Annotated in this window: 107 protein-coding genes, 6 tRNA genes and 1 other RNA gene (1 of these 114 running past the window's edge); 53 read left to right on the plus strand and 61 right to left on the minus strand. The window is 41.9% G+C overall.

Annotated features, from left to right (window positions below; translation table 11 throughout):
• Window positions 1-156 precede the first annotated feature (156 nt).
• Window positions 157-447: a muconolactone Delta-isomerase gene (gene catC, locus Aso01_RS09530; RefSeq protein WP_004925455.1), complete on the minus strand. Its 291-nt coding sequence runs from the start codon at window positions 445-447 to the stop codon at window positions 157-159.
• Between the two features lie 17 nt (window positions 448-464).
• Window positions 465-1,577, minus strand: a complete 1,113-nt coding sequence (locus tag Aso01_RS09535) for a muconate/chloromuconate family cycloisomerase (RefSeq protein WP_004936964.1) — start codon at window positions 1,575-1,577, stop codon at window positions 465-467.
• 123 nt (window positions 1,578-1,700) lie between these two features.
• Between Aso01_RS09535 and catM the strand changes: the two genes are divergently transcribed.
• Window positions 1,701-2,612, plus strand: a complete 912-nt coding sequence (gene catM, locus Aso01_RS09540) for a cis,cis-muconate-binding transcription regulator CatM (RefSeq protein ID WP_004936961.1) — start codon at window positions 1,701-1,703, stop codon at window positions 2,610-2,612.
• 25 nt (window positions 2,613-2,637) lie between these two features.
• Here catM and Aso01_RS09545 read toward each other — a convergent pair whose 3' ends face one another.
• The 8 genes from Aso01_RS09545 to benA all read right to left on the minus strand — a co-directional run bounded on the left by Aso01_RS09545 (window position 2,638) and on the right by benA (window position 12,065).
• Window positions 2,638-4,167: a dynamin family protein gene (locus Aso01_RS09545; RefSeq protein ID WP_004936957.1), complete on the minus strand. Its 1,530-nt coding sequence runs from the start codon at window positions 4,165-4,167 to the stop codon at window positions 2,638-2,640.
• Window positions 4,164-5,423, minus strand: coding sequence for a GTPase (locus Aso01_RS09550; RefSeq protein WP_004936951.1), 1,260 nt, complete (start codon window positions 5,421-5,423; stop codon window positions 4,164-4,166). The genes Aso01_RS09545 and Aso01_RS09550 overlap by 4 nt, the downstream gene beginning before the upstream one ends.
• An 82-nt stretch (window positions 5,424-5,505) precedes the next feature.
• Window positions 5,506-6,441, minus strand: a complete 936-nt coding sequence (catA, locus tag Aso01_RS09555) for a catechol 1,2-dioxygenase (RefSeq protein WP_004936949.1) — start codon at window positions 6,439-6,441, stop codon at window positions 5,506-5,508.
• A 613-nt stretch (window positions 6,442-7,054) separates the two neighbouring features.
• The gene (gene benE / locus Aso01_RS09560) at window positions 7,055-8,239 is read right to left on the minus strand and encodes a benzoate/H(+) symporter BenE (RefSeq protein WP_004936947.1); all 1,185 of its coding nucleotides are present in this window, start codon (window positions 8,237-8,239) and stop codon (window positions 7,055-7,057) included.
• Between the two features lie 41 nt (window positions 8,240-8,280).
• Entirely contained in the window at window positions 8,281-9,066 is a 786-nt protein-coding gene (gene benD / locus Aso01_RS09565) for a benzoate diol dehydrogenase BenD (protein WP_004936945.1), read from the minus strand.
• Between the two features lie 18 nt (window positions 9,067-9,084).
• Window positions 9,085-10,101 (minus strand): benzoate 1,2-dioxygenase electron transfer component BenC, encoded by a 1,017-nt coding sequence (benC, locus tag Aso01_RS09570; protein WP_004936943.1) that lies wholly within the window; start codon window positions 10,099-10,101, stop codon window positions 9,085-9,087.
• Between the two features lie 72 nt (window positions 10,102-10,173).
• Window positions 10,174-10,683: a benzoate 1,2-dioxygenase small subunit BenB gene (gene benB, locus Aso01_RS09575; protein ID WP_004936940.1), complete on the minus strand. Its 510-nt coding sequence runs from the start codon at window positions 10,681-10,683 to the stop codon at window positions 10,174-10,176.
• Window positions 10,680-12,065: a benzoate 1,2-dioxygenase large subunit BenA gene (gene benA / locus Aso01_RS09580; protein ID WP_004936937.1), complete on the minus strand. Its 1,386-nt coding sequence runs from the start codon at window positions 12,063-12,065 to the stop codon at window positions 10,680-10,682. Before benA ends, benB begins: the two co-directional genes overlap by 4 nt.
• A 293-nt stretch (window positions 12,066-12,358) precedes the next feature.
• Here benA and benM point away from each other — a divergent pair, with 293 nt between their 5' ends.
• A complete protein-coding gene (gene benM, locus Aso01_RS09585) occupies window positions 12,359-13,273 on the plus strand; it encodes a benzoate utilization transcription regulator BenM (protein WP_004925500.1) in 915 nt (304 codons plus the stop codon).
• Window positions 13,274-13,325: 52 nt separating this feature from the next.
• Here the strand turns inward: benM and benK are convergent, their stop codons facing one another.
• Both benK and benP read right to left on the minus strand, forming a co-directional pair.
• Window positions 13,326-14,726: an MFS family benzoate transporter BenK gene (gene benK, locus Aso01_RS09590; RefSeq protein ID WP_004925503.1), complete on the minus strand. Its 1,401-nt coding sequence runs from the start codon at window positions 14,724-14,726 to the stop codon at window positions 13,326-13,328.
• Between the two features lie 37 nt (window positions 14,727-14,763).
• Window positions 14,764-16,011: a benzoate transport porin BenP gene (gene benP, locus Aso01_RS09595; protein WP_004936931.1), complete on the minus strand. Its 1,248-nt coding sequence runs from the start codon at window positions 16,009-16,011 to the stop codon at window positions 14,764-14,766.
• A gap of 283 nt (window positions 16,012-16,294) precedes the next feature.
• On the opposite strand from benP, the gene areR reads away from it, so the two are divergent.
• The 6 genes from areR to Aso01_RS09625 all read left to right on the plus strand — a co-directional run bounded on the left by areR (window position 16,295) and on the right by Aso01_RS09625 (window position 24,115).
• Window positions 16,295-18,097, plus strand: coding sequence for a sigma 54-interacting transcriptional regulator AreR (areR, locus tag Aso01_RS09600; RefSeq protein ID WP_004936928.1), 1,803 nt, complete (start codon window positions 16,295-16,297; stop codon window positions 18,095-18,097).
• A 249-nt stretch (window positions 18,098-18,346) separates the two neighbouring features.
• Window positions 18,347-19,801 carry a benzaldehyde dehydrogenase AreC gene (gene areC / locus Aso01_RS09605; protein WP_004936923.1) on the plus strand — a complete coding sequence of 485 codons (1,455 nt, stop codon included), beginning with the start codon at window positions 18,347-18,349 and terminating at the stop codon, window positions 19,799-19,801.
• Between the two features lie 27 nt (window positions 19,802-19,828).
• Window positions 19,829-20,944, plus strand: a complete 1,116-nt coding sequence (gene areB / locus Aso01_RS09610) for a benzyl alcohol dehydrogenase AreB (RefSeq protein WP_004936920.1) — start codon at window positions 19,829-19,831, stop codon at window positions 20,942-20,944.
• 83 nt (window positions 20,945-21,027) lie between these two features.
• Complete coding sequence (areA, locus tag Aso01_RS09615; RefSeq protein ID WP_004936917.1) at window positions 21,028-22,008, plus strand: benzyl esterase AreA; 981 nt, start codon at window positions 21,028-21,030, stop codon at window positions 22,006-22,008.
• A 196-nt stretch (window positions 22,009-22,204) separates the two neighbouring features.
• Entirely contained in the window at window positions 22,205-23,365 is a 1,161-nt protein-coding gene (locus tag Aso01_RS09620; protein ID WP_004936913.1) for an OmpP1/FadL family transporter, read from the plus strand.
• Between the two features lie 30 nt (window positions 23,366-23,395).
• Window positions 23,396-24,115, plus strand: coding sequence for an alpha/beta fold hydrolase (locus Aso01_RS09625; RefSeq protein ID WP_004936911.1), 720 nt, complete (start codon window positions 23,396-23,398; stop codon window positions 24,113-24,115).
• A gap of 31 nt (window positions 24,116-24,146) precedes the next feature.
• Here Aso01_RS09625 and Aso01_RS09630 read toward each other — a convergent pair whose 3' ends face one another.
• Together Aso01_RS09630 and salA are read right to left on the minus strand one after the other, a co-directional pair.
• A complete protein-coding gene (locus Aso01_RS09630) occupies window positions 24,147-25,037 on the minus strand; it encodes a LysR family transcriptional regulator (RefSeq protein WP_004936909.1) in 891 nt (296 codons plus the stop codon).
• A gap of 124 nt (window positions 25,038-25,161) precedes the next feature.
• On the minus strand, window positions 25,162-26,433 hold the full coding sequence (salA, locus tag Aso01_RS09635) for a salicylate 1-monooxygenase (protein WP_171063729.1): 1,272 nt from the start codon (window positions 26,431-26,433) through the stop codon (window positions 25,162-25,164).
• Between the two features lie 330 nt (window positions 26,434-26,763).
• Here salA and Aso01_RS09640 point away from each other — a divergent pair, with 330 nt between their 5' ends.
• The 11 genes from Aso01_RS09640 to Aso01_RS09690 all read left to right on the plus strand — a co-directional run bounded on the left by Aso01_RS09640 (window position 26,764) and on the right by Aso01_RS09690 (window position 39,833).
• On the plus strand, window positions 26,764-28,419 hold the full coding sequence (locus tag Aso01_RS09640; protein WP_004936904.1) for a phosphoethanolamine transferase: 1,656 nt from the start codon (window positions 26,764-26,766) through the stop codon (window positions 28,417-28,419).
• A gap of 1 nt (window position 28,420) precedes the next feature.
• A complete protein-coding gene (locus Aso01_RS09645) occupies window positions 28,421-29,101 on the plus strand; it encodes a response regulator transcription factor (protein WP_025094897.1) in 681 nt (226 codons plus the stop codon).
• A 70-nt stretch (window positions 29,102-29,171) separates the two neighbouring features.
• Entirely contained in the window at window positions 29,172-30,506 is a 1,335-nt protein-coding gene (locus tag Aso01_RS09650) for a sensor histidine kinase (RefSeq protein ID WP_004936898.1), read from the plus strand.
• Window positions 30,507-30,616: 110 nt separating this feature from the next.
• A complete protein-coding gene (locus Aso01_RS09655; protein WP_004936896.1) occupies window positions 30,617-31,177 on the plus strand; it encodes a gamma carbonic anhydrase family protein in 561 nt (186 codons plus the stop codon).
• The gene (locus Aso01_RS09660) at window positions 31,167-32,516 is read left to right on the plus strand and encodes a dihydroorotase (protein ID WP_004936893.1); all 1,350 of its coding nucleotides are present in this window, start codon (window positions 31,167-31,169) and stop codon (window positions 32,514-32,516) included. The genes Aso01_RS09655 and Aso01_RS09660 overlap by 11 nt, the downstream gene beginning before the upstream one ends.
• Before the next feature lie 169 nt (window positions 32,517-32,685).
• A complete protein-coding gene (locus tag Aso01_RS09665) occupies window positions 32,686-33,564 on the plus strand; it encodes a homocysteine S-methyltransferase family protein (protein ID WP_004936890.1) in 879 nt (292 codons plus the stop codon).
• Between the two features lie 5 nt (window positions 33,565-33,569).
• Window positions 33,570-34,907: a basic amino acid/polyamine antiporter gene (locus Aso01_RS09670; RefSeq protein WP_004936887.1), complete on the plus strand. Its 1,338-nt coding sequence runs from the start codon at window positions 33,570-33,572 to the stop codon at window positions 34,905-34,907.
• Window positions 34,908-35,147: 240 nt separating this feature from the next.
• Window positions 35,148-35,453, plus strand: a complete 306-nt coding sequence (locus tag Aso01_RS09675) for a hypothetical protein (RefSeq protein ID WP_004936885.1) — start codon at window positions 35,148-35,150, stop codon at window positions 35,451-35,453.
• Window positions 35,454-35,710: 257 nt separating this feature from the next.
• Window positions 35,711-37,087, plus strand: coding sequence for an ABC1 kinase family protein (locus Aso01_RS09680; protein WP_004936883.1), 1,377 nt, complete (start codon window positions 35,711-35,713; stop codon window positions 37,085-37,087).
• Between the two features lie 226 nt (window positions 37,088-37,313).
• Window positions 37,314-38,597 (plus strand): acyl-CoA dehydrogenase family protein, encoded by a 1,284-nt coding sequence (locus tag Aso01_RS09685; protein WP_171063751.1) that lies wholly within the window; start codon window positions 37,314-37,316, stop codon window positions 38,595-38,597.
• 30 nt (window positions 38,598-38,627) lie between these two features.
• Window positions 38,628-39,833, plus strand: a complete 1,206-nt coding sequence (locus Aso01_RS09690) for an acyl-CoA dehydrogenase family protein (RefSeq protein WP_004936878.1) — start codon at window positions 38,628-38,630, stop codon at window positions 39,831-39,833.
• A 46-nt stretch (window positions 39,834-39,879) separates the two neighbouring features.
• On the opposite strand, the gene Aso01_RS09695 is transcribed toward Aso01_RS09690, so the two are convergent.
• On the minus strand, window positions 39,880-41,103 hold the full coding sequence (locus Aso01_RS09695) for an alkane 1-monooxygenase (protein WP_004936877.1): 1,224 nt from the start codon (window positions 41,101-41,103) through the stop codon (window positions 39,880-39,882).
• Between the two features lie 194 nt (window positions 41,104-41,297).
• Here Aso01_RS09695 and Aso01_RS09700 point away from each other — a divergent pair, with 194 nt between their 5' ends.
• Complete coding sequence (locus Aso01_RS09700; RefSeq protein ID WP_004936875.1) at window positions 41,298-42,233, plus strand: AraC family transcriptional regulator; 936 nt, start codon at window positions 41,298-41,300, stop codon at window positions 42,231-42,233.
• Window positions 42,234-42,269: 36 nt separating this feature from the next.
• On the opposite strand, the gene Aso01_RS09705 is transcribed toward Aso01_RS09700, so the two are convergent.
• The 3 genes from Aso01_RS09705 to Aso01_RS09715 form a co-directional block, all read right to left on the minus strand.
• A complete protein-coding gene (locus tag Aso01_RS09705; RefSeq protein ID WP_004936872.1) occupies window positions 42,270-44,138 on the minus strand; it encodes a SurA N-terminal domain-containing protein in 1,869 nt (622 codons plus the stop codon).
• Window positions 44,139-44,273: 135 nt separating this feature from the next.
• Window positions 44,274-44,546: a non-specific DNA-binding protein Hbs gene (hbs, locus tag Aso01_RS09710; RefSeq protein ID WP_004936869.1), complete on the minus strand. Its 273-nt coding sequence runs from the start codon at window positions 44,544-44,546 to the stop codon at window positions 44,274-44,276.
• A 166-nt stretch (window positions 44,547-44,712) separates the two neighbouring features.
• On the minus strand, window positions 44,713-45,171 hold the full coding sequence (locus tag Aso01_RS09715) for a phasin family protein (protein WP_004936867.1): 459 nt from the start codon (window positions 45,169-45,171) through the stop codon (window positions 44,713-44,715).
• Window positions 45,172-45,347: 176 nt separating this feature from the next.
• On the opposite strand from Aso01_RS09715, the gene Aso01_RS09720 reads away from it, so the two are divergent.
• The 8 genes from Aso01_RS09720 to fdx all read left to right on the plus strand — a co-directional run bounded on the left by Aso01_RS09720 (window position 45,348) and on the right by fdx (window position 51,451).
• Complete coding sequence (locus tag Aso01_RS09720) at window positions 45,348-46,001, plus strand: hypothetical protein (RefSeq protein WP_004936864.1); 654 nt, start codon at window positions 45,348-45,350, stop codon at window positions 45,999-46,001.
• A 109-nt stretch (window positions 46,002-46,110) separates the two neighbouring features.
• Entirely contained in the window at window positions 46,111-46,584 is a 474-nt protein-coding gene (locus Aso01_RS09725; protein ID WP_004936860.1) for an Rrf2 family transcriptional regulator, read from the plus strand.
• Between the two features lies 1 nt (window position 46,585).
• Complete coding sequence (locus Aso01_RS09730; protein WP_004936859.1) at window positions 46,586-47,803, plus strand: IscS subfamily cysteine desulfurase; 1,218 nt, start codon at window positions 46,586-46,588, stop codon at window positions 47,801-47,803.
• A gap of 70 nt (window positions 47,804-47,873) precedes the next feature.
• Window positions 47,874-48,260, plus strand: coding sequence for a Fe-S cluster assembly scaffold IscU (iscU, locus tag Aso01_RS09735; protein ID WP_004936858.1), 387 nt, complete (start codon window positions 47,874-47,876; stop codon window positions 48,258-48,260).
• A gap of 22 nt (window positions 48,261-48,282) precedes the next feature.
• The gene (iscA, locus tag Aso01_RS09740) at window positions 48,283-48,603 is read left to right on the plus strand and encodes an iron-sulfur cluster assembly protein IscA (RefSeq protein ID WP_004936854.1); all 321 of its coding nucleotides are present in this window, start codon (window positions 48,283-48,285) and stop codon (window positions 48,601-48,603) included.
• Between the two features lie 82 nt (window positions 48,604-48,685).
• On the plus strand, window positions 48,686-49,201 hold the full coding sequence (gene hscB / locus Aso01_RS09745; protein ID WP_004936852.1) for a Fe-S protein assembly co-chaperone HscB: 516 nt from the start codon (window positions 48,686-48,688) through the stop codon (window positions 49,199-49,201).
• 33 nt (window positions 49,202-49,234) lie between these two features.
• Window positions 49,235-51,097 (plus strand): Fe-S protein assembly chaperone HscA, encoded by a 1,863-nt coding sequence (hscA, locus tag Aso01_RS09750; protein ID WP_004936849.1) that lies wholly within the window; start codon window positions 49,235-49,237, stop codon window positions 51,095-51,097.
• 15 nt (window positions 51,098-51,112) lie between these two features.
• Window positions 51,113-51,451 carry an ISC system 2Fe-2S type ferredoxin gene (gene fdx, locus Aso01_RS09755; protein WP_004936847.1) on the plus strand — a complete coding sequence of 113 codons (339 nt, stop codon included), beginning with the start codon at window positions 51,113-51,115 and terminating at the stop codon, window positions 51,449-51,451.
• 50 nt (window positions 51,452-51,501) lie between these two features.
• Here the strand turns inward: fdx and Aso01_RS09760 are convergent, their stop codons facing one another.
• The 7 genes from Aso01_RS09760 to Aso01_RS09790 all read right to left on the minus strand — a co-directional run bounded on the left by Aso01_RS09760 (window position 51,502) and on the right by Aso01_RS09790 (window position 59,556).
• Window positions 51,502-52,941 carry an adenylate/guanylate cyclase domain-containing protein gene (locus Aso01_RS09760; RefSeq protein WP_004936846.1) on the minus strand — a complete coding sequence of 480 codons (1,440 nt, stop codon included), beginning with the start codon at window positions 52,939-52,941 and terminating at the stop codon, window positions 51,502-51,504.
• A gap of 55 nt (window positions 52,942-52,996) precedes the next feature.
• The gene (locus Aso01_RS09765) at window positions 52,997-53,431 is read right to left on the minus strand and encodes an HIT domain-containing protein (RefSeq protein ID WP_004936845.1); all 435 of its coding nucleotides are present in this window, start codon (window positions 53,429-53,431) and stop codon (window positions 52,997-52,999) included.
• Window positions 53,432-53,574: 143 nt separating this feature from the next.
• Window positions 53,575-57,036 carry a transcription-repair coupling factor gene (mfd, locus tag Aso01_RS09770; protein WP_039909899.1) on the minus strand — a complete coding sequence of 1,154 codons (3,462 nt, stop codon included), beginning with the start codon at window positions 57,034-57,036 and terminating at the stop codon, window positions 53,575-53,577.
• 60 nt (window positions 57,037-57,096) lie between these two features.
• Complete coding sequence (locus Aso01_RS09775; protein ID WP_004936838.1) at window positions 57,097-57,450, minus strand: hypothetical protein; 354 nt, start codon at window positions 57,448-57,450, stop codon at window positions 57,097-57,099.
• A gap of 116 nt (window positions 57,451-57,566) precedes the next feature.
• The gene (locus Aso01_RS09780; protein WP_004936836.1) at window positions 57,567-58,349 is read right to left on the minus strand and encodes a glutathione S-transferase N-terminal domain-containing protein; all 783 of its coding nucleotides are present in this window, start codon (window positions 58,347-58,349) and stop codon (window positions 57,567-57,569) included.
• A gap of 13 nt (window positions 58,350-58,362) precedes the next feature.
• Entirely contained in the window at window positions 58,363-58,878 is a 516-nt protein-coding gene (gene rraA, locus Aso01_RS09785; RefSeq protein ID WP_004936834.1) for a ribonuclease E activity regulator RraA, read from the minus strand.
• A 12-nt stretch (window positions 58,879-58,890) separates the two neighbouring features.
• Window positions 58,891-59,556, minus strand: coding sequence for an NAD-dependent epimerase/dehydratase family protein (locus Aso01_RS09790; protein ID WP_004936832.1), 666 nt, complete (start codon window positions 59,554-59,556; stop codon window positions 58,891-58,893).
• Between the two features lie 208 nt (window positions 59,557-59,764).
• Between Aso01_RS09790 and rpsT the strand changes: the two genes are divergently transcribed.
• Window positions 59,765-60,034: a 30S ribosomal protein S20 gene (gene rpsT, locus Aso01_RS09795; protein ID WP_004925626.1), complete on the plus strand. Its 270-nt coding sequence runs from the start codon at window positions 59,765-59,767 to the stop codon at window positions 60,032-60,034.
• Window positions 60,035-60,101: 67 nt separating this feature from the next.
• On the opposite strand, the gene Aso01_RS09800 is transcribed toward rpsT, so the two are convergent.
• Together Aso01_RS09800 and Aso01_RS09805 are read right to left on the minus strand one after the other, a co-directional pair.
• A complete protein-coding gene (locus Aso01_RS09800) occupies window positions 60,102-60,839 on the minus strand; it encodes a histidine phosphatase family protein (protein WP_004936829.1) in 738 nt (245 codons plus the stop codon).
• A gap of 56 nt (window positions 60,840-60,895) precedes the next feature.
• A complete protein-coding gene (locus Aso01_RS09805) occupies window positions 60,896-61,756 on the minus strand; it encodes a 3'(2'),5'-bisphosphate nucleotidase CysQ family protein (RefSeq protein ID WP_004936827.1) in 861 nt (286 codons plus the stop codon).
• Window positions 61,757-62,316: 560 nt separating this feature from the next.
• Here Aso01_RS09805 and Aso01_RS09810 point away from each other — a divergent pair.
• The 3 genes from Aso01_RS09810 (at window position 62,317) to Aso01_RS09820 (ending at window position 64,501) form a co-directional block, all read left to right on the plus strand.
• Window positions 62,317-62,760, plus strand: coding sequence for an RNA-binding S4 domain-containing protein (locus tag Aso01_RS09810; RefSeq protein ID WP_004936824.1), 444 nt, complete (start codon window positions 62,317-62,319; stop codon window positions 62,758-62,760).
• A 158-nt stretch (window positions 62,761-62,918) separates the two neighbouring features.
• The gene (gene recA, locus Aso01_RS09815) at window positions 62,919-63,971 is read left to right on the plus strand and encodes a recombinase RecA (protein WP_004936821.1); all 1,053 of its coding nucleotides are present in this window, start codon (window positions 62,919-62,921) and stop codon (window positions 63,969-63,971) included.
• A gap of 50 nt (window positions 63,972-64,021) precedes the next feature.
• Window positions 64,022-64,501 carry a regulatory protein RecX gene (locus Aso01_RS09820; protein ID WP_004936818.1) on the plus strand — a complete coding sequence of 160 codons (480 nt, stop codon included), beginning with the start codon at window positions 64,022-64,024 and terminating at the stop codon, window positions 64,499-64,501.
• 11 nt (window positions 64,502-64,512) lie between these two features.
• On the opposite strand, the gene ffs is transcribed toward Aso01_RS09820, so the two are convergent.
• Window positions 64,513-64,609: signal recognition particle sRNA small type (gene ffs, locus Aso01_RS09825), an RNA gene on the minus strand.
• Between the two features lie 306 nt (window positions 64,610-64,915).
• Here ffs and Aso01_RS09830 point away from each other — a divergent pair.
• Window positions 64,916-65,761 carry a YbgF trimerization domain-containing protein gene (locus Aso01_RS09830; protein WP_004936815.1) on the plus strand — a complete coding sequence of 282 codons (846 nt, stop codon included), beginning with the start codon at window positions 64,916-64,918 and terminating at the stop codon, window positions 65,759-65,761.
• 43 nt (window positions 65,762-65,804) lie between these two features.
• On the opposite strand, the gene lpxA is transcribed toward Aso01_RS09830, so the two are convergent.
• The 12 genes from lpxA to rimO form a co-directional block, all read right to left on the minus strand.
• The gene (gene lpxA / locus Aso01_RS09835) at window positions 65,805-66,593 is read right to left on the minus strand and encodes an acyl-ACP--UDP-N-acetylglucosamine O-acyltransferase (protein ID WP_004936813.1); all 789 of its coding nucleotides are present in this window, start codon (window positions 66,591-66,593) and stop codon (window positions 65,805-65,807) included.
• A complete protein-coding gene (gene fabZ / locus Aso01_RS09840; protein ID WP_025094871.1) occupies window positions 66,590-67,075 on the minus strand; it encodes a 3-hydroxyacyl-ACP dehydratase FabZ in 486 nt (161 codons plus the stop codon). Before fabZ ends, lpxA begins: the two co-directional genes overlap by 4 nt.
• 6 nt (window positions 67,076-67,081) lie before the next feature.
• Window positions 67,082-68,152 (minus strand): UDP-3-O-(3-hydroxymyristoyl)glucosamine N-acyltransferase, encoded by a 1,071-nt coding sequence (lpxD, locus tag Aso01_RS09845; protein ID WP_004936807.1) that lies wholly within the window; start codon window positions 68,150-68,152, stop codon window positions 67,082-67,084.
• Window positions 68,153-68,155: 3 nt separating this feature from the next.
• Window positions 68,156-68,656 carry an OmpH/Skp family outer membrane protein gene (locus Aso01_RS09850; RefSeq protein ID WP_004936804.1) on the minus strand — a complete coding sequence of 167 codons (501 nt, stop codon included), beginning with the start codon at window positions 68,654-68,656 and terminating at the stop codon, window positions 68,156-68,158.
• A gap of 48 nt (window positions 68,657-68,704) precedes the next feature.
• Entirely contained in the window at window positions 68,705-71,191 is a 2,487-nt protein-coding gene (bamA, locus tag Aso01_RS09855; RefSeq protein WP_004936801.1) for an outer membrane protein assembly factor BamA, read from the minus strand.
• Window positions 71,192-71,231: 40 nt separating this feature from the next.
• A complete protein-coding gene (gene rseP, locus Aso01_RS09860; protein WP_004936798.1) occupies window positions 71,232-72,587 on the minus strand; it encodes an RIP metalloprotease RseP in 1,356 nt (451 codons plus the stop codon).
• A gap of 4 nt (window positions 72,588-72,591) precedes the next feature.
• Complete coding sequence (gene ispC, locus Aso01_RS09865; protein WP_004936795.1) at window positions 72,592-73,788, minus strand: 1-deoxy-D-xylulose-5-phosphate reductoisomerase; 1,197 nt, start codon at window positions 73,786-73,788, stop codon at window positions 72,592-72,594.
• Window positions 73,789-74,613, minus strand: coding sequence for a phosphatidate cytidylyltransferase (locus Aso01_RS09870; RefSeq protein WP_004936791.1), 825 nt, complete (start codon window positions 74,611-74,613; stop codon window positions 73,789-73,791).
• A 2-nt stretch (window positions 74,614-74,615) separates the two neighbouring features.
• Window positions 74,616-75,365 carry a polyprenyl diphosphate synthase gene (uppS, locus tag Aso01_RS09875; RefSeq protein ID WP_004936789.1) on the minus strand — a complete coding sequence of 250 codons (750 nt, stop codon included), beginning with the start codon at window positions 75,363-75,365 and terminating at the stop codon, window positions 74,616-74,618.
• 6 nt (window positions 75,366-75,371) lie between these two features.
• Complete coding sequence (gene frr, locus Aso01_RS09880; RefSeq protein ID WP_004936784.1) at window positions 75,372-75,926, minus strand: ribosome recycling factor; 555 nt, start codon at window positions 75,924-75,926, stop codon at window positions 75,372-75,374.
• Window positions 75,927-76,003: 77 nt separating this feature from the next.
• Window positions 76,004-76,735 carry a UMP kinase gene (gene pyrH, locus Aso01_RS09885; protein WP_004936781.1) on the minus strand — a complete coding sequence of 244 codons (732 nt, stop codon included), beginning with the start codon at window positions 76,733-76,735 and terminating at the stop codon, window positions 76,004-76,006.
• 53 nt (window positions 76,736-76,788) lie between these two features.
• Window positions 76,789-78,132, minus strand: coding sequence for a 30S ribosomal protein S12 methylthiotransferase RimO (gene rimO / locus Aso01_RS09890; RefSeq protein ID WP_004936780.1), 1,344 nt, complete (start codon window positions 78,130-78,132; stop codon window positions 76,789-76,791).
• A gap of 340 nt (window positions 78,133-78,472) precedes the next feature.
• Here rimO and glnL point away from each other — a divergent pair, with 340 nt between their 5' ends.
• The 4 genes from glnL (at window position 78,473) to argF (ending at window position 82,852) form a co-directional block, all read left to right on the plus strand.
• Complete coding sequence (gene glnL, locus Aso01_RS09895; protein WP_004936777.1) at window positions 78,473-79,582, plus strand: nitrogen regulation protein NR(II); 1,110 nt, start codon at window positions 78,473-78,475, stop codon at window positions 79,580-79,582.
• Window positions 79,569-81,044: a nitrogen regulation protein NR(I) gene (glnG, locus tag Aso01_RS09900; protein ID WP_004936774.1), complete on the plus strand. Its 1,476-nt coding sequence runs from the start codon at window positions 79,569-79,571 to the stop codon at window positions 81,042-81,044. The genes glnL and glnG overlap by 14 nt, the downstream gene beginning before the upstream one ends.
• Window positions 81,045-81,174: 130 nt before the next feature.
• Complete coding sequence (locus tag Aso01_RS09905) at window positions 81,175-81,831, plus strand: TetR/AcrR family transcriptional regulator (RefSeq protein ID WP_004936770.1); 657 nt, start codon at window positions 81,175-81,177, stop codon at window positions 81,829-81,831.
• Window positions 81,832-81,931: 100 nt separating this feature from the next.
• Entirely contained in the window at window positions 81,932-82,852 is a 921-nt protein-coding gene (gene argF / locus Aso01_RS09910) for an ornithine carbamoyltransferase (RefSeq protein ID WP_004936766.1), read from the plus strand.
• A gap of 66 nt (window positions 82,853-82,918) precedes the next feature.
• On the opposite strand, the gene Aso01_RS09915 is transcribed toward argF, so the two are convergent.
• The 7 genes from Aso01_RS09915 to rpiA form a co-directional block, all read right to left on the minus strand.
• Window positions 82,919-83,269: a YnfA family protein gene (locus Aso01_RS09915; protein ID WP_004936763.1), complete on the minus strand. Its 351-nt coding sequence runs from the start codon at window positions 83,267-83,269 to the stop codon at window positions 82,919-82,921.
• Window positions 83,270-85,546 (minus strand): ATP-dependent Clp protease ATP-binding subunit ClpA, encoded by a 2,277-nt coding sequence (gene clpA, locus Aso01_RS09920; protein WP_004936759.1) that lies wholly within the window; start codon window positions 85,544-85,546, stop codon window positions 83,270-83,272.
• A 9-nt stretch (window positions 85,547-85,555) separates the two neighbouring features.
• Window positions 85,556-85,969, minus strand: coding sequence for an ATP-dependent Clp protease adapter ClpS (gene clpS / locus Aso01_RS09925; protein WP_004936756.1), 414 nt, complete (start codon window positions 85,967-85,969; stop codon window positions 85,556-85,558).
• Between the two features lie 18 nt (window positions 85,970-85,987).
• Complete coding sequence (locus Aso01_RS09930; RefSeq protein WP_004936753.1) at window positions 85,988-86,740, minus strand: DUF6776 family protein; 753 nt, start codon at window positions 86,738-86,740, stop codon at window positions 85,988-85,990.
• Between the two features lie 77 nt (window positions 86,741-86,817).
• Window positions 86,818-87,867, minus strand: a complete 1,050-nt coding sequence (gene argC / locus Aso01_RS09935) for an N-acetyl-gamma-glutamyl-phosphate reductase (RefSeq protein ID WP_004936749.1) — start codon at window positions 87,865-87,867, stop codon at window positions 86,818-86,820.
• A 149-nt stretch (window positions 87,868-88,016) separates the two neighbouring features.
• Entirely contained in the window at window positions 88,017-88,691 is a 675-nt protein-coding gene (locus tag Aso01_RS09940) for a YgjP family zinc-dependent metalloprotease (protein WP_004936746.1), read from the minus strand.
• Window positions 88,692-88,693: 2 nt separating this feature from the next.
• Window positions 88,694-89,365, minus strand: coding sequence for a ribose-5-phosphate isomerase RpiA (gene rpiA, locus Aso01_RS09945; protein ID WP_004936744.1), 672 nt, complete (start codon window positions 89,363-89,365; stop codon window positions 88,694-88,696).
• A gap of 105 nt (window positions 89,366-89,470) precedes the next feature.
• On the opposite strand from rpiA, the gene ilvA reads away from it, so the two are divergent.
• From ilvA to Aso01_RS09960, 3 genes are all read left to right on the plus strand, one after another.
• A complete protein-coding gene (ilvA, locus tag Aso01_RS09950; protein WP_004936741.1) occupies window positions 89,471-91,009 on the plus strand; it encodes a threonine ammonia-lyase, biosynthetic in 1,539 nt (512 codons plus the stop codon).
• 159 nt (window positions 91,010-91,168) lie between these two features.
• Window positions 91,169-91,840 (plus strand): potassium channel family protein, encoded by a 672-nt coding sequence (locus tag Aso01_RS09955; RefSeq protein WP_004936738.1) that lies wholly within the window; start codon window positions 91,169-91,171, stop codon window positions 91,838-91,840.
• Window positions 91,821-93,158, plus strand: coding sequence for a TrkH family potassium uptake protein (locus Aso01_RS09960; protein ID WP_004936733.1), 1,338 nt, complete (start codon window positions 91,821-91,823; stop codon window positions 93,156-93,158). The genes Aso01_RS09955 and Aso01_RS09960 overlap by 20 nt, the downstream gene beginning before the upstream one ends.
• 43 nt (window positions 93,159-93,201) lie before the next feature.
• Here Aso01_RS09960 and Aso01_RS09965 read toward each other — a convergent pair whose 3' ends face one another.
• Both Aso01_RS09965 and Aso01_RS09970 read right to left on the minus strand, forming a co-directional pair.
• A complete protein-coding gene (locus Aso01_RS09965; protein ID WP_004936732.1) occupies window positions 93,202-94,392 on the minus strand; it encodes a phospholipase A in 1,191 nt (396 codons plus the stop codon).
• A gap of 20 nt (window positions 94,393-94,412) precedes the next feature.
• Window positions 94,413-97,352 carry an insulinase family protein gene (locus Aso01_RS09970; RefSeq protein WP_004936727.1) on the minus strand — a complete coding sequence of 980 codons (2,940 nt, stop codon included), beginning with the start codon at window positions 97,350-97,352 and terminating at the stop codon, window positions 94,413-94,415.
• A 313-nt stretch (window positions 97,353-97,665) separates the two neighbouring features.
• Between Aso01_RS09970 and Aso01_RS09975 the strand changes: the two genes are divergently transcribed.
• The 3 genes from Aso01_RS09975 to Aso01_RS09985 are packed head-to-tail and all read left to right on the plus strand — an operon-like array spanning window position 97,666 to window position 99,621.
• The gene (locus tag Aso01_RS09975) at window positions 97,666-98,670 is read left to right on the plus strand and encodes an adenosine kinase (RefSeq protein ID WP_004936726.1); all 1,005 of its coding nucleotides are present in this window, start codon (window positions 97,666-97,668) and stop codon (window positions 98,668-98,670) included.
• Window positions 98,671-98,688: 18 nt separating this feature from the next.
• Window positions 98,689-98,997: a Rieske (2Fe-2S) protein gene (locus Aso01_RS09980; RefSeq protein ID WP_004936723.1), complete on the plus strand. Its 309-nt coding sequence runs from the start codon at window positions 98,689-98,691 to the stop codon at window positions 98,995-98,997.
• Between the two features lie 15 nt (window positions 98,998-99,012).
• Entirely contained in the window at window positions 99,013-99,621 is a 609-nt protein-coding gene (locus Aso01_RS09985) for an OB-fold-containig protein (RefSeq protein WP_004936720.1), read from the plus strand.
• Between the two features lie 71 nt (window positions 99,622-99,692).
• On the opposite strand, the gene Aso01_RS09990 is transcribed toward Aso01_RS09985, so the two are convergent.
• Window positions 99,693-100,871 (minus strand): trypsin-like peptidase domain-containing protein, encoded by a 1,179-nt coding sequence (locus Aso01_RS09990; protein WP_004936717.1) that lies wholly within the window; start codon window positions 100,869-100,871, stop codon window positions 99,693-99,695.
• 174 nt (window positions 100,872-101,045) lie between these two features.
• On the opposite strand from Aso01_RS09990, the gene Aso01_RS09995 reads away from it, so the two are divergent.
• From Aso01_RS09995 to Aso01_RS10010, 4 genes are all read left to right on the plus strand, one after another.
• Complete coding sequence (locus Aso01_RS09995; RefSeq protein WP_004936714.1) at window positions 101,046-101,804, plus strand: Nif3-like dinuclear metal center hexameric protein; 759 nt, start codon at window positions 101,046-101,048, stop codon at window positions 101,802-101,804.
• Between the two features lie 207 nt (window positions 101,805-102,011).
• On the plus strand, window positions 102,012-102,638 hold the full coding sequence (sodB, locus tag Aso01_RS10000; protein ID WP_004936712.1) for a superoxide dismutase SodB: 627 nt from the start codon (window positions 102,012-102,014) through the stop codon (window positions 102,636-102,638).
• Between the two features lie 177 nt (window positions 102,639-102,815).
• A tRNA-Asn gene (locus Aso01_RS10005) sits at window positions 102,816-102,891 on the plus strand.
• Window positions 102,892-102,898: 7 nt separating this feature from the next.
• Window positions 102,899-102,974, plus strand: a tRNA-Asn gene (locus tag Aso01_RS10010).
• A 101-nt stretch (window positions 102,975-103,075) separates the two neighbouring features.
• Here the strand turns inward: Aso01_RS10010 and Aso01_RS10015 are convergent.
• The 3 genes from Aso01_RS10015 to Aso01_RS10025 are packed head-to-tail and all read right to left on the minus strand — an operon-like array spanning window position 103,076 to window position 105,586.
• Window positions 103,076-103,702: a YitT family protein gene (locus Aso01_RS10015; RefSeq protein ID WP_004936709.1), complete on the minus strand. Its 627-nt coding sequence runs from the start codon at window positions 103,700-103,702 to the stop codon at window positions 103,076-103,078.
• Entirely contained in the window at window positions 103,695-104,174 is a 480-nt protein-coding gene (locus Aso01_RS10020; protein ID WP_004936704.1) for an Lrp/AsnC family transcriptional regulator, read from the minus strand. The genes Aso01_RS10015 and Aso01_RS10020 overlap by 8 nt, the downstream gene beginning before the upstream one ends.
• A 35-nt stretch (window positions 104,175-104,209) precedes the next feature.
• Window positions 104,210-105,586, minus strand: coding sequence for an amino acid permease (locus tag Aso01_RS10025; RefSeq protein WP_255210188.1), 1,377 nt, complete (start codon window positions 105,584-105,586; stop codon window positions 104,210-104,212).
• 329 nt (window positions 105,587-105,915) lie between these two features.
• Between Aso01_RS10025 and Aso01_RS10030 the strand changes: the two genes are divergently transcribed.
• Window positions 105,916-105,991 (plus strand) — tRNA-Asn (locus Aso01_RS10030).
• Window positions 105,992-106,046: 55 nt separating this feature from the next.
• On the plus strand, window positions 106,047-106,493 hold the full coding sequence (locus Aso01_RS10035) for a DUF2726 domain-containing protein (protein ID WP_004936700.1): 447 nt from the start codon (window positions 106,047-106,049) through the stop codon (window positions 106,491-106,493).
• Window positions 106,494-106,516: 23 nt separating this feature from the next.
• On the opposite strand, the gene Aso01_RS10040 is transcribed toward Aso01_RS10035, so the two are convergent.
• The 7 genes from Aso01_RS10040 to Aso01_RS10070 all read right to left on the minus strand — a co-directional run bounded on the left by Aso01_RS10040 (window position 106,517) and on the right by Aso01_RS10070 (window position 111,425).
• Window positions 106,517-106,702, minus strand: coding sequence for a hypothetical protein (locus Aso01_RS10040; protein ID WP_004936698.1), 186 nt, complete (start codon window positions 106,700-106,702; stop codon window positions 106,517-106,519).
• 150 nt (window positions 106,703-106,852) lie between these two features.
• Window positions 106,853-108,157, minus strand: a complete 1,305-nt coding sequence (locus tag Aso01_RS10045; protein WP_004936695.1) for a dicarboxylate/amino acid:cation symporter — start codon at window positions 108,155-108,157, stop codon at window positions 106,853-106,855.
• A 548-nt stretch (window positions 108,158-108,705) separates the two neighbouring features.
• Window positions 108,706-108,790 (minus strand) — tRNA-Leu (locus Aso01_RS10050).
• 26 nt (window positions 108,791-108,816) lie between these two features.
• Window positions 108,817-108,890, minus strand: a tRNA-Trp gene (locus Aso01_RS10055).
• Between the two features lie 50 nt (window positions 108,891-108,940).
• A tRNA-Leu gene (locus Aso01_RS10060) sits at window positions 108,941-109,025 on the minus strand.
• A gap of 102 nt (window positions 109,026-109,127) precedes the next feature.
• A complete protein-coding gene (locus Aso01_RS10065) occupies window positions 109,128-109,916 on the minus strand; it encodes a protein kinase domain-containing protein (protein WP_004936692.1) in 789 nt (262 codons plus the stop codon).
• A 3-nt stretch (window positions 109,917-109,919) separates the two neighbouring features.
• Window positions 109,920-111,425, minus strand: coding sequence for a DUF3336 domain-containing protein (locus Aso01_RS10070; protein WP_004936689.1), 1,506 nt, complete (start codon window positions 111,423-111,425; stop codon window positions 109,920-109,922).
• Between the two features lie 166 nt (window positions 111,426-111,591).
• On the opposite strand from Aso01_RS10070, the gene Aso01_RS10075 reads away from it, so the two are divergent.
• Entirely contained in the window at window positions 111,592-112,467 is an 876-nt protein-coding gene (locus Aso01_RS10075) for an ATP-binding protein (protein WP_004936685.1), read from the plus strand.
• A 117-nt stretch (window positions 112,468-112,584) separates the two neighbouring features.
• Complete coding sequence (locus Aso01_RS10080; protein ID WP_004936681.1) at window positions 112,585-113,727, plus strand: DUF6670 family protein; 1,143 nt, start codon at window positions 112,585-112,587, stop codon at window positions 113,725-113,727.
• 65 nt (window positions 113,728-113,792) lie between these two features.
• Here Aso01_RS10080 and tsaD read toward each other — a convergent pair whose 3' ends face one another.
• Window positions 113,793-114,815 (minus strand): tRNA (adenosine(37)-N6)-threonylcarbamoyltransferase complex transferase subunit TsaD, encoded by a 1,023-nt coding sequence (gene tsaD / locus Aso01_RS10085; RefSeq protein WP_004936679.1) that lies wholly within the window; start codon window positions 114,813-114,815, stop codon window positions 113,793-113,795.
• Window positions 114,816-114,960: 145 nt separating this feature from the next.
• Here tsaD and rpsU point away from each other — a divergent pair, with 145 nt between their 5' ends.
• A complete protein-coding gene (gene rpsU, locus Aso01_RS10090; RefSeq protein ID WP_001136722.1) occupies window positions 114,961-115,176 on the plus strand; it encodes a 30S ribosomal protein S21 in 216 nt (71 codons plus the stop codon).
• 36 nt (window positions 115,177-115,212) lie between these two features.
• On the plus strand, window positions 115,213-115,343 hold the start of the coding sequence (locus tag Aso01_RS10095; RefSeq protein WP_025094844.1) for a GatB/YqeY domain-containing protein. It continues 313 nt past the right edge of the window; the window shows 131 of its 444 coding nt (coding positions 1-131); it begins with the start codon at window positions 115,213-115,215; its stop codon lies off the right edge, out of view.

Genomic DNA, 115,343 nt, shown 5'->3' on the forward strand with positions numbered 1-115,343 from the left:
GAATGGTGGCACCGTCGTGGATCTGGGAGAGCGCTTCCGTTAGGGTCGCTGCACTTTTATCTATCATGTCATCAACCTTTGGATGAAAACGGAAAATAAAGAAATACCATAAACCTAAGAGATGAACACTGATGAAGTGTCATCTCTACTTAGATATCAGCTATCGTCATCACGCACAGAAGACGGATGACGATTGAGCGCCATGACTTCAATTTTCATATACGGATATAGCGGTAAGCCTTGTAAAATCGTATGTAGCTCTTCATTACTTTCGACATCAAAAATACTGATATTGGAATATTGTCCGGTAATACGCCAGATATGACGCCATTTGCCTTGGCGTTGCAACTCTTGTGAATAGGCCTTCTCGACCGATTTAATCTGATTGGCCTGATCAGTAGGCATGCTAACAGGTAAATGCACATCCATACGAACTTGAAACAACATAGTAAATTTCCTCTTCCTTAATGACGGCGTAACTGTTCGAGTTTGTCTTCGTCGACCTCAATTCCTAGACCTGGCGTATTGGGAACCACCAGCTCGAAGTTTTCATATTGCAAAGGTGTTTTCAAAATGCTTTGTGTTAGCAATAAAGGCCCGAACAGTTCAGTGCCAAACTCCAGTGTTTCAAAGGTACTAAACGCATGTGCCGATGCAATACTGCCAACAGGCCCTTCAAGCATGGTGCCACCATATAAACTGATTCCCGCAAGACGCGCAATTTTTGCCACTTCACAGGCTTCAATCAGACCACCCGATTGTTCGACTTTTACTGCAAACACATCGGCACCTGATTTTTTGGCAATTCGATAGGCACTGTCTGGACCAGTCAAGACCTCATCTGCCATAATGGCCACATCAAAACGTGCGGTCAGACGTGCTAAAGCATCTGTATTTTCAATCGCACAGGGCTGCTCAATCAGATCGATTCCACCATCTTGAAGCTGTTGAATCCCTTTAACACATTCAAGCTCAGACCATGCACGGTTCACATCTACACGTACACTGATTTCCGGGCCAAGTGCTTTTTTAATGGCAATTACATGATCGACATCGTGCTGTAGCGGATTTGAACCAATTTTTAATTTAAAGGTATTATGGCGCTTTAATTCGATCATTTTTTTGGCTTCGGCAATATCTTTATCGGTGTCACCTGAAGCCAGTGTCCACAGCACAGGTAATCGATCACGAATACGTCCACCCAGCAATTCGCTCACGGGTATATTCAGTCGTTTAGCCTGTATCTCTAAAAGTGCAGTTTGGATTGCACATTTGGCAAAGCGGTTGCCATTGATACTTTTACGAATTAATTTTAGGGTCTGAGCCACATTTAAAGGCGCCTTGATGGACAAGAGCAATGGCTTGAAATAGGTGTCGATATTGGCTTTAACACTTTCTGGGCTTTCTTCGCCATAGTTTAATCCACCAATCGTGGTCGCTTCGCCCCAGCCTACAATGCCATCTTCCGTGATGATTTTGATCAAAACCAATGTCTGCGTCTGCATCGTGGTGACCGAAAGCTTGTGCGGACGAATAGTTGGAATATCGACTAAAATAGTTTCCACTGATTTATACATCGGTCCATCTTCTTTTCAATAAATACTATTTACATACCTTAAATTAATGTAATAATAAAAACGATAAACAATTTGGTATTTTTGCATACTAAAAAGGTATATAAAATCAATTAGGGCGTATAAATGGAACTAAGACACCTCAGATATTTTGTGACCGTGGTTGAAGAGCAAAGCATTTCCAAAGCTGCTGAAAAGTTGTGTATTGCCCAGCCGCCCCTTAGCCGACAAATTCAAAAACTCGAAGAAGAATTGGGAATTCAGCTATTTGAACGCGGCTCCAGACCGGCCAAAGTGACTGAAGCAGGCATGTTTTTTTATCAGCATGCTGTGCAGATTTTGACTCATACTGCACAAGCGTCCTCAATGGCAAAACGGATTGCAACGGTCAGTCAAACCTTGAGAATTGGTTACGTCAGCTCCTTATTGTATGGTTTGTTACCTGAAATTATTTATCAGTTTCGTCAGCAAAATCCTGAAATTCACATCGAACTCATCGAATGCGGCACCAAAGATCAAATCAATGCCCTTAAGCAGGGAAAAATCGATCTGGGTTTTGGTCGGCTCAAAATTACCGATCCTGCAATTCGACGTATCGTGTTACATAAAGAACAGCTCAAACTTGCAATCCATAAGCATCATCACCTCAATCAGTTTGCAGCAACAGGGGTTCATCTCTCTCAAATTATTGATGAACCGATGCTGCTGTACCCTGTCTCTCAAAAACCTAATTTTGCGACCTTTATTCAGTCACTCTTTACCGAACTGGGCCTAGTACCATCCAAACTCACCGAAATACGCGAAATTCAACTGGCGCTCGGCTTGGTGGCAGCAGGTGAAGGCGTCTGTATCGTCCCGGCGTCTGCCATGGATATTGGGGTGAAGAATCTGTTTTATATTCCAATTTTAGATGATGATGCCTATAGCCCAATTTCACTCGCGGTGCGAAATATGGACCACAGTAATTACATTCCTAAAATTCTCGCCTGTGTACAGGAGGTGTTTGCAACACACCACATCAGGCCACTCATCGAATAAAATATGTCTGAAAAATTTCTACTATTTATTCAACGCGTAGCGCTTGGCTGAGTTGATCGAGTGCTGCGCTGTAATCGATGAACGTTTCATCGAGTGTTTGAACATGTTTGATTGACTGCTCAAGTTGAGCCTGACACTGCTCAATCAATTCACTCGTGGAAGCTTTGACAGCTTGTTGAATCTGCTGCGTGAGAATCGTGTACAAGCCATCATGCACTAACATTCCCGCAATGCGTTCATACTGCATTTTTTCGGTTTTTTCGATCTTGCTAAGCGAATCCAAATTTAAACCATAAGCATCAAGCTGAATTGCAAGCTGTTGTTCGAATGCGACGTTTATCCACTTGTTCAAACTGTTCACTACGACATCAATATCTTCTTTACTTGCATGTTGCTCGAGAAGTTGTGGCAGCTCAGGCAATACGCTACGCCAGACTGCCTCGGCTAAATCGGTGTGTAGCTGTCGTAAATCATCTTGATCCTGTTTGAGGTCCTGTTGTATGTGCTCTAGATCGGGTTGCAGGTAAAACCTTAAACCTTCAATGATGTGTTCTTGCAAAAAATGCAACAATACTTCGGCAGGTTTACGCTGCTTATAGCGCAAAGCAGGCTCAATAAGAGCCAAAAGTGCTGCAAATAATCGCTCAAAACCAGCCTCGTTCATGGCTTGTGGGGTCATATCTGCTTCACGCGCCATTTGAGTTGAAACGGACACGGGCGACTTTAATAAACTCACGTCCAATTGCATACTGCGCAGTTTTTCTTGCGCACGCATCAATACATCAGACTCTTGCAACGCGCGTTGTTCTAAATTTTTATTGCAAAGCACTGTACATAGCTCACCATCAATTTCATCTTCTTCGACAAAATCGCTTCGGGTAATAACAGGAAATAAAGGTTTATGACGCTTTAACTCGCGCACCAGTGCATCTAGCTCTTGCACCTGACCCGGTGAAGTTGCGCTACTGAGCCACAGCACACCATCTGCACTATCGATAAATTTTTGTGTGAGCGCTGCATTTTCCTGAGTACCAGAATGCAAACCTGGGGTATCTAGCAAAATAAGTTTTTCACCCAGACATACGCCCTGTAGTTGCGCTGTCGTCTCAGTTGCACCTTCGCGTAAGCGAGATTCGGTATAAAATATCTGTTCATTTTGAACATGAAAATATTGCACAGTTTGTCCGTGAGAACGAAAGCATTCGGCCAGTAAGTTACACAATGAACTCTTTCCAGCATTAAACTTACCGAATACAAGCAACATCACCCGATCATGAAATACTTCGGCAACCGATTGAGCAGCACTAAAAGTATGCCATTCGGTATCCCAATTCGATACATGCGTTGTAAGCTTATGGTTAAATTGCTTGAGTTGATTGGCGATTTTTGCCTGCGTTGACCAGCCCGTTAAATCAAAGGTATTTTGTTTCAATGCTGTAGCAAATGCGTCGCGCCATTGCTGCATCGATTGCAATGCCAACTGTATATCCCCTTGGGCAGTCGCAATCTGCCGGGTGTGTTCGATAAACAATTGAATGTGTCCGCCGCTGGTCATGCTGCACTCTCCATCTGTTGCAACGCCATCATTGCATTTTGAATACACCCTTGCTGTCGAATGGTCTGCTCAATCTTGGCAGCTAAAGCCCTTCGGCCTGCTGACTTTTCAAAATAAAATCGAAACTCTCTTTGCAGGCGTTGTCGTTCGGTATCGGTATAAAACAATGCACGTAGCTGATCGCGAAATTTCACTGAAATTCCAAAAACCGCAACAATGACCGTATCAATACTTTTAATCGTAGTTTGCTGCTCTGTAGGTAAACCCACCACACCGTGACGTATGAGATGGCTATTGATCTCGATACAGGCACGTGAGTAAGCAATCTGCACTTTGGCACGTTGCTGCTTGGCTGCTGTATTTTTAAACATCGTGGCAAATGAATCTGGATTAAGTGCTTGATCTTGGCCATCTATATTTACAATGGGCTCTAAATCTACTCGAATCTTATCGAGTATGTTGATGAGTCCTGTATCAAAGTCATGTAATTGCTGCTGCTGTGTCTGTTGTAGTTGCTGAAGTACACGTTTTTGATCGAGTAATAACTGATTGAGTTGATGATGCAAACCAGACAACAATCTATTCTTTTCATACGCTCGTGCCGATGGAACCTGAGCAAGTGCCTGCTCAAGTGTATGTCGCAATGCACCGATTCCACTTTTTTCGATCAGCAAGGTTTTTCCATTTTCAATGCCCTGACGGTGGCGAGTGGCCGAAACAGCCAAAATATCGAGTTTGGGTACCTGCTGTGCAATTGAGATTTTAATCTGGGTTAAAATTGTCTGATCCGGTATCTGATCTATCTGGGTCAAGACCAGTATGGTTTGGCGCCGGCTATGGTCTGCATCTTCAATGAGTTGTTGTAAAAGATGATGCTCGGTTGCATCGAGTTCGCCTTCTCGGACTGAATGCACAAAAAGGCGAATATCTGCCTGTGTCCAGACTGCTTCAAAAGCATGACGATCATCCACTGCCGCAACATCTGCATCGAGTCCGGGTGCATCCAACCAACGCACCTGATCTTGTTTATGTTCGGCCAGTTGAATCGTCTCTCGTTTATCGGCAACAGAAAAAATATCTGCCCCGATCAGCTCATTGAGTAGTCGGCTTTTACCATGATTATATTTACCAATGACGGTAATGGTGGGGTCACAAGCAAACTGCATCAGACGAACCAAGCGTGCCAATTGCCCAGCCTGATTCGGCAATACGCTTAAAATTTTATCTACGGTTTCCTGAATGATTTGATTGTCCACGTAATTGTCTCCACCCTTCTGAAATAAAAACAGGCCAGTGATCTTGATCACTCGCCTGATAATTTTGAACCATTTTGGTGTATTACACCGCTAGACGTGGGCGATCAACAACTTGGTTATCCACACCATCAACCAAACGCGTCAATTTTAGATCGAAAACCATTTCAGCGAATGGGCCTTCAACATCATTAGCCTTAATGGTTTCAGGATCGGTGTGTTCCACTGCATCAACCACCAAGCCTTCACGGGTTGCATAAGCAAAGTCGTCATAGGTGTACGGATCGCCAGCCACATTAATTTGCGTAGTCAGTTTGCGGTGTCCATCGGCAGAAACAAAATAGTGAATGTGCGCAGGGCGGTTACCATGACGGCCCAATTGATTCAGCAACTGTTGCGTTGGACCTTCTGGTGGGCAACCATAACCCGCAGGCAAAATGGTACGAACGCGATACTGACCGTTTTCATCGGTAATAATACTACGGCGCATATTGAACGCTTGCTGCTCGCCTGTCGGGTCGAAGTGTGAATAAAAGCCTTTGGTATTGGCATGCCAGATTTCAACTTTGGCATTTGGTAAAGGTTTTCCATCTGCATCAAAGATCGTGCCATGTAGAATCAGGGTATGACCATTTGGATCACTTCCGTCATCCATGCGCGCATAACCTACCGATTCAGGCGCACCTGCCACATATAGCGGGCCTTCGATGGTGCGTGGTGTCGCATTTTCAATACCTAGTGCGGCATCTTCAGCATCCATACGCATATCGAGGTAGTGGTCAAAACCCAAGCCTGGCGAGAGTAAACCAGCTTCTTGATTGGCACCTAGCTGATTTAAATATGCCACACCCGCCCAGTATTCATCTGAAGTGATATTCAAATCTTCAATGGCTTTATATAAATCTGAAAGCACACGATGGATGATCTGCTTTACACGCGGATTGCCACCTTCTTGCTCAAGTCCGCTTGCAACACGTAAAAAATCTTGCACATCCTGAGTATTGAATATTTTAACTTCCATGGCTTTCTCCTTGAAATCGCCAAAACATCATTTGATAAACTTATCTGTCGACGCTATCGTTGAATGTGTTGTGCATATTGGTTCAATTAACCTTTGCTTGGTTTGCCTCAGCCTTGAGCTTTACCTTGCTTCACACACCACAAACTTATTTATTTCGATAGTCGTTTCTATACCTTCCATACTGACCAACTGTATCTGAAACTCATGACGACTCCAATTCCCAAGAGAGTATGTTTTCATGCTTTTTTGGTATACTAATTTTTTCGACATCTGATTTAAAAATAAATCTTAATAAAAATTTTCAGGCTAAAATTTAAAATAAAACAATAAAATTCAAATATATATAATATATTTAAATTTTAAAAAGTAAATTTAGCTCATAATGTGATCATTGCTATGGCCGAGCAAATATCGCCAAATACCTTCATAAAAGGAATATTCAGGAGTTAAAAAATTGTCATGCATGAACTACTCAAACCTATCGTGGTTTCAACAGGAATGAAATAGAAACAGATTAAGCTGAGTGATATGTCATCTGTTAAAAAACAAAATTCGCCTTAGAATAAAGCGAATATGATAGAAATAATCGAATAGTCTAAATGACAAATTTAATTTAACTGGCTTTGGGTTTTAGTAAGATGAAATAGGCCAGCATGCCAATACACATCCCCCAAAACACCGAACTCAAGCCCAAGAAATGCATACCCGAAACGGTTGCCAAAAAGGTAATCAATGCAGGATCTCGTTGCTGATCTTCTTGCATGGCAATTTTAATATTGCTTGCTATTGCACCCAAAAGCGCAAGTCCGGCCAGTGCAGCAACCAGCTCTTTGGGCAATAAGCTAAACAACGTTACAATACTGCCTGCAAACACACCTCCTAAAATATAAAACAAACCATTTGCTATTCCAGCAATATAGCGTTTGTCTTTGAGTTCATGTGCATCTTTACCCATACATAAGGTGGCTGTAATGGAGGCCAGTACAATGGTAATTCCACCTGCAAAGGCAGCAAACAACGAGGCCAAGCTTGCAGCGGTAATAATTGGTTTGGCGGGTGTGTTATACCCACTGAGTTTTAAAATGGCCATACCAGGCAGAAACTGCCCTGTTAAGCTCACCAAAATTAGCGGCAGCGCCAAATTTAAGGTTGAAAACCATGACCACTCTGGTGCAATAAACTGCGGGCGTGCAATGTGAAAATCTAGCGGCACCGGATTCATTTTTCCAAGAAAAAAACTAAACGCTACACCACAAATAAGTACCCAAAGCATGCAGTAACGCGGTGAAAAGCGTCGACTGATCAGATAACACAGCAACATGCTAAACACGATCAGCGGTAAAGTATCGGTGGCAAGAAATAGCCCAAGACCAAACTGGAATAAAATGCCGGCCATCATGCCAGCAGCAATTCCCTGCGGTATCCATTTGAGTAATTTGTCAAAATAGCCAGTAATGCCGACCAGAAAAATCACAATTGCCGCGGTAATATAGGCGGCAACGGCTTCATTTAAACTAATGTTGGGAAACAATGTAACCAACAATGCCGTCCCGGGTGCCGACCACGCAGTCACTACAGGTGTTTTAAACCGAATAGATAAAAAAATGCCTGTCACAGCGGCACCGATTGAAATAGCCCAAATCCATGAGATCATCATCTCTGTCGAGACATGTGCTTTTTGTGCCGCTTGAAAAAAGATAATTAACGGGCCTGAATATGAAATCAGGACCGCTAAAAAGCCTGCAATGGTGGCCGATAACGACCAATCTTGCTTCAATGTTTTTAACAGGGTTGTCATGATGCCTCCTTGCAGTCTCCCTTTAAATAATGACCATCAGATCATCCCTGATCGCCTCCACCCACCGGAAGCACGCTGCCCGTGATGTAAGAAGATTCATCTGAGGCTAAAAAAGTAATCGCATTAACTTGTTCATCAATACTGCCATAACGCCCTAAAAAGCTTCGATCAATGGTTTGGTCAACCACTTGTTGCATCCAGACTTGTTCATTTTCCGATAAAGGCTGAGCATTACGTGGAATCTTACGCGGCGGTGCTGCAGTTCCTCCCGTTGCAACCGCATTCACACGAATACCATGCTGGGCATGCTCAAAGGCAAGTGAAGCCGTTAAGGCATTTACACCGCCTTTAGAAGCCGAATATGGAATTCGGTGAATACCTCGTGTCGCAATTGACGACACATTCACAATAGTGCCCTGTTGATGTTTTAGCATTTCTGGAAGTACTGCACGGCAGCACCAGAGCGTTGGAAATAAGGAACGATGAACCTCCTGAATAATTTCCTCTTCTGAAAACTCCTGAAAGGGTTTCATCCAGATTGCACCACCGACATTATTGATCAGCACGTCGATGCGTCCGTATTCGGCAATTGCGTGTGATACCACCGACTCTGCGCCAGCATAAGTTTCCAAATCTGTCTCAACAGCAATTGCCAATGCGCCCAAGGCTTTGATCTCAGCCAATACCGCCTGAACCAGATCAGAACGGTCGGCCAATACCAGACGCCCTCCCTCTTGGGCAATCCGTAGTGCAACACCACGACCAATGCCTTGAGCTGCACCTGTTACAATGACAACTTTATGTTCAAAACGTTGTGTCGAATTCATATCGGTCTCCGTTTTGAGTTAGTTGGCAGAGAATTTTTCAAATAAAAAGTTCGCCGGTTGAATCCCTTGTGTATCCAACCAGCTTCGCACCGCTTCCACCATAGGAACCGGTCCGCATAGATACACATCAACTTCACCGCCATTTAGCCAGTCATTTTCGATATGACCCGTGACGTAACCTTTACGTTCATGTTGACTTTCTGCATGTGCCACCACGGTACGATATTCAAACCATGGTAGTTTCTGCTGAAGTGCATCGAGTTGTTCAAGCGCCACCAGATCACAATCTTGCGTTACGCCAAACACCAATCGTACCGGATGCTCACTGCCTTTTTGCTCAAGTACTTGCAACATCGATAAAAACGGTGCGATTCCCGTACCGCCAGCCAGCATGAGCACAGGGCGCTTGACATCACGCAGATAAAAACTACCAAATGGTCCAGTAAAGCTCATTTTGTCGCCTGCTTTGGCCTGCGCACTTAAATACTCGCTCATTTTACCTTGCGGCACATTACGAACCACGAACCCGGTTAAGCGATTGCCCGGTTGTGAGCTAAACGAATACGAGCGCGTTTCCGTGGTGCCCGGCAGCGTCACGTTGACATACTGTCCTGCCAGAAAATGAATATCGGGCTGACCGTCATCGAGCTGAATATCAAAGGTGATGGTCGAATCCGATAGATTTTCAACCCGCGCCAACGTGCCTTCAAAGTGATGAATCTTGGTTTTACATACCTCAGAGGATGCCTGAATTTGAAATACAGCATCCGAAGTTGGACGACATTGACATGCCAAAACGTAACCCTGCTGCGCTTCTTCTGGGGTGAGTGCATCTTCAATGTAATTGTCTTCAGGCATGTCATAATTGCCAGATTCACAAAAGGCACGGCAGGTACCACACGCGCCTTCACGACAGTCCATTGGAATATTGATTTGCTGACGGTATGCGGCATCGGATAAGGTTTCACCTTGAGCGACGCGAATAAAACGGGTAACGCCATCTTCAAATTGAAGTGCTATTTGATGGTTTGACATGGCAGGAATCCTATTCAAATATAAACTCATAAACCCTCAGTCAAGTGTCCGTTTGACTGAGGTACAACTGATTTAGATATGATAAATATCAATGACTTGATTAATGTAATCATTCTTAAGCACCACATACTTACTCAAGATTTTTGGTTGTTCACCTGAAAAATCGATTACATAGCGTGACATGCCAAAATAGCTGTAACTGTTTTTATAGCGGAAACTTAGCGTATTCCAGTTAAAACGTACTGTGACTTGAAGGCCATCACGTGATTCAACTTCGATATTGCTAATATTGTGTGCCGTACGCGTATCTGGCATGGTCGCCGATGAACGCTCGGTTTTAATCCGAAACACTCGATCTTCAAGACCTTGGCGATCTGGATAATAAATCAGCGAAATCTCAGTTTGAGGGTTTTCAGTAAGCTGATCGTTATCATCCCACGCGGGCATCCAAAATGAGGCTTGCGGTGCGTAACATTCAAGCCAGTCATCCCATTGCTCATCATCTAAAAAACGGGCCTCGCTATACAAAAACTGGCTAATCTGTTCGATGCTGATGGTGTCTAAAAGTGCTGTAGCATTCATGCGTTCTCTCCCTGACGCGATGCAAATTCTTTTTCCGCAGCAATCGCTTGCTTCATACTTTTGAGCCAGTATTGATGCTGTGCCAAATACAAGCCTTCATCTTCAGTTTTAATACCACTAATAGCTGGTTTTAATCCGATTTCATTGGCGGCATCGTCTGGTCCATAAATCCAATGTTTTGATCCGCGGCACATGTCGTTCCATTCCAGTTCGATACCTGCATAACCAGCCTGACAGGCACGAAACTCCTCAAGATCGTCTGGTGTCGCCATTCCAGATGCATTAAAGAAATCTTCATACTGGCGAATACGGCGTGCACGCGCTTCGGGTGCTTCACCTACAGGCGCAATACAGTAAATGGTGACTTCGGTTTTATTGACCGAAATTGGACGTAAAACACGAATTTGCGAACCAAACTGATCCATCAGGTACACGTTTGGATATAAACACAAGTTACGTGAGCGTTCGATCATCCATTTCGACATTGCGGCACCGAATTTTTCGGTATATTCCGCTGCTTTAGGAAAGTTTGGTCGGTCTTCCGGATTACCCCATTGTGTCCAGAGCAACATATGACCATGTTCAAATCCATATGAACCACCGCCATGTTTCCCCCATGAGCCCGCACTCATCGCGCGAATGGTATCGCCTGCCTGTTTTTCTTTACGATGCTGCGTGGTGGCTGCATAGTTCCAGTGCACCGCCGAAACATGATAGCCATCTGCTCCGTTTTCTGCGGTCAACTTCCAGTTTCCTTCATAGGTGTAGGTCGAAACACCACGCAGTACTTCAAGGCCCTGATCGGATTGCCCGACAATCATGTCGATAATTTTGGTGGTTTCCCCCAAAAACTCTTGCAGTGACGGTACATCAGGATTCAGACTGCCAAATAAAAAACCTTTATAACTTTCAAAACGCGCCACCTTTTTTAAGTCGTGGGAACCGTCCTGATTAAAACAATCTGAATAACCGGCATCGCTTGGATCTTTCACCTTCAAAAGTTTTCCTGAGTTATTGAAGGTCCAGCCATGAAATGGGCAAGTATATGTGGTCTTATTACCACGCTTATGACGGCAGAGCTGTGCACCACGATGTGAACATGCGTTAATCATGGCGTTAAGTTCACCGTTGCGATTACGCGCAATCAAAATCGGTTGTCTGCCAATATAGGTGGTGTAATAGTCGTTGTTGTTGGGAATCTGGCTTTCATGAGCCAAGTAAACCCAATTTCCTTCGAAAATGTATTTTATTTCAAGATCAAAAAGTGCCTGATCTGTAAATACAGAACGATGTAACTTAAATTCACCTGTTTCGGTATTGTCTACAAGCAGTTCATCAATTCGGTCAAGATGGCTAGTATTAATGACGGGAATACGTGGCATATCCTTTCTCCAACATTCCAAAATAAGAAACTTGTCTAGGCCAGAGCAAAACGCTGTGCTTAGTCAAACATTCAATTAAACAACGCAACGCATAAAATGTTTACTTAACGGCAGAACCGTCGAATAAAACGAATATCCATTTCAGCTTTCAATTTTCCAAATTGAAGAAAGCATTTAATGGGTTAAGCCCCTGCCTTCTTCTTGTCTTTCTTGCTTGTTTATACCTTAAAAGAATGTTTTAATAAGTTCAAACACATTATTTGTATAATAAAATACCTATGGAGTATTTTTAAATGGAACTTAGACATCTCCGCTATTTTGTGGCGGTGGTTGAGGAGCAAAGCTTCACCAAAGCCGCAGACAAATTATGCATTGCACAGCCGCCCTTAAGCCGACAAATTCAAAATCTTGAAGAAGAATTGGGGATTCAGCTTTTAGAGCGCGGCAGCAGACCGGTCAAGACAACACCAGAAGGTCACTTTTTTTATCAGTACGCCATCAAACTATTGTCGAATGTCGATCAAATGGTTTCCATGACCAAGCGCATTGCCTCGGTTGAAAAAACCATTCGTATCGGATTTGTGGGTTCGCTCCTATTTGGTTTACTGCCACGGATTATTCATTTGTATCGTCAGGCGCACCCCAATTTACGCATTGAACTTTACGAAATGGGCACCAAGGCACAAACCGAAGCATTAAAAGAAGGTCGTATCGATGCCGGATTTGGTCGACTTAAAATCAGTGATCCCGCCATTAAACGTACCTTATTGCGTAATGAACGTTTGATGGTGGCCGTACATGCCAGCCATCCGCTTAATCAAATGAAAGACAAAGGCGTGCATTTAAATGATTTGATTGATGAAAAAATTTTGCTTTATCCAAGCTCGCCTAAGCCTAATTTTTCTACCCATGTAATGAATATCTTTTCTGATCATGGCTTAGAACCCACCAAAATTAATGAAGTCCGTGAAGTTCAACTGGCGCTTGGATTAGTGGCAGCGGGTGAAGGAATTTCATTGGTACCGGCCAGTACGCAAAGTATCCAGCTTTTTAATCTGAGCTATGTGCCGCTTCTAGATCCCGATGCCATCACGCCCATCTATATTGCCGTGCGCAATATGGAGGAAAGCACTTATATTTATTCGTTGTACGAAACGATTCGCCAGATATATGCCTATGAAGGTTTTACTGAGCCACCGAACTGGTAACAAAAAACCCATCAGACTGTGAGGTGCTGATGGGTTTTTATAAATTTTTAGATTAATGCGAGACTGCTTCGTTCACTTTCACCGTAGTGGTGTCGTTTTGATTGGCAATCGGGCTGATCGGTTCAGGTTGATACATACGTCGGTCATTGATTAAAAATACCGTGACAATACCAAGAACCGCAGGAATACTCAGTGCCAGAAAGTTATAGAAGTGCGGCAGTTGCAAAGACAATAACCACCCAGTCAAGATTGGCCCTAAAATTGCGCCGACACGCCCCATGCCAAGCCCCCAGCCAATTCCAGTAGAGCGAACATTTGGGGCATAAAATTTTGCCATGTAAGCCAGCAGCATAATTTGAGCACCAATTGACGCTGCGCCCGCACATGCAATTAAGATATACAAAATCACACTGCTAAACTGGAAAGACAACAGACTCAGTGAAATCGCACCCAGCAACAACAAGCCCATGGTCACAAATTTGACGTTGTAGCGGTCCGCCAGATATCCACCCAAAATAGAGCCGATCATTCCGCCCACATTTAAAGAGAACAAGAAAATGAGACTCTTCGAGAGGTTATAACCTGCTTCAATCATCAGTTTTGGCAACCAGTTCCCCAGTGCATAAACCATAATCAGTGTCATAAAAATTGAGCACCAGAACATCATTGTACTAAACGCACGCTGTTCCTGAAAAATCATTTTGACTGGCGCTTGTGCCTGATTTTGATTCGATGAGTTCAGTACAAAAACATGATCGGGCTGATACTGATACGACGGCACCATTTTGGTCATAATAAAACGAACCGTTTCATCTTTCTTTTTGCGAACCAGATAGTCAATCGATTCAGGCAAAACTTTCATGAGAGGCAATAACAACACCAATGGAATTCCGGCAATCATAAACATGATTTTCCAGCCATAAAGCGGCACTAAAATCGACCCCAGAAAAGCTGCCGTCATGCCGCCAATGGCATAACCACTAAACATTAAGGTCACAAAAAAACTTTTAAATTTTTTCGGTGCATATTCACTGACCAGTGCAATTACGTTTGGCATTACACCACCAATGCCTACACCTGCCAAAAAGCGAAATATGGAAAATTGCGTGGTGGTTTCAGAAAAACCGCACAATACCGTGCACAAGCTAAATAAAATAATACAGACCGCAATGACTTTTTTACGGCTCACGCCCAAATGTTCAAGCTTGTCGGCGATGGTGCCAAAAATCAGGGCACCAAACATCATACCAAACAATGCAATACTGCCAATAAAGCCCGCGGTGACCGGATCAATGGCCCACTCTTTCATCAGAAGCGGTAGTGCCACCCCGTAAATTACCAGATCGTAGCCATCAAAAATAATAATGAGGGTACTGAGTATAATCACTCGCCAATGAAACGGCGTGAGCTTTGAGTCGTCAATCATCTGGTTGACATTAATTTCTCTGGACATAACATTCCTCCATCCATAAGGATTTAGCACCAAGCACTCAGAATTTTTTGGTGTAAGTTAGAAATAAACGATTTTCGTTAAAATCCGTTCCGTAACGGACTTTATACGGGATATACAACCACTGGAATCCGACGCCTTTTAGCTTTGGATTTTGAAAGGCGTAATTCAAAATAAAGTTGCTTTCTTGCTCTTTGTTTTTCAGACCTGTTGCGGTCTTAAAGTCGTACCCATACACATGCTTAAAGGTAAAATTTAAACCCGGTACATAATCTTTAAAGTCGTAGCCATAGATAAAGTGAACTGATTTTTCATCAGCTTTAAAGAAGCCTGTGGTATTCCAGTTGATGAAATAGGTTTCAGGTAAAAAGCCATCTGGCAGTGGGTAAGCATCTCCCACAATTTGCTGATAACCCAGTCCAACAGTATGATTTCGGTATTTCAAAGTTTCTAAAATTCCGAAGTTTTGGCTATCGATGTTGTAATTTTTATTGTCTTCACTGGCATTAAAATATTTAAGCTTGGTATGCAACGAGGCCTCAGCGGAAAGCTTGTAGCTATAATCTGCGCCAAGATAATGTTTGTTATAAAGATTGTCCAAATTACCAAAATAATATTCAAGCTTTAAATTCGGTAAAACCTGATACTTTAAATCGATGTAATTTAAACCGTCCGAAACGTATTTGATGCCATTTTTGGTGAAGGTCAGTTTACGAAAATCTTCTTCGTTACGTGGCGATACTTTAGAAATTATCCCGATTTCACCGGTAAGCTTACTGGTCAGTTTCGAATTGAGGCTAACCCCCTGATACGAAGTCAGTAACTGACGGCTACGGTCTACCGCAGTGACGGGTAAATCTGGCCAAAGCTCGCCCACACGAAGTTCGGTTTGATCATATTTAAGTTTAAGTGTTCCACCATATTTTAAATAATCACGCGCCTGCTCCTGGCTTACTGGATCAAAAGGTAAAATGGTATCTGCCACACCCTTGTCATGACTCAAACGAACCGCATATTGCACTGAACCATCCACACCAATTTCAAGTCCATCGATGGGTGTTTTGTAATAGTCAGATTTATAAAATAAAGAAGCGCCTTGCGACCAGCTACCGGTGTCCTTGACAGCATTGCCGTCATAATCACGATCGATATAAGCGTTTTTGAGGCTAAGTGTCCAGTTATCTTGAGCATTGACCACTGTCGGTATCACACCGATACAGCCTACCATGCCAAAAGTAACCCCCATTCGTAGCATAAACTGATAAAGACGCGTTGTTGAATATTGCATAGGTCCTTCCCAAAAGATCATCCTGATCATGTAATAAAAATAATTATTGATCGCTAATTTATTTTTTTTAATCACGTGTGTCGATATTCAAAAATACATATATTCATACCTTTAGGATATGTTAATACCTATAAAACGCCTGAAATCTATAAAATCAACTTTTATACACAACTCAAAAAGTATCTTTGCTATAGTCAAAAAAGATTCAATGGACGATGAAAAGATGATGTTGTTTCTGATGTAGTCGCGAGCAACGTTTCTTTGTTTTTGAAGGATTCAAACTATGCAAATTTCATCAAGTCGTGACTGGTGCCAAGTTAAAGATTATTTTTATAAAACGGGTCAAGTTCCAGAACAAACCGAGCTTGATCCCACCATTTTACAGATGTGGCATAAAGCCAAAGCAGCGGGCTTGAGCCCGTTCACGCCAGTTCCAGCTTCGACACAGCAGCCCCTAACCACAGACGATATTCGTCTATCTGAAACGGTTTTTCCTATTTTGAAAGATATTTGGGCGCTGTTTAAACATCAGAATATTTGTACATTTTTCCTGAATACCCAATTTAAAATTATTGCCGAATATCAAAATCCTGACCCTCATTCGCCCTATCATTTTTTAAAGCAAGGTCAAGTTCTGGATATTGCACAGTTTGGCAGTATTGCGCCCTCGTGTAGTATTTTGAGTCAGATGCCGATCATTATGATGGGCCACCAGCATTATTTAAATGAATTTTCTGACTTTTACTGTGCATCGGTACCTGTGTTCAATGGTCAGGGCAAAATACTGGGCGCGCTGGACATCACCTCGTATCGTGAACAACTGGCCAGCAACTGGCTAAGACACCTGCTTTATCAGGGATATGTGGTTGAAAATGAAATTATAAAAAAGAACATGCCAGCACAGCATCAACTACTTTATTTTCAGCATTCAGAAGATTTATTAAAAACAGCCTATACTGGCATGATTGAAATTGATGCCACGGGGCAGATTCAAAAAGCCAATCAAATGGCACTAACTTTACTCAATACGTCTATCGATCAATTATTGTATAAGCCCATTTCGAACTATTTCAATTCGATAAGTACCCTCGGCTCACTTGAGCAGCAGACGCAATTTATACGTAGTCAAGACGAAGCGCTGTTTTATGCACGTTTATACACGCCTCAAAGGACTAAAAAAACAAGCCACCTATTCAGCACAGCTACACCCGATTTTAAAGATATTGCCAAATTAAGCAAAATCTTGCATTCCGATGTACCCATTTTAATTACGGGTGCCACAGGTTCGGGTAAAGATCATTTGGCACGTCAAATTCACGAATTTGCGGCAAAAGATCAGGCATTTATTTCGATTAACTGTGCAGCTATTCCTGAACACTTACTTGAATCTGAACTTTTCGGCTATGAAGCAGGTGCTTTTACAGGAGCAAGTGCCAAAGGCAAACGTGGTTTGATCGAACTTGCTCATCAGGGCATTTTGTTTTTAGATGAAATTGGTGATTTACCCAAACATTTACAGGCAAAATTATTACGCGTTTTACAAGATCAGTTTTTTTATCGTGTAGGCGGTCATAAGCCGATTCAAAGTCAGTTCAAATTAATTTCTGCCACCCATCAAGATCTATTGGCAATGATTGACAACCATGACTTCAGAAGTGATTTGTATTACAGAATATGTGGCTATCAGATCGAGTTACCACAACTCAAAGACCGTCCAGATAAAATTGATATTTTTAAGACACTGCTGGCCAAAGCCAAAATTTACAGTTGGTCGGTCAATGTTCAAGAACAGTTCGAGCGCTACGATTGGCCCGGAAACATTCGAGAATTGGCTCATGTGATTCAACTTTCTGCGGCGCTTATATCGCATGATTCTCTTGAACATGCGCATCTTGAACATTTACATGTACCACAGCAACGAAAAGTTACGCCCCAATCCTCCCTAGCAAATAAGCCTCAAACTTCACTGAATCAGATGACCAAACAGCTCGTTTTAGACATTTTGCAACAAGAAAAAGGCAACATCTCTCAAGCCGCTAAGCGACTCAATATCTCAAGAACAACACTGTATAAGTATTTACAGTAATAAATCCTAAAAGTAGTACTGTACATTGTTCAGATTCTGGACAATGTACAATTCAATAGTGTTCAGCCCCTGAACAACCACCCGAAAATTTAAAAATTAATTAAATAAAAACAATAATTTAAATATTGGCACATTCCCTGCAATAGGTGAGATATCGATACTACACATACGATTTTAGTCTGTGTGATTTTAAACAATCGTAAGAACGAAATTATCGAAAAAGCACGAACAGGACGTTACGAGGTCTATATGACATTACTTGATGCTTCAATTTGGAACAAAAAATTATTTAACGGCGGTTGGTTTGAAAGCGGACAACCCTATGGTGTGGTAGAAGTTGCCACAGGTGAGCAGCTCGGCCAGACAGGCTCTGCATCGCCTACAGATGTTGCTCAAGCAGCGAAAGAAGCGCAAACGGCGCAGCGGCAGTGGTGGGCGCTCGATTATTTAGAACGCCAAGCCGTATTTGAAAAAGCCGTACAAATTGCCACAGAGCATCAAGATGAACTGGTCAATTGGCTGATTCGTGAAAGTGGCTCACTGGCACTTAAAGCTCAGTTTGAAGTGAAAGTAAGCATTCAAATGCTTAAAAACTGTATTGCATTTCCGCAGCTAGATCAGGGGAACATATTACCGAGTCGCAACGGTAAATTAAGCTTGGCCAAACGCTTACCGTTGGGTGTGGTCGGCGTGATTTCACCTTTTAATTTTCCGCTTTATTTGGCGCTTCGTGCGGTTGGGCCAGCTTTGGCATTTGGTAATGCGGTGGTACTTAAGCCAGATGAACGAACGGCGGTGTGTAGTGGTTACGCAATTGCCCGCATTTTTGAACTGGCTGGCTTACCAAAGGGATTACTGCATGTATTACCAGGTGGCGCCGATACAGGTGAAGCACTCACACTCGATCCACATATTGCCAGCATTCAGTTTACGGGTTCAACGCAGGTGGGCCGTATCATTGGTGCCAATGCCGGCAAAACTTTGAAAAAAGTCTCGTTAGAACTTGGCGGCAAAAACTCGCTGATTATTCTTGACGATGCCGATCTCGATTTAGCAGCCGAGAATATTGCATGGGGTGCATTTTTGCATTCTGGGCAGATTTGCATGACATCTGGCAAAATCTTGATTCATGAAAAAATTTACGATGCCCTTAAAGCGCGCGTGATCGAAAAGGTCAAACGCTTTGTGGTGGGTAATCCTTTAGAGCAAAACGTGACCATTGGCCCTTTGATCAATGAAAAGCAAAGCAAGCGCGTAGAAGCATTGGTTCAAGCCGCGGTTGAACACGGCGCGACCCTTGAAGTTGGAGGTAAAGCGAATGGCCCGTTCTTTGAGCCAAGCGTACTTTCACAGGTGCAAGCAGATAATCCAATTTTCAGTGAAGAGATCTTTGGGCCAGTGGCCGTACTGATTCCTTTTGCAAGCGATGAACAAGCGATTGAACTGGCCAATATGGGGGATTATGGGCTTTCGGCTGGCATTATTTCATCCAATGTGGGGCGTGCCATGCAACTCGGTGCACAGCTAAATGTCGGTTTGTTACATATCAATGATCAGACCGTAAATGATGAAACGATTAATCCATTTGGCGGATTTGGCGCATCTGGCAATGCAACACGAATTGGTGGGCCAGCAAATCCAGATGAATTTACTCAGTGGCAATGGATGACCATTCAGGCTGAGGCGCCACGCTATCCATTTTAATTTTTTTCTCATACAGGATGTACAGAAATGACAAAGTTTACCGAAATCACAGCAGCAGTGACCGAATGCAAAGGCGCAGACTTTGAGCTCAAACAGCTCAAGATTCGTGAACCTCAAAACGATGAAGTATTGGTTAAAATTGTAGCAACGGGAATGTGCCATACCGATCTGATTGTGCGTGATCAGTATTATCCTGTTCCATTACCAGCAGTACTTGGTCACGAGGGTTCAGGCATCATTGAAGCCATTGGTCCGAATGTCAAAGATTTGGCTGTAGGTGATCACGTGGTGCTCAGCTATGGCTTTTGTGGAAGCTGTGAGCAGTGTAGCAGCGGACAACCTGCCTACTGTCAGGATTTTTTTGGACGAAACTTCAGTGGTGGAGATCCAGATGGGCATTCTGCCGTATGCACGCACGATCATCATAAAATTCATGATCATTTCTTTGCCCAATCTTCATTTGCAACCTACGCCATCAGCCGTGAAAATAATGCCGTAAAAGTGAGTAAAGATGTACCGCTTGAACTTTTGGGGCCACTCGGCTGCGGCATACAAACTGGTGCAGGTGCTGCAATCAATGCGCTGAAAGTCGCGCCTGCCAGTAGCTTTGTCACTTGGGGTGCGGGCGCAGTCGGACTCAGTGCACTTCTTGCTGCAAAAGTATGTGGTGCGACCACTATTATTGCAGTGGATATTGTCGAGTCTCGTTTGGCGTTAGCCAAAGAACTTGGCGCGACCCATGTTATCAACAGTAAAACGCAAGATCCTGTCGAAGCCATCAAGGAAATCACAGGCGGTGGTGTAAAGTTTGCTCTTGAATCGACTGGACGCCCAGAAATTTTGAAACAAGGGATCGATGCGCTCGGTATTCTTGGCAGCATTGCAGTGGTGGGTGCCCCTCCTTTAGGAACGACCGCAGCGTTTGACGTGAATGATTTATTGCTTGGCGGCAAATCGATTATCGGGGTTGTAGAAGGTAGCGGCGTACCGAAAAAGTTTATTCCGGCTTTGGTTTCGCTGTATCAGCAAGGTAAGTTTCCGTTCGACAAACTGGTTAAGTTCTATGATTTTAAAGATATTAATCAGGCGGCAATAGATAGCCATAAAGGCATCACACTCAAACCCATTTTAAAAATTGGTTAAGCATTGAGAAGTGATGTCTTAAATAAGACATCACTTCTCAAATCGTAAATAAATCAAAATGATTTAAAAAGGATTTTTAATACATGTTACAGAGTTTAGATCCTCAACTGGCAAGTTTTTTTGCAATGCTTGAAGCTCAAGGTGCACCTGCATTTGATATTGGTACTCTAAATGATCCAAATATCAATGAAATGAGAAACTGGTATCTCAATTTCGGTCCTCACGTCGCGGGGCAATTCATTGAACTTCAAGACGTAGAAGATTTATGGATACAAGTAGACGATGGTAACTTACGCTTAAGATTGTATAAAACTCAACGCCAGCATAGTGAATCATGTGAAACACTGATTTACTTCCATGGCGGAGGTTGGTGTATAGGGAGTATCGAAACGCATGATTTACTTTGTCGACATTTGGTGAACGATCTAGATGTTAATGTCATTAGTGTCGATTATCGTCTTGCGCCTGAATACCCATACCCTCAAGCTGCTCATGATGCGATTCATGCCACACAGTGGGTTTTTGAACATGCATCTGCTCTTGGCATTCATCCAGACCATTTATATGTTGCAGGAGACAGCGCAGGAGGCAATCTGGCAGCAATCACTGCTCTCACTTTTAAAGAACAAACGTATAGAACTTCTTTAGCAGGGCAAATTTTAATCTACCCATGTATTGATCTTACCGTAATACATGACAACAAATATCCATCCTTTGAAGAACAGAAACACACCCCTCCTCTATCTGCCGAACAAATGTCAAAGATGATACAAATCTATCTGAAAAATGAAGATTTTGCTTATCAATGGCTTGCCTCACCACTACTCGCTCAAAGTCACCAACATCTTCCATCTACATTAATTATAACAGCCGAATTTGATCCTTTACGTGATCAGGGTCGTGTTTATTTTGAAAAATTAAAAAGCAGTTTAGTAAATACTGAATATCATGAAATAAAAGGTGTGGTACATGGTTTTTTTGAAATGTATGGCGTACTCAATAAAACGAAAGAGACGATCAATATAATAAGAGCGTGGTTAAAAAACAATACACAAGCCAAATAATCAGTTTTAATTAAAAAGGTTCTTATTAAGAACCTTTTTAATTTACCCATAAAATTATTATATCAATAATGTATAAATATATACTCTCACATGACTAAAAATATAAAACCAATCATTTAAAATTTAAAATACTCTAAATAATTTTAGATAAATAAAAGTCAAATGGTTTGACTTATCCAATACAAGGATTTTGAGTATGTTTCCTCATAAATTATCTCTGGTTCTGATCGGCTGTATACCGTTATCAAGCTATGCATTTAATGGCGTTTATAATACTGGATCTGGACAAGTTTCAAGCGCTATGGGCGGTGTAAGTCTTGCTCAAGGTATGGATCGAACCTCGATTCATGATAATCCTGCCAATCTGTCTTTTCAAAACAGTGGTGCAGATGCCCAACTTTCGTTATTAAATATCCGTTCTAAAGCAACCTTACTGAATCAACCAGAAGGCTTTTATTCGAATAAAGTCATTCCGATTCCAAGTCTGGCTTTGGTGCAGCATTATAATGACCACTTAAGTTGGGGTTTAAGTCTCACGGGTGCAGGTGCTTCAGTAGACTATGATGAGCCTGCAATCCATGGGTTTCCAGCCGATAAAGCCAAAGATAATCTGGCAATTGTAAAGGCAAGTCCAACGGTATCGTACAAGGTTTTACCCAATCTCAGTTTGGGTGCGAGTTTAGATTTAGGCATTCAGCAATTTAGGGCAAAAGGTGTACTTGCAGGAGTCGATGCACAAGGCACGCCTATTTTTCTAGAAAGCCATGGTAATCAATGGGCCTATGGCGTTGGTGCAAGTGTAGGTACGACTTGGGAATTTCAACCCAATTGGTGGCTTGGCGCGAGCTATAGCACTGAAATGAAATTTTCGAAGCTCGATGACTATAAAAATGATTTATTGGCACGCAGTGAAGGCAGAATTAATTTGCCAGAACGTTATGGAATCGGAATTAAACACAAACTAAATCAAAAGCTTACTCTAGCAGCCGATATCGTACGTTTTAATTGGCAAGATGCTGATGGATTGGGGAAAAAAGGTTCTTTTAACTGGCAAAATCAAACGGTTTATCGAGCTGGCGTGGATTATCAGCTCACACCTCATGATCATTTGCGTTTTGGCTATAGCCATGCAGACTCAGTTGTAGATACTCAAGACACATTGGTGAATTTTTATGCCAATGCCGTCGCCAATCAATCATGGACTATTGGCTACGGCCGTGATCTTGGTTTTGCAACACTCAATCTTAGCTATGAATATGCGGTGAACAAAACCTTAAATGGCACTGGAAACAGCACAGGCACCAATTTAAGTAATCAGAACCATGTGATTACCCTCGGAATTTCAAAAGACTTTTAAACGCGATCAATACATTAAAGGACGATCAAAATGACAACATATGTACTTGTTCATGGCTCATGGCACGATGGTTCTCTCTGGGAACCTGTAGCCACTCATTTACGTGGTCAAGGCCATACCGTGCACTGTCCGACTGTGGCAGGCCATGGCCCAAATGCCGACCGGAATGTGACTCACGCGCAGTGCAGTCAATCGATTGCGGATTATATCGTAAAGCATGATCTCAGCGAGATTGTACTGCTTGGGCACAGCTATGGTGGCACCATTATTTCCAAAGTCGCCGAGGCCATTCCTGAGCGCATTCAAAGGCTGATTTACTGGAATGCTTTTGTTTTACAAGACGGCGAAAATATGTTTGATAACATGCCAGAAGCCTACTACGAGCTGTTTACGAGTTTGGCCGCAGCATCGGGTGATAATACTGTTCTACTGCCTTATGAAGTATGGCGTCATGCTTTCATCAATGATGCAGATGATCAAATGGCTGAGGAAACTTACAAGATGCTTACGCCTGAGCCTTGTCAACCCTTTCATGATCGACTGGATCTAAAAAAATTCTATGCACTGAATATTCCAAAAAGCTACCTGAACTGCACCGAAGATCAAGCTTTGCCTGCTGGCTTTTGGCATCCTAAAATGTCGAGCCGACTCGGAGAATTTAAGTTGGTTGAAATGGGTGGAAGCCATGAAGCAATGTTTACCCGCCCTCAAGAACTAGCAGCTAAAATTATTGAAGCCAGTCATGATTAATTGTTTAGACTGCCGGGCTTAGCCCGCGGTCTTACAAAACTGAAATAACCTTTTTACAGGTTTGAATCAACCATGTCCGAGCAAGAGGTTCATTGGTTTGGGCAAACCAATGTAAGCCCACATAAAATTCAGACATTTGAAACGGCAATTCCAAAACACGGACATGGGATTGATTTAAATATTGCTGTGCAGCACGACTGGGCAGCGTTACCATCAAATCTGTTTTATCCAGCACACCTTGTAAAACTCCAAAATGGGGTACTTCCAAAGCAATTTTACGTTGATGCCCCATTAGTTTTAATACATGATCGACCTGAGTATGCCCGGTAGATGACTTTATCGCCACATGAGATTCATTTAAATACGCATCAAAACTGAGCGTACTTCCTATTCGCGGATGATTCATATTAACCAGTGCAACATATCGCTCTAAAAAAAGAGTCTCATATTCAAGATGCTTAAACTCCAAATGTGTACTATTAAAAATAGCCACATCAATAAATCCTTCGATTAACCATTTTTCGACTTGATCAATTTTAATCTCTTCTACTTCTATTTTTATTTTTGGGGCATGTGCTCGTAAGTATTCGATTAATGTCGGTAACAAGCAAATTTCACCAATATCTGATAAACCAATTCGAAAGGTTTTATTTGAAGTGAGTGGATTAAAATTTAATGCCTCATCGACTGCTATTTCAATTTTTAAAATCGACTCTTTAAATACAGGATATAATTCATGCGATAATTTAGTTGCTTCCACACCATATTGCGTGCGTTCAAATAAAGGATTATTTAAATGCTTACGTAATCGATTTAAATTATAGGTAACAGAAGGTTGACTCAGATTTAAAATCTCAGCGGCTTTACTGATATTTTTATTTTCATAAACACAAATAAAAATACGGATCAGACTTAAGTCCACGTTTTAAGATCTTCCATGATTTTAATTTAATCCTATCATAAACACTTTTATTCAACTCTTTCAAAATAGAATTGTTTTAAAGGCACAAGTCGTTCAAAACACTCTTGTGCCAAATTGTTAGTGTTTAAATCGTTGCAACAGGCGACAGCGCTGCTCGGGCCGCTAACATGTCTTGTGTTAAATCATGCTGCCATAACCAGTCAAAACGGTTTTGCAAATGTGCACCCACTGCTTCAAAGCTTGGATACAGCGCTGAGTTAAGTTCATATATTTGCCCAGACTCACGCGAAGTACGCTGAACCTTACAGGCACGTTCTTTTCGGATCTGTTCATATATTGCAGAAAATCGCGGTAAATCTTCAACAGTCAGCTCAGTGTGCTCAAACAACACTTTTAGCGTGAGTGCATCTTCAAGCCCTTGTCCTGCTCCGGCACCCTGATGTGGAAGCATGGCGTGCGCAGCATCTCCCATTAATACGACACGGCCAGAGTGACTTTGATAAGTCGGCAATTCGGCCAGTTCGTGCAGTGCCCACAAGGTCGGATGCTCAATCAAACCGAGTAAAATTCGGCAGCTTTCGCTCCAGTCCTGAAAATCGTCCAACATTTCCTGTTTGTCTACCGCACGTGTCCATGGGGTATGTTTTGCAAGCGTAAGCTGCTCAGCGTTTGTCTTAAACGCAACAATGTTAATGTCTTCACCTTGACGAATCGGAAAGGTCAAAATGTGCTTGTTTTTGCCTAAAAACATTTGTGGTACGTCGGCAATTTCTACATCTAGGCCGGCTGCCACAATGGCCTGTCTAAATTCTGTCGCTTTGATGATACCGCGGTAAGCCCACGTGCCAGTAAAATTAGGACGTACCGGAGCAAACTGATGGGTTTGCAGCACATAATCACGCGTGGCGGAGTGTATACCATCTGCACCGATGACATAATCGGCTTCGGCGCGTGTCCCATCTTCAAAACTCAATTCGATATGCGTATCGTACTCCTGAATCGATTTGAGTTTTTTATTAAACTTACACTGGTGCTGTGGAATATTTCCTAAAATAGCATCTAAGAAATCGGCACGATGCACCGAAGACTGACCAACCTGAGGAGAAATTGAACTCGACAAATAATCATCGTTATAGCCATTTCGCCATTGAAACCACACATCCTGAAATGGCGCAGATACTTGATCTGCAATCGCGGTATATTGCGAAGCCAAACCAAGTAGCTCAATGGCACGAACCGCATTCGCGCCAAATGAAATTCCGGCACCAATTTCAGAAAATTGAGGTGCTGCTTCATATAAGCAAACATCTAAATGCGGCTGTTTAAATAAGTTGGCTGCAAGCGCGACTCCCGCAATACCACCACCCACCAATGCAATACGAACTTTTTTCATCACACAATTCCTTTGAGTGTTGTTTTATCTAATTTCATCTTGCGTTAGCGCACAAAACTTATCCAATTAAAAGATCTCAATGACAGACATCAATATTTTAAATAATCTAAAAAAAACAAAAACCTAAAAACAAATGGCCATTAAAAAATTTTCAAATATCTTTTCTACAAGACAAAAGATCGATCAAAATGGCCATTTTCTTATATTAAGCACTTGAAAATATGTAACTTCTAACAATGAGAAGATCGTGAATTCATTCTAAATCTAATTTTTTCTTAATTTTTGAGTTTTCTAATATACCTAGAATCTCAATGAACATTTAAAGACCAAAATATGTTTGCCGCTTTAACACCAAACAAACAATGGCGTGTCTCGATACACACCTTTAATGCTGTTCTGGCTTGCTGGTTGGCCAGTTTTACCAATGGCAGTTTTTATCATAAAGTTTTGCAGCTCAGTGCATTTGACGGTTTGATGCAAGTACTGTTTATGAGTGCCACATTTTTACTGATTGCTGGCGTAAATTTTATCTTTTTACAATTGATCAGTTGGCGAGCATCTGCCAAAACTGTCGCTGTGATCATGATTGTATTAACGGGGTTAACCTCTTACTTTGTCAATCAGCTCGGTGTAAATGTCAATACCGCGCAGATTGAAAATGTCATGCAAACCGATACGCGTGAAGCATTGGATTTGCTCTCTATACCGCTGTTGTTATGGGTACTTAAAATCATTGTGGTACCTTTAATTGGTCTTTTATTTATTCAAATCAAGCCAGCCAATAACCTTAAGCATTTGTTGATTGGTAAATTCGGCAGCTTGGCTGTAGCACTTTTTATCATAGGTGCTGGACTTTTTTCTTTTTATAGCCAATATGCGCCGATCTTTCGCGAAAATAGAGAGCTTAAAGCACAGATTTCACCGCTGAATGTGATCTCGAGTAGCTGGAGTTATTCCCGCCGGCAATATAAAAAACGCGATCTGCCTTTGGTCAAATACGGTGAAGATGCACACATCGTACATACTGTGGGTGCACATGCACCTAAAATTATGGTGCTGGTGGTGGGTGAAACAGCGCGTGCAGAAAACTTTAGCCTAAATGGTTATCACAAACCGACCAATCCAGAGCTAAGTAAACTTGATCTGGTAAATTTTACCCAAGCCTCCTCTTGTGGTACGCAAACCTCAGTTTCAGTGCCGTGTATGTTTTCAGGCATGAAGCGTAGCGCGTATGATGAAGCATTGGCGGGTCATCGTGAAGGCCTGTTAGATATTGTACAGCGCGCAGGCTATGAAGTGACATGGATTGATAACAACTCGGGCTGCAAAGGTGCATGTGATCGTATACAACATTACATCTCGCCTAAAGATGATCCACGTTACAAAAATCAGTGTAAAGACGGCGAATGTTATGACGGAATTTTAATCGATGCCTTAAAGGATTATCTTAAAGCGCTCGACTTAAAACAGCTCAAAAAAGATCAATTGATTGTATTGCATCAACTAGGGAGCCATGGGCCAGCTTATTACAAACGCTACCCTGCTGCTTTTAAAAAATTTACGCCGACCTGTGACACCAACAATATTCAAAACTGCTCACGCGAAAGCTTGATCAATAGCTACGACAACACCATTTTGTATACCGATCACGTACTGAGTACATTGATTCATACCCTCGATGCTTTACCGGTCTCGACAGGTCTGATGTATTTATCGGATCACGGTGAATCGACTGGTGAAAATGGATTGTATCTCCACGGTACGCCTTATTTTATGGCACCGAAAGAACAAACGCACATTCCTATGTTATTCTGGTTTTCAACGACATGGCCACAGCAACAAACAATCAAGCAGTGCTTAAACGGACAAAAAAATAATCCGGTCAGTCAAGATAATTTGTTTCCAACCGTGTTGGGCTTGTTGCATATTCGAACACAGGTATTGGATTCAAGCTTGGATTTGACCGCTCAATGCAGAGGTAAACTGTAGCGTGATCAGAATTTTATACATAGAAGACGATGTCATGATCGGTAAAACGACTTTCAAGCTGCTTCAGCATGAGAAGTTTGAAGTCGATTGGGCCAAAAATGGCATCGAGGCACTCGATTTTTTATTTCGCCAGACTTATCACTTGGTTTTACTCGATTTGGGCTTGCCAGAACTTGACGGCCTAGACGTACTCAAGCACATTCGTAAAAAAATGGAGCTAAACAAGCTGGCAGTGATTATTATCAGTGCCCGCGATCAGAGTAAAGAAAAGATTCAGGGTTTGAAGCTCGGCGCAGATGATTATATCGTCAAGCCTTACGATTTTGATGAGTTAGTGGCACGGATTGAATCCGTTTTGCGACGCGGTAATTATTCCTCTTTAAGTGAAATTAGTTTTAAAGTGGGTCAGATTCAGCTTTTTCCAAATACACATCGACTACTCAAAGAAGGCCAGCCCATTAATGTTTCAAATAAAGAGTGGGCCATTTTAGAACCGATGATGATGTATCCCAATCAGATTTTTTCTAAAAATATGCTCGAAGAAAAACTCTACGATTGCGATGATGAAGTGAACAGCAATACCATTGAGGTCCATATTCATAATTTAAGACAAAAGCTAGGGAAAGATTTTATCCGAAATGTGCGAGGCTTAGGCTATTGTGTTGAAAGCACAGACAAATGACCACCGAGGCCTGAAATTCAGGTTCCGTCAGCTTCGATCCTTTTATCGCGAAAAACCACTCAGCCAACGTATGACGTGGAGCATTTCGCTTTTCAGTATTTTTTTGCTTTTTTTTATCGGAATTGCGGCGTATCGAATTGCATTGGAAGAATCTCAGGAGGTAATCGATCGCCAAATGCAGGAAATGGCGGAATTTCTCGATAAAAACGACTTGTCATTACGCTTATCTACTTATGATCCTAAAGCTGAGTATGATGAAACCGATGTCTTTATTGATATTATTAAAGATACCGAACTTGCAAAACTAAGCCAACAATACGACTATATTTTGCCATACTCCTCTACCCCATATTTCACAAGAAAAAAAACCATCCGCGGCGAACTTAAAATTTATGTGTATCCTGCCAAAGACAAGCAAATTCAGATTAGTCAGTTAATCAAAGTTCGGCGACATCTGGCCAAAGAATTGGCATTTAACATGCTGATTCCGTATATCTTTTTTATGCCATTTGGTATTTATGGGGTATATCGTTTGATTCGTCATCACCTCAAAACGCTCACCAAACTTCGTAGTACCTTTTCAGAGCGCAATTACACCGATCTGTCAGAGGTCAAAATTGATCATTTGCCGATGGAAATCCGCCCAGCCATAGATGAACTCAACTATTTGTTTAAGCGCATTGATGAGGCAAAAAATCAGCAGCAAGTGTTTATTGCCAATGCTGCTCATGAACTTCGAACGCCACTGACTGCTTTAAAGCTACAAACCTCACTTTTACTTAAAACACCACAAGATCATCCGTTTTATCAAGAAAATCTGAATGATCTATCTCTGAGTCTGAAACGCATGTCACATCTGGTCGATCAGCTCATGAGTTTGGCACATCAGGAAATTCAGCAAGATGAGCCACTACAGTCACTCAATCTTGTCAATGCACTTCGCTTAAGTGTCGGTCAGTTATTGGCCAATGCGCGTAAAAAACAAATCGAAATTCAAGTCAGTATTGAGCCCGCTCTCGAGCAAGTGATGATTTTGGCGCGCCCCAATACCTTGCAAAGTATATTTATCAACCTGATCGATAATGCCATTAAATACAGCCCACCCAAAAATCAGGTCTGTATTTTAGTTTCATACGATCATGAAATGATCTGTGTCGATATCCACGACAATGGCCCGGGAATATCAGAGCATCAATACAATCATGTGTTGCAACGTTTTGTTCGTTTAGAAAAAACTCAGCATAATGCAATAGGGAGTGGTTTAGGACTTTCAATTGTCAATACTGCATTGCAGTCACTCGATGCATCTATGCAGTTTAAAACGTCTAATCTTTTAAATGGATTATGCGTGCAATTACAATTCAAGCCTATTCCTGAATCAAAGGACGAATCAACAACATTTTAGGCCAAAATTTAAGGATTGAATGACTTGATTGAATTTATTGTTATGTTATAACATAACAATAATACAGACTATTGTAACTCCCATTTATTCACTGCTTAATAATATTGACTATGATTCGTAAAAACCCATCAGGCCATTTGCCGCAAATTCATCAATCTGCCTACATTGATCAGACTGCCATCATTTGTGGCAAAGTCATCATTCACGCCAATGTGTTTGTTGGGCCTTACGCTGTCATACGTGCAGATGAAACCGATGAAAATGGTGATATGGAACCGATCGTGATCGGTGCAAATTCGAATATTCAAGACGGCGTGGTTATTCATTCAAAAGCCGGTGCAGCCGTTCAAATTGGTGAAAACTCATCAATTGCGCACCGATCGATTATTCATGGGCCATGCGTCATCGGTGCGCGTGTTTTTGTCGGTTTTAACAGTGTGCTATTTAATTGCAAAATTGGTAACAACAGTGCCATTCGTCACAATGCCGTTGTCGATGGACGTGATTTACCGTCTAACTTTTATGTCCCTGCCATGAGTTATATCAACGCCAAAACCGACTTGGCGGCGTATCCCCCAATTGATGTCTCGATTACCGAATTTTCAGAAAGCGTGGTGACCACCAACATTGAATTGGTTCAAGGATATAAGGCATTATCCAATGAGTTTTAATGCCTTACCCGACCTGATTATTCGTAACGCACATCTGGTCAATGAAGGTCATAGCCAATTTTGTGATGTTTTGATTCAGCAAGGCCGTATTTCCAAAATACAGTCCTCCATTACAGGCGTACATCGCGCAAAAGAGATCGAGGCCAATGGCGCTTGGCTACTGCCCGGCATGATTGACGATCAGGTTCACTTTCGTGATCCAGGTGCGCCACATAAAGGCACTATTGCCTCTGAGTCCGCAGCAGCAACTGTAGGTGGCATTACCAGCTTCATGGACATGCCCAATACCAAGCCCGCTACGCTAAACTTAGATGCCTTGAATGCCAAAAAAGCAATTGCAGCGCGCTCGAGTCATGGCAATTATGCATTTCATTTTGGTGTAAGTGCAGACAACCTGTCGATCATTGAGCAGCTCGATCCAAAGCTGGTCAGCGGCGTGAAAGTCTTTATGGGTTCCTCTACTGGCAATATGCTGGTAGATGATCCCAAAGCGCTTGAGTTTTTATTTGCTCATGTTCCCACTATTTTACTCACGCACTGTGAATCTAGCCCTATTGTTACTGCCAATGAGGCGCTGTATCGGACGCAATATGGTGAGAATGTTCCTGCGCATCTTCACCCACTGATTCGCGATGAGGCTTGCTGCTATGCAAGCTCAAAAATGGCAGTCGAGCTGGCAAAAAAATATCAGACGCAATTGCATGTACTGCACCTGACCACAGCAAAAGAGTTATCACTTTTTGAAAATAAACCGCTTCATGAAAAGCACATAACAGCTGAAGTATGTATTCATCATTTACATTTTGATGCCCAAGATTACGACCAGCTCGGACATCTGATCAAGTGTAACCCGTCAATCAAATCGAAAACTGATCGGGAAGCTTTGATTAAAGCTGTTTCATCAAGTGATTTGTTAGATATTATTGGTACAGATCATGCTCCGCATACTTGGGATGAAAAACAAAACAGTTACTTCAATGCGCCAGCAGGTTTACCCCTTGTTCAGCATGCCCTACCTGCGTTGCTTGAGCTGGTTGCGGCAGACCAATTACGTATCGAAGATATGGTCAGCAAAACCTCACATCGCGTGGCCGATTTATTTAAAATTAAAGAGCGCGGCTATATTCGAGAAGGTTATTGGGCCGATCTGGTTTTAGTCGAAAAAAATCCATGGTCCGTTGCCGATCAGCCGATTTACATGCACTGTGGCTGGACCCCTTTTCAGCATAAAAGTTTTCAGTATCGCGTCGCCACCACCATCGTATCGGGGCAAATCGCGTGGCACAATCAGCAGTTGTATCTCAATTGCAGAGGTCATGCACTTGAAATTGATCGATAAATCTGGGTCATCTTTCATTAAGAGGATTGAACCAAATTAATCTTTCTTTATCTAAAATATTCATATAAATTGCTTATTTTTTTATAAGTACACCCCCAGTTGTCAATTTTTTACACAGGTGGCGGTGCTTATATCCTCTATAATCAACTTTTTTTGTATTCGAGATCTTATGAAAATTTTAGATGGCGGATTTGGGCGCGAGCTGGCTCGTCGTGGTGCACCTTTTAGACAACCTGAATGGTCAGCTTTGGCACTTACCGAAGCACCTGATATTGTGAAGCAGGTTCATCTAGATTTTATTCGTGCAGGCGCTGAAGTCATTACCACCAACAACTATGCAGTTGTACCTTTTCATATTGGTCAAGACCGTTTTGATCAAGAGGTCACTGATTTAGTCAAGGTTGCCACTACTCAGGCTAAACGTGCAGTTGAAGAAAGTGGCGCTGCGGTGCAAATTGCGGGCTGTCTTCCTCCACTTTTTGGTTCTTACCGCGCCGATTTATTTCAGGCAGATGAAGCAGCCACTTTGGCACGCCCTATTATTGAAGCATTGTCGCCTGACGTTGACTTATGGCTTGCAGAAACTCAGTCGTGTTTGGCAGAAGTTCGTACTGTTCGTGAGCTTTTACCTCAAGACGGTCGTGAATTCTGGGTTTCCTTTACCCTCCAAGATGATCAGGCGCTTCCTGCTGCACAGCTACGTTCTGGCGAAAGCATCGCAGAAACTGCCGAACTGATTAAATCACTAAATGTCAGTGCCGTACTGTTCAACTGCTGTCAGCCAGAAGTCATTCTTCAAGCGATTCAAGAAATTCGTGAACTCATTCCAGACACCATTAAAATTGGTGCCTATGCGAATGCATTTCCGCCACAAAACAGTGAAGCCACAGCCAATGATGGTCTAGATGAAATCAGAAAAGACTTAGATCCAGACGCGTATTTGCAATTTGCCAAACAATGGCAAGATGCTGGCGCCAGTATGATTGGGGGATGCTGTGGTATTGGTCCTGAACATATTCAGAAACTCTCTCAATTTTTTCAAGACTAAGCCGCATGTCCACTTCTAAAATTGGTTTACTCTCCCTCACCGCCTTGGTGTTTAGTTCCATGGTCGGTTCAGGCGTATTTAGTCTGCCACAAAATATGGCTGCTGTTGCCAATGGTTCTGCTTTACTGTTTGCATGGCTGATCACTGGCGTCGGTATTATTTTTCTGGCGATATCCTTGCTACATTTAACCCGTCAACGTCCAGATCTGGACGGCGGGATTTATAACTATGCACGCGAAGGCTTTGGCGATTTGATCGGCTTTTGTTCTGCCTGGGGTTACTGGCTCTGTACCACTGTCGGGATTGTTGGCTATGTGGTCATTGCTTTTTCTGCGGTGGGTATGTTTACCGATACGCCTGAACATACCTACTTTGGTGAAGGCAATACCCTATATGCGCTTATAGGCTCATCCATTTTTGTCTGGCTTGTGCACTGGCTCGTGAGTCGAGGCATTAAAGAAGCGGCTTTGGTCAATTTGCTGGCAACAATTGCCAAGATTGTGCCACTTGTCGTATTTATTTTGTTTTCGTTTGTGGCGTTCAAGCTTGAACTATTCAAATTAAATTTTCTCGATACATCCTTACAAATGCCAGTATGGCAACAAGTGCGTGATGTCATGCTGATTACGCTCTGGGTATTTACAGGTATCGAAGGCGCCGTTGTCCTGTCGTCACGCGCCAAACGTAGAAACGATATCGGTAAAGCAACTCTACTGGGTGTGTTATTGGCACTAGGCTTTTATGTCATGGTGACGGTGTTGTCATACGGTATCAATACGCGTGCAGAGATTGCAGGCATGCATAATCCGTCTATGGCCAGTATCCTTGCGCAATTGATTGGTTTACCGGGTACCATTGTCATTACATTGGGGCTGATTATTTCAGTTTCTTCGTCCTATTTAAGCTGGACCTTGTTTGCAACCGAAATTCCATTTTTGGCTGCAAAAAATGGTGCCTTTCCAAAAAGTTTTTTAAAAACCAATACCAATAATGTACCGATTACATCATTGTGGCTGACCTCGATTGTGGTACAGCTTTCATTGATTGCAGTATGTTTTTTCAATAAAAACTACACCCAGCTTTTACTGATCTCATCGGTCATGATCCTGTTGCCTTACTTTTTGGTTTCTGCTTTTTATCTGAAAGAATCTGCACGCCACAAACGTGGCAAACATATTTTTATTGCCGGTATCGCAACCTTATATGCGGTGTGGCTGTTATATGCTGCAGGTCTGTCTTTGTTATTGTTGTCTGGTATTTTGTACCTGCTCGGGCTAGTGATTTATTTTTATAGCCGCTATTCGGTCAAACGCGGCAATACAGAAAAACTACTCAACGATTAAAATAATTCATGATTTCAGCCATACAGTGATGTAGCTTAAACCTGACCATGTTCATGGTTTAATCTTCATCACTGTATTTTTTTCTTTGTAATTTACTCATTATAGTCTGTTCATTTACTTGTAGACTTTCATCAACAGCGGACCAACACGCTTCGCAAAGATTTCACATTGAGTTGATTAAACTCATCTGAGCGAATAATGTGATAAGTTTTGATTGATCCATCTAGAGGTACATCCGATATGAGTTATAAGCATAATAATCTTATGGCAATGCGTGAAAAGTACTGGAGTGACAACGCTTCACATCATGTGCAAAATGAAAAAACGTTCTTTTGTGAAACCTTGCAAGAACACAAAATTTTTGATCAGCCTTCACTCGACGATGCACGATACTTCTTTTTTACACTCCCTAGTATTGTAATTGTAAAAGGATACGCCTTGGGTTTTACTCACGATTTGGTCAAGAGCATGATTGCCAAGCATATTGAAGCCAACAAGTTTCAACTCAAACAGCGTCACCAGATCAAGATTCAGTATGCGATGTAGTCAAGCTGGATACTGAATAACAATACTTGGTGAAAAAGTTGAATGAATTCAGATAAATCGACTGCTGTTCATCACAATTCAGTTTTATTCACTTACAAAATTGCCTTAAAATACGATACCCTCAATTTCAGCGTCTGATTGCAGTAATACTTTTCATCTTTTAAACAGCCTATGACTGTTTTAATACGATTAGAGCCTGTAGTATTCGTTACAATTGTCTTCATTACTTTTCTGCGTGTTTCAGCAAAGGATTTTATATGTCAAATCAGAACGATAAGCTTAAGAATTTAAAAACTTCTTCGATGGATCGACGCTTATCGATCGCAAAAGCCTCGTTCCTCGCAGGCACGCGCTGGGCCACTGCAAGTGCAAGCTCAATGTTTTCAAGTGAAGCAGAAAAGGAAAAGAAAAGAAAAAAAGCCATGACCGAACAAGCCAATTATTTGGTTTCTGAAATTGGCAAACTGAAAGGCTCTATCGTCAAAATCGGCCAGATGATGGCACTCTACGGCGAGCACTTTCTACCTGAGGAAATTACCCAGGCACTCAATACCCTCAATAACCAGACCGTCGCATTGGCCTGGCCTGCAATCAAATCGCATTTACAAACGCAACTGGGCAGTAAGCTCGATGATCTTATTATTGATCATGAACCTATCGGTACCGCTTCATTGGCACAGGTTCACCGCGCAACACGTAAATCTGACGGTCTAGAGCTGGTATTAAAAATTCAGTATCCAGGTGTGGCCGAAGCTATTGACTCGGATATGAGCCTGTTTAAAAACATGCTGAAACTCACCCGCATGGTGCCGCAAACACGTGAGTTTGATCAGTGGTTTGAAGAAGTCAGAGAAATGATGCACCGTGAGGTGAGTTACGATATTGAAGCTGCAACCACGCGTCGCTTTGCAGAGCGCTTAAAAAACGATCCACGTTATGTTGTTCCTCAAATTGTCGATCGCTACTGTACCAGCAAAATCTTATGCATGACCTATGAACGTGGCGTCCCAATTAATAGCCCCGTAATGTTGTCTTTGCCACAAGAACGCCGTAATCAACTGGGTGAAGCCTCTCTTGAAATTGCTGTCCGCGAGATTTTTGAGTGGGGAGAAATGCAGACCGATCCAAACTTCGGCAACTATTTGGTACGTTTGGGCAATGGCGAGGACATCAACGACAAAATTGTTTTACTCGATTTTGGTGCGATCCGCCAATTCGATGATCATCTGCTCAACGTTGCACGTAATTTGATTCAGGCTGGCTATCATCACAGCAGTGAAGAAATGGTTGCAGCCATGACAGGTTACGGTTTCTTTGACTCAATCCCGCAAAGCATCAAGCCAGATATGGCCAAGGTTTTCTTGCTGGCAACTGAAGCTTTCAGTTCACCACAAAATAATCCAGACATGCCAGAGGGTCTGATGGATCAGGATAACCGCTATGACTGGAAAAAAAGCCAGCTACATAGCCGTGTGATGCAACAAGCCAGCAAATCGATGGCCTCGCGTTATTTTTCTGTACCGCCAAAAGAATTTATGTTTATCAGCCGCAAATTCATTGGTGCATACACCTTTATGACCGTGATTGAAGCCAAAACCAATGTTCGTCGTATGATTCAAAAATTTGTTCAATGATTCAATTGACTAGGATGACATTTGTCATCCTAGTCAATTCCGTTAAAAGCTCATTTTCAAAAATCGATTAAATTACATAATATTCATACACTTATAAATATAAAAAATTGTCTTTTACCGTTAGTCGAAATTTTTTCACCTGTCATCCATGACATAGTGTTTACTTTTACAGCATGTCAGCATAGTTCGTATTCCCTTCAGGGCAACGGAGTTTGCAATGTCAAATATGGTGAGTAAGGCGCAAGGTTTAGGACTATCATTGATTACCAAACTTGCAGGAAGTGACGTACTTGATCAACTCAAACTTAGAAAGTTTGTAGAACGATCACTTTATCAAGGTTCAAAAACAGGCTTTAAGGCACTTTCAAAAGCGCAGAAAACGTTTAAATCCAACTCAATTGATCGACAGCGCCTGCCTCGGCAAAACAAAGATTTATTTGATTTGAGTTTGACCGAAGAACAAACCATGACGCGCGAAGCCATGCGCAAATTTGCACAGGAAGTGCTCTATACACATGCACATCAAGCCGATCATGATGCACAATTCCCCGAAACTATTTGGCAATATCTAGATGAACTTGGCCTGAATTATTACGCCCTTCCCGAAGCTGCAGGAGGTGTAGCCAGTGAGCAAAATATTGTGAGTAATATTTTAATTGCAGAAGATCTGGCGCAAGGTGATTTTAGTCTAGCCGCAGGGATTTTAAGCAGCTTTAGTGCCATCAATGCGATCACTCGCTGGGGATCACAAAGCATTCAATCACGTTATTTATCCGCTTTTGCTGAAGATAGTCAGTTAAAAGCCACTTTTGCAACGCAAGAGAATACTGCCGCATTTAATCCGTTCCAACTTAAAACGACAGCCAAGCGTAAAGGTGACCATTTTTACTTGGATGGACAAAAAACACTGGTGCTTTTAGGTGAGCATGCCGATCTTTACCTCGTCAGTGCCATGTTTGAGGGCCAGCCCGATGTATTTGTAGTTGAGCGAAGTGACACCATTGCCATAAAGTCATCACCAGCGATGGGTTTAAAAGCGACTGAAACGGTAACACTTGAGTTTCAGCAGACCCCTGCCCAGCGCTTAGGTGACGATGATTTTGACTACAGTGCATTTGTCGATTTGGGTAACTTGATGTGGTGTGCCATGGCAGTTGGCACTTGCGAGGCGGTTAAACGCTATTGTATTGACTATGCCAATGATCGGATCGCCTTTGGCGAACCTATCTCGCATCGTCAAAGTGTGGCATTTATGGTGGCCGATATGGCGATAGAGATTGATGCAATGCGGATGCTGGTCTGGAATGCGGCCAGTCTTGCAGAGGCTGGCCAATCCTTTCATCGCGAAGCGTACTTGGCTCGTTTATTGTGTGCCGAAAAATCCATGCGGATCGGCACAGATGGCGTGCAAATTCTGGGCGGTCATGGCTTTACCAAAGAACATCCTGTCGAACGCTGGTATCGAGATTTGCGCGCAACTGCGATTGTTCATTCGGGCTTACATGCATAAACACACGACAAGCACAAGAAAGGATATGCCATGAACTTACAAACTCCCAAAAAATTTAAAATGATGGTCAGTCAGGCGCATGATGTCGCAGTCAATGTTTTACGCTCCATTTCACGTAAATATGACAAAGCTGAGCACGCCTATCCTAAAGAACTCGATATGATTGCCTCACTGATTGACGGCATGAATGAAGGTGGTGACGGGATCAATGCAGGCGCAGCGGGTGCGAGCAAACGCGGCGATGAAAATCGAGAAGGCATTCGAAACGGCACCAATATGTCAACCGCACTCGGTATTATAGAAATGTGCTATGGCGATACCGGATTACTGCTCAGTATGCCGCGTCAAGGACTTGGTAACTCTGCCATTGCAGCGGTAGCAAATGACGAACAGCTGAAACGCTTTAAAGGCATCTGGGCTGCAATGGCCATTACCGAACCCAATTGTGGCTCCGACTCCGCTGCCATTCGAACCACCGCAGTAAAAGACGGTAATGACTACATTTTAAATGGTGAGAAAATATATGTGACGTCGGGTGCCCGTGCTGATGCTGTGGTGGTTTGGGCAACACTGGATCGAAAGCTGGGTCGAGCTGCAATTAAGTCGTTTGTGGTGCCTAAAGGCACGCCGGGCATGACCATTGAACGTCTGGAGCACAAACTTGGAATTAAGGCCTCAGATACCGCTGCAATTAGTTTTGTCGATTGTCGTATTGGTGCCGAAAACTTGCTTGGCAATGCTGAGATCGATGTTGCCAAAGGCTTTGCAGGTGTTATGGAAACCTTTGATAATACCCGTCCACTCGTTGCTGCTATGGCCATAGGATGTGCCAAGGCATCACTTGAGCGCATTAAAATACTGTTAAAAGATCATCTCGATCCGCATTACATCACCCCCTATTTACAGACTTCTCATTTGGCAGCGCAGGTCTATCGAATGGAAGCTGAATGGGAAGCGGCCCGTTTATTGACCCTTAAAGCGACATGGATGGCTGACAATAAACAACCCAACTCGAAAGAAGCCTCAATCGCAAAAGCCAAAGCTGCACGGATTTGTAATGAAATCACCTTAAAATGCGTCGAACTCGCGGCAGGTTTGGGTTACAACGAAGATGAATTACTCGAAAAATGGGCGCGTGACTCAAAAATTCTGGATATTTTTGAAGGAACTCAACAAATTCAGTTACTCATTATTGCACGGCGAGAACTCGGTAAATCGTCCAGCGAGCTCAAGTAATTCAATTTTTTAAGTTTAAAAAAAGCCTCATAAGAGGCTTTTTTATTTATTCAGATGATTGCATTGGATCGGTTAGACCAAATTTTGCAAACAATTTGGCACGGCGTTTAGGATATATATTGGCTTTAGATAAATCGCCTTTATAATGCACCAGCACACGCTGATCCATCATTTTGAACCAAAGTGGTGGAATCATGGCTGGCAATAACATGCTGGCATATCCGCTTGGTAACTCAGGTGCTTCATCGAAATGGCGTAACGCCTGAAATGGTCGTGTTGGATAAGCATGATGATCAGAATGACGCTGTAACTGGTACAAAAATAAATTGGTCACAATATTATTATTGTTCCAGCTATGCTCAGGCATGGTTCGTTCGTATTGACCATTCTCTTTTTTCTGCCGTAATAGACCGTAATGCTCAATATAGTTAATAATTTCAAATAAACTAATGCCATAAAATGCCTGAGTTACCAAATAAGGCAGTGTCCCCTTACCAAATATACCCAGCATACTACTGTGAAAAGCAGCACTCATGCCCCAGCCTTGCAACAGTTCATTCTCCTTCGACCAGAACTTTTTGCCTTTACGTTTTAGACGCGTTGTTTCAATTTCGATCGCAGATTTAAGTGAACCAAATACGGTGCGTGGCCAAAATTCATAAAAGGTTTCTCCCATTTGCGATGACGCGGGATCTTCTGGGGTTGCCGCACGTTTATGGTGCCCGTAAGGATGTTCGATCCGAAAATGGTTATAGCCAGTCGGAACCAAAGCCAAATGTGATAAAAGATGATCAATGCGATCCTGTTTATGACTTAATTCGTGTGCTGTATTCACGGCAATGCCATTAATCGCCCCCATTGAAATGCCGAGTAAGATTTTATCTAAAAACGATGTTTGTTTACGGCTCGTTAGATAGCAAGCATATACGTTGGCGATATATTGCAAAGGAATGAATGTTTTGACTAACCGAGCATAATAGGGATCATTTTCGAGTTGTTTGATCTCTTCCACACTCGGATTACTGGCATCTTTGCCAATCAGCGTATCAATCGTCGGAATAATTACGTGCAGAAGTAATGGACCGCCCAATGCAAAGATCTTTTTGATCGGACGAGGAGAAAATTGATAGCCTGCCAAAATTCCGATACCCAAAACTGGAAGCGCAGGACTGATCATCCATAAGTAGCGTTTGCGATCAATCTCACGCATCGACTTAGTTGCCTGAATGGCGTCTTCTAAAGACGGGTCCACTTTCACTGGTGCGTTCATTGTGCATCCTTTCTTTTTCTTGCCTTGTATTAAAGCTATGATTATGTATTCTGCGCCGTTAAAACAGTCGTAGGCGTCCAAAAAACCTATTTAAACGTCTTTGGCATTTTCATCCATTTCAATGACCTAAAATCACATGTAGATGAGAAAATCACGTAATATAATCAAGACATAAAAAGAATCTGAAACGCGGTATGGATGCACTGAGTAAAATCTTTGATGATATTCATTTAAATAAGTCTGAATATTTATACCTTAAAACCCAAGGTGAATGGGCTTTTCATTGCGGTGCACAAGATGCATTGGTGACTCATATCATCTTGATGGGAAGTGCAACATTTTACATCACCGATGGCACGCAGGTCGAAGCACAGGCAGGCGATATTGTGCTGATTCCCTCTGGAAAAGCACATCATGTCTCGAATGACAGGCAGAGTAAGCTGATTGACAGCATGAGTATTGATCATCTATTCAATGGTCATCTCAATGACGCGATTGAATTCGGCTCTGGATCAAATGAACACGCCCTGATCTTTACTGTGCGTAGTCATATTGATATGCATATGGCTGGGCCACTACTCGATGCTTTACCTGCATTTCTTCATATTCATCATGCCATGAGTTCGACTGGGCCTGAATGGCTACGCGTCGGGTTGTATTTTGTGGCACTCGAGACGCAGCGGATTCAACCGGGTCGAGATAAAATTTTTGATCATTTGATGAGTATTCTTTTTATTGAATGTGTTCGCGATTATATTGCACAGCTTGACGATCAAGAAAGCTGGCTTACTGCACTGAAACATCCCGAATTGTCTAGCGCTCTAGCGGCAATTCATGCATATCCCGAACAGCCTTGGACGGTCGAAACACTCGCAGATCAATGCTGTATGTCGCGTTCAAAATTTGCCAGTTTGTTTCAGAGTGTGCTACGCGAAACGCCACTGGCTTATTTACAGCAACATCGTTTACGGCTCGCGGTCCAACTACTCAGAACCAGCAACTTCAATATTCAGCAAATTGCCCATAAGGTGGGTTATGCTTCTGAAACTGCATTTAGTCAAGCCTTTAAGCGACAGTTTGAACAAACACCCAAACAGTATCGACAAAGTATTAATGTAAATGTCGAATAAAAAAAGCGCCATTTCGGCGCTTTTTTTGATTGAAACTTATTTTATTTTTGCATGAGACTTCAGGTATTGGGTGTAATCATCCAATTCCTGTTGTCCGCGGAAACGTTGATAAAGCTTATTCAACTCTTGAAGCTGCTCTGGATTCAATGCATCAACTGCTTTTGAATTGACATCAGATACGGCAACCACAACCATTTCGTCGGGTAGCTTAGTCGCAGCTACAGACCACATGCCGGCTTTTGGTGCGCTTAGGCTAAATGCTGTACGTTCAATTTCGCGTTTTAGGCCTTGAGAGCGAGCAAATACTCCTGCATTTTCAAAACGTAAACCACTTTTTGCAACCACTTGTGCCGCAGGTTGTGTTTTAAAGTCATTCAGAATCGTTTGAATTTTTGCTTGAGCAGCTTTAAAGGCCTTATCTTCGATGAGTTTAGCGCGCACTTGGGCAGTTGCAGCGGCTAAAGGTTTTACACCTGCTGCATGATAATTGCGGACTTTCACCCAAATCGTATCACCATTGGCCAACTGAATGTTGGTCGATGCATTACGGTCACCGTTCTTTACATCATCACTAAAGAGTTTTGCCTTGACACCGGCTTGACTCAATAATGGGTGTTGCGTTCCAACTGTGACGCCGTTGAGTGCTTCAACTTTGCTGCCTTTTACTTCTTGAGCAACTGAATCTAATGCATCGCTACTCACCACCATTTCATTTAAACGATTGATGGTGTCTGAGTATGCATTTGCTGCCTTAGACTTTTGTAACTCAGCAGTTAATCTGGCTTTTTCTTCCTCAAACGAAGGCACATTTTGCTGAGCCGTTTCAACCTGAATAATATGATAACCATATTGCGTTTTCACAGGTTTTGAAATCTGACCATTTTTCAATGACTGGACTGCCTGATCGAAATCTGCCGAGAAGACACCCGGTTGGTAAGCATCGACTAAACCACCATTAGCTTTTGAGCTGGTGTCATCTGAATACTGCTGCGCGGCCTGAGCAAATGAAGTTCCAGCCTGAATCTTGGCATAAACATCATTGGCCAGTTTCAATGCTTGTGCATCAGTTCGGTTATCCAAAGTAATCAAGATGTGCTTTACATTTCGTTTAGCATCTTTCTTTTGATTTTCTACAAAAGTGCTATAAGCCTGTTGCAATTCTGCTTCAGTAACCGCCGCCGGTGCCGTCGTTATCTGTGATGGTGAAACCACAATATAGTCGACATCTACACTTGCAATCTGTTTGAAGCTGTTTTTATGTGCATTGTAATAGTCAGCAATTTCTTGATTGGTTACACTGATATTCTTCTTATATTCATCAAGTTTAATGCTAGCCAAATGCAACGTACGCTGCTCTGTTTGTAAGACAGCAACTTGCTGCAGATCATGTTTACTCACCAGTGCTGTATCGACTACGCTTGACGTCAGCATTTTCAAAGCATGATCTTGACGAAGACTTGCGATCAATGCCTGACTGGTCATGCCAACCGAGCGCAAGTAATTGCTGTATAAGGTTTCAGAAAATTTACCATTTTCCTGGAAACTTGGTTGCTGAGCCAGCATTTGTTCAATTTGTACATCGCTCAAAGAAATGCCTAATTTTTCTGCTTGCTGTAACAATAGACTACGAGCAATAAGGGTATTGAGCGCATTTTCTTGAATATACGATTGATTTAATAAGGTTTCATCACCTTTCACTAGCGACAAATACTGTTCTTTATAGGTTTTGGTTAAATTTTCCAAATCCTTTTTGGAGATATCTTGACCATTTACCGTTTTAGCAACATCTGCTTTGTTTCCCCCGCCAAAATAGCCTTCAATTCCCACGAGCGCCAAAGGGGTCAAAAACAAAATCAGCAGGACTTTTCCAAGCCAACCCTTAATGACTTTACGAAACGATTCCATAAATATTCCAATATTTTATTTCGGAGGGATTTTAACTGAAAAACGCTATTGAATGAATGTATGAAACACTCAGAGACGCATCTTTTTTTAATAAAAAACGCGCCTTAAGATGGCGCGTTTAATTTTATTAAAAGATTAAGCAACAGAATCTTTTAAACCTTTACCAGCTTTAAAGCTTGGTACTTTGGTCGCTTTAATTTGAAGCTCTTCACCAGTTTTTGGGTTACGGCCCGTACGCGCAGCACGATCTTTCACGCTAAATGTACCAAAACCTACTAAAGTGACAGAATCACCTTTTTTAAGCGCTTCTGTTACAGAAGCAATAGTCGCATCCAATGCCTTACCAGCATCAGTTTTAGACAATCCCCCTTTCTCCGCAATCGCATCAATTAATTCTGATTTATTCATGAAGGTAACGTCCTCTTAATTCGTTTATTTGAGATCCAAGGCTGAAGTTTAAAAAGGCCATGACGCCTTTATAGCAATGCTTTAGGGGGAAACGCAATACTACCTAAGCTGTTTTAGTTAAAATAACGACGAATTTATGAAGAAATTTGCCAAAATCAGTTTTTTCTCACTTTTCATTTAATTTCGCTTGCAACTTTTGATTTTCTTGTATCAACAAATCAACTTTTGCCGTAAGTTGTACTAACATTTGCTCCAGATGCTGAACGTCTTTTGTAGTCACAAGACCAATCCGATTCAGCGAATGATGGACACTTTGGTCAATCATCTTTTCAACTTTGTCCTTTGTATCGACGACAGATTCTTTGGCTTTTTCAGTTACCCGATGTACAGTTTGATCGGCAACATCTTGGGTTTTTGACTCAAGCTCTTCTCCAACTTTGACCAATGAGTCAAAAAGCTTATTCCCTTCTTCCTCTGCACGTGAGAAAGCCCCTAAACCAGCCAACCAGATCTGCTTGGTATATTTTCTAAAATCTAAAGCCGATTTTCGAGAAGCTTTTATTTTTTCACATTTTTTTTCTGATTCATTGTCTAGATCATCTGCATTGACTGATTTTTTTTCCATTCGTCGTTACTCCTGATTACTTTCGCATCACTTTGTCGGATTTGTATTAAAAATACTTCTATAATAACAAGCCAGCACTTGATCGTTTATTAAAAGTGTTCTACAAAGCAAACTAAATTGATTTTTATATCGAGCTGTATTACTCAACACATGCGTTATCTAAGGATTCACTTTTTATGAGCGAAGCGCAACAAAGAAAAGAACAAAGTTATTTGTTGCTCAATATTATTTTGATCATACTTGAAACTGTCTTCACTTTTATCTTAAAGAACGACGGTGTCATTGCTTTGCAAGCAAAAAAGTTTGTTCAGAACAAAGTGACCATCCGCATCAACAGCTATCTTCCTTATTTCGACTGTTATGTGCAGTTTTGTGAAAAAGGCATTTTGTTCGATTATAAAGCGCCAGAGTATCCAGTAGATCTTACCGTGAATACGACTTTAATGGATTTATTTAAAGTGTTGTCTGTGGGTAATCGCTATAGCATCAAAAAAATGCGTATTGAAGGCGACGAACAGCTTAAAGAACAATTTAAAGATATTATTCTTCACTTTAGTGTACCTAAGCTTTTTGCAGACTGGAAACAATGGTTAAACCAACCGGCTTCTCCAGATGATATTTTAGGTTCAAAAAAGCGAATCGCTCCCCTCTTGGACAAGATCGATCAGCAACGCACCCATATCAATACGCTAACTGTCGAAGTAAAACAATATAAAAACCGTTTACGGCGCTTGGAGCGTCGTCAGCGCATCATCAATGTCGGCTTTGGTATTACGACAATCGTTTTGGTTTTGTTATTGGTGTATACTACGTGGCTGAATTACAACTAATAGAAAAATCTGATTATCTAAAGCGATTTAAATGACAGTGAAAAAACTTGACTAATTTAGTCAGGATTCATAAAATTCCATTATCTAGTCTCAACATGTGTACCGAATCATGCGTCTTACAACTCGCGGTCGCTACGCAGTGACTGCTTTACTTGATTTAGCCTTGCAGCCAACTGAACAAACGATCACGCTAGCAGAAATTGCAGCTCGCCAATCCATTTCAGTGGCCTATCTCGAACAACTCTTTGCTAAACTTAAGCGTCATGGCTTGGTTTCGAGTGTTCGCGGAGCAAATGGTGGTTACCACTTGGCACGCAACTCTGCCGAAATTACGGTTTTAGAAATCATTGAAGCAGTTAATGAAACTGTCGATGCCACGCGTTGTGACCATAAAGGCAACTGCCAAAACGGTGCAATGTGCTTAACACATGACTTATGGCAAGAACTTTCTCACCACATTGCCGATTACTTAGCAAAAATCACACTGGCTGACTTGTTCGCACGCGACAACGTTCAAACCGTTGCACTACGTCAAAATTCAGTTCATTTCGATTCACCGCTTCTTTCGGTTACAGGTATTTGACATGAAACGTCCGATTTATCTTGATTATGCAGCCACCACTCCCGTTCTTCCAGAAGTAGCGGAACGTATGATGGAATGTCTTACTTTTGAAGGCACATTCGGTAATGCTGCATCACGTTCACATGCATATGGCTGGCAAGCTGAAGAAAAAGTTGAATATGCACGTGAACAAGTTGCCAATTTAATTAAAGCAGATCCACGCGAAATCGTTTGGACTTCTGGTGCAACAGAATCTGACAACCTTGCGCTTAAGGGTATCGCACAATTCTACGGTTCGAAAGGTAAGCACATTATTACCAGCAAAATTGAACACAAAGCTGTGCTTGATCCATGCCGCGAACTAGAAGAAGAAGGTTTTGAGATTACCTATCTAGAGCCAGAGCCACGTACAGGTTTGATTACACCTGAAATGGTGAAGGCTGCGCTTCGTCCAGACACCATTCTTGTTTCACTTATGTTGGTCAACAACGAATTGGGTACGGTGACTGACGTTGCTGCGATTGGCGAACTTACACGTGCCAATAAAACATTCCTTCATGTCGATGCTGCCCAAGCAGCAGGTAAAGTCGAAATCGATCTTTCGACCATGAAAATTGACTTGATGAGCTTCTCTGCGCATAAGGCTTATGGCCCTAAAGGTATTGGTGCACTTTATGTTCGTCGTACTCCACGCGTTCGTTTGAAAGCACAAATGCACGGTGGTGGTCACGAGCGTGGTATGCGTTCAGGTACTTTGGCAACACATCAAATTGTTGGCATGGGTGAAGCTTTTGAACTTGCAGGAAAAAGCATTCAAACAGAACAAGCGCGTTTACGTGTTTTACGTGACAAATTATGGAATGGCTTGCAAGGTCTAGAGCAAGTTTTCTTAAATGGTCATCCGACACAAAACGTTGCAAACTTCCTTAACGTAAGTTTTAACTTTGTGGAAGGTGAATCCTTGATGATGGCATTAAAAGATGCTGCTGTATCAAGTGGTTCAGCATGTACATCTGCTACGCTTGAGCCATCGTATGTATTACGTGCTCTTGGTTTGTCGGATGAACTTGCACACAGCTCAATTCGTTTTAGCTTCGGTAAATACACCACAGAAGCGGATATTGATCACGTGCTAGAAGTAACCAAAGCCGCTGTTGAGAAACTTCGTGAACTTTCTCCGCTTTGGGATATGTACAAGGAAGGTATCGACCTTTCTACGGTTGAATGGGCTGAACACTAATTTTAATTGAAATCGGTGTTTTAACCCTCATATTTAATATTAGGCTGACCCCGAGGTTTGGAGAAGCAACATGGCTTATAGCGAAAAAGTAATTGATCATTACGAAAACCCACGTAACGTTGGTGTTTTAGACAAAAATGCTGAAAATGTAGGCACTGGCATGGTTGGTGCTCCTGCATGTGGCGACGTAATGCGCTTACAGATCCAAGTAAATAATGAAGGCGTTATCGAAGAAGCACGCTTTAAAACTTATGGCTGTGGTTCTGCGATTGCCTCAAGCTCTTTGGTAACAGAGTGGCTAAAAGGTAAGACGCTTGATCAAGCACAAGCGATTAAAAATATCGATATTGCAACCGAGCTTGCATTACCTCCTGTAAAAGTACACTGTTCAGTACTTGCAGAAGATGCAATCAAAGCCGCAATTGTCGATTATCGCAACAAGCAATCAAAAGCTTAATTAGCACTACAACGGAGTTTTCATGATTCACTTAACTGAAAATGCAGCAACTCATGTGCGCAACTATTTGCTTAACCGTGGTAAAGGCGAAGGCATTCGGGTGGGTGTGAAAACTTCTGGCTGTTCCGGTTTGGCTTACGTGCTTGAGTTTGTCGATGATGTTAATCAGCACGATGAAATCTTTGAACAGCATGGTGTAAAAGTATTTGTAGATCCGAAAAGTCTAGTTTATCTCGAAGGTTTGGAGATGGACTACGTCAAAAATGGATTGAATGAAGGCTTTGAATTTAATAATCCAAATAAAAAAGGTGAATGTGGTTGCGGTGAATCCTTTACCGTTTAATCCTTCACCTTCCCTTCTTCTTAATTAAAAACAGTGATCTTCACTGTTTTTAATTTATGATTAACTTCGGAATTCATCTCCCATGAATCATTTTGAGTTGTTTGACTTACCGGTAGCACTCGACATTGATTTAGTCGCTTTAAAAAATAATTTTCTGAAATTACAGCAGCAGTATCATCCAGATAAAGCTGTAGATAAAGAACAGGCGCTTATTCAATCTAGTGACATTAATCAGGCTTATAAAACCTTAAGTAATGTCGATAGTCGTGCTGCCTATATGTTGGCGTTGAAAAAACAAGATCATCACCTCGACCAATCTATTCACGATTTTGAATTTTTACAATCTGCACTCGAAATTAGAGAGCAGCTTGATGAAGCCTCGACTCCATCTGAGCTTGATTTACTCAAAAATGAAGTGAATCAATGGATCGATGGTCTTATTCGCGAATTTAAAATTGACTATAACGATGAAGACTGGTCGGAAGCACGTGATACCGTACGAAAGTTACGTTTTTTTCAACGGGTCTTAAACGATATAGACAAAGCAGAAGATCAGCTACTTGATGAAGATAGCTTCGATCTTGATGACGACTTTTAATTTTACTGCATAGATTTACTCAAGGGATTTTACATGGCACTCTTGCAAATTGCTGAACCTGGTCAATCAAGTGCCCCACACGAGCATCGCATTGCGATTGGTATTGACCTTGGAACAACACATTCTTTGGTTGCAACAGTTCTTTCTGGGCAAGCCAAAGTATTACAGGACGAAAAAGGCCATGTCTTATTTCCTTCGATTGTGCATTACGCCGATCAGTCGATTGAATATGCCAACGATGCCAAACCATTTTTGACTACTGATCCGCAAAATACCATTGTTTCGGTCAAGCGCTTTATGGGCCGCTCAAAAGCGGATATTAAGTTTCAGCACCCGTACAAACTGGTGGGCAATGACAATGAAATGCCTGCATTTGAAACGGCGCAAGGACGTAAAACGCCAGTCGAAATTTCTGCAGCCATTTTGACTCAGCTCAAACTTCGCGCAGAAGATAGCCTAAAAAATCCGATTAATGGTGCTGTAATTACGGTGCCTGCGTATTTTGATGAAGCACAGCGTCAGGCAACGCGCGATGCGGCCCAGCTTGCTGGATTAAACGTGTTGCGTTTATTGAACGAACCCACTGCGGCGGCTATTGCATACGGTTTAGATCAAGAAAACCAGTTAGCTCAAGACCACAATTATGTGATTTACGACTTGGGTGGCGGAACATTCGACGTTTCCATCTTAAGATTTTCACAAGGTGTTTTTGAAGTACTGGCCACTGGTGGACATACGGCTTTAGGCGGTGATGACTTAGATCGACTCATTGTTAAATGGGTGAAAAAACAGTTACAGATTGAATCACTCGATGATCACGAATATGCAGCCTTTATTGTGGCTGCACGTAGTGCAAAAGAACAACTTTCTGAATTGCCTGAAGTGACCTTTAAAGCACTGGATCATCAGATCGTACTTACCCGTAGTGATTTTGAGTCGATTATTCAAGTTGCACTTGATAAAACCATTAGTGTTTGTAAACGTGTCTTACGTGATGCAAAACTCAGTTTAGATGAGATTGAGAAAGTGGTTTTGGTGGGTGGTTCTACACGTTCGTATGCCGTTCAAAATGTGGTACGTGAAGTATTCAAACAAGAACCACTCTGTTCAATCAATCCTGATGAAGTCGTGGCAATTGGTGCATCGATCACGGCCAATCAATTGATTGGTAATACACAAGATGGATCACTTCTGTTGGATGTTACGCCATTGTCTTTAGGTTTAGAGACGATGGGTGGTTTGGTTGAGCGACTGATTTCTCGTAACACTGCAATTCCTGTGGCACGCCGCCAAGAATTTACCACGTATCAAGATGGCCAGACTGCAATGTTGATTCATGTGGTTCAAGGCGAGCGTGATCTGGTTGAACATTGTCGTTCTCTGGGTAAGTTTGTACTGCATGGTATTCCACCAATGACTGCGGGTCAGGCACGCATTGAAGTTACGTTTCAAGTGGATGCAGATGGCTTGCTCAATGTGTCTGCGCAAGAAACCACATCCGGCGTCAAAGCACAGATCGACATTAAACCATCTTATGGGCTTTCTTCTGCAGATACAGAACGCCTATTGTTAGAAGGTTTTGAGCATGCCGAAGAAGATAAAAATCTTCGTCACTTGCAAGAAACCAAAGTTGAAGCGCAACGCGAACTCGAAGCACTCGAACAAGCATTGAAAGCCGATGCTGAATTACTCGATTCATCGCAGGCAAAAGCACTTGTTCAAGCGAAAGAAGCGCTTCAGCAACAATTACAATCGAATGATATTGCTCAAATTGAAGCAGCTGTCGCCAAGCTTAAGGTGCATAGCGATGAATTTGCTGCTATGCGCATGAATCGTCATATCGATCATGCACTTAAAGGCACCAAACTTGAAGATTGGTCAAACTCACAGAAATAAAACAGGTGAATTACTATGCCACGTATTAAAGTTCTTCCGCATACACAAATTTGCCCAGATGGTGCTGAGTTTGAAGTAGAAGAAAATGCCAACCTTTGTCAAAGCTTACTTGCAAACGGCATTAAGATTGAACATGCTTGCGACATGTCATGCGCATGTACCACATGCCACGTGGTTATTCGTAAAGGCTTTGATAGCCTTGATGAAATGAATGATGTTGAAGCAGATTTACTTGATCGTGCTTGGGGCTTAGAGCCAGATTCACGTTTGTCTTGCCAAGTAAAAGTAGTGACTGAAGATTTGGAAGTCGAAATTCCAAAATACACCATCAATCATGCCTCAGAAAATCATTAATCAAAAAAAAGCCATCGTTCAACGATGGCTTTTTTATATGCTTTAGCGGATTATTCGGATTTTACTTCATCTTCAAGTGACAACTTCACCACGCCTTCACTATTGGTGATTGCCTGCTGATCTTGAATACGCTGGATCATTTTTTCCATCACTTCAATCAGCTGTGCGTATTCATAACGCTGTACTTCTTCTAAATTTAACAGTAGATGAAAGCCTTTATACTCATAATCAAACCAGCGCTGAAACTCCTCATGGCTTCCCGTATATTTTTCAAGAATTTGCCAAGTTTTGACCGCGTTTTGAATACCTTTTAAATAAATTGGCGCTTTCGGCGCACATAAAAAATCATCTTTAATGAGCTGGTAAGTTTCATCCGAAATTAAAATTTCATCAACTTCTGCTGCATATTGCAAACGTGCTGCCAAATTAACATCACGACCTACAATGGTATAGGCCATACGGTATGTCGCACCATAGTTTCCCACGTGGCAATAACCCGTACTAATTCCCATCCGGATATTTAAAGCCGGATATCCCATTTTTTTCCAGCGCTCTCGTAACAGTTTCATTTGCTGACGCATCGCAATGGCCATCTCAACACAGGATCTGGCATCTTGCTGAACACCCTGAGAATTTGGATCACCAAAGAAAATTAAAATGGCGTCGCCCATAAACTTGTCAATTGTTGCTTCGTACTGATTGGCAATTTCAGTCATATGACTCAAATAATCATTGAGCAAAAAAGCCAAATCGTCTGGAATCAATGTTTCTGAAAGCTCGGTAAATCCCTGAATATCAGAAAAAAATACGGTCAATTTTTTACGTTTGTATTCAATTTTAGCTTCTGACTCTCCGCGCATAATCGACTGCCATAACTGCAAAGGTGCATAACGGCTTAACTGATTAGCAAATGTCATATAGCGCGTCATTTGGTTGTAATAGTCTTGACGCTCTAAGTTGAGTTTTTCAATATATAAATTTTGATAGTAATTGCCCATACTGATAAAAATAATCAGGCAAATCAAACTGATCACAATTAATTCTTGGCTAGTCGCTCCGAGATAACCATGAAAACCGAAAATAAACAGTGTGTTGAAGTAAAAAAAGGCAATACCAGATAATACAGCCAGAGCCATCACTGCAAATGGAATTCGGCTGTTGATCGCACTGTATAAAAGTGCAAACAGGCTAACAAAAGTTAAAACAAGATTTAAATGAACACCTGCCAGAAACATTGATACCGCAATGGTATCTATAATAAAAAAAACGCTGAGAACAACTTTTCTTTCAAACTTATCTTCTAAGTAGCGATTAAGTTTTGGAATAACAATTAAGATGGCTAGGAAAAGCGCAGGAACAAAGATTTGAACAGTTGAATCAGGTGAAGTGAAGGCATATATCACCAAATTGAGTGAGAGAATGAAGTATCCCATCATCCGATGAAAATACATAAATTGATGAGGCTCTCTCTCAAGCAATCTCGTGAGCATCCTATCCTCCACTTCGCAGCTTAGGCTGCATCATTCCAGATGCAGCACATTGGACTTAGTCCATGCGCCAGTCAAATGGCATATCACCTTGACCACGCAATGCTAACATCAAGGTTTGACGCATATGCGCTAAAACATCATTAGAATACGGGACCGCAGGTGTTCCCCATACTGGTTTCGGCCAAACAGAATCGTTTTGGTAACGCACAACATGATGAAAGTGTAATTGAGGCACCATATTACCGAGTGCAGCCACATTCATTTTGTCTGCACGAAACACGCGCGCCAGTTGGCTCGACAACCAGCTTGATTCTCTCAAAAATTGTTCTTGATCAGCTTGGCTCAGTTCATAAAGCTCTGAAACCCCAGGAACACGTGGGATTAAAATAAGCCATGGAAATTGCATATCATTCATTAAACGACATGTTGAAAGCGGAAAGTCGCCAACAAAAAAAGTATCTTGAGCAAGTTGTGGATGCAAACTAAACATATCTTTATAAATGACACAATAACAGTGATGGCTAATACTATCACATCAGTTGTGATGTGAATATTATTAGCCAAGTGTTTACTTACAAATATCAATGATTTTGTTCAAAAAAATCGAGTTAAATACAGCACGCTAATTTGCTTTTATACATTCAACTCATTAATAAGTTTAGATAATAAATCCTGCGCAAATTGGATACGTTTATCATATGCTTCAAGCTGAACCATGACTTTAAGGCGCTGCCCACCTTCCATACGGTAGTAGGTCGGTTGCTTTTGCATAAGCTGAATAATACTGATTGCCTGAACTGGTGTATCTTGAGCAAACTCGATGTAGCCACCTTGCGTGTTGAGATCAATCTTGGTGATTCCCAACTGCTCAGCTTGCAGTCGAATGTGATGAATACTAAACAATTGCTTCACAGCAGGTGGTAGTGTACCGAATCGGTCAATCAATTCCATTCGAATATTGTCTAGTTTCTCTTGAGTGTCGGTATTACTGATACGCTTATAAAACAGTAAGCGCTGATGTACATCGCCCAAATATTCATCCGGGATCAAAGCCGGCATATGTAAATTAATTTCGGCTGTGAGCGTGAGCGGCGCATCAAAGTTAGGCGTTTTACCCTTTTGAATCGCTTTGGTTGCTTTTTCAAGCATTTCCATATACAGGCTATAACCAATCGCCTGTATAGATCCACTTTGCTGCTCGCCCAATAGTTCGCCTGCACCACGAATTTCTAAATCCTCTGTAGCCAGCATAAAACCGGCCCCTAACGTTGATGCGCGTTGAATCGCATCCAGACGCTTTTCTGCATCCCCTTTAAGGTGTTTGATTGAAGGCACCAATAGATAGGCATAAGCTTGATGATGCGATCGTCCAACACGGCCACGAAGCTGATGGAGTTGCGCCAAACCTAGCTTATCGGCTCGCTCCATAATAATGGTGTTGGCATTAGGTACATCAATACCCGTTTCAATAATGGTTGAGCAAACCAAAACATTATATTCTTTGTGATAAAACTGCTGCATCACTTGCTCAAGTTCGCGCTCGCGCATTTGACCATGTGCCACGGCGACACGCGCTTCTGGCACCAAATTACGAATATTTTCTGCTGCACGCTCAATGGTATCCACTTCATTGTGCAGGAAATAAACCTGACCACCTCGAAGCAACTCACGTAAAATGGCTTCCTTAATGGAGTCATCGGTGTGTTCTTGAACAAACGTTTTGACTGCTAGACGTCTGGCTGGTGGCGTTGCGATAATGGATAAATCGCGCATGCCCGAAAATGCCATATTTAAAGTTCGCGGAATTGGTGTTGCTGTAAGGGTCAACATATCGACATCTGCACGCATGGCTTTGATTCGCTCTTTATCACGAACACCAAAGCGATGCTCTTCATCGACAATCATCAGTCCAAGGTCATGAAATTTGACGGTTTCCTGAAGTAACTTATGTGTACCAATCACAATATCGACTTTACCCGCCTCTAAATCTTCAATATTTTTTTGATGGGTTTTATTCGAACCAAATCGCGATAATACTTCAATACGTACCGGCCAGTCGGCAAAGCGATCTTTGAAAGATTCATAATGCTGCTGGGCTAATAGTGTCGTGGGAACCAATACAGCCACTTGCTTATTGTTTTGCACCGCGACAAATGCCGCACGCATGGCCACTTCAGTTTTTCCAAACCCAACATCACCACATACTAAACGATCCATTGGCTTAGCCAGTTGCATGTCATGCAAGGTCGCCTCAATAGCATTAGCTTGATCGAGTGTTTCTTCATAAGCAAAGCCACTTGAGAATTGCATATACAGACTATGGTCCAGCTCAAACGCAAATCCCGGCTTAGACTGACGCCGTGCTTGTATGTGAAGCAACTCCGCAGCCACATCATGAATTTGCTCCAGTGCTTTACGTTTGGCCTTGTTCCATGCATCAGTGCCAATTTTGTGTAATGGCGCTAAATCTGGATCCCCTCCACTGTAGCGGCTAATCAAATGTAAATTGGTGACAGGCACATATACTTTTGCAGCATCGGCATAATCGAGCTGCAAAAACTCATAGTCCTGTCCATCAATCTCCAGCGTGACCAAACCGGCATAACGCCCTACACCATGATCGATATGTACAACCGGGGCACCTATACTAAGTTCTGTTAAACTGCGGATCAGAAACTCTTCAGAGACATCTTGCTGACGTTTTCGACGACGCTGAACGACTCGATGCTCATAAAGTTGATTTTCAGAAATAACCGACAGTTGATCAACAATCACCAAACCACGATCAAGAGGCGCACTGGTAATTGAAATAGGATGTTGCTGCTTTAGAAAATCTTGAAAGCTATCGATTGTTGGGATATCACCCAAACTTGGACGTAGCGCATCCTTTAGGGTTTCACGGCGACCGGCACTTTCTGCAACAAGTAAAACTGGATGACCAGCCGAATCGATATAGTTTTTTACGACTTCAAAAGGTTGCTGTTTTTTTGGATCGACAGGTAATCGTACAGGTTCTGCTGTTGGTAAGTTAATTGCACCTGCACGTGATGGAGCTGGTGCAGTTGACACTTCAATACGAGGCAGTTGATTGAGTTGCTCTAACACTATATTAGGCGTTAAAAATAATTCTTCTGGCGCCAAAATTGGGTGATCGATATTGTGTCGGCGGCTTTCATAACGCTGTGACACATCTTTCCAAAATGAGATTAAAATCTCATCCAATGTATCATTTGTAATGACAATGCAATTTTTAGGTAAGTATGAAGTAAAGTAACTACCCTGTTGTACACTTTCTTTACTAAAAAATAGCGGCAGATAGAACTCAACACCAGGTGATGCAATACCGTCTAGAACATCTTGATAAATTGGATTTTTCTTTGGATTTGCAGTTGGAAATGCTTCTGCATAACGCTCACGAAAAACAGATCGACCTTCTTTTAACGGAAACTCTTTAGCAGGTAAAACACGAAATTGCTTTAAACTTTCTGTCGTACGCTGGGTTTCAGGATCGAAAAACTTTAATGTCTCAATTTCATTATCAAACAAATCGATACGAATGGGCTGTGATTGTCCAGAGGCGTAAATGTCCATAATACTACCCCGAACTGCAAATTCACCATGGTCATATACAGTATCGACTAAATGATATCCTGCCTGAATCAATCTTAATTTTTCTTTTTCTAAGTCAAATTTCTGCCCAACCTGAATATCAAAATGCTCCCCCACAATCCAAGAAATTGGTGCAATTTTTTGTGCAAGCGTTGAAGCTGAAATCAATAATACGCCCTGCTGCGGCATATTGGCCAATATTGCTAGACGTTCAGACACAATATCTTGATGCGGTGAAAGACGATCGTATGGAAGAATTTCCCAATCTGGAAAAATAACTGGTTTTATGCCATAAAATTCCAATTCACTTTCAAGTTGTGCAAGATGCTGGCTATTCTTTGCAACCACCACAATCAGTGAGGAGATTTGGGCAGACATTTCTTTGAATAGAAGTGACCCAGATGAACCCAAGAGTGAACCTACCCAGCGTTTCTCGCCTGTTTTTAATTGCTGTAATTTGAGTTGTGAAATTTCGTGTTGGAACATTGAGGTCGCATATCTAGTAGACATGCGCTGTATCTTAGCATGTCCGAATTGATCTATGCCTTACTTATCTCGTTTAAACTCTCGATAATAATGATTCAATTTTTCAATAATTGCCTTGAATTCTCGTAAGTTATTCTCGTTATTTTGTAGCCGCTGCACATAGTTTCCAGTAGCAATTTCAAGATCGATTTTTTCATTAATCACAATACTTGCAAGGTAAAGCGCTGCCAAATCATCGAAACGATTCAGACGGCGATTCGAAAAATATTCGAGTCGTTCTGAAAGCGTGTTTACCACTATGCCGTTTACACAGTAGCCCTGTTCAGGATGATATGAGATGTCATGATCTTTCATATACTGGGCTTCTAGATTGTTTTTGGAGCCACCCACCCAGTCCGTGATTTTTTTAAACATGTCTTGTCTCAGCTTCAATCAGGATGTTCAATTTTACCCGATTTCGTCATGCCAGAACACGTAACACGCATTCTGGCAATCTCATGCATTATGTCCAAATTGATTAGATTGGGTGTTTAAGAATGTCCATACTGTTTTTTCAAGTATTGAACAATAAGCGCCGACTCAAATAATTTGGTTTGCGTATTTGGATCATACAAATACGGCACTTGCATTTTCCCCTGCATGAGTGGCAATTGCTTTTCACGCTTCCCACCTTTCAGTGGGCAATATTTACCAGGTTTCAATCGTAAAACAGCCGGCCCCATATCTTGCCAACGCTCTTTAGAGACATTATGCAAAAGATAAGGTAACTCCAATTCTGTTAGCGTCTCTCGAACCAAACGAGAGTAAGGACTCGCCTCAAAACTCCACAACTCAAGTAACTGCTCTGGCGCTGCCCGATCAATAATTTTCTTATTGACCCATACACCACGTGCTGTATTGACAAGCGTTGCCAGTATCCCTGCAACAGGCAATTTCGGATAATGAGCATATTTCTCAGGTGTTTTGCCTGTTTGTCCATAATGCTTAAATAGATGCTGAATAATCAGCTCTGACTCATACAACTGATCACCCGTATTTTCATCAATTAAGAAAGGAAATTGAGTCTTACCGCCTTTTTCTTTTACAAGTTTCCTATACTTTTGCCCACCTTTAGGACATGGATAGACTTCAACATCCAGATTTAATAAGGTAAGAACTTCTCGAACACGTCGAGAAAAGGGCGATCCTTCAAACTCATAGAGTTTAATCGGTTTTTCTGGCTGCTTTGGAAATGCAGTTCCAGTCACTCCGCGCCCGCCTTCAATAATACTGGCAGCAACGGATTGTAAAACTTTAACTTGATGAATCAGCATAAAACAACCTTTATTAAAATTGATGAAGTGGTTCTTCTGTCACAATTATTCCATTGTTGTCGGCATATAGATAATGGCCAGACTGAAATGTCACATTTCCAAAATAAACAGGAATATGTGTTTCGCCTATCCCTTTGCGATGACTTTTTTGAGGAATTGCAGCCAATGCATGCACACCCAGATCAAGTGTTCGTAGTACGTCAACATCACGGACACACCCGTAGATCACAACCCCATGCCAGCCATGTTCTACAGCAGATGCGGCAATCATATCACCCATTAATGCACAGCGCATCGATGCACCGCCATCTACCACTAGCACCTTTCCATGCCCAGGCGTTGCTAACAGCTCTTTTACCCGGGAGTTATCCTCGAAGCATTTCACTGTAACAATTTCTCCCCCAAAGGTTTGGCGTGCACCATAACTTTTAAAACTCTTACCGTCTAACGATGGCACCAGTACTTGAATATTTTTGTCTGGATGATCATCAAGTAAATCACAGGTCACAAACGGTACCACTGTTGTCATTTTATTCTCCATTTATGTCATTGTTTGAATCTGCAAATTATCATATATCTGTAAAGGTTGTATTTGCTGCTTTGACGCAGTTAGCATTGCTTTAGCCACTTGATCTGCATGAACCGGCTTATATAAAAATGGCTTCTTCACAAGATGCTCAAAAACAGTAAATGCGCGCTGCCCAAGTCCTTCAAGTAAACGCTGCTCGTCTCTCATGCCTATTAAAAGTGACGGCTGCAAAATCGAGACCCGATATAGCCCAAGCGATTTAATATATTCTTCGAGCTCCCCCTTCACGCGGTTATAAAAAAACATAGAAGATACGTTTGCACCTAATGCACTGATAAATAGAAAGTGTGTTTGCTGATTCTGTAGCAAATCTGCTACATGTGCATTGATCTCGTAATCCACCGCATAGAATTTTTGTTTAGATCCTGCTTTTTTTAAAGTTGTGCCTAAGCAGCTAAAAACATGGGTATATCCAGACAAATCTTCATCATTTAATAATAAAAAATCATCGAGCACATATTGTTCAACACGAGGAATATCATTCAATACGTCATTTTTGTGCCGTACAATAACGGTGATCGCATCGAAGAATGCTGAAGTTTGTAGCTGTTCAAGTAACGCGCTTCCAACCAAACCTGTCGAACCCAAAACCAGTGCTTTATTTTTTAAATTAGACATGTTTTTTACTACCGAGTTATTTTTATAGCTAATTTAACGTTTTCTTTGGCATTAATCAGCATCAAAAACGTAGCAAAAACGTCTCAAGGCTTGACTTACCGACAGGGATTCATCAAAATATGGCACTTGTTTACGGGCTGGTGATTGTTTTATTTTTTAAGTAAAGCTTCAGCCCGCCCAGACCAATCAAATTTCAAGGAGTGCAAGAGTGGCAAACTCTGCTCAGGCAAAAAAACGTGCGCGTCAAAACGTTAAAGCGCGCAAACACAACGCAAGCTTGCGTTCTATGGTTCGTACATACATCAAACGTACTGTAAATGCAATTGCAGCTGGTGATTATACTGTTGCTACAGAAGCTTATAAAAAAGCTGTTCCTGTAATCGACCGTATGGCTGACAAAGGCATCATCCACAAAAACAAAGCAGCTCGTCACAAGAGCCGCTTGAATGCTCAAGTTAAAGCACTTGCTTCTAACTAAGTAATTCATAAAAAAAGCCCGATGGGGCTTTTTTTATATCTGCTATTTAGCTTATCTGATTTTGTCATTACTCATGTCGATTTAAGAAATCAGAAACCCTCAAATGATGTCGTTCACCACGCCATAACCAGTTTAGCTCGCTCCCAGCAAAATCATCTCCTTCAAACCATACAAATAAACCTTCCATCATGGCAGGCCAATCTTCTTGATCAATTTGTTGGCGCCCAGCCATGACTGCGACAATCGCTGCAATAATTGTATCGTGACTGACCGCAAGACTTAAACCATAAGGTGCAGAAGGGTGCGTGTTATAAATCAATTCAAGCACATCGAATACACCCGTAATCGGATGTTTCATACCGGGTAGCGCGTTATTTACAAAACTATTTATAAAACCAAGCGCACCCTGCTGTCTGAAGAAAGGTGCAGCTTGTTTGATATCAAGCACAAAACTTCCTGGCTCCACCAGCAAACCTTGCTCGACAATTTCAATCGTATGGGTATTTGGGCAACGTGCCACCGCATCGGCACCCTCAATGATCAATGCAGCAGTATCAACACAGCGCTGAATGGGACTTGAAATACAATGCTGAATGGTTCGACCAGTATTTTCAATCAAGTAAGCCCCCCATGCTTTGGCTAACTCACGTCCTTGATCAGTTAACTGTAGATCATAGCCAGCCAGCCCTTGCCCATTCACCAACTCTCTCAGTGAATGGCGGGTAAACAAAGTCACAGGTATGTTTGGATCTGGAAGTAGATCTAAAGCTCGAAACATGCTGGGAGGAAGCAATTTAAGTGTCATGATCAAAATCATTAATTCTTTATTACGTTATCACTATACCACGCAACAAAAAACACTCAATTATAATTGTCCATATGACTCAACAGGTCTTTGGCAAGCTCTTCATACTTAGGGCTGGCAAATGCTAAGAAGCCTTTATTCAATAAGGTATCGCGAACGTTATACTTAAAAGGCAATCCTTTCAAAGAGACCAACCCTCCGCCTATACTCTCTAAAAGTCCCTGACCCGCGCTAGTATCCCACTCAGAAGTGGGATGAAAACGTGGATAGAGATCAATCTCACTTTCAAGCATTAAGCAAAATTTGTAAGCACTGCCCGCTTCCAAGCACTCAACAGTATAGTGTTGCTCCAGATACGTCATGAATTGCTGATACTGATCATTTTTATTGTTATGACTTAAGCCAACTCGAATTACATTTGAATGCTGATCGCTATCTGCTTGATAACGCCACCAGCGTTTGGACTGAAACTCGTATTTATATGGATGTTGATCGAGATATCCTAAATAAACAACACCTTTACAAGGCACAACCAAAGCTGAAAAGTTTGTTTTATCACCACACACCAAACTTAAATTGATCGTAAATTCTGGCCGTTTATGTAAAAACTCTTTTGTCCCATCGAGTGGATCAAGCATCCAGAAACTTTTCCATTCGGATCGCTGCACACTTTCACTTTCTTCAGAAAGTACAGGATAGAACGGCTCAAGTTTTGCCAACTCCTCAGTGATATACTGATTGACGCGAAGATCCGCTTGAGTGACTGGAGAAGTATCCTCTTTCCGATCAATCTTAAACACTTTTCCCGATGCATAAGTATCAAACTCTTGAACCAGTATTTCCGAGGCATGAGCTAAAATATCAAGAATTTTCAACAACAATGGATCATGAGACACCGGATCAGATATAACAAACATAGCTTCATTTATTCTCTTGTCGACTTTATTGAGTATATTCGTTTAGCAGCAAGATTAAAATTAACCCAGTGATACAATTAAACTTAAGATTTAATTAAGCTTTTTCGCACGTTTACACAAATAAACAACTTTTACTCTTGAAGATGGGACAAAAATCACATTTTCAATTAAAATATGAATCGAAAATCACCTAATCTAATAATATATTATGGGGTTACATCTTTATGAACTTAATTAAATTTTTAAAGAGTTTCAATACGGCCAATACTTATCTATTCATGACCTCAATCGTTTTACTGTTTCTAGTCTTTTATTTTTATGTGATTAGCCCCAAATAAGCCACTAATGTGGCTTTTTTAATCTTTCATTACAACTAAAAATATTTTATTTTACCCACTCTTTACAGCATTGTGTTTCGCTTGAACAATATAAAACTAAATGTGTAAAAAATTAATGGAACTATTGAAACTGTTCAGAAAGCCCTTATATTTAGAACCTGTAGCGTGCCTAAAAGTAAAAAGGCAAAATCAAACTGCTTTGTGGTTTTTGTAAGGATTTTGATGTCAAAACAGCAACATGAAGAAAAAAGTATCGATTCAATGCGAGTCGATAAATGGTTATGGGCAGCTCGTTTCTTTAAAACACGTTCAATAGCAAAAGCTGCAATTGAAGGTGGCAAGGTTCATCATAACAATGAACGCGTAAAAGTTTCTAAAGATGTGCGTATCGGAATGGAGCTTACCATTCAGCAGGGAATCGAGCGTAAAACTGTTGTGGTTAAAGCACTATCGAGCATGCGTGGCCCTGCTCCAGTTGCACAACAGTTATACGAAGAAACGCCTGTCAGTATTGCACGAAGAGAGTTGATTGCTTCGCAAAGAAAATTGCATAATTTAGCTCGACCAGATCATCGTCCATCCAAAAAAGATAGAAGACAAATCAATCGGTTCAAGCAAGATAATGATCAGCAGTTCGATCAATCATGGTCATACAATGATGAGTAAACTCATTTGCGTTTTGAGCGTCATAATGTGTCGTACTAGCACATTATCGACATAGAAGAGAAAGAGCAAATCTGTCACTATACATCAGTGGAACGAGGTTGAAATTCAATACATCCACTTTGAATGAAAGTGATATTACACAGTTTTGAGGTTGTGAGATGGATGATAATAAAACTAAGGCATTACAAGCTGCCTTAAGCCAGATTGAAAAACAGTTTGGTAAAAACACAGTTATGCGCTTAGGCGACAATACCGTGCAAGCCGTTGAAGCTGTTTCTACAGGTTCGCTCACGCTTGATATTGCGCTTGGCATTGGAGGTTTACCGAAGGGTCGTATTGTTGAAATTTACGGTCCTGAATCCTCAGGTAAAACCACCATGACATTACAGGCAATTGCTCAATGTCAAAAATCTGGCGGTACATGTGCATTTATCGATGCAGAACATGCACTAGATCCTCAATACGCACGCAAGCTCGGTGTTGATATTGAAAATCTTTTGGTTTCCCAGCCAGACAATGGTGAACAAGCTCTAGAAATCGCGGATATGCTAGTTCGCTCGGGTGCGATTGATCTAATCGTGGTCGACTCGGTTGCCGCATTGACCCCAAAAGCTGAAATTGAAGGTGAAATGGGCGACTCACATATGGGCTTGCAAGCCCGCTTGATGAGTCAAGCGCTACGTAAAATTACGGGTAATGCAAAACGCTCTAATTGCATGGTGATCTTCATTAACCAAATTCGTATGAAGATTGGTGTAATGTTTGGAAGCCCTGAAACCACAACGGGCGGTAATGCACTTAAATTCTATGCATCTGTTCGATTGGATATCCGTCGTATTGGCCAAGTAAAAGAAGGTGACGAAATCGTCGGTTCTGAAACTAAAGTAAAAGTGGTTAAGAACAAAATGGCCCCTCCTTTTCGCGAAGCTATTTTCCAGATCCTGTACGGCAAAGGTGTTAACCAGTTAGGTGAACTTGTCGATCTCGCAGTTCAACAAAATATTGTTCAAAAAGCAGGTGCTTGGTATTCATATCAAGGCAACAAAATTGGACAAGGTAAAAATAACGTGATTCGTTATTTTGAGGAAAATCCAAGTATTTCGGCAGAAATTGAACGTGCTATTCGCGAACAATTGCTCACCAAAAATACAGATCCAGCCGCTGCGCATGATGATGAGCCAGAAGAACAGCCAGACTTTATTGAAAGTTAAGCCACCACACTATCAAACGCCCTCTGGGGCGTTTTTTCATGAGTTTGAATATGTATTTCCAAAAAAAGAAACCCAATAATCCCACCCTAACAGGCACTCGCCTTCGCTCTTTAGCATTTGCACTTCTAACGCGAAAAGAATACAGCAAAGCTGAATTAATTGAGAAACTCAATCTGTACGCGCTTGATCAAGCCGAAGTCATACAATTGGTAGAGGAGTTATCAGATCAGAACTATCAAAGTGATCAGCGTGTTGCAGAAATGGTTCTGGCCAGTCAAATGCGCAAAGGTAAAGGTCCTAATCAAATTAAACACGCTTTAAAGAAGAAAGCGCTTGATCGTGAATTAATTAATGACGAATTCAATGATATCGACTGGTTTGAACAGGCATATCAATTAAAAAGAAAGAAGTTTGGTGATACTGTGGAGAAAGATCCTAAACAAAAAGCAAAGCAAATTCGGTTCTTACAATATAGAGGTTTTGATATGGATATTATTTTGAAAGCGATAAATTACACAGCAGAAGATTAGAATGGTGGTAACCCTACTAGCAAAACCTCGGCACATTATAGATCTGCTACCGTTGCTACCTTCCGGTCCTGGCGGGGTTCACAGAGTACAATTGCGAAGCCACCAGCAGGGCTACCATTGCAAGAACAGAGTATAGAGATTTTTATAAGCCTTGCAAGTACTAATTAAGGTTTTAAGTCAAAATCAGTTTCAAGTGGTGAATTCATCATCAGCTCATTCATTTTAAAGGCAAAATTTAAACCAATTGAATCGTTTCATACTTTCACTTATTAAAATGCTACAAGTTTGTAAGTACATCTTGCATTTCTATATACCAATGCTTTAATGACTACATGAAATGACAACAGTATTTAAGATGACTCTGCTCGTCTTATGCATAGCGCATTTTTCTAAGTTTTTAAATGGAATTCTCTTATGCTCAACAAGCATTTGCTTTTTACAGCCGTTCTTCTTTCTATTGGCGCACAAACATATGCAAATATTCCCATTGAATCGCGCGGTCTGAGTCAAAACACTGGTAGTTCTTTATCTGGTACATCTCCTGCTGCACCCATCAATATTAACTGGGAGCTCATGCAAAAAAACCAGCAGCTTGAAAACGAGATTCGTAGCTTACGCGGTAAATTAGAAGAACAAGACAACGAAATTGAAAAACTAAAGAATGACTTACAAAATCGCTATACCGATCTTGATCAACGACTGGAGTTATTGAATCAGAAACTTGATCCTGATAGCAGTGCTGCTGATCCAGATGCGCAGTCGAATACAGCACCTCCTGCCAATTCCCCAACAAACACAGCATCCCCTACAAATACCACCATTGCGCTTTCAGATGCCTCAAATTCAGCTGCAGCTGGCAATAACACCACACCTACTACTAATCAACAAGATCCAGTAGAACTTGAAAAAGCCGCTTACACAGTTGCTTTAGATGCCTATAAACAAGGCGGTGCAAAAAAAGCGATTGCACCCATGCAAAATTTTATCAAGAATCACCCCAATAGCATCTATACAGGGAATGCCTATTTCTGGTTAGCAGAATTTAACTTGGCTACAGATCCGGTGAACTATTCAGAAGCTAAAAAGAATTATGATATTGTCGTAAAACGCTATCCAACCTCAAGCAAGGCGCCACGTTCACTTTACCAGCTGTATAGTATCGCCAAAGATGTTGAACACAACACGACAGCAGCCAACCAACTAAAGGCTAAGCTATTAAAAACCTATCCTCAAGCCGAAGAAGTAAAATACTTCAAATAGGCCAAAAAAAAGACACTTGATAGTGTCTTTTTTTATTAACGACTTAACGCACAATACCACGCTTTGAAGAAGTTACTGAGTCGATTAAAAGTTCAACTTCAGGCGTTTCGGGTAAGATATCGGTACGAATTTTTTCAATGGCCTGCTCAGTGGTCAATCCTGACTTATAAATCAGCTTGTAAGCTTCACGTAAAGATTGAATCACATGCTTTGACCAGCCTTTGCGACGCATACCTTCAACATTCATACCGAATGCATGTGCTGGATTTCCAGAGACCATAACATAAGCTGGAACATCCTTTAAAATTAAAGATGCACCACCTACCATGCTATACGAGTCAATCTTACAGAACTGGTGAATACCTGAGTTTCCACCCACAACCACATGGCTGCCAATTTGCACATGACCTGCAACGCCCACGTTATTTGCGAAGATATTATGATCACCAATTTGGCAATCATGGGCAATATGCGTATTCACCATCAACAGGTTGTGGCTACCAATTTTGGTTAAGCTATTGTCCTGTACTGTACCGCGGTGCAGACTAGAATGCTCACGAATCAGGTTATGATCGCCGATTTCCAACCATGTCTCTTCACCTTGATATTTAAGGTCTTGACACACTTCACCGACGCTTGCAAACTGAAAAATTTCATTATGCTCACCAATTCGGGTGAAACCACCAACAACGACATGCGAATGAAGTTTTGTTCCAGCCCCAATCGTGACGTTGGGACCAATTACACAATACGGCCCAATTTGAGCATCTGCTGCAATTACAGCAGATGGATCAATAATAGCGGTAGAATGAATTAGGTCGTTATTGCTCATGCCTGCTCTGTTCTTAAATGTGAAACTATAATTTCAGCGGTTGTTGCGACTTTACCATCAACTGTCGCAATACAATTGTACTTGTAAATACCACGCTTTTGCATCACAAGCTCAGCTTTTAACACCAGCTGGTCACCTGCAACCACTTGCTTTTTAAAACGTACTTTCTCTGCGCCTGCAAACAGAAACAAAGAACCCGGCTTTGGTGTTTCATTATTCATAATGAAACCCAAAATACCTGCTACCTGTGCCAGTGCTTCGACAATCAAAACACCAGGCATAATTGGATAGTTTGGAAAATGGCCTTGAAAAAACTCTTCGTTAATCGAAACGTTTTTATAACCTACAATATTATTTTCACCGACTTCAGTTACACGGTCGACCAAAAGAAATGGATAGCGGTGCGGTAAGTATTCACGAATTTTTTGAATGTCCATTGGCAATTCAGGGATCGTAAACGCAGGAGTGTTTGACTCAGTCATCATATTCTATTTACGCAATTTAAAAGTTGATTCAAGAGACTCAATTTGAGCTTGTATATGATCGAGTCGTTTCATGACTTGGGTCAATGGCACATCTGCTAATTGTCTAAAGCGAACAATTGTACGTTTCCAATGATGATTGTCCAAAAGACCTGTACCTGAAGAATAAGTTCCGGCTTCAGAAATACTTTTTGTGACCATTGACATTCCTGTTAACGTCACATTATCTGCAATGTTGATGTGACCCACCACACCACAGGCACCCGCAAGGATACAGTTTTTGCCAATTGTGGTACTGCCTGCAATCCCGCAATTGGCTGCAATTGCAGTATTCGCACCGATATGCACGTTATGAGCGATTTGCACAAGATTATCAATAATCACGCCATCTTCAATAATAGTGTCATCAAGTGCCCCACGATCGATACAGCAATTTGAACCAATACGCACGTCATTACCGATTCGAACTTTGCCTAATTGCACAATACGATGCCATCGGCCCTGATATGGCGCAAAACCAAATCCTTCCCCGCCGATCACGGTATTGGCATGGATACGTACACGATCCAAAATTGTGGTGCCTTCAAGCAAAGAAACATGTGAATCGATCATACAATTATGACCAACAGATACATTATCTGCCAACACAGTATGAGAAAGAATAACGGTATTTTCACCAATCTTGCAGTCTTCACCAATGACTACATAATGGCCGATATAAACATTTTCAGGAACAACGACTGATGGATGTATTTGGGCCGTCGCTTCAATTCCAGTTTGCGTATGCTTTTTTTCAAAAACATGCGTCAATTTAGCAAATGCCAGATAGGGATTATCCACAACAATAAAATTCTGATGCTGTGTCAGCTTTTCTTTCAACTCTTGCTGAACAATGAGTGCACCGGCCTGTGTGGAAATTGCAGCATCAAGATACTTTTCTCCATTCACAAAGGCAATGTGTTGGTTATCGGCATGCTCAAGGCTTGCCAAACCCGACAATTTCAGTGCTGCATCACCAAAAAGCTCACCTTGTACAAGATGAGCCAATGTTTCTAAAGAATATTGATGAACTTTCATGGATTATTTAATTGCATTCACTTTTTGAATCATCTTGTCAGTTAAATCATCTTTTGTATCCGATGCGATCACTGCATTTTTATTCAATACATAATCCAGATTATTCTCTTTTCTGAGTTGCTCAGCCGCTTGTTTAACACGTGCTTCAAAGGTGTTGTTCATATTCTGCAACCCACCCTGAACTTTGGTCTGCAAGCTTTGCTGGGTTGAATTAAACTCACTTAATTTGGCTTGATACTGTTGATTCAGCTTTTGAATATCAGCTTCTTTCATACTCCGCCCTTCAGTTTCAGCTTTTTGGCGAAGCGCATCAAGCTCTTTACCCAACTGTTCTAAACGCGTTGTACTTGGCTTTACCGACTGGTTCAAATTTGCATTTTGCTGTTTTAGATAGGTGCTGTTATCGACTACGCGAGCCAGATCAACCACTCCAATACCAGCAGCATGTGTAAGACCCGATGATGCAATACCGAGAACCAGTAAAATTTTGTTCATTTTATTCATAACTGTTCCTTAATCAGGAAAACATACAGATCAAAAGTGAACCGTACTTTAGAAAGTACGGCCAATTTCAAATTGGATCGATTGTGTATCGTCACCATCTTTTTTGTTAAGTGGGTATGCATAACTCAAAGATAATGGACCAATCATCGTAATCCACGTAAAGCCTACACCCACACTATATCTGAGGTTACCCAGATCGAAGCCGTAGTTATCTTCACAATACTTCTTCGCATCTACACCATTAATCGAATATTTCCCAGATGGAAGATCACATTTGGTGTCAAAAACTTGACCGCCTTCAGCAAAGATCACTGGTCTGAACTGACGCGCCCAGTCACCTTTAAACGGTACAGGGAGTGCAAGCTCTGTACCAAACTGCACCAGTGCATTACCACCGACTGCTTCCCAATCAGGATCAGTCTTACCAGATTCTTGATAAACAACACCCGGATAACGCGGACCTAATGTGCTACTTTCGAAACCACGTACCGAACCGTAACCACCAGCAAAGAAGTTTTTATAGAATGGTAAATCATTGCCATAACCAAGTTTACCGTAGCCTCTGAGTACAAAGTCTTTTCCTAGTGGGAAATAGGCTTGCGTATCGTATGATAACTTCTGGTAATCGACGTCACTACCCGGCAAACCTACTTCAAGGTTAACACGATGTGACGTACCTGAGGTTGGTAAAATCGGACGATTCAGCGTGTTGTATGACCATCCTAAGTTGAGGATATAAGTGAGATAGTCACCCTCAAATTGAGAGTCATAAGTAACCGTCGATCCTGCAGGACACGTAAAGTTATTCGCTTCGGTCAGATCAACAGTACAATATGTCGATGTACCTGTCGTTTTTCCGCCATTCGCCAATAAGTAATCACGTACATAAGTAGAGACATACGGGCCAGTTTTTACTTTAGTCGAATCGATACCCAAAGATGCACTTAAGCTTTGATTTTCATCAATTGGATAACCAAATGACAAACTGCCACCAAAACTATCCGTGACATAGTTATTAACAGTGTATTCGTCGTTGAGTTTGGTTTTACGGTAGTAAAGGTTGTAACCACGACTTACACCATCAATGGTAAAGTAAGGGTCTGTAACACTTAAGTTGTAATAGTCTTGTGTTTGCGAACGAGTCAAGTCAAGTGCAAAACGATTCCCCGTACCGAGCAAGTTGGTTTGACTTAAACCTGCTTGGAAGGTAATACCTGCACTTTGAGAATAACCTACAGCCAAGGTTGTAGAACCTGAATGCTGCTCTTCTACATTGACATTAAGATCAACTTCATCTGGTGAGTTTGGTACACGAACTGGCTTGATATCAACTGTTTTGAAGAAGCCTGTACGCTCCAGACGCACTTTTGAAAGGTCAATTTTTTCGTTACTTGCAAGTGCGCCTTCCATCTGACGCATTTCGCGGCGCAATACATCATCAGCGGTTTTGGTATTCCCCGTAATATTGATACGACGAACTTTAACCTGCTGACCCGGGTTGATATAGTAATTAAGATCAACTACACCGGTTTCATTATTGATTTGCGGAACAACATTCACTTCTGCAAAGTAATAACCAGCATTACCGTATTTACGCAAAAGCAATTGTTTAACAGCATTTACTTTCTCTTGCGAGTAAGTATCACCATCTTTATAGATTTTGAGAGCTTCTAACTCTTGTGGCTGATAAAGCGCATCGCCAAGAAACTTGGTTTGACCAAATTTAAATTGACTGCCTTCGGTAACTGATACTTCAACAAAGATTTTTTTCTTGTCTTCGCTGATATTTAACTGAGAGTTATTAATATTGAAATTAATATACCCTTTGTTTAAATAAAGCGCGCGCAGTGATTCAAGACTTGCCGCCATTTTCTCACGTGCATAACGATCATTACGCGTAACAATTGAAGACCAGCCGCTCTCTTTAATGGCAAAGGCTTGCTTGATATCACTGTCACTAAATACAGTATTACCAATCAGATTGATTTCGACAACTTTAGCAGGCTTTCCTTCATAGAAATCCAGCTTTAAAGCAACACGGTTATTTGGCTGCGCGATGGTCTCAACTTTGATGTCTGCATCATAGCGACCTTGCTGCGCATATTGCTGCTCAAGTTCCGTTTCAATGGTCTGTAGTGCTGAGCTTTTAAGCACATCACCTTCAACCACACCCATTTTTTTCAGACCTTCAGTCAAGGCCTCTTTAGGAATAAGCTTATTGCCTTTAAATTCAATTTTAGAGATGACTGGCCGTTCAACCACTCTAAAGGTGAGGACATCGTTTTGCTTATAGGTTTTGATGTCATCGAAAAGACCCGTTGCATACAATGTACGAATGGCATCGGCAATCGTAGGATCATCAACACGATCCCCACTGTTAATCGGTAACATATTGTAAACATTTGAAGGTGTAAGACGGACTAAGCCTTCTATTTTTACTTCGCGTGCAATGAAACCATTTGCTGCATATGCTTGTTGTACCGCTGCCATAGCACTAACAAGTGCCAAAGGCATTAATAAATGTGTGTGCCGCATGCCAGTTTTTTCCAGTAAGTTAATTTTTCCATATCAGCGTTTATAGACGCATAAAATCATTAAAAAGCGCTAAAAGCATCATGCTACCGAGCAGTACCATACCAATTTTTAGACCGAACATTTGTATTTGTTCGGAAACAGGTTTACCGCGTATGGCTTCAATAAAGTAATAAACCAAATGTCCTCCATCCAGCATAGGAATCGGCAGCAAGTTTAAAATCCCCAAACTCACACTCATGAGAGCCATAAAAGAGATAAATGTTTGCCAGCCCATTTCTGCGCTTTGACCTGCAACTTTAGCAATTGTAATCGGACCTGATAAATTCTCAAGACCAATCAAACCACGAACCATTTTCACAATGGAATTCAATATCATGCCAGAGATTTGCACGGTCTTATCAACAGCCATACCCATTGCCTGGATAGGAGTATATTGAATTAACTGCTTATATTCAGCAGGAATCGTTACCTTACCAGGATTACTCTGAACACCCAGCATTCCTGTAACATTACCCATACTGTCACGTTTACCTTGTGGCATCACTTGTAAGTGAACAAGCTGCCCCTCGCGTAAGACATCTATATTAAGCAATTTCTCAGGTGATTTTTGAACAATATCGACCACATCGAACCAATCGTTCATCTTTAAGCCGTTTATACTTAAAATGCGATCTCCAACCTTCATCCCCTGACGTATTGCAGCACCATCCTCACTCAACTGATGAATGACTGCTGGCATGGCTGGACGATACGGCAGAAAACCAAGTACATCAAGCGCTGATTGGCTCTGATTTTTCAAAAAATCTTGTATCGGCAAATTTACCGTTTTATCTGTACCCTGATCATTGACCATGACACGGATTTGACCCGTTTCACCTGCACGATCAACCAGTGCAAAATTTAGACGCTCCCAAGTGGGTGTTTCTTTACCATCGACAGATACAACTTGATCACCTGCTTTTAATCCCATTTCGGCTGCAGGTGTATTGGGAATAACTTTCCCAATTCGCGTATTGAGCTGTTCTTGTGAAGGTAAAAAGAGAATCCAAAACAAAACCACAGCAAACAGTAAGTTAATCAAAGGGCCTGCCGCGACAATTGCAATCCGTTTCCATGGCGATTGACGATTAAACGCATACGGCAAGTCAGCCTCGGCAACATTACCTTCACGCTCATCAAGCATCTTGACATATCCACCGAGCGGCAACGCCGAAAGCTGATACTGTATGCCCGATTTTTTAGACGTCCATTTAAGTAATGTTGGCCCAAAACCAATTGAATAGACCAAAACTTTCACGCCCAGTTTTCGGGCCACCCAGTAATGACCAAACTCATGTATCGCAATAAGAGGACCTAGCAGCAATATTGCAGCGATGACAATATACAATACACTCATCTTTCTAGCCTCTGATCTGTTGGATGTAACGACCTGCAACCTGTCGTGCTGCAGCATCGATCTCTAGAACATGCTCAATACTGGTTGCCTTATCATTTTGCACGTGATTCAGCACATGCTCAACCACTTCCGGTATCGAAGTGAATTTTATTTTATGATTTAAAAATGCCTCAACTGCAATTTCATTGGCTGCATTAAGTATACATGGCGCCAAACCACCAGATCGCATCGCTTCTCTGGCAAGCGTTAAGGAAGGAAACTTTTGTGTATCAGGCTGTCTAAAATTCAACTGCGCGTGAGCAAAGACATCCAGAGCAGGGACATCTGTTGCTATACGCTCAGGCCACGCCAGTGCATGCGCAATTGGTGTACACATATCTGGATTCCCCATTTGCGCTAACGTAGAACCATCTACATATTGAACCATGGAGTGAATAATACTTTGTGGATGAACGACAACTGTAACAAAATGTTCAGAAATTGAAAACAAATGACAGGCTTCGATTAACTCAAGCCCTTTATTCATGAGTGTAGCGGAATCAACAGAAATTTTTTGTCCCATTGACCAGTTTGGATGTTTACATGCTTGTTGCGGAGTTACTTGTGATAACAAATCATCTGGATAATCCAGAAATGGCCCACCCGATGCAGTCAATAAAATTTGAGATACACCAAGCTGAGGAGATCCTGTTGGGGACAGACTCAAGTAATTATGTGGTAAAGACTGAAAAATCGCATTGTGTTCTGAATCGACAGGCAACAATAAGGCACGATGTTCGCGAGCAGCCTGCATCATGATATCACCAGACATCACCAGCGATTCTTTGTTTGCAAGCAATACACGCTTACCCGCCTTAACTGCTGCGAGTGTTGGCAGCAAACCCGCCGCACCTACAATGGCCGCCATCACAATGTCTACTTCCGGAGCAGAAGCCACACTGATCAAACCTTCAGATCCGACCCGAATCTCAATGTGTTCAAGTTGAGCATCGATAAAAAGCTGTTTAAGCTGAACAATTTTTTCAGCAGGAATCACCACAACTTGAGGATTTACCCGTTTGCATATCGCCAGTAGTTCATCAATTCGACTATATGCGGTAACGGCATACACTGAATATTGATCTGGATGCTGCTCTAAAACTCTTAAAGTGCTTTGTCCAATCGAACCAGTCACACCCAATATACAAACAGATTGTGTCATTTATAAATCTACACCAATGAGCTTCAATAGATAAATTCCTGCAGCAAAAACAGGAGCAGCAGCCAACAATGAATCAATTCGGTCGAGTACACCACCATGACCTGGCAAAATACGTCCTGAATCCTTGATTCCCGCTCGACGCTTAATCATGGATTCAAACAAATCACCTAAAACAGAGGCAAATACAGTCAATAAAGATAGAATCAGAAAAAGAATATGTTGTGCAAGGGATAGATCTAGATAAAAGAACTCAACCACAATAATCACGACAACCGTGATCACTACACCACCAATCAACCCCTCGATTGATTTATTTGGACTGACCGTTGGTGCAAGTTTTCGCTTACCAAATTTACGCCCAACAAAGTAAGCACCAGTATCTGCGCCCCAAACCAGAAGAAATAGATACATCAGCCACCACGGAGATGCTTTCCATACCTCAAAGATCGCAGTAACAGCAGCACTCACCAGAATTAGACCAAGTATATACAATGTCGCGTTGTACCAGCCATCGTACTCCGGATAAGATTTCACCCAGAAGCTACTCACCAACCATGTCAAAATGGATGCCGACCATAGTAAGAGTGCCACGTCATTATAAAATAACGCCAGCCCTGCAATCAGTGCAACTACAGCACCATAGCACCATGCTTTAGGCTTGACCACATGTGGTGTGGTTCTTGGCATAAGCTTGAACCACTCATAGCCTGCAACACCTGCCGCTAAGATCATCAATCCAAACATAGGATAATGCGATTGGGTAGCAAACATGCAGATCAGCACCACTGCCACTAACACCAACGCGGTTAGGATCCGCTCTAACATTATTAATTCTCAATTTTATCTTGTTGGATTTGCTCTGATGTTTTACCAAAACGGCGTTCACGGCCAGCAAAAACATCTAATGCGTGGTCGAACTCTTGAGTTGAAAACTCTGGCCACAATGTTTCTGTAAAGTAAAGCTCTGCGTAGGCAGCCTGCCAAAGCAAAAAGTTAGACAACCGATAATCGCCTCCAGTTCGAATCAATAAATCGACTGGTGGAAGCTCGTTCAGACTAACATACTGACCAAATAAGGAAGCGTCAATTTGTCCAATATCCAGATGACCCGCGTGTACATCACTGGCAATTTGTTTTGCCGCCTCTGCAATGTCCCACATCCCACCATAGCTCACAGCAATGGTTAGCGTCATGGAGCTAAAACTTGCTGTTTCTTGCTCTGCACTTCGCATAAGATCACGTAAATGAGGAGATAACCGCGAACGATCACCAATAAACTGCAACTGAATATTGAATTTACGCATGCGAGGCAATTGCTCATGAATCGCCTCCTCGAGAAGCTTCATCAGCAAATCGACTTCAATTTGCGGACGATTCCAATTTTCACTCGAAAAAGCAAAGACCGTTAAGGCCTGAATTCCTCTTGAACGGCAATGCTCAACGATCGGGTCTAAACTATTTTTACCCTCTCGATGACCATCTCCTTTTTGCATTTGATTTTTTTTGGCAAAACGGTTGTTGCCATCCATAATGATGGCAACATGTTTTGGAAGATGGTGCTCTTCTAATAAGGTCATAAAAACTTAGACCTTCATCAATTCTGCTTCTTTTGCTGCTAAACGCTTATCAACTTCAGCAACATATTTATCGGTAATTTTTTGAATATCATCACCTGCACGGCGCTCATCATCTTCAGAAATTTCTTTTTCTTTCAACAATGCTTTGATATCACCAAGTACATCACGACGAATATTACGGATCGCGACTTTGGCATTTTCAGCTTCTGTACGTGCAACTTTTTGCATGTCACGACGTGTTTCTTCAGTCAAAGCGGGTAACGGCACACGAATCGCGTCTGCAGTGATTGGGTTTAAACCCAAGTCACTTTCACGAATCGCTTTGTCAATTGCAGATACCATCGTACGTTCAAATGGCTGAACAATAAGCGTACGTGAATCTTCAACACCCACGTTTGCAACCTGATTAAGCGGCACATCTGAACCATAGTAAGGAACCATGACACCATTTAAAATTGATGGATGTGCACGACCTGTACGAACTTTTGCAAAACCTTGCTCTAGCGATTCTAGAGTTTTTTGCATACGCTGTTCGCTGTCTTGTTTGAGATCGTTAATCATATGATCTTCCTTACTTATTCATTCAAAAAGTGTAAAACTAAATTAGTGGGCTAGTATAAAGAGCTTTAAAGGCGCCGTCATCTGTTGGTGACGTGGGTTCCTTCTTTTTCACCCATGATAACCGACAATAATGCACCTGGCTTATTCATATCGAATACTTGTAACGGCACATTATGATCACGGCATAAGCAAATCGCAGTCAAATCCATTACACCGAGTTTTTCGTCAAGCACTTGATCAAAGCTCAATTGATCGTACTTAACAGCATCATCGTATTTACTTGGATCTTTATTATAAACACCATCAACTTTTGTGGCTTTTAAAATAAGATTAGCTTCAATCTCAATACCGCGCAAACATGCAGCTGTATCCGTTGTAAAAAATGGATTTCCGGTACCTGCTACAAATACACAGACTTCACCCTGACCCAAATAACGAATTGCATCACGACTTGAGTATGGTTCTACCACAGTACCAATCGACAAAGCAGACATCAAACGAGTTTTAATGTTACGGCGTACTAGTGCATCGCGCATCGCTAGACCATTCATGACCGTCGCCAGCATGCCCATTTGATCGCCAGTTACACGGCCTACCAAACCATCTTTTTGCAATTGACTGCCACGGTATAGGTTACCACCACCAACCACGATACCAACCTGCACACCCAAGCCGACCAAGTGTGCAATCGATAAAGACATTTGATCGAGCACTTGAGCATCGATTCCCATATCTTTATTGCCTGACAATGCTTCGCCCGACAGCTTTAACAAAATTCGTGAATAACGAGGACTGTTCGTATCAGCCATAATTATGCTCCAAAATGCGATGTTTAAATTGAATTCTGTTTGTTAACGCGCAACTAAGCTGCTTTGATCTTGATCAGCTTGGCATATAAGTCATATTCGTCAGCGTCGGTAATTTCCACTTCCAGCAACTGGCCAGGCTGAATCATGGACTTATCAATATCTTCGACAAATACGTTCCCATCGATTTCAGGTGCATCAGCATAAGAGCGAGCCACTGCTACTGGAAATTCATCTTCAAGATCATCCACCAAAACAGTCATGGTTTGACCGATACGCTTTTGCAATTTGGCAGCCGAAATTTCTTGCTGAACTTGCATAAAACGCTCGTAACGATCTTGCTTAATCTCTTCTGGAACATGATCTGGCAAATCGTTTGCTGTCGCACCTTCAACAGGTGAATAGGTAAAGCAACCTACGCGATCGAGCTGGGCCTCTTTAAGCCATTCTAATAAAATTTGGAAATCTTCTTCAGTTTCACCCGGGAAACCGACCACAAAGGTTGATCGAATGACGAGATCCGGGCATTTTTCACGCCATACTTTTAAACGCTCTAAAGTATTTTCACTATGGGCTGGTCGCTTCATCAATTTTAAGATGCGCGGACTGGCGTGCTGAAAAGGAATATCTAAATACGGCAAAATTTTGCTTTGAGCCATCAAATCAATTACGGCATCGACATGCGGATAGGGATAAACATAATGTAAGCGTACCCAGATACCCATCTGACCCAAGGCTTCACACATGTCGTAAAATTTGGTTTTTACAGGTTGACCGTTCCAGAAATCAAGCTTGTATTTGGTATCGACACCATAAGCAGACGTATCTTGTGAGATCACCAAAACTTCTTTAACGCCAGAACGCTTGAGCGCTGCGGCCTCTTCAAGCACCGATCCAACTGGACGCGATACTAAATCACCACGCATGCTTGGAATGATACAAAAGGTGCAACGATGATTACAGCCTTCTGAAATCTTCAAGTACGCATAATGCTTTGGTGTAAGACGAATACCTTGCTCTGGAACTAAATCGATAAACGGGTTATGTTTAGGCGGCGCAGGCACATACTCGTGTACCGCTTCCATCACATCTTGATACGCTGCTGCACCAGTGACTTTAAGCACATTTGGGTGCATTTGACGGATTTTGTCTTCGTCTTTACCCAAGCATCCTGTCACAATTACACGGCCATTTTCATTCATGGCTTCGCCAATCGCATCTAATGACTCTTGTACTGCAGATTCAATGAAACCACAGGTATTCACAACAACTAAATCTGCACCATCGTAATTCGATGCTACTTCATAACCTTCAGTACGCAACTGAGTTAAAATTCGTTCAGAATCTACCAATGCCTTAGGACAACCTAAAGATACAAAACCGACTTTGGGGGATTTCATGAATCTGCACTCCACTAGAATCCGCGTATTGTATGATGTTTCTGAAAAGAAAAACAGGTCGATTCATTAACGATTCATTAGCGCACCAAAATAATTCATAAAAATTTATATTTTCATCAAAATGCACCAATTAAATGCATAATTACAGATCATGACGCTAAGAATGTGTTAAAAAAATTCACTAATAGACCATGTAGCACATTTTTAACTCAAAAATATTGCTATTGCACTTTAATTGGCAAAGTTGGCGTGCATTTTGCTTCGGATATATCTCATAACAAGGACAGATATTTTTTAACAAGATGCCATTGCGCCATTTTAAAACAGGATACTTCCGCTAATGGATCACCAACCGACTATCGACTACCGACTTTTAGTGGACAATATGACCACTGCTATTTTATTGGTCGATAGCAATCTGAATGTGTTTTATTTGAACTCATCCTGTGAAGCACTATTCGACATCAGCCTATTAAGGGCTGCCGGTCAACCTGCCATTAACTTAATGCATGCACCTGATGATACCTTTAATACCTACGAGGCGCTTTTAAACACCCTGAATTCTGGGCAGCATTATACGCGGCGTGAGGCGGTAATTAATGTCAATTTCAAAGACATTCATGTCGACTACACCGTTTCACAGCTCAATACCGGCAAACCGTATCATCCATTGCTATTGATCGAGTTAAATCCGATTGATCGGATGCTGAAAATTTCTAAAGAAGAAAACTTTATTCAGCAACATCAAGTTGCACGGCAACTGATTCGTGGCGTTGCTCACGAAATCAAAAATCCGCTTGGTGGTATTCGCGGCGCAACTCAACTTCTGGCACGTAGTCTTAACGATCCGAAATACGAAGAGTTTACCGATATTATTATCAGCGAAGTGGATCGTCTTCGTAATCTGGCCGATACCATGCTGGGTTCGAGACAGCTACCAAGTTATGAAGACGTCAATGTGCACGAGCCTTTAGAGCGTGTGCGCTCACTAATAGTCAATCAAACCAAAAAGAAAATTAAGATTACGCGCGACTACGATCTCTCACTGCCAGATGTCAAAGCAGATCGCGATCAACTCATTCAAGTCATGCTGAATATTAGTGTAAATGCCATTCAAGCCATGACAGAAAATAAGGAATTTTTCGTTGAAGAAGCTCCACATTTATCTTTACGTACGCGTATTCAACGACTAGTGACCATTAATGGGGTATTAAATCGCTCAGCCATTCGAATTGATATAGAAGACAATGGCCCGGGTATTCCGCAAGATATTATTGAATCTGTATTTTACCCACTGGTTACTGGGCGCGCCAAAGGCACAGGACTGGGCTTGAGTATTGCTCAAAATATTATGCATCAACACAACGGGATGATTGAATGCCAATCTGTACCCGGAAAAACTGTATTTAGCTTATATCTACCTTGGGAGACAGACCATGTCGCGAAATAAAATATGGGTAATTGACGACGATCGCGCCATGCGCTGGGTCTTAGAGAAAACCTTTAAAGAAGAAGGTTTTGATGTCACCAGTTTTGAAGAAGCTCAGACTGCGCTTGACCAATTACTCGACGATGCACCGGATGTGATCTTAACCGATATCCGTATGCCAGGTATCGATGGCCTTACTTTTCTAGGTAAAGTCAAAAACAGCAATCCAGATTTACCTGTGATTATTATGACAGCGCATTCAGATCTTGAATCGGCTGTGTCTAGCTATCAAACGGGTGCTTTTGAATACTTACCTAAGCCATTTGATATCGATGAAGCTCTTGCACTGGTCAATCGTGCCATCTTGCATATCAATAAATTACAGCAACAAGAAGCCAGCAAGTCAGCATCGGTTGCTCAATCAACTGAAATCATTGGCGAATCGCCTGCCATGCAGGAAGTATTCAGAGCAATTGGGCGCCTTTCTCAGTCGCATATCACTGTGTTGATCAATGGCGAATCGGGAACCGGAAAAGAACTAGTTGCACATGCATTGCATAAGCATTCGCCACGTAGCAGCAAACCCTTTATTGCGCTCAACATGGCCGCCATTCCAAAGGACTTAATTGAAACCGAGTTGTTCGGTCATGAAAAAGGTGCTTTCACTGGTGCCAATACACAGCGTCAAGGCCGCTTTGAACAGGCCAATGGTGGTACGTTATTTTTAGATGAAATTGGCGATATGCCATTTGAAACGCAAACACGACTACTTCGCGTACTTGCAGATGGCGAGTTTTATCGTGTAGGTGGCCATATTCCAGTTAAGGTCGATGTACGTATTGTTGCAGCAACGCATCAAGATCTAGAAAAACTGGTGAATGAAGGACGCTTCCGTGAAGACTTGTATCATCGTTTAAACGTGATTCGTATTCATATTCCTAAGCTGGCCCACCGCAGCGAAGACATTCCAATGCTGGCGCAGCACTTTCTTGCCCGAGCTGGAAAAGAGCTTGGGGTGAGTCCAAAGATTTTGCGTACCGAAACAACTGACTATATGCAGCAACTACCATGGCCAGGTAATGTGCGTCAGCTCGAAAACACGTGCCGCTGGTTGACGGTCATGATTACTGGCCGAGAAGTTTATCCGGAAGATTTACCTTCTGAACTCAAACAAATCCCGATCCAGAAATCAGCAGATACAAATATTGCGACACCAAACTTTGATCGCATTTCTCTACATCACTGGGATGAGCTACTAGGCCAATGGGCGATTCAAAAGCTCAAAAATGGTGAGATGAAAATTTTGGATATTGCCACGCCAATGTTTGAAAGAACACTCATTAACGCGGCATTGCAACAAACTCGTGGTCGAAAACGCCATGCTGCTGAGTTACTTGGCTGGGGTCGAAACACTCTTACCCGAAAGCTTAAAGAGCTCGGTATTGCGGCTGAAGACGACGTAGAAGAAGAATCTGAAATCTAAATACTTTAAAGTGAGAGTCACATGTGGGCTCTCACTTTAAAAACCTCTCAACCCCTGCACCAGCCCCAAAAGCACAACATCAAACAATTTGTTATACTTAAATACACGATTAGTATTACCCTCCTTTTTTATGTCTAAACAGATGACACGACAAACCTGCCCGACAAAGTGCGATCTCCCCTTAACACGTCGGGGGCATGAGCGCTGGCTGGCTTTATTACTTAGTGCAACAGAACTGTTTCTTGAAAAAGGGTATGATGCGGTGTCTTTAGATGATGTCGTAAATCATGCAGGTGGATCGAAAGCCTCGATTTATAAATACTTTGGTAGTAAAGAAGGTTTGTTTACTGCGATTTGTGATTATCGTCGCGAACTTTTTTTCAAAAATATCTGTGCCTCTTACGACGCTCAACAGGATGATCTTCGTTCCTTTTTAACCAGCACCTTATATAACTTCTTTGCCAAAATTACCTGCACAGAAAATTCTGCTTTTATGCGTTTATTAATCGAGCAGTCACAGCGTAATCCAGATCTAGCCCTGTACTTGCACCAAAAAGGTCCAGAATATATTCAAAAATGCATTGCTGATGCACTGCAATATGCCGCAGAAAAAGGACAGATTGAGTGCAAAAAACCCTTAAATTCAGCCATGATGTACTTTGGTATCCTTCGAAATATTGAATGGAAGATTATTATGGGGGTTCCTTTAACGACCGATTGTGAGGACATTCACGAACACATCGATTATTGCGTTGATCTTTTTTTAAACGCGCACAAATTAAACTAATTTTTTTGCATTTTTTGTATCATATAGTATATTAATCGATTGTTTTTTTCGTTCACCAACCAGCAACTAATTGTTATAAAACAATTATTGTGGAGTAACCATGGCTCTACGGCACTTTCTTACTTTACGCGATCTTTCTTCTACTGAATTAAAGAATCTCCTTGATCGAGCAAGCGAACTAAAACGCCAGCAACACAATAATGAACTGTTTCAGCCATTTAAAGGTAAAGTGTTGGGAATGATTTTTGAGAAATCAAGCACACGAACTCGAATTTCATTTGAAGCAGGAATAGCTCAATTTGGTGGAAGTGCAATTTTTCTTTCACCACGTGATACACAACTAGGCCGTGGTGAACCGATCGAAGATTCTGCACGCGTTATTTCAAGCATGCTTGATATTGTCATGATTCGCACCTTTGGTCACGATGTTGTGCAGCGCTTTGCATCTTACTCTTCTGTACCTGTGATCAATGGTCTGACAGATGATCATCATCCATGTCAGTTACTTGCAGATCTTCAAACCTATCAAGAACATCGTGGAAGTATTCAAGGCAAAACCGTTGCATGGATTGGCGACGGCAATAACATGTGTAATTCATATATTGAAGCTGCGCACATGATGGGCTTTAAATTAAAGGTTGGTGCACCTAAAGGTTATGAACCAAAACCTGAATTTATGGCTGAATTTGCGCACTGTGTTGAAGTATTTAATAATGCTGAAGATGCGGCTGTAAATGCAGATTTGATCGTGACCGACGTGTGGGCCAGCATGGGACAAGAAGAAGAACAAAAGTTACGTGAAGCAGCTTTTGCCGCATTTCAAGTCAATGAAAAACTGATGGAACTTGCTCATCCAGATTGTCTATTTATGCATTGCCTACCGGCACATCGTGGTGAAGAAATTTCTGAACACATGCTCGATCATAAAAGCTCTGTGGTATGGGACGAAGCTGAAAACCGATTGCATGCACAAAAAGCATTGATGGAATTTTTATTGAATGAAAATTTAAAGCGATCTTAAGCATAAATTTTAAAAAAGCCTGATCTCCAATATCAGGCTTTTTTTTGCATAAAATTTAATTGAGCGCTATTTGGGTTGCAAAATAATCAGACTTGCACCAAGTAAAACCACTGCTCCACCCAATAGATCCCAACGCGTTAGAGCAACTTGATCTACAAACCTCAGCCACATGAGTGCCGTAAAAATATAGATTCCACCATAAGCCGCATAAATACGCCCTGAGGCTGCGGGATGCAACGTCAGCAACCAAACGAAAAGAGCCAAACTCAAGGCCGTTGGAATCCAGAGCCAAGCCGACTTACCCTCTTTTAAAATCAGATAAGGGAAATAACAACCAAGAATTTCTGCAACCGCAGTCACAAAAAACAACCCGAATACACTGAGTATTCGGGTTGCAGAGAAGTCTTCTAATAACATTTATGCAGGTTCTGCCGTTTGGTCCTCAAATACGGAAAGCTGTAATCCAACCTCTTTACCGTCTTCTTTTTTAACAGATACCGCAACGTTACCGCCATGATCGGCCAGTTCACCAAATAGAATCATTTCAGCCAGTGGCTTTTTCAAATGCTCTTGGATTAAACGCTGCATAGGACGTGCACCCATTAAGCGATCATACCCGTTGGCCGCGAGCCAGTCACGTGCAGACTGATCCACCTCAAGTACCACTCTCTTATCATCGAGTTGCGCTTGAAGCTCAGTAAGAAACTTATCTACTACTGACTCAATCACTGTTGTTGGTAATGCTTTAAACTGAATCACACCATCAAGACGGTTACGGAACTCTGGAGAGAATGCGCGCTTCATGGCCTCTTGGTTATCGTTGCTGTTGTCTTGCTCGGTAAAACCAATACTGTTGCGTGAAATACTTTCAGCACCAATATTCGTTGTGAGCACGATAATCACGTTTCTAAAATCAGATTTGCGTCCGTTGTTGTCGGTTAAAGAACCATGATCCATCACTTGAAGCAACAAATTAAAGACATCTGGATGCGCTTTTTCAATTTCATCGAGTAGCAATACACAGTGCGGATTTTTATGAATTGCATCTGTCAGTAAACCACCTTGATCATAACCGACATATCCAGGAGGCGCACCGATTAAACGAGATACCGCGTGACGCTCCATATACTCCGACATATCAAAGCGAACCAGTTCGACACCTAAAAGTTTTGCAAGCTGTTTGGTGACTTCGGTTTTACCCACCCCGGTTGGGCCAGCAAATACAAAATTACCGACAGGCTTATCTGGTGCTTTCAGACCTGCACGAGACAGTTTAATGGCAGAAGCAAGTGCAGTAATGGCTTCGTCTTGACCAAATACCACGCGTTTTAAATCGCGTTCCAGATATTCAAGCACTGCTTTGTCATCTTTCGATACCGTTTTAGGCGGAATTCGCGCAATTTTAGAAACAATATCTTCGATGTTCTCGACCGTAATCAAGCTGTCATCAAGTTCTGCTTTCAGACGGCGCTGCGCTCCGGCTTCATCAATCACATCGATTGCTTTATCTGGCAAGAAACGATCATTAATAAATTTCGAAGAAAGCTCTACGGCAGCAACTAAGGCCTTATCGTCATACTCCACATGATGAAAGTCTTCAAACTTCGTTTTTAGACCACGTAAAATATCAATCGTTTCTTGGATACTTGGCTCGTTTACATCGATTTTTTGGAAACGACGCGATAAAGCATGATCTTTTTCAAATACCTGACGATATTCTTGGAAAGTGGTCGAACCAATGCAACGCAGAGTTCCATTTGCTAACGCTGGTTTGATGAGATTCGAAGCATCCATGGTGCTGCCCATGCTTGAGCCAGCCCCGATAATCATGTGAATTTCATCGATAAACAAAATTGCATTTGGATTTTTCTTGAGTGCATTGAGTAGCTGTTTAAGGCGTTTTTCAAAATCACCACGGTACTTAGTACCCGCGACTAACGCACCGATATCAAGACTGTACACTTCAGCATTAGCTAGTGGCTTAGGTGCTTTACCATTTACAATTAGCCATGCCAATCCTTCTGCAATTGAGGTTTTACCCACACCCGGATCACCCACTAGAAGTGGATTATTTTTGCGACGACGACATAAGATTTGAGCCGTGCGTTCAATTTCTTTTTCGCGACCAATCAGCGGATCGGTTTTGCCTTTGAGCGCTTCATTGTTCAGATTAAGTGTAAATTGCTCTAGAGGGCCTGCATTAGACGAAGCTGAACTTTCACCTTCGATGTCTTCTACTTCTTCTTCAGACTGCGATTCATCTTTACGTGTACCGTGAGATAAATACTGAGTCAGGGTCAAACGATTAATTTGATGACGTTTGAGCAAATAAACCGCAAAGGAATCGCGCTCGGAATACATCGCAACCAGCACGTCGGCACCTTCGACTGTACGATCTCCACCGCTTGATTGCACATGGAAAATCGCGCGCTGCAAAATACGATCAAAACTTTCAGTGGGGTGCGGTGCTTGCTCGCTATTTTCCCCAAGTTTTGGTGTATGTTGCTCCACATATTCTTCTAGTTCTTTACGTAATGACACGATGTCTGCGCCACATGCTTTAAGTGCATTGACTGCTGAATCATTATCGAGCAAAGCCAGCAATAAGTGTTCTACAGTGAGAAACTCATGCCTTTTTTGACGAGCCATGCTTACAGCCAAACGTAAGGACACCTCTAATTGACGACTGAGCATACGACCCCCTTAATCTTTGGGCTCAATCTGACAAAGTAATGGATGACCTTGAGACCGAGCATAGTTATTAACTTGGTTTGCTTTCGTTTCCGCGATGTCTCTTGGATATACGCCAGCAACACCTTTTCCCTCATAATGTACTGTTAGCATTACTTGAGTGGCTTGGTCAAGATTCAATGCAAAGTATTGTTGTAAAATTTCAATTACAAAGTCCATTGGGGTGTAGTCATCGTTCATTAAAACGACAGCATAAAGGGGTGGACGCTTTAATTCTGGGGGAGCAGTCTTGACAGCAAGATCACCATCGGGCGCATCGGTTTGCGAATCACCCAAGCGTGGATTGATGTGCCAGTCAACATATCCTGTCTGATAAAAGGATGCTTTGACTTCATTTAAACTAATTTGGCGCTTGTATGTTCGCATAGACTCTTGTATTCACAATTAATTTGCATTTGCTTCAGCTTGTGGGATCTCGCCCACAAAGGCCGAAGATGACTCGACAGGTTTCCCTCGCTGCCAGCTAAACCGTTTAACTACTGGCGCGCCATTATCTGTAATTCGCACCTCAATAAATTGCGGTGTAAATCCATTAGGCATTGTCCAGCGTCCTGTTAAACGCTCATAATCATAAAAATTGAAGTTTTTGTCGTTCATTGGAACGACCAACACTTCAGTACCTTGAATCAAGCGCAATTCGATACTGCCGATCGCACGTTGTTTACCCGGACTCACCTGAACCAAATCTACCTGATATTCATAGGCATTTTCAGGCAAAGGTTTCACCGCAATATTTTGAATCGTCAGAGGCAATCCACCTCTCAAACGTAACACTTCACGATAAAATGCACTCATATTCATCATTTGTGCATTGTCATTTTTCGCTTGTGTTAATGCTTGATACAAATTATTGGCATTGTCTACTGCAACATCGCGCTCTTGCACCGCCGCATTCAGGCTCTTATTGACTGAATCAAGTGATGTTTTTTGCTTTTGAACCACATCCACCAGTTGAGCTGCATCGGCGTCGTAGCCAACAACAGTCAAGCCCTGGCGGTTACCTACTGTATACCCCAAGGTAAAGCTTCCTGCAATCAAAACAACTGCCGCAATCGCCAGAGGTAAGTTTGTTTTCAAAAATGGCTTTTTGGGTGATCGTTGATCAGACAAAGTCGCCACGTGTTCGGTGTCTTGCATCGCAATCTCGATTTAAAGATAGTGCCTGACACACATTTAAATCGAAATTTAAATGTGTGTGAAGTCTTAAGCTGTTTTTATGGCAGCAAACCAATCCCGTCCAGACCGGTTGCTTCATCGAAGTTGAACATTAAATTCATATTTTGTACTGCTTGGCCAGCAGCCCCTTTCACCAAATTATCTTGTACCGACAATATGATCAGTTTATTTGGCTGAGGCTTGTACAGCGCGATTCTAAGCTCATTCGAACCACGAACACTTCGGGTTTCTGGCGAGCTATTGGCTGGCATCACATCGACAAATCGTTCGTGTGCATAATACACTTCGTATAAAGATTGCAAATCACTGTTTGCACCTTCATCGGTCAGGTCGACGTAAATGGTGCTAAGCATGCCACGGATCATTGGCACCAAATGCGGTACAAACAAAAGCTGATCAAATACGCCAGTTTGCCCTGAGATATTTTCAAGCGCTTCCACAATTTCTGGATGATGACGATGCCCTGCAACTCCGTAAGCTTTGAAGTTATCTGCATTTTCAGTGTAAATCATGCCTAGGCTGGCTTTACGCCCTGCTCCAGAAACACCCGATTTGGCATCCACAATAATACTTGATGGCTTAATCAGGGCTACATCGGCTTGTAAAAGTGGCGCCAAACCTAACTGTACCGTAGTCGGATAACATCCAGGATTACCCACCACCTGCGCCGTCTTAATTTTTTCACGGTTTAATTCAGGTAAACCATAGACCGATGATTTTAAAACATCTGGACATTCGTGCTGTAGGCCATACCACTTTTCGAATTGCTCAAGATTTTGCAAACGAAAGTCAGCGGCAAGATCAATCACTTTTACGCCCGACTCAACCAATACTTTGGCATGCTTCATGGCTACACCATGCGGTGTCGCAAAAAAGACCACATCGCATTGTTTTAAAAGATCTTCATTGAGGTCGGAAAATTCAAGGTCAGTATGTCCTCGTAAACTTGGAAACATCTCTGAAACACGCTTTCCTGCCTCTGTACGTGACGTTAACACACGAACAGTTACCTGTGGATGACGAAGCAATAAGCGCAGCAATTCAACGCCCGTATAACCAGTTCCACCTACAATTCCGACAGAAATCACGTGTCTTACCTCAAAGTTCAACAGAATGTTGCCTAGTATGACAGGATGTACTGATTTTCAAAACTATTTATCGAACGCACTGTGATTTTTTATTGGAATGATTGAAGTGAATCCGTATTTATTACTGGCAATCCACCAACCAAATTACGTTATGCGCTGTACCACCAGTGTGGCAACTGCGTCTGTTTCAGGCGTTGTCGATGTTTTTGAAAGGCTTGGTCATGACGCTGTACTTCTGTCCAAAACTCGGGACCATGATTAAAATGACGCGTGTGTGCTAATTCGTGAATACACACATACCGCACAACAGCAATATCCATGAGCACCAAGCCAGCATGCAGCATGATATCTTTTTGAGCGGTGCAACTGCCCCATCGTGTTTTAGGTCGACGGATCGCGCATCCATTGAAAGAAAGTGTAGTCTCGCGGCTGATCTGCATTAAGTAGTCAGGCAAAACTTGTTTGGCGTAATTAAAGGTGGCCTCTTTTAAGGCGTATGCCCGATGGGCCGCGTTAATGAGTAATTGCTGGTTGTCGTGATCGAAATGATAGAGTTTGATCGCCTCATGCTCAACAATTCGATAGGTCGAATCATTAAAAAAAGTCAGGGCTTCAGATGAACTGGAAATAGCAGCATTTCGTTGCTGCATTTGCTGCTGCCACGTTTTTTCAAGCCATGTTTGTGATTGCGCTAAAAACGCTTGAATCTGTTTTTGAGTACAAAAGACGGGAACGGTGAGGCGCACCGCGTCTGGTCCAACACGTAAGCGCAAGCGTTTTGCCCTTACGTGTTTGACAATTTTGATCTCGGGAAGATCAGTCATCTTTAAGACGCTGTGCGCTCTTCAATGCCGTTATTTGTTGCAACAATTGCAATGGTTGCAGCATTTAGGGCAAAAATACCATTGGTCACCACACCTGGAATATCATTAATGGTTTTCTCAAGCTCAATCGCATTGAGGATATTCAGGTTGTATACATCCAAAATCACATTACCATTATCTGTGACTACACCTTCACGGTAAACAGGATCGCCGCCAAGACTCACCAGTTTACGCGCAACAGCAGAGCGCGCCATAGGGATCACTTCAACAGGCAACGGGAACTCACGACCCAACTGTTCAACCCATTTTGAATCATCTACGATACATACAAATTTCTTTGCAATTGATGCCACAATTTTTTCACGTGTGAGCGCGGCACCGCCACCTTTAATCATGTGCATGTGACGATCAATTTCGTCGGCACCATCGACATATGCGTCTAAACCGCCCACATGGTTCATGTCGAGCACTTCTATGCCCAATTCTTTTAGGCGTTTAGCTGTGGCTTCCGAGCTGGCAACCGCTGCTTCAAGCTGTAGTTCAGGTAAAAGTTCAATCAGAAAATTGACTGTACTTCCGGTTCCCACTCCTAAAATGCCCCCTTTAGGTAAGTGTTTTAAAGCAGCTTTCGCTGCTGCTTGTTTTTTCTCATCTTGGGTAGCATATAGACTCATGACATCACTCAACTTTTTTTCACCTTTTGCGCAATTTTAAAACGCAAATGTGCAGGGGTTTGTTACAATAAGCGGCTATTTTAAACTGTTACATGGAAAATTAACATGCTGTCTCGTTTGGTTCGACAAATTTTACAAGCAACGGTCTATGACGTTGCAATCGAAACTCCACTCGAAGCAGCGCCACGAATTAGTGAAAAACTAAACAACAATATTCGCTTTAAACGTGAAGACTTACAGCCCGTTTTTTCGTTTAAGTTACGAGGTGCCTATAACCGTATCAGCCAGTTACCCAAATCACAGCTTGAACGCGGTGTGATTACGGCTTCGGCAGGCAATCATGCACAAGGCGTGGCGCTATCTGGTCAAAAACTGGGAATTCGCGCCATTATCGTGATGCCAAAAACAACGCCAGACATTAAGGTTCAAGCGGTTAAACGTTTGGGTGGCGATGTGGTGTTGCATGGTGATTCGTTCGATGTTGCCAATAAATACGCCATTCAGCGTGCTCAAGATGAAGGCATGACGTTTATTCCTCCTTATGACGACGAGCTGGTCATGGCAGGTCAAGGAACGATTGGCAATGAAATTTTGCGCCAGTGGCGAGATGTCGAATATGTGTTTGTGGCTGTGGGCGGTGGCGGCCTGATTGCAGGTGTTGCGGCGTATTTAGGCGATGTAGCCCCCCATGTTAAAGTCATTCCAGTTGAATATGATGAATCTGCATGTTTGAAAGCGGCATTTGAACACAATGCGCGTGTGGTGCTTCCACAGGTGGGGCTGTTTGCAGATGGAACCGCAGTTGCACAAATTGGTGAAAAACCCTTTGAAGTGATTCAATTGCAAAAATCTGACAACTCTGGCCCAATCGTTGAGCGTGATGTGGTCTTGGTCAATACCGATGAAATATGTGCAGCCATTAAAGATACTTATGACGAGTGCCGCAGTATCGTTGAGCCATCAGGTGCAATGGCGCTGGCAGGCATCAAAAAATATATCGAGCAACATAATTTAAGTCATAAAAATATTGTCTCGATTGTTTGCGGCGCCAATATGAATTTTGACCGTCTGCGCTATATCGCAGAGCGTACCGAACTTGGTGAACGTAAAGAAGCAATTTTTGCGGTGAGCATTCCAGAGCAAAAAGGTGCATTTTTAAATTTCTGCCGCGCACTCCATGGTCGTAATATTACTGAGTTTAACTACCGTGCCAGTGACAGTGATGCCGCTCAGGTTTTTGTCGGCATTAGCTTAAAATCGGGTGAAAAAGAGCGTCATGACATTCATGAATTACTCAAAAGCCAATATGATGTGGATGATTTGTCTGACGATGAGGTGGCTAAACTCCATATTCGCTATTTAATTGGCGGTCATGCCAACATTGCTAACGAACGTCTATTTCGTGTTGAATTCCCTGAGCGCCCGGGTGCATTATTGACCTTCTTGGAACGTTTAGGTCCATCACATAATATCAGTCTGTTTCATTATCGAAACCACGGCGCAGCGGAAGGTCGCGTACTGGTTGGATTACAGGCAACTGATGTGCAGGAAAATCCTGACGTATTGATTCAGACGCTCGAACAAATCAATTATCCATACGAAGAAATTACTCACAATGCCGGCTATAAACGCTTTCTTAAATAAAGCGATCTAGCTATAAAAAAACCAGCCGTATGTGCTGGTTTTTTTATGACCGACTTCTATTCTCTGTTTCGTAACATTTATGTGCTTTAAACCCAAACAAAAACTACTACACTGATTTTTATGAAACTATAGCCGAAAAATAGCAATAAGGTTTTTTATATGGCGCAATTTGCAGTAATTGGACTGGGAAGTTTCGGTGCAACTGTTGCAACCGAACTGGTGAAGTTAAACCATGATGTGATTGGCATCGACTCCATCAAGCGAAATGTTGAAGATTTAAGTGATCAACTTACCCATGCAGTGATCGCCGATGCCAGTGACGAACATGTACTTGAAGAGTTGAACATTCAAAGTTGTGAAACAGTCGTTGTTGCAATTGGCGAAGACATCGAAGCCAGTATTTTATGTGTGCTGCATTTAAAAAATATGGGCGTGCCCAAAATTTGGGTAAAAGCCAAAACCAAAGCACACAGCATGATCTTGTCGCATTTACATGTCGATAAAATTATTCATCCCGAAGAGGATATGGGCGTCCGAATTGCTCAAGCATTGAACTACCCGATGGTCAGCCGCTATATGGCACTCGATGATGATCACTATATTGTCAAAGTTGAAATTCCTAAGCACTTAAATGGCATTCATCTTTTGGGGCTAATCAATGATATGAGTCATGTTAAAACGATTTTGCTCAAACGCGGCAAAGATATTATTTACGAACCTGACCCGACTTGCCCAGTGCAATCTAAGGATATCTTGATTGTTGAAGGACACATCGATCAACTTAAAAAACTTTCAGTACGGTTTTTGCCTCATGAAAAAACAAAAACTTAAGCAAAAATCATTTAATTTAAGTCCGCCCTCTCTACTGGCTCTAGGGTTCTTAAGCTTTATTATTATCGGTACTTTTTTACTTAAGCTGCCTGTAGCCAACAACGGCCACCTGAGCTGGATGGATGCCCTGTTTACCTCAACCTCGGCAGTGACCATTACCGGTCTGTCAGTCATTAACATCGGGCACGCATTAACCACTACGGGACAAATTATTTTACTGTTTTTGATCCAGATTGGTGGTTTAGGCTTCATGACCTTTGCCATCTTGGCCGCACTTAGTTTGGCGCCTCAATTGGGTCTTAAACAGCAAATCATGGCGCAAGATTCAATCGGCCATACCAGCTTGTCTAAAGTAACGTTTGTGGCACAAGCCGTGTTTATTTATACCCTTATTTTTGAGTTGATTGGCACCGTGATCTTGACTGTGGTCTGGACATCGCAATTTGGTTTTTTACACGCGCTGTACTACGCCATGTTTTATAGTGTTTCAGCTTTTAACAATGCGGGTTTTTCTTTATTTCCTAACAATCTAATCAACTTTTATGACCATTATATCGTCTGCCTCACCATCAGTTTTTTATATATTTTAGGCGGAATGGGTTTTTTGGTTTTAATGGATATCAAGCAGCACAAACGCTGGCGAAAACTCAGCCCTAATAGCAAAATTATTATTGTGAGTATTGGAGTACTTAATCTTGTTGGCTTTCTGATGATTTGGCTTTTGGAAGCCAATAATCCCCTCACTTTGTACAACATGAGTTTCGGCGAACAGGCAATTAATGCATGGTTTCAGGCAACCGTACCACGTTCTTCTGGCTTTAATACCATTGATATTGGCTCAATGACCAATAGCTCTACCTTACTGACCATGTTTATGATGTTTATTGGGGGTGGCTCACTCAGTACAGCAGGTGGTATTAAAGTCGGTACGGCAGTTATTTTACTTTTTAGCGTGATTGCCTTTTTAAAACGCCACGATGAAGTACGCATTTTTAATCATTCGATTTCTTATGAAAGTACATTTAAGGCTTTGGCTGTTGCCATTATTACTTTAATTCTGATTTTTGTCGGCTTTTTTACAATCTTAATTTTAGAGCCACATAAGAACTTTCTGGATCTATTTTTCGAAATTGTCTCTGCGGCATGTACGGTTGGTCTTTCGAGAGGCATTACCGGCGAACTCAACAACAGCAGTTTATTTGTATTGACTTTATTGATGTTTGCAGGACGTTTAGGCCCACTCACGCTGGCCTACCTGATTGCCACACCACGTAAAAGTCGCCTGAAACATCCAAATGCCGATATTCAAATCGGATAAAAAAGAGGAAGCATCATGCTTCCTCTTTTTATTCAAAATCAAATTAAAACCAATCTAGCAATGAAACGCCAAGACCGACATAAGTCGCACGGTGGTTATAATCAATCAGACTTTCACCATAACCGTTAAATAGTTGGAAATTGCCACGCAATTTGCCGGTAATTGGGAAAGCCCAGTCAAACTGCACGGCTCCATGCGATTTATCACCATCTTTTAAAGAATGACGCAACATTAACGAAAAGTCATTTTGTTTCCAGCGATAAAATGCCGTTAAGTCACCACGGCCCACATAATCTTCGATATCGGGATTATTGTCATCTTTAGCAGCTTCTTCAATGCGAATCCATGGACGCAACATTAAAGCAAAATTGTCGCGCTCAAAACCCACATTAAATATCACACGATTCCAGCTACGAGATAATGGATCAGAACGACCATTCGACTGATGATTCAGTGTGACACCAAGCAATCGGCCATCTAGACCAAATACCCGATAATTGGTACGAAACATCAAGCTCGCTTCAGGTTCGTAATTGGTTTCACGAAAAGGACGCGATTCTTCACCGTTAAAGACTTGCCAACGTGATGACTGAGTGTAGCCAAGCCATAAATCACCATTATTGCCAAAGATGTTTTCCCACGCTTTGGTTTTAAGCGATAACTGAAACTTCGACTCTAGCGACTTTAAGTTTTGATCTTGAGTAACGGTGTTATTTGGGTTAGGGCTTGATGGAAACTCATTTTTTTTGCTGGTCCAAAATACTGGAAGCAAATACACCGGTTTGTAGCCACGAATATTCCACGTTCCAAGCTTGGCTTTTTCAGACAACTCCCAGCGTTTATCCAACAAAGAAACCGTTGGATCGATCGGACCGGCATCTAAAGAAAATACATTCCCGACCTTTTCTTGAATTTTTTCAGGAAGAGTTTCTGGAGTTGACTTTTTTTCTGGAGCCAGAGGTGCGGCTGCCTGAGCCGCCAGCATGTTATTGGTATCGATAGGCGTTTTAAACAGCGCATCATAACAGGCTAAGCGGTCTGCATTTGAATCTAATCCAACACACGCCTTGGCGCTTGCTGGATTAGGCGATGCTTCTACTGTCGTAGAAGAAATCGCTTTGGGTGGAAATGTACTCTTTACATCTGCTGCATAGGCTGCCGACACCCCCAGACAACCCAATATGCTCAGCATACTGAGTTGTAACGGTGTTCGTTCAACAAAATTGAACGACATATACGCTCTCCGTTTTTCTTTTAGTTCACTTGTTTAACTTTAAAACCAAGCTGCTCAAGTTCCTGTCGTTTCGCTACCGGAGCCACCACTGCTTTGGTTGGTTTTTGCTGAATCAGATATTCGCGTGCCACGCGTTGCAAATCTTCTAATGTGACATGCAGTAAACGTGTGCGCAGGGTTTTTCTAAAAGCAGGTGTACGGCCATGAAGCAAGGCATAGCAAGCTGTAATTGCTTCGCCAGCAGGTGAGCCTGGTTTATCCATACTCGAGACCAGCCCCAAGATCGCCTCTTCCAGTTGATGTGCTTGCTGAGGTGTATTCAGCAACCACTCAATACTCGCCTCGAAGTCTTTAAAGGTCTCGGTTAGGCGTGGGTCCCGGTAGCTATAAAAACGAAATGCGCATGCATTACCGTCATAGCTTGCACCGCCACCATATGCACCACCTTTCTCTCGAATCGCACTGTGCAAGAAACCATTACGTAAGTAACCTGCAAGTACCATTAAAGGTGCTGCATCTGGGTGAGTAACCTCAACCGCTAGGTATGACGTTGCACAGAACTGTACGTTGGTTTGAATCAGCCAAGCTTCATCCTGATCATCATTCAAGTGCGTAAACTGTTCAACTTGCGCCACTTGCGTGTCTACATCAAGATGATCCCATACCGCCTGAATTTTCTCGACCAGCGTTTCAGAAAACTGCTCTTCACAGACCAGTAAAAACTGTTTTGGGGCTTGCAAAAGTGCAAGGTGAATCTGTTTTAATGCATCGATCAAGGCGGTATAGGCCTGCTCATCCTGTTCTATTTGGTCGACCAGATCGCTTAACCAGTTGAGTGCACCCAAGCCCGTATTATGATAATCACGTTGCGCTAATGCACTGGCATTACGTGATGCCACTTGCATTGCATAGCTATGGCCAGAGCCCGACAGACGTGATTTCCAGCGCGTTGCACGCTGTTGTAACAGCTCAACAATGCGATCTTTTTCATCAAAGCGCAGTTTTTCAAACGCAAGCTTGAGTAGCTCAATCGCATCATATTTTTCATTCAGTGATTTAGTGGTTAGAGTCAACCACGCACTGATTTTGCCTTTATCATCGACTTTACTACGTAATGAAGCGCCCATGCCTAGGCCACCGCTGACAGCGGTTTGCAATTGTTGCAACTCAAGATAATCGTAATCGCCAGCGCCTACCTCACCCATCAAAATAGACAGTAAATTAAAGTACGGCGATTGCACCACAGCGTCTGGAATTTGAATCAATACTTGTTGATAGTACAGACCGTTGGTTCCCGCATGATACAAATTGAGCGGATAATCATGTCGGTTGGAAATAATTTCTCTTAACTGGCCCTGCACTATATGCAAATCGGCAGGTACATCTTCTAATCCTACTTTTGGCAGTAAATCGAGATTATCAGGTGTATCTTGACGCTGTTTTAATGCTTCGGTTTCAGCCTGAATTCGAGCACGATCAGCATCAGTTAAAGTTTCACCCAAAGCCGCCAAACGTGCTTTTTCTTCTGCCTGTTCTTTGGCCGATTTTTCTGCATCGGGTATCAACGTCATTTGAACTCGATGCGGATTATCTAAAAGATGTGTCTGAATCAGATTTGACAGCCACATCGGATCTTTAAGCTCTTCTTTCACTTGCTCAATGGCACTGTCGACATCCCAAACGTGGATCGGGTCATTATGATGAATGGCACTGCTTAATCCATTTAAGATTAAGCTCAAACCATACGGCATGCCGTCACCATTGATTTCACGCTGATGTAATTCGATCTGATGTAAAATCGCATCGACCCAAGCCGGATCGATTGGTGCAGCAGCCACATCGCTTAAAATCTTGAGCACACCTGCTTTAAACTCTTCTGCGTGTTCCGGATTTGAACCCTGAACACCACAGTAAAAGGTCATTTCAAAATTTGAATCATCGACACCCATCAGTGGGCCTGTCGATTGCGCATAGCCACAGGTCTCAAGATAATGACGCAGTGGTGAAGCCGAGTTTTCAAGTAAAATGCCTTCGACCAAACGCAAACCTAATCGTAGTTTGATATCGCTTGCTTCAGGAAGTAACCACGCCAGTACATGATAGGTTTTATCTGATAAATCATCGCTATCGACCGCATAATGCTCGCTGACCTGAATAGGTGCTGCAAGACGCTTTTCAGGTTTTGAGTACAATGTCGTACCCTTTTGAAACTTCGCCAGTGCCAATTTTTCAAATTGCTCTTGTAACTCATAAGCACTTTGATTGCCAAAGGTCATAAATACGGCGTTACTCGGGTGATAATGCGATTTGTAAAATGACACCAGCTGGTCATAGGTCAAATCTGGAATGTCTTTAGGATCGCCACCAGAGTTGTAATGATAGGTTGTTTCAGGGAATAAATGATGCGCAAGCTGATGATATAACTGATCCGAAGGTGCACTCATCGCACCTTTCATCTCATTGAATACCACACCCTTGTAGACAGGTTCGTCATTTTCAAGCTCAACGCGAATTCCTTCTTGTGCGAAATCAAGCGGATTCAAATTCGCTGCAAACGCTGCATCGAGATAGACAGAAAGTAAGTTTTGAAAATCTTTTTTATTTTGAGTTGCAAATGGATAAGCAGTCCAGTCTGCTGACGTGAACGCATTCATAAAGGTATTGAGTGAACGGCGAATCATCAAAAAGAATGGATCACGCACCGGAAATTTTTCCGATCCACATAGTGCCGTGTGCTCTAAGATGTGCGCTGTACCTTTGGAATCCATAGGTTGCGTACGAAATGCAACCAGAAATACATTTTCATCGTGAGAGGTGGCCAAATGATAATGAACTGCTCCCGTCACCTTATGAGCATATTCAGAGACCAAAATATCTAAGGCCTCAACATGGTGTTGACGTACCAACTGAAACGCAGGATGGACAGTTTGATTAATGGTTCCAGTGACATCTACAGTCATGTGATCTCCTACTATTTTCAATTTCTAACGTGTTCCCATTATAGCCTTAGTTTTTACTGAAATTGATAGCTTTAATCCGACTCAAATACTAAGTTTTTTCAAAAAATGAATCTTTTTTATTAAATTCTCGATCTGATCAAGTCTTATTACGTTTATATCGATGCAAGAATACATGGATATCTAATATTCCCCTGATCTAAGCTGATCTTGTGTTGTTCATAGACGATGAATAGGTATTTCACGCCACAAACTACAGCTTGCGATCATGATCGTGTAAAATTTGGATTTTTAAATCGAGATGTGAACATACGCCATGGCAACAGTTGATCTTTTTGCAATTGGAAACGCGCTTATTGACCAAGAATTTAAAGTGTCGGATGAGTTTTTAGCTGATGTTGGTTTGCAAAAAGGCACCATGCAATTGACCGAGGGTGATACTCAGGCTGCGCTTTACGAAAAACTTTTGGCATCACAAGAATATAAAGGTCAAGCCAGTGGCGGTTCGGCTGCCAATACCGCAGTGGCATTTAGTGCCTTGGGTGGACGGGCTTTTTATGGTTGTCGCGTTGGTCATGATGAGTTGGGCTCGATTTACCTCCAAGGATTAAACGATGCGGATATCGTCACCTCGGAAAAATCTCTCACGGAAGGTGTAACGGGAACGTGCATGGTACTCATTAGCCCAGATACTGAGCGCACTATGCATACTTATCTCGGTATTACCACCGCACTTTCAGTCGATCAAATTGACTTTGAGCCTTTAAAAAGCGCGAAGTGGTTATATATCGAAGGCTATTTATCGACTAGTCCAAGTGCGCGTCAAGCTGTCATGCACGCCCGTGAGATTGCCAAAGCACATGGCGTTAAAGTTGCGTTGTCGTTATCTGATCCAGCAATGGTGCAATATGCACGTGAAGGGCTTGATGAAATGATTGCAGATGGTGTGGATTTATTATTTTGTAATGAACAAGAAGCACTGATGTATACCGCTACAGAAACGCTTGAAGCTGCATTTCAGGTCTTAAAAGCCAAAAATCATACTGTTGTCATTACACAAAGTGCAAAAGGTGCAACTGTATCGACACCATCTCAACATTTTCATCTCGATGGCCGTCGTGTTACTGCAATCGATGCCAATGGTGCTGGTGATGCATTTGCAGGTGCCTTCTTATTTGCATTAAATCATGGCATGTCTTTTGAAGATGCGGCGCAGTTGTCTATTCTGATTTCAAGTGAAGTGGTTTCACAATATGGCCCACGTTTGGACGTCACAACTTATGCTACACTTTTGACAAACTTTCAAACTGAATGTGCTTGATATATGGAAAAGATCTGCATGACGGAAGACATTCCTGAACGTGAAGCTCGCGCCTTTGATCAGGTCGAGGGTGAAACGATTTTTATCACACAACGTGATGGTATGTTTTACGCCTATAAAAATATATGCCCGCATTTACAGGTCGAACTTGAGTTTCTGGAAAACCAGTTCCTCGATTACGATCATGAATATATTCAATGTTCGACACACGGCGCCTTGTTTAATGTCGAAACAGGTGAATGTATTTCGGGTCCGTGCCTTGGAGAGGCTTTAACCAAAGTCGAAATTAAGGTGCATTCCGATGGCGGCATTTATTTAGCAGAATAAGAAGGAGCTTCGGTCATGGTGGAGTTTTTACTCAACTATTACTTTTTGCCATTTAACTTAAGTGTCATGGCATTGGTAATCCTCAGCATGGCCGAAACCATCGGAATATATATTGGCATTCGACCAAGTATTTTTCTTAAACGATTTTTACCGCGTTGGTTAAGCCACTCCCCCCTATTTAATGTTAAATTTTCTAAAGTACTGATTTTGGTTTTCTTTCTCATCAACTTCAGTTTTGCAGGCTATTTTTTACAGTTATCTGTGTTTGCTAAACAACACTTTTTTATCTCTCCGTTTTACCTGATTTTGCCTGCATTGATCATTGCCATTTTCTTTACCGTCTTTATGATTCATTGCCTAGATCAAGTGATCAAACCGCAAGTGGATCATCAGTTTGGTACTTTGCTTGGGCGCTTAGCTACCCTTTCAAGTGGTAATGCCCGACCTGGTTTTTCTGCGCAAGCCCGTGTTCGAGATGAGTTTGGGCAAGTCCATTATGTACAGGTGGAACCTGAATTTGGTGAACTTGAAGTGCAGTCTCAAGTTATTTTAATTCGTTTTCGTCAGACACATTACATTGCTAAGCGAATCGCCAGTTCAAATCAACTGTTTAATTCAGATTAAAAGTCTACTCAATAACTTCGGTTTTACAGGCAAAAAAAAGGAATACATCTGTATTCCTTTTTTACTTCTAATTAGCGCTGAGGCAATGGAATGTACTGCGAGTTCTGGTTTTGAACCTTACGCTCACCCACTTTCACTTGTAGATTTTGACGTTGACCATTGCGTTCAACCTCGAGCGTGATGCTACTGCCGGGTTGTTGCAGTGCAACATAGTTAATCAGATGCGATACCGAATTAATCTGTTCGTCATTCGCCTTAATGATCTTATCATTGACCTTCACACCCGCTTGTGCCGCCGGGCCGTTTTGAAGAACATCGGCCACAACCACACCCGGTTGTTTTGGCGCGAGTACATCATCTTGTGTAGGCGCAACCAAGCTAATGCCGAGCCAGCCGCGTACAACACGTCCATCTTTTAAAATTGAATTCAGCACCTGCTGACACACACGTGCAGGAATAGCAAAACCAATACCGAGTGAGCCACCTGTTTGCGAGAAAATAGCAGTATTAATTCCCACCAGATTTCCTGCTACATCAATCAAGGCACCACCTGAGTTACCCGGATTGATTGCTGCATCGGTTTGAATAAAATCTTCATAGGTATTGATGCCTAAATCTGAACGACCGGTTGCAGAGATAATCCCCTGAGTGACGGTTTGCCCTACACCAAAGGGATTTCCAATTGCAAGTACTACGTCACCCACTTCATTTCCGCTGAGTTTAAAGGGTAAAACTGGTAGTTTATCCAGATCAATTTTGATGACTGCCAAATCGGTATCTGGATCTGTACCCACAACTTTTGCTTCGGCACGTCGTCCGTCATAGAGTGCGACCACAATCTGGTCAGCTTGAGCAATCACGTGATTATTGGTCAGAATATACCCATCTGCACGAACAATCACACCTGAGCCCAGACTGTTTTCATTTTTCTGCTCTGTTTGATTCGGTAATTGATTACCAAAAAACTCCCGAAAAACAGGATCGTTAAGTAAAGGATGGTTAAGTTGTTTGACTTTTTGCGTGGTAAAGATATTAACCACCGCAGGAGCTGCCACTTTAACGGCAGCATTATATGACACCACCCCACCCGATCTTGATGTATCGACTAAAGACTCAACTTTTTCTGCTGGCATTTGAACGCCGTCTGCCGCAATTGGCGGCTTCGGTTGCTGGAATTTTTGCCAAGCGAGAAAGCTTAAAGTGACAATGACGAGTAATACCCAGGGCAACCATTTGAACGTCTGACGCACGAATATATCCTCAAAAAGTTTTTAATGTATTGAAGCAACTATATTTTTGGCTATTTTAAAGCATAACTTACTCACGAGCTCAGAACACATCAAAAGATTTGTCTAGCTTTAGTTACATTCAAATGCATGCTGTAATAAGATCTTTAATCATATAGATGTAAAAAAGGTTGATTCATGACCCAGTTAAATGAAATCGTCAGCTGGTGCGATCAAACATTAAGTTCCGCTCAATTCAAAGACTACGCACCCAATGGTTTGCAAATTGAAGGTACATCCGAAGTAAAGCATGTGCTGTGCGCAGTTACTGCCTCAGAAGCGGCAATTGACGCTGCAATTGCCATGCAGGCCGATGTATTGCTGGTTCATCATGGTTATTTCTGGAAAGGCGAACCCTACCCGATTACTGGTATGCGCGGCCATCGCATTAAAAAGCTCATTCAAAACAATATTTCCCTACTTGCTTATCACTTGCCACTCGATGCACACCCAACACTGGGCAATAACGCTGCAATTGCAGACCTACTCGAACTTGAACGTATTGAAGCGCTCGATCCAAACGAAAAATTTCCAATAGGCAATATCGGTTATTTAACGCAGGCTGTCTCACCTGAAACATTTAAAGCCAAACTGCAAGATACGTTTGATTTTAATATTATTCACTTACCAGCACAGGTTAAATCGATACAAAAAATTGGATTTTGTACTGGAGGTGCGCAGGACTTTATTGCCAAAGCAGCAGCACAAGGCTGTGATGCTTATATTTCAGGCGAAGTGAGCGAACGAACATTTTATGAAGCACAAGAATTAAACGTACATTATTTTGCCTGCGGGCACCACGCAACAGAACGCTACGGTGTTCAGCATCTAGGCAAAGCACTAAGCGAGCATTTTTCGCTCAAATACACCTATTTTGAGTTGAATAATCCGATTTAGGACGTATAAACGAGATGTAGGCCTTATACGTATTAATTCGAGCTTTATTGTGTATTGTTATTTTAATTGATGACCTTTTGCACATAGAATGATTTACACTAGAGCCACCTAAATGAAGGGGCTGTAAGCTTTTTTTAGCATTTGTGTGCTATAAAATCGAGATACGATAACAGTCTCAAATACCCAGCGAACGCAAGGAAATTAGACATGACAACCATTACTTTACCTGCTTTACCTTATGCTTATGATGCACTCGAACCACATATTTCTAAAGAAACTTTAGAATACCATCACGATAAGCACCACCAGACTTATGTGACTAACCTGAACAACCTGATCAAAGGCACAGATCTTGAAGGTCAGGAACTTGAAGACATTATTAAAGCAAGTGCAGGCGATTCATCTAAAGCAGGTATTTTCAACAATGCTGCACAAGTATGGAACCACACTTTTTACTGGAACTCGATTGCTCCAAACGGCGGTGGTAAACCAACAGGCGCACTTGCTGCAAAAATTGATGAAGCATTTGGTTCATACGAAAAATTTGCGGAAGAATTCACCACTGCTGCAACCACTCAATTTGGTTCAGGTTGGGCGTGGTTAGTGGCTGACGAAATCAATGGTAAACTTTCAATTACTAAAACTTCAAATGCAGACACTCCGCTTGCACACGGTCAAATTGCTGTATTGACCATTGACGTATGGGAACATGCTTACTACATCGACTACCGTAACGCGCGTCCTAAGTACATCTCGACTTTCCTTGAAAGCCTAGTGAACTGGGATTATGCAAACGCGAAACTTGCTGGCCAACCTGCTGGCGTTGAAAAATAAGTTCTCTATTTTTCAAAAAAAGCTGCTCTCATTAGAGCAGCTTTTTTATTTTTTAAGCAAAAATGTGTAATTAAGCAACACAAGTTCATGTTTTGATTATAATTAAATCAAATAGATAGATATTTTTAAACATTTGCTTGACCAAGTAAAAGCTTCTGCATAAAATGCGCATCAGATTCTCCAATAGCTCAGTCGGTAGAGCGACGGACTGTTAATCCGCAGGTCCCTGGTTCGAGCCCAGGTTGGAGAGCCAAAACTAATCTCCCATAGCTCAGTCGGTAGAGCGACGGACTGTTAATCCGCAGGTCCCTGGTTCGAGCCCAGGTGGGAGAGCCAGATTCAAAAACCCTCAAGTACTTCATGCTTGAGGGTTTTTTAATGGCTGTAGTTTTTGCAAAAAAAACAGCACCCTCAGGCACTGTTTTTAAGTTTTTATTTTACACCACGTATCGATCTGGTCGATGATTCAGTGTAAGAATCATATTTAAAATAATGGCACCTAAAATAGAGATCGCTAAAAGTGTCACACTCACAAAGACGCTTGAGGCCAGCAAAATCGTGACATCTAAAGCCATTTGCACTTTGCCTGCTCGAATTCCGTAACGCTCTTGGATAAACAACACCAGTAAATTAAAGCCACCCAAACTAGAGCGATGTCGAAACAAAATTAAAAACCCCAAGCCCATAAATACATTGGCTAATACGGTGGCATATAGTGGTGAGAGCTTATCGAGATGAAGAAAGAGTGGATGCACCTCAGTGAGTACAGAAAGCAACCCCACTGCCAAAAATGTCTTTATGACCATCGACATACCTAGGCGCTTATAGGCCAGATAATAAAATGGCAAGTTGATGGTAAAAAACACCACACCAAATTTAATGCCCGTAATGTAATGGATGAGCAATGACAACCCTGCTGTTCCACCCGTTAAGGTACCAGACTGCTGCATGAGCATCATGCCAAACGAGATAATAAACGTGGCAATGATCATGGCAAGCATATCTTCAACTGAAGAATGCGAAGGTTTAGATATTTGCATGGTCAGATCAGCTGTATTAGTCATGTGTTACGCCTATCATCATTTGATGATTTTCTTTAACGCGCTCCAATACAATTGAGGTATTAAAATTACCTATATTGATGTTCAGCGACATCAATTGATTAATCAGCTGGCTCATTTGCTCTAAATCCTCAACAGTTACTTTCAATACGTAGTCATAACTCCCTGTCAATTTATAGACTTCACGAATCATCGGTTCGTCTTTTACAAATCCTAGGAACTTTTCCAGTGTTTCTAGGCTGTAATGTTGAAATTTAATTTCAATCATTCCCATAATCGGTTGTTTTTCTGCATGTGGGTGCAACTGTGCGTAATATCCCATAATCATGCCTTTTTGCTCGAGCGCAATACGTCGTCTTGAGCACTGTGATGTCGATAAACCCACAATCTCAGCCAATTCCTGATTACTCAGGCGGCCATTACTTTGCAAATGCTGTAGAATCTTGTAATCATAATCATCAAGACTGTGGCTCATTCAGACAACCCCAAATAAAATTTAGATAGATCCAACTACTTACTCAGTATACTTACAGCTGGCTTTGCCGACTGAAACTTCACGCGATAAAGAATAAATAGCAATATCAGCCAGACAGGCACTAAAAAGACAGCCATGCGCATTTCAGGCGTAAAGCTCATAATGAAAAGAATAAAACACATAAATGCAATGGTGACATAGTTGGTAAATGGCGCACCAATACTCTTAAACAAGGTCACACGCTGCATCTGTTGCATGTGCTGACGAAACTTAAGATGTGTCACCGAAATCATGAACCAATTAATCACAAGCGCAGAGACCACCAACATCATCAAAATATTGAAGGCACTTTCCGGCATCAGATAGTTAAGCAGTACGCATAATGCGGTTACTGCTGCTGAGGCAAATAATGCATTGACCGGAATACCGCGCTGATTGACACGCTTTAGCATTTTTGGTGCATTGCTCTGCTCCGCCAAGCCCAACAACATACGGCTGTTACTGTAAACGCAGCTATTATAGACAGAAACAGCCGCAATCAACACCACCAGATTCAAGACGTTCGCGACACCAGAATTATTGAGTGACTGAAAAATCATGACGAATGGACTTCCACCCTGAGCAACCTGATTCCAAGGGAACAAGCTGAGCAAAATACCAATGGCCCCTACATAAAAAATCAAAATACGGTACACAATTTGATTGGTGGCTTTAGGAATCGTTTTAGAAGGATTTTTGGTTTCAGCAGCAGCAATTCCCACCAGCTCAAGCCCACCAAATGCAAACATGATAAATGCCATCGCCATAATCAAGCCCGACCATCCATTTGGCATAAAACCACCGTGTTGCCAAAGATTTTGCACACCTGCCTGTGGCCCCGCACCACCGCTAAACAACAAATAGGCACCAAAGCCGATCATACTGATAATTGCAATAATTTTGACAAACGAAAACCAGAACTCAAGTTCACCGAAAAATTTTACATTGATAAAATTAATTCCGTTAATCAGAATAAAAAATACCAATGCAGTCAGCCATGTCGGAATTTGTGGCCACCAAAACTGAACAAAAATTCCAATGGCACTCAACTCCGCCATACTGACTAAAACATACAGTACCCAGTAATTCCAGCCCGACATAAAGCCAGCCATTGGTCCCCAGTATTTATTAGCAAAATGACTAAAAGAGCCACTTACTGGCTCTTCAACTACCATCTCACCCAACTGACGCATAATTAAAAATGCAATCAAACCTGCGATGGCATATCCCAGCAACACAGATGGACCAGCCAGTTGAATGGTATGAGAAATCCCCAAAAATAAACCTGTACCTATAGCACCACCCAAAGCAATCAATTGCACATGCCGGTTAGACAAACCTTTTTTTAACTCATGACTTGTAGAATCTGACAACGTAAAACACCCCATCCATATTTACGCAATAATGATGCAAATGATGTGCCATTTTAGGATAAATGATCATTTTTATTGTATTTGTGAAATTTAATCCTATTTTACTAATAAAGTTCACACCAAGCTGTGCATCAGAATGTGACATTACGCCTTAATATGATGCACAAGCCAAATCAGCATATTGAGTGTTTATGAACTTAAATTTTACCGACCTTTATGGCCAAATCTTATAAAATTGCTGATTTAAACAACACTCATGCAATTTTTTGAATTATTTCATCATTATGGCTTGACCACATTGGCTTCGCCCCATACAATGCGTTCCAGATTCTCCCATAGCTCAGTCGGTAGAGCGACGGACTGTTAATCCGCAGGTCCCTGGTTCGAGCCCAGGTGGGAGAGCCAAGATTCTGAAAACCCACTCTTTTGAGTGGGTTTTCTTTTTAAGCGAAGTAAAAGTGTGTTTGATTTTTTTCAGGTTTTCTTTGTTACTGTAGGTATTCTTTCAAGCCTTACACTCTTGTTTATTTGCATTAGGCCTTATCTAAAATTACAAAAACAATATCACCCGCGCCCTGTCATTACACCTTTTGAAGCCAAGATGTTTAAGCAGCTCAAAGCCGCTTTTCCAGATTTAAATGTATTGGCTCAAGTTGCATTTAGTGCCCTCATTACCAGCGATCAGTACAAAATTCGAGGGCGCTTTAATCGAAAGGTGACAGATTTTGTTATTTTGAATCAGAAATTAGACGTTGTAGTTATTATTGAACTCGATGATCCGAGCCACCTTAGCAAACAACAAGAAGATAAATTTCGAGATCAAATGCTCCAAGAAGCCGGCTATCGCGTGCTGCGTTACACTCAAATTCCGTCGGTGCGCCAGCTTCATAAAGACATTCAGCTTTGAATGCGAGCTAGAATCAGAATAGTTTATTCTGCTTTGTTTTGGGCATGTCGCTTCGCAATTTCTTCTTTTTGCTGTTGATACTTGCGATGATTCTCAGCATCACTTTTTGCCGCCAAGAATGCCAAACCCAGAACACCAATTGGAATCAAAAGCCCCAGCGCCATCAACAACCAAGGTACTTTCTTTTTTGGGGGAGATGACTGATTCATCTAGATATTTACCTCTACAACATTTAGATCATATTCACCGAAGCACAATAACTTAAAAACGGATGGCATGCCATGCCAAAATCATGACCAAGCATCACTATAAATAAAAAAGCCTACAGATCATGTAGGCTTTTTAACACGGCTGAAAGATTAGCTGAACTGACCGCTCGACTGAGTCGATGTAACCACATCAGCTCGCTGAGGTTGTGCTTCAACCAGATCTTCTTCATCATGAGCTTCAGACTTTGCTACCACCGCAGTTGCAATACTATTACCTATCACGTTCGTTGCAGAGCGACCCATATCCAAGAACTGATCAATTGCAAGGATGAGCAAGATACCAGCTTCAGGCAGCTTAAACATAGACAGCGTTGCTGCAATCACCACGATAGAAGCACGTGATACACCCGCAATTCCTTTACTCGTAATCATCAAGGTTAACAAGATCAGCACTTGCTGTGTAAAGCTCAAATCGATGTTGTAGGCCTGAGCAATAAACAATACTGCAAATGACATATACATCATCGAGCCATCAAGGTTAAAAGAATAACCGAGTGGTAATACGAAGCTTGAAATACGCTTTGGTACACCAAACTTATTTAAACCTGCAATAATTTTTGGGTATGCAGATTCACTGCTTGATGTTGCAAATGCAAGTGCAGCTGGTTCTTTCATAAATCCAAGCAGGCGAAATACATCTTTTTTCAAGAAAATATAACCTACCGCAATTAAAGCCGCCCAAAGAAGCGCTAAACCTGTATAGAACTGCCCAATAAAGATACTGTAGTCAATCAGTAGCTTTGGACCTTTCACTGCAATCGCAGCAGCAATTGCAGCAAATACTGCAACAGGTGCAAATGCCATCACGTAGTCCGTGATTTTAAACATGATACGTGCGAGTTCATCGATCAGGCGAGCAATTACTGTACCCTCTTCACTTTGATGATTGACATAAGCCAAGGCTGCACCAAAGAAAATTGAAAATACCAAGATTTGCAAAATTTCATTGTTCGCCATCGCCTCTGCAAAACTACGAGGGAAAATATGTGTAATAAAATTTTGTAAGCTTAAATTTGAAGCTGAAACACCAATATCCACATGCTCAACAGGAATTGCCAAGTTCATGCCTGCACCTGGTTGGAAAAAGTTTGCCAATCCCATACCCAGTAATAATGATACCAATGATGCACCAATAAACCAGCTCATTGCTTTTAATGTAACCGATCCCAATGAAGACGATTTGCCCATTGAGATTAAACCAGAAACAATGGTTGCAAATACCAGCGGACCAATAATCATCTTAATTAAACGCAAAAAGACATCGGTCAAAATTTTAAAGTAGGAGGCGATTTTTTCTGTGAGCGCTGCATCAAATGCACTGTGACAAGCCCATCCAACAAGAACACCTAGGATCATTGCAATCAAAATATATTTGAGCAATTTTTTCTGATTCATATCTATTTCCTTTTCACAAGCAGTTCGCTTCGATTATTAAGTTAGACAAACCTAATCCGATGCGATCTTCCATGTTGATCAAACTCGCAAGCAACGATGCAGCTGATTACGAAATATTCGATTCCACCATATTTTGGGCAAGTTTTACTGGTTTTGTTTTAAAAGAAAAATGCAAAAAACAGATTATTTATGCAAAAAATGCATACATGCATTATTTAATAAATATTTAAAATAAGAATGATCTCAGTTTTTATTCGGTCGATTTGTGTTTTATAGATAAAACTTTAACCATGAAATAAATCTTGAATGGTGCATTTTCAACATTTGCAGTGCTTAGAGCAGAAAAAACAACTTAAAAAGTAACATATTGAAATTTAAATAAATTTGAATATTCACGTAATTTCTTATATGAATTATTGGTTTTAGCTATAAGTGATGAGATGATAAATTTTAAACACTTAAAAAACAAAAAACCCATCATATATATGATGGGTTTTTTATTGACCTTTTCAAGGTCTTCACAGTCTGCTTATGCATACTGCTTTATATGGTGGGGGCGAAGAGACTCGAACTCTTACACCTTGCGGCGCTGGAACCTAAATCCAGTGCGTCTACCAATTTCGCCACGCCCCCAAAACCTGGGTATTTACAACAATATCTGGCAGAGGATCAAGGACTCGAACCTTGACGAACGGTTTTGGAGACCGTCATGCTACCATTACACCAATCCTCTTTAACATCTTACCTGTTTTCAGGTCACTTAAAACTACTTCAGTTTTAAGTTGGTGGGGGCGAAGAGACTCGAACTCTTACACCTTGCGGCGCTGGAACCTAAATCCAGTGCGTCTACCAATTTCGCCACGCCCCCGATGGCTGTGTATATTATCGATAAGGTTTCATGATGACAAGTCTTTTTTTCAAAAAAACAACCGGTTGATTAAATAAAAATCAAATCAAAGGCTTATGTTTATTATATCGTCAATTTTAGCTGATCAAATGTACATTTTGCTTCACTTACCGATGTAAATCGCTGTGAAAACTGTTTTTTTAAAAGTCCATCAAGTAAAGGATAAAGCCCTGAATATTCATGTACTAGCTGTAAATCGAATGTTTGACAATGCAAATATGCCCACTCTCGATAACTTTTTGCAGTTAATCGGGTGTGATTCAACCATTCATAAAGCATCACTCCCAGTGCATATAAATCACTACCGATACTCTTTTGTGCCCCATGAAACAACTCAGGTGCCATATAGCGCGGGGTTGCCGTTATACCTGGTGGTGGATGCATGGAGGCAGAATCACTTTGCTCAAAATCGATCAAGCAAACGCGATTATTGAATATTACACAGTGATCTGGCTTTAGATCGCCATGAATGCAGCCAGATTGTTCATAGTCATGCAAGCAATCGAGCAACTGCTCAATCCGCTTTACCACGATGTTAAATGAAAGTTCATGCACGCTTACAGCAAACATTGAACTTGCATGCGGTAAAATCAGAATATCTCCAGTGGTTCGCTCTTGACCAAGCATGCCTAATGTCTCAATTCGCGCTGGCAGAATATGGCTTATATGGTTAATGGCCCATTGATAAAATCCAATTTCATTGTGAAAGCCTGCTTCTGTCTCAGCATGAGACTCTGCAATTTGTGCTTTGAGCCAGTATTGCTGCCCTTCTGCACGAAATTGATATAAACGGCGCCCTAACGCAAAACGATGACTATGCGTGTGTAATATCAGCTCATGATCGTTAAACATCGGTTATGCGCTGAGTGGCTTACGCTGAGTCGTACTTCCCTTTTGATATTCAAGCACTTCAATACAGTGCTGAATGGTTTTACCAATTCGGGCATAAGTCTCAATAGCAGAAAGTTTTGGCCATGTTGCACGCTCTCCTTGCTGCTGAAGTAGCTTGAACAGATGTGGGCGTGGGTTTTGCAGCATATATTTGTACTGGCGCAGATTGAACGGTGCAATAATATTCACATCACCATAATATCGCTGCCCCATGATTCCATAGCCATGATCAAGCAAGCGGCGTACCGGTGCTACTGTGCCTAAGCGCTCGCGAGTAAAATCCATAATCCCCAGCGATATGACTTTTCCTTGGCGACGAAGAATTCGCTGAGGCCAGCTTAAAATATCCTTTCGATAGCGAGAAATGTCGCTTTGCATAAACGGCACCACATGCGGATTAACCTGACTGGCAATGGTGTAATTCAAATTATAAAGACGCGACATTTTTTCTTGCGGGAAATCACTTCTTACGCTGCCATCCACCCATCTAGTATTGGCCATGTAGGGCGTATGCTCACCATCACGGTTTTTACTGGTCAGGCGAACTGCTGGAAAGAGCACCGGAACAGCACATGAGGCCAGCACAGCACTCCAGACCAGCAGATTTGGTGCCGTGTAAGCATTCATAATGCGGGCATTTTGAGAACCATCATACGGCGCAACCGCTACATTAATATGCAAGCCTGATTTTTCTAAAGCCTCAGAAAAGGTCAGGTCTCCCAAGTTTTCAATCAGAAAAGTTTTAAGGTATTTGACATCTGCAAGCCCACCATTACCTCTAAGCAAATCTTTTGTATCCCGAAAGCGAAAAGCCTCACTAAAAAAAGTCTCGCCGGCCAAAATGCGCTGAAACTCCGATGGGCTCGATGTTCCAAGCATACCGGCCATAATGGCACCTGCGCTCGAACCCGATAGCACTTTCGGCATTAAGTCTTGTTCCATCAGTGCTTTACACACACCACTATGAAATAAGCCCAATGTGGCACCACCTGAGAACATCAGTGCTGGCTGTCCATAGGTTTTTTGACAATTTTTAAAAAAACGGATTTTTTCTGCATGGGTAAGCGTCTGGCATTGACTGCCTGCGACAAACGCCAGTGACGCAGACACTTCTTCAATATAATCTTCAATAATTTGTTTGGTGCCTACGTAAGTCGAGGCAAACAGCATCGGGTGTCCAATATTGGCAATGTCGTGTGTTAATCCTTCTTGTAGCAAATAAACCGTATCTAACACATGTTGTTGCAATCTAAATTTACGTAGTAAATTCAACCGATACGAGATCAGTTCCGCATCGAAATAAGGCGAGCTGTTATCAAATTTCCACTCTTGCGATCCTGTTTCTTCGTCGAGTTGCAAGGCAATCGACTTCCACTCCGAATAGGTTTCAGCATTTTTTAATTGATATTTTAATTTCTTGATACGATATGCCTGATAGGGATTCATATCCGTTTTTTTCATAGCGAACATACCATGTCCTATAGGATGAGTGGTTTCAAAACTATGCTACAGCAATCGGATTTGATCAATTGCGAAAATGTTCTTGTGATCAATTGATTCACAATCAACCCTTTAAAAGCCACGCAAGTCGATATACTCTTTGAGCTATTCTGTTTGATACATATCGACCTCTACTATGGCAAGTTTCGATTTACCCGATCATCTGATTGAGACCTTATCTCGTGTTTTAAATCAGTTACAGCAGACTTTACCTGAGCTACCTCAAGCACCCGATTTTTCGGCGCCCGCATTTAAATGGCAAGATCGACAATTAAAGCCGATCTATACGCCCAAGACATTTCGACTCGATGACTTAAAAGGCATTGAAGCTCAAAAGAAAAAAATCGTACAAAATACCTTACAGTTTCTGCACGGCTTTCCAGCAAACGATATTTTGCTCACGGGCTCTCGAGGCACGGGAAAATCTTCAATTGTGCGCGCGCTTTTAACTGAATATATGGCTGAGGGTTTACGCCTGATTGAAATTGAGCGTGATGATTTAAGCGATCTTCCGCTTATTCAAAAAATCATTGCCGAGCGGCCAGAAAAATTTATTGTCTATTGCGACGATTTAGCATTTAACGCTGAAGATGAAAATTATCGCAGCCTGAAGAGTGTATTAGATGGCTCACTTCAGTCTGGTTCAAACAATTTTATTATCTATGCCACCAGTAACCGTCGTCATTTACTGCCTGAATTTATGCATGAAAATACACCGGTCACTAAAGTTGATGTTCCTCAGTACAAAGAACTACACCCTCAAGAAGCCATCGAAGAAAAAATTTCACTCTCAGATCGCTTTGGTTTATGGCTTTCTTTTTATCCGATGGATCAAAACTTGTACCTTGAAATTGTCGAGCACTACATTGCACAAGCAGGTCTTGCATTTGATGAATCAGTTCGTGCCGAAAGCTTACGCTGGAGTCAGTCACGCGGACAACGTTCAGGCCGAGCAGCGTATCAGTTTTCCAAGCACTGGATCGGATCGCAGCAACTTCACCAAAATTGTTAGACAATTCATCTGAATTTACGTCCTGTTATGACCCGAAACTGACATCAATAGCCCTGTAGCCTGTCTTGTTATCGCCTCTAAAATAGCCATAGACATGATAAGAAGATAGGCAATCCAATGAATATTTTCTCTGCGCCCAATAAGAATGCTAGAACAGCGTGGCTTGCTAAAGCCATATATCACCTCTACCCCATCTTTCAGTTTTCAGAAGCATCCAGTTCGCATTCAGATCTCAGATCGATTATTCAACCTTATCTCAATGATGAGCGTTACCATTACGCCCAATATCAGTTTTGTTTTCCCAATCTGATTCAGCCTGAAACATTTCTGAATGTACGTGCAAGCTTTGGAGAATCTGGGCTTTATGGTCTAGATACACATAACGCCTCTGCCACAGATCCAATTGCAGATGTTCAGCTAGCCTATAACTGTCATTTATTGGATAGCACAATCAACTCCAGCGATTCATTTCATAAGGCTGATGTAATCTCGAGCACAGATAAATTACTTTTGGGACAACAGCTATTGATTGAGGGCAACTCTCCCACCTTTAAAATTAAAGGTGAATCTTCATCGCTTCGCTATGAAATTGAGGTTTCGCTATGCAGCCCTGTATCTTGGTTAGCCAAATCTTGGCTCTACGATCATTTAAATTGTATGACACGTTATAGCGGTTATATACAGACCAATTCAAAACATGATGAGGTGCAAGGAACAGGCACTTTTGATTTTGTGCGAAGTGCACTTGCATCTACACCCAATAGTTATGCACGAGAGCTTATCGGCAGCTTACCCGTCTATTTTGTTACGCAGCATATGCTTAATTTAGATGCGCAGACACAAGTGATTTTTTATCGTATGGATTTAGCAGGCAAGCCGCTTTGCAATACGGTATTGATACGGCATAGCGGTGGTTTATGCGAGGTCTATGATGATGTTATTTTTTCTGTCATTCAGTATCAACCGTCTCCTATGCAATCCCCCAACGGACACGACACCTTAGTCGCTGAGCAATTCGAATGGACTGTTTATGACAATAATGGTGATGTGCGGCTTTCTGTCTACGCCCAACTTCACTCCCTGCCTTACACAGGCTATGGCCAAGGCTACATGGCAGGTTTTAAATTTAAAGCACAACAGCTCAATTCTGTAAGTCATGGTCATGGCATGATGGCGCATGTCGATATAATGGATCGACAAAATTTAGATCAGAAATCATTCAATGAGCAGTACGGCGGTGAATTCATGCCAAAAACCTAGGATACTCCTGCTATACAATAAAAAAGGCATCTTGATAAAGATGCCTTTTTACAACATGGTCAGGATCATTGATTGGTTTGCGCTGGATGAGACAACTCGGTCATGGGCCAACGCGGTGTTGTGGTCACGACAAGATTGTCATGCTGACCACATTTCAAACGCTGATAACCAGCAAACGCAATCATGGCGCCGTTGTCGGTACAGAGTGCAGGTTCTGCGTAATAGACCTGTGCTTTAATTTTAGCTAACGAGTGCTCTAAACGTTCCCGCAAACGCACATTGGCACTCACACCACCCGCAATTACCAAGCGTTTTAAGCCCGTTTGCTTAAGTGCCTTAACAGATTTTTTTACTAATGTATCAACAATCGCTTCTTGAAAAGACGCCGCAATATCGGCATCGCGTTGTTCTTCTCCTAATTTTTTCAATTGCACCGAAACCGCTGTTTTCAGACCGCTAAAAGAAAAATCTAGTCCTTGATGTAACATTGGACGCGGAAACTCAAATGCTTCGGGATTGCCTTGTAAAGCCAGTTTGGCAATATTTGGCCCGCCCGGGTAAGGCAATCCCATCATTTTCGCAACTTTATCAAAGGCCTCACCTGCTGCATCATCAATAGACTCACCCAGTAATTCATATTTTCCAATATCATAGGCCGCCATCAACTGGGTATGGCCGCCAGAGACCAACAGCGCAACAAAAGGAAATTCGGGCGGTGTTGCAGAAAGCAGCGGTGCAAGCATATGACCTTCCATATGGTGCACGCCAATTGCCGGCTTATTTAAAGCAAATGCCAAACTACGACCAAATAAGGCGCCGGTCATGAGTGCGCCCATCAGGCCCGGACCACGGGTGTAGGCCACTGCATCAATTTGTGATTTTTTAATTTGGCTGTCATTTAAAAGCTGATTCAGAAGTGGAATCATTTTTCTGACATGATCGCGTGATGCCAGCTCAGGCACCACACCACCATATTCTGCATGGAGTTTAATCTGACTGTAGAGGACCTGTCCGAGTAGCCCTCGTTCGCTATCATAAAGCGCCAGACCCGTTTCATCACACGATGTTTCAAGACCCAAAACAATCATTTAACCGCCTATTACATGCTACAAAAATTGTGTCATCGCTATTATAGACTTGTGATATCAGTTGTAAATGAGTAAAATACTGACCTTCACTTGTCATCTAGTGCAATCGTGCGTTAGATGTTATCCATAATCTAGAGGATTTTACATGCCACAAGTTAAGTTGAAAGAAGGCGAGCCAGTTGACGTAGCAATCCGTCGTTTCAAGCGTTCATGCGAGAAAGCGGGTGTTTTGGCTGACGTTCGTAAGCGCGAGTTCTACGAAAAACCGACTCAAGAACGTAAACGCAAAAAAGCTGCTGCTGTTAAACGCTACCAAAAGAAATTGGCGCGTGAATCTGTTCGCACTACTCGCCTTTACTAATTAATTTGTGATTGACTGCCTAAAAAGATGACGACGATGACTTTAAAAGACCAGATTACTGACGTATTAAAAACTTCAATGCGTGCCAAAGAAATGGCAACAGTAATGGTGATTCGTGGTCTTCAGGCAGCAATTAAGCAAATCGAAGTCGATGAGCGCAAAGAGCT

Origin of the sequence: Acinetobacter soli, from assembly GCF_000760595.1 — a bacterium.
Taxonomy (GTDB): Bacteria; Pseudomonadota; Gammaproteobacteria; order Pseudomonadales; family Moraxellaceae; genus Acinetobacter; species Acinetobacter soli.

Bases quoted from the DNA above. Each gene is read 5' to 3' on its own strand.
- recA (WP_004936821.1), top strand. From the start codon at position 62,919: ATGGATGATAATAAAACTAAGGCATTACAAGCTGCCTTAAGCCAGATT.
- Aso01_RS09985 (WP_004936720.1), top strand. From the start codon at position 99,013: ATGGTGGAGTTTTTACTCAACTATTACTTTTTGCCATTTAACTTAAGT.
- benB (WP_004936940.1), bottom strand. From the start codon at position 10,683: ATGAATGCTACAGCACTTTTAGACACCATCAGCATCGAACAGATTAGC.
- argF (WP_004936766.1), top strand. From the start codon at position 81,932: ATGGCTCTACGGCACTTTCTTACTTTACGCGATCTTTCTTCTACTGAA.
- catC (WP_004925455.1), bottom strand. From the start codon at position 447: ATGTTGTTTCAAGTTCGTATGGATGTGCATTTACCTGTTAGCATGCCT.
- iscA (WP_004936854.1), top strand. From the start codon at position 48,283: ATGATTCACTTAACTGAAAATGCAGCAACTCATGTGCGCAACTATTTG.
- lpxD (WP_004936807.1), bottom strand. From the start codon at position 68,152: ATGAAAGTTCATCAATATTCTTTAGAAACATTGGCTCATCTTGTACAA.
- Aso01_RS09760 (WP_004936846.1), bottom strand. From the start codon at position 52,941: ATGCTCACGAGATTGCTTGAGAGAGAGCCTCATCAATTTATGTATTTT.
- Aso01_RS09830 (WP_004936815.1), top strand. From the start codon at position 64,916: ATGCTCAACAAGCATTTGCTTTTTACAGCCGTTCTTCTTTCTATTGGC.
- benP (WP_004936931.1), bottom strand. From the start codon at position 16,011: ATGCAATATTCAACAACGCGTCTTTATCAGTTTATGCTACGAATGGGG.
- clpA (WP_004936759.1), bottom strand. From the start codon at position 85,546: ATGCTCAGTCGTCAATTAGAGGTGTCCTTACGTTTGGCTGTAAGCATG.
- areC (WP_004936923.1), top strand. From the start codon at position 18,347: ATGACATTACTTGATGCTTCAATTTGGAACAAAAAATTATTTAACGGC.
- lpxA (WP_004936813.1), bottom strand. From the start codon at position 66,593: ATGAGCAATAACGACCTAATTCATTCTACCGCTATTATTGATCCATCT.
- Aso01_RS09975 (WP_004936726.1), top strand. From the start codon at position 97,666: ATGGCAACAGTTGATCTTTTTGCAATTGGAAACGCGCTTATTGACCAA.
- Aso01_RS10070 (WP_004936689.1), bottom strand. From the start codon at position 111,425: ATGTTCGCTATGAAAAAAACGGATATGAATCCCTATCAGGCATATCGT.
- Aso01_RS09970 (WP_004936727.1), bottom strand. From the start codon at position 97,352: ATGACTGTAGATGTCACTGGAACCATTAATCAAACTGTCCATCCTGCG.
- Aso01_RS09665 (WP_004936890.1), top strand. From the start codon at position 32,686: ATGAAAATTTTAGATGGCGGATTTGGGCGCGAGCTGGCTCGTCGTGGT.
- bamA (WP_004936801.1), bottom strand. From the start codon at position 71,191: ATGCGGCACACACATTTATTAATGCCTTTGGCACTTGTTAGTGCTATG.
- clpS (WP_004936756.1), bottom strand. From the start codon at position 85,969: ATGCGAACATACAAGCGCCAAATTAGTTTAAATGAAGTCAAAGCATCC.
- uppS (WP_004936789.1), bottom strand. From the start codon at position 75,365: ATGACCTTATTAGAAGAGCACCATCTTCCAAAACATGTTGCCATCATT.
- Aso01_RS09535 (WP_004936964.1), bottom strand. From the start codon at position 1,577: ATGTATAAATCAGTGGAAACTATTTTAGTCGATATTCCAACTATTCGT.
- Aso01_RS09965 (WP_004936732.1), bottom strand. From the start codon at position 94,392: ATGTCGTTCAATTTTGTTGAACGAACACCGTTACAACTCAGTATGCTG.
- rraA (WP_004936834.1), bottom strand. From the start codon at position 58,878: ATGACAACAGTGGTACCGTTTGTGACCTGTGATTTACTTGATGATCAT.
- Aso01_RS09660 (WP_004936893.1), top strand. From the start codon at position 31,167: ATGAGTTTTAATGCCTTACCCGACCTGATTATTCGTAACGCACATCTG.
- fdx (WP_004936847.1), top strand. From the start codon at position 51,113: ATGCCACGTATTAAAGTTCTTCCGCATACACAAATTTGCCCAGATGGT.
- catA (WP_004936949.1), bottom strand. From the start codon at position 6,441: ATGGAAGTTAAAATATTCAATACTCAGGATGTGCAAGATTTTTTACGT.
- Aso01_RS09780 (WP_004936836.1), bottom strand. From the start codon at position 58,349: ATGCTGATTCATCAAGTTAAAGTTTTACAATCCGTTGCTGCCAGTATT.
- Aso01_RS09870 (WP_004936791.1), bottom strand. From the start codon at position 74,613: ATGTTAGAGCGGATCCTAACCGCGTTGGTGTTAGTGGCAGTGGTGCTG.
- Aso01_RS09940 (WP_004936746.1), bottom strand. From the start codon at position 88,691: ATGACTGATCTTCCCGAGATCAAAATTGTCAAACACGTAAGGGCAAAA.
- Aso01_RS10045 (WP_004936695.1), bottom strand. From the start codon at position 108,157: ATGAATCAGAAAAAATTGCTCAAATATATTTTGATTGCAATGATCCTA.
- Aso01_RS09620 (WP_004936913.1), top strand. From the start codon at position 22,205: ATGTTTCCTCATAAATTATCTCTGGTTCTGATCGGCTGTATACCGTTA.
- pyrH (WP_004936781.1), bottom strand. From the start codon at position 76,735: ATGGCTGATACGAACAGTCCTCGTTATTCACGAATTTTGTTAAAGCTG.
- Aso01_RS09685 (WP_171063751.1), top strand. From the start codon at position 37,314: ATGGTGAGTAAGGCGCAAGGTTTAGGACTATCATTGATTACCAAACTT.
- areA (WP_004936917.1), top strand. From the start codon at position 21,028: ATGTTACAGAGTTTAGATCCTCAACTGGCAAGTTTTTTTGCAATGCTT.
- Aso01_RS09695 (WP_004936877.1), bottom strand. From the start codon at position 41,103: ATGAACGCACCAGTGAAAGTGGACCCGTCTTTAGAAGACGCCATTCAG.
- Aso01_RS10020 (WP_004936704.1), bottom strand. From the start codon at position 104,174: ATGAGCCACAGTCTTGATGATTATGATTACAAGATTCTACAGCATTTG.
- Aso01_RS09930 (WP_004936753.1), bottom strand. From the start codon at position 86,740: ATGCAAGACACCGAACACGTGGCGACTTTGTCTGATCAACGATCACCC.
- rseP (WP_004936798.1), bottom strand. From the start codon at position 72,587: ATGAGTGTATTGTATATTGTCATCGCTGCAATATTGCTGCTAGGTCCT.
- Aso01_RS09850 (WP_004936804.1), bottom strand. From the start codon at position 68,656: ATGAATAAAATGAACAAAATTTTACTGGTTCTCGGTATTGCATCATCG.
- Aso01_RS09980 (WP_004936723.1), top strand. From the start codon at position 98,689: ATGACGGAAGACATTCCTGAACGTGAAGCTCGCGCCTTTGATCAGGTC.
- Aso01_RS09995 (WP_004936714.1), top strand. From the start codon at position 101,046: ATGACCCAGTTAAATGAAATCGTCAGCTGGTGCGATCAAACATTAAGT.
- fabZ (WP_025094871.1), bottom strand. From the start codon at position 67,075: ATGACTGAGTCAAACACTCCTGCGTTTACGATCCCTGAATTGCCAATG.
- Aso01_RS09805 (WP_004936827.1), bottom strand. From the start codon at position 61,756: ATGTTTGTTATATCTGATCCGGTGTCTCATGATCCATTGTTGTTGAAA.
- Aso01_RS09650 (WP_004936898.1), top strand. From the start codon at position 29,172: ATGACGTGGAGCATTTCGCTTTTCAGTATTTTTTTGCTTTTTTTTATC.
- benD (WP_004936945.1), bottom strand. From the start codon at position 9,066: ATGAATTCGACACAACGTTTTGAACATAAAGTTGTCATTGTAACAGGT.
- mfd (WP_039909899.1), bottom strand. From the start codon at position 57,036: ATGTTCCAACACGAAATTTCACAACTCAAATTACAGCAATTAAAAACA.
- Aso01_RS09655 (WP_004936896.1), top strand. From the start codon at position 30,617: ATGATTCGTAAAAACCCATCAGGCCATTTGCCGCAAATTCATCAATCT.
- Aso01_RS09765 (WP_004936845.1), bottom strand. From the start codon at position 53,431: ATGTTTAGTTTGCATCCACAACTTGCTCAAGATACTTTTTTTGTTGGC.
- tsaD (WP_004936679.1), bottom strand. From the start codon at position 114,815: ATGATTGTTTTGGGTCTTGAAACATCGTGTGATGAAACGGGTCTGGCG.
- ilvA (WP_004936741.1), top strand. From the start codon at position 89,471: ATGCTGTCTCGTTTGGTTCGACAAATTTTACAAGCAACGGTCTATGAC.
- benA (WP_004936937.1), bottom strand. From the start codon at position 12,065: ATGCCACGTATTCCCGTCATTAATACTAGCCATCTTGACCGAATTGAT.
- glnG (WP_004936774.1), top strand. From the start codon at position 79,569: ATGTCGCGAAATAAAATATGGGTAATTGACGACGATCGCGCCATGCGC.
- Aso01_RS10040 (WP_004936698.1), bottom strand. From the start codon at position 106,702: ATGAATCAGTCATCTCCCCCAAAAAAGAAAGTACCTTGGTTGTTGATG.
- Aso01_RS09715 (WP_004936867.1), bottom strand. From the start codon at position 45,171: ATGGAAAAAAAATCAGTCAATGCAGATGATCTAGACAATGAATCAGAA.
- Aso01_RS09700 (WP_004936875.1), top strand. From the start codon at position 41,298: ATGGATGCACTGAGTAAAATCTTTGATGATATTCATTTAAATAAGTCT.
- hscB (WP_004936852.1), top strand. From the start codon at position 48,686: ATGAATCATTTTGAGTTGTTTGACTTACCGGTAGCACTCGACATTGAT.
- Aso01_RS09820 (WP_004936818.1), top strand. From the start codon at position 64,022: ATGTATTTCCAAAAAAAGAAACCCAATAATCCCACCCTAACAGGCACT.
- Aso01_RS10015 (WP_004936709.1), bottom strand. From the start codon at position 103,702: ATGACTAATACAGCTGATCTGACCATGCAAATATCTAAACCTTCGCAT.
- Aso01_RS09690 (WP_004936878.1), top strand. From the start codon at position 38,628: ATGAACTTACAAACTCCCAAAAAATTTAAAATGATGGTCAGTCAGGCG.
- benK (WP_004925503.1), bottom strand. From the start codon at position 14,726: ATGTCCAGAGAAATTAATGTCAACCAGATGATTGACGACTCAAAGCTC.
- iscU (WP_004936858.1), top strand. From the start codon at position 47,874: ATGGCTTATAGCGAAAAAGTAATTGATCATTACGAAAACCCACGTAAC.
- Aso01_RS09670 (WP_004936887.1), top strand. From the start codon at position 33,570: ATGTCCACTTCTAAAATTGGTTTACTCTCCCTCACCGCCTTGGTGTTT.
- Aso01_RS09810 (WP_004936824.1), top strand. From the start codon at position 62,317: ATGTCAAAACAGCAACATGAAGAAAAAAGTATCGATTCAATGCGAGTC.
- Aso01_RS09640 (WP_004936904.1), top strand. From the start codon at position 26,764: ATGTTTGCCGCTTTAACACCAAACAAACAATGGCGTGTCTCGATACAC.
- Aso01_RS09905 (WP_004936770.1), top strand. From the start codon at position 81,175: ATGTCTAAACAGATGACACGACAAACCTGCCCGACAAAGTGCGATCTC.
- rpiA (WP_004936744.1), bottom strand. From the start codon at position 89,365: ATGAGTCTATATGCTACCCAAGATGAGAAAAAACAAGCAGCAGCGAAA.
- Aso01_RS09915 (WP_004936763.1), bottom strand. From the start codon at position 83,269: ATGTTATTAGAAGACTTCTCTGCAACCCGAATACTCAGTGTATTCGGG.
- Aso01_RS10080 (WP_004936681.1), top strand. From the start codon at position 112,585: ATGAATATTTTCTCTGCGCCCAATAAGAATGCTAGAACAGCGTGGCTT.
- Aso01_RS09675 (WP_004936885.1), top strand. From the start codon at position 35,148: ATGAGTTATAAGCATAATAATCTTATGGCAATGCGTGAAAAGTACTGG.
- ispC (WP_004936795.1), bottom strand. From the start codon at position 73,788: ATGACACAATCTGTTTGTATATTGGGTGTGACTGGTTCGATTGGACAA.
- hscA (WP_004936849.1), top strand. From the start codon at position 49,235: ATGGCACTCTTGCAAATTGCTGAACCTGGTCAATCAAGTGCCCCACAC.
- sodB (WP_004936712.1), top strand. From the start codon at position 102,012: ATGACAACCATTACTTTACCTGCTTTACCTTATGCTTATGATGCACTC.
- Aso01_RS09960 (WP_004936733.1), top strand. From the start codon at position 91,821: ATGAAAAAACAAAAACTTAAGCAAAAATCATTTAATTTAAGTCCGCCC.
- Aso01_RS10075 (WP_004936685.1), top strand. From the start codon at position 111,592: ATGGCAAGTTTCGATTTACCCGATCATCTGATTGAGACCTTATCTCGT.
- glnL (WP_004936777.1), top strand. From the start codon at position 78,473: ATGGATCACCAACCGACTATCGACTACCGACTTTTAGTGGACAATATG.
- Aso01_RS09725 (WP_004936860.1), top strand. From the start codon at position 46,111: ATGCGTCTTACAACTCGCGGTCGCTACGCAGTGACTGCTTTACTTGAT.
- frr (WP_004936784.1), bottom strand. From the start codon at position 75,926: ATGATTAACGATCTCAAACAAGACAGCGAACAGCGTATGCAAAAAACT.
- Aso01_RS09955 (WP_004936738.1), top strand. From the start codon at position 91,169: ATGGCGCAATTTGCAGTAATTGGACTGGGAAGTTTCGGTGCAACTGTT.
- hbs (WP_004936869.1), bottom strand. From the start codon at position 44,546: ATGAATAAATCAGAATTAATTGATGCGATTGCGGAGAAAGGGGGATTG.
- benE (WP_004936947.1), bottom strand. From the start codon at position 8,239: ATGACAACCCTGTTAAAAACATTGAAGCAAGATTGGTCGTTATCGGCC.
- Aso01_RS10065 (WP_004936692.1), bottom strand. From the start codon at position 109,916: ATGTTTAACGATCATGAGCTGATATTACACACGCATAGTCATCGTTTT.
- Aso01_RS09705 (WP_004936872.1), bottom strand. From the start codon at position 44,138: ATGGAATCGTTTCGTAAAGTCATTAAGGGTTGGCTTGGAAAAGTCCTG.
- rimO (WP_004936780.1), bottom strand. From the start codon at position 78,132: ATGAAATCCCCCAAAGTCGGTTTTGTATCTTTAGGTTGTCCTAAGGCA.
- Aso01_RS09720 (WP_004936864.1), top strand. From the start codon at position 45,348: ATGAGCGAAGCGCAACAAAGAAAAGAACAAAGTTATTTGTTGCTCAAT.
- benC (WP_004936943.1), bottom strand. From the start codon at position 10,101: ATGTCAAACCATCAAATAGCACTTCAATTTGAAGATGGCGTTACCCGT.
- Aso01_RS09730 (WP_004936859.1), top strand. From the start codon at position 46,586: ATGAAACGTCCGATTTATCTTGATTATGCAGCCACCACTCCCGTTCTT.
- Aso01_RS09775 (WP_004936838.1), bottom strand. From the start codon at position 57,450: ATGTTTAAAAAAATCACGGACTGGGTGGGTGGCTCCAAAAACAATCTA.
- Aso01_RS09545 (WP_004936957.1), bottom strand. From the start codon at position 4,167: ATGACCAGCGGCGGACACATTCAATTGTTTATCGAACACACCCGGCAG.
- Aso01_RS09800 (WP_004936829.1), bottom strand. From the start codon at position 60,839: ATGACACTTAAATTGCTTCCTCCCAGCATGTTTCGAGCTTTAGATCTA.
- Aso01_RS09680 (WP_004936883.1), top strand. From the start codon at position 35,711: ATGTCAAATCAGAACGATAAGCTTAAGAATTTAAAAACTTCTTCGATG.
- catM (WP_004936961.1), top strand. From the start codon at position 1,701: ATGGAACTAAGACACCTCAGATATTTTGTGACCGTGGTTGAAGAGCAA.
- rpsU (WP_001136722.1), top strand. From the start codon at position 114,961: ATGCCACAAGTTAAGTTGAAAGAAGGCGAGCCAGTTGACGTAGCAATC.
- areR (WP_004936928.1), top strand. From the start codon at position 16,295: ATGCAAATTTCATCAAGTCGTGACTGGTGCCAAGTTAAAGATTATTTT.
- Aso01_RS09790 (WP_004936832.1), bottom strand. From the start codon at position 59,556: ATGTCTAATTTAAAAAATAAAGCACTGGTTTTGGGTTCGACAGGTTTG.
- areB (WP_004936920.1), top strand. From the start codon at position 19,829: ATGACAAAGTTTACCGAAATCACAGCAGCAGTGACCGAATGCAAAGGC.
- Aso01_RS09625 (WP_004936911.1), top strand. From the start codon at position 23,396: ATGACAACATATGTACTTGTTCATGGCTCATGGCACGATGGTTCTCTC.
- benM (WP_004925500.1), top strand. From the start codon at position 12,359: ATGGAACTTAGACATCTCCGCTATTTTGTGGCGGTGGTTGAGGAGCAA.